A 115,343-nucleotide genomic window follows, 5' to 3' on the forward strand; every position below is an offset into this window, starting at 1 on the left:
CGCGCCCACAGCGCGATGGTGCGCGCGCTCGCAGGCGCCAGGAACGCCGCATCCCCCTCGTACGGCGTGTAGTTCTCCTGGATGAAGCCGCGTACATTCGTCTCATCCCGCCACGAACCGGTGCTGAACCCCTCCCATGGATCAGCAAGGTGGCCGGAAGTCTGGGCATGTACGTTCATGATCGTGTCCTTGTGTTGGGAGAGTGAGGCGGGAGCCTCGCAAGGCCGGGGCGGCCTCGGTGTCCGGCCCCCGGGGGGCGGTCGGACGCCGAGCCCGGCCGCCTTCGGGTTCAGGGGCGCGCCGAAAGGGCACGCCGGGCAATCAGATCAGGATGAAGGCGTCGATCAGCAGGATGATGATGAGGCCCATCACCGAGACGAGCGTGGACATCAACGTCCAGGTCGCGAAGGTTTCCTTCATCGAGAGGCCGAAGAACTCCTTGTACATCCAGAAGCCGGCATCGTTGACGTGCGAGCAGATCGCGCTGCCGGCGCCGGTCGCCAGCGTGACGAGTGCGAGGTCCGCCGGGGTCTGCGCCAGAACGGGAATGACGAGGCCGGCAGTGGAGATCGCCGCGACGGTGGCGGACCCCAACGAAATGCGCAGGATGGCGGCCACGACCCAGGCGAACAGCACCGGCGAGGCATGGCTTCCCTCAAACAGCAGGGCGATGTAGTCGCCCACGCCGCCGACGATCAGCACCTGCTTGAAGGCGCCGCCGCCGCCGATGATCAGCAGCATCATGCCGATGTGGTTCGCGGCCGAGGCGCAGGATCCCATGATCTTCTCGACCGGGATGCCGCGGTTCACGCCCATGGTGAAGAAGGCGAAGATCAGCGAGATGACCATGGCGACGGAAGCATCGCCGATCACGTCGATGATGGTGAAGACCATGCTGTCGTCAGGGGCGCCGTGGGCAATGGTGACAATGGTCGATGCGGCCATGAGAATGACCGGCAGCATGGCGGTCAGCACGGAAATGCCGAAGCCGGGGGTGTCTTCGAGCCTGAAGTCGGTGGAGGCGCTCGCGCCCTCCGGCAGTTCGAGCTTGGCGTAGGCGTCCGGAATCAGGCGCATGGCCAGGCGGTTGAACACGGGGCCGCAGACGATGACGGTCGGGATGGCGATGATGATGCCGTAGAGCAGCACCTTGCCGATGTCGGCGCCGTATTCGCCGGCGATGACGGTGGGGCCTGGGTGCGGCGGCAGGAAGCAGTGGGTGGCAAGCAGGGCCGCGACCATCGGCACGCCGAGACGCAGCAGGGAGATCCGCATCTCCTTGGCCATCGTGTAGACGAGCGGGATCAGCAGCACGAGGCCGACCTCGAAGAAGAGGGCGACGCCGACGATGAAGGAGGCGACGATGACCGCCCATTCGACGCGCTTCTCGCCGAACCTTTCGATGAGCGTCAGGGCGATGCGGTGGGCGCCGCCGGCATCGGCAAGGAGCCGCCCCAGCATGGCTCCGATGCCGAAGATCAGCGCGATATGGCCGAGCGTGCCGCCCAGCCCCTTCTCGATGGCCTTGACCACGCCCTCCAGCGGGACGCCGAGCGCGACGGCGACGCCGAAGGACACCAGCATGAGGGCCACGAAGGTGTTCAGCTTCAGGCGCATGATCAGCAGCAGGAGCACTGCGATGCCGATTGCGACGATAAAGAGTGGCATGAAAACTCTCCTCGATTTCCCCGCCCGTTTTCAGCTGCCGGGCGGGCGCACCTCTCCCGTTGCCGCTCTTGCGAGCAAGCCAATTCCTCAACCAGGGAGACGGTGCATTTGAGTTGCCTGGAGCCGGCGGCCCGTCGTCTGTCGGGTCGCCCGCGATATGCCGTGGGGCGCGGGCGGCGTTGTGCCGCCCGTCCAGATCTACTGCGCTTCCTGCAGGGCTTTCATGCCGGCCTGAAGCGTCTTCACGATGCGGTCCGCGTCATAGACGCAGCCGCGCCAGGTTCCCCCCGAAGCGGCCTGGAGCGCGGCCCACAGACGGGTATCGTCCGGAAGCTTGGGCGCCGGCGCGAGTTCGGGATGGGTTTCGCGGGCGGCGAGGATCCGGGCGCCTTCCTCCGCCGTGACCTCGTTGCCTTCGGTGCCGAGGAAGTTGACCGAGCCTTCCAGCTTGCGGCAGTCGACGACGATCTCGATGATGTCGCCGTCCCTGAGCTTGCCGATCGGGCCGCCGGCGAGCGCCTCCGGTCCGACATGGCCGATGCAGGCGCCGGTGGAGACGCCGGAGAAGCGCGCATCGGTGACCAGGGAGACATGCTTGCCCCAGGAGACGTGCTTGAGCGAGGAGGTCAGCTGGTAGGTTTCCTCCATGCCTGTGCCCGAGGGCCCGCCGCCCATCACCACCATGATGTCTCCGGCCTCGATGCCGCCGGACTTGATGGCCTTGATCGCGGTGGATTCCGCGGCAAAGACCTTGGCCTTGGCCTTATGATGGTAGATGCCGTTTTCATCGATCTTGGAGGCATCGATGGCGGTCGATTTGATGACCGAGCCTTCCGGCGCGATGTTGCCGAGCGGGAAGGTGATGGTGGAGGTGAGACCGCGCTTTGCGGCCAGTTCCGGCGACATGATGACGTCGTCGGGCTCCACGTTGTCGAGCTTGACCAGGAGGTTGCGGAACTTCGCGCGGCGCTCCGAGGTCTCCCACCAGTCGAGATTTTCCTTGAGCGTCGCGCCCGTGACAGTGAGCACGTCTTCGTTGAGCAGGCCGAGCTTGCGCAGGTGAAGCATCACTTCCGGCACGCCGCCGGCCATGAATGCGCGCACGGTCGGATGATAGACCGGGCCGTTGGGAATGACCGACACCAGACGCGGCACCAGCCGGTTCACCCGCGTCCACTCGCTCACGTCCGGCATGGCGCAGCCGGCGGCATGGGCGATGGCGGGCAGGTGAAGGAGGAGATTGGTCGAGCCACCGAAGGCGGCATGAACGACCATGGCGTTCTCGATGGCCTTGTCGGTCAGGATATCCTTTGTGGTGATACCCTTTTCATCAAGCGCGATCGCGGCACGGGTGGAGGCGCGGGCGACCTCGTACCACACCGCCTCGCCGGAGGGAGAGAGCGCGGAGTGGGGCAGGGCGAGGCCCAGTCCCTCGGCCACCACCTGGGAGGTGCCGGCCGTTCCCAGAAACTGGCAGCCGCCCCCGGCCGAGGCGCAGGCCTTGCAGCCGAGCCAGGAGGCCTCTTCCAGCGACAGCTCGCCAGCGGCAAAGCGTGCGCCGATGGTCTGCACCTTGCCCGCATCGTCGCCCTTTGTCGGCGGAAGCGTCGCGCCGCCGGGAACGATGACGGTGGAGCGGTCGTGCATGGATGCAAGGGCCATCATCAGGGCCGGAAGCCCTTTGTCGCAGGTCGCCACGCCGACGATGGCGGTGCAGTTCGGCAGGGAGCGGAGGAGGCGGCGGAAAACGATGGCGGCATCGTTGCGGTAGGGCAGGCTGTCGAACATGCCCGCGGTGCCCTGCGTGCGGCCGTCGCACGGGTCGGAGACGAAGGAGGCATAGGGGAGCCGGTCGCATTCGGCGGCAACCTTGGCGGCCTCGGCCATCAGGGCCTCGATCTCGTAGTGTCCGGTGTGCAAGCCCAGCGCGAGCGGCTTGCCGTCCGGCTGTCGGATACCTCCCGTGGTCCCGATCAGCATGAGTTCCTTGCGCAAGAGCTGGGCCGGGTCCCATCCCATGCCGGCATTCAGCGTCATGCCGAATATGTCGCCGGAGGGGCGGTTGACGAGGATGTCGGGGGTGAGCGGGAGAACCCCCTCGGGCCCCGCGGCGTTGGTCACCACATCGTAGATATCGGCACGCGTATCATCGTAGAGAGTGTCAAGTGACATCTCTAACCTCCTCTCTTCAGGTATTTGTTGAAGCGGCGGGCCTCCCCGCCGGCAGGTCAGATCAGGCCCGCGCTTTCAAGGATCGCTTTGACTTGCTCCTTCTTGGGATCGGAAAGGGGGCTGGTGGGCGGCAGGCACCAGGTGGAGATGTCCTGCCCGGTCTGGCGCATCGCCTCCTTCACGGCATTCACGAAGGGGCTGTCCAGGGTGTAGATGAGCGGCAGCTTGAGCAGCTCGCGGTTGAGCTGGGTCATCGTCGCCAGATCGCCCTCGCGGAAGGCCTTGTAGATGCCGACGGAGAGCTGCGGCGCGAAGTTGACGCTCGCCGTGATCGCGCCGTCGCCGCCCAGCAGAAGGGTGTTCACCAGGTGATCGTCGTAGCCGCAGAAGACGGAGAAGTCCGGGTGGGCGCCCTTGATCACGTGGATCATGCCGCGCAGGTGGCCGACCGAATCGATCGTGTCCTTGACGCCGACGATGTTGGGGTGGACGTCGACGAGCGACTTGATGAACTCAGGCGTCAGGTTCTGCCCGGTGAGGTCGGGAAAGTTGTAGATCAGCACCGGAATGGAAACGGCGTCCGCGATCTGGCCGAAGTAGCCGCGCAGGTTCGCCTCGGTGACCTTCCAGTAATAGGGGTTGATGGCGACCACCGCATCGGCGCCCACTTCCGCCGCATGCCGGCTGAGCGCGATGGCTGCGCGCATGTTGGTGTGGCCGGTGCCGATGAGAACCGGCACCCGGTGATCCACCGCCTCGACGGCGAACGCGGCGAAGTCCCGGCGCTCGGCCTCGGACATTTGGGAGAACTCCCCGCCCGTACCCAGGAAGAACAGCCCGTTGACGCCTTGCCCGATGAGCATGTCGATCAGCGCCTGCATGCCGGCCCGGTCGATTGCTCCATCCGCGGTGAAGAGGGTTGAGACGGGCGGAATGATGCCCGCGAACTTCATGCTGTCTGCCATTTTCTCTCCGACGGTGTCGTCCAGGTGTTGATGCCGCGAGGCGGCAGTGCCTTTTTCGTTGTCGTTCTATATTGTAAAACGACTGACTACATTATAGATCATGATGCGGGCCTTCCGTCGAGCCCTGCGTCACGGGCAGTTTGTCGCGGCGGCAGGACGGGCGATGCGGCAACGGAGCGGTGGCGGGGAAAATTCGAGGTGAGGCGCGGTCTGACCGGCGCGGAAAAAGCCGCAAGGGGCGCAGAATTCGGGGCTCAGGGGCCAAAAGAGTGTCGCGCAATCGATCGTTCGTTCATGCGTCGATTGTGCTAGAGCATATTCCGCTCAGATTGAGGCAATCTGATCGATAAGAAACCGTTCTCGGGGGACATATCCTTGGGCGTGGCAGGGAAAATGAACCGGTCCGAGCGAGCGGGCTATGATCGGCGGGACGTTCCGTTTCCATGCCGGCCTGTCCGGTTAGACGACCCGCATTCGCAAGATCCGTTTTTTCGTGTCGGCCGCACGAGGGCATATGCCGATCGCCCGTGTTGCCGGAAAAGGCCTTGAACACTCGTCAACCCATGCAGATCGCCCGCTCGATATGAAGCCGGCCGGTCTGGAACCCGAAAACAAGCAATGCCGATCATTCAATCTGTGCAGCGGGCGCTGCAAATCCTCGAACTGTTTGACGAACACAAGACCGAGCTGAGGATCTCCGAAATCAGCATCGCGACCGGTCTGCACAAGAGCACGCTGCATTCGCTGCTGAAGACCTTGCAGGCGGCCGGCTATATCGACCAGAACGCGGAGAACGGGCGCTATCGCCTCGGTCTCAAGCTCATCGAGCGGGGATCGCTGGTGGTCAACTCAATCGACATGCGCAAGCGCGCGAACCCGATGCTCGTCGAATTGTCCCGGCAGACCGGCCAGACCGCGCATCTTGGGATCCTGGACGGTTGCAACGGCGTCTATATCGACAAGGTCGAGGGGCCGGGAATGTTGATCGCCTATTCGCGCATCGGCCGCCAGTTGCCCATTCATTGCACTGCTATCGGAAAGTCCCTGCTCTCGAAGACGGATCGCAAGGATGTCGCCGAACTTCTCAAGGACTACGTGTTCGAGAAATATACTCCCCATACGATTGGCAACATGGACGACTTCATCGCCGAGTTGAACCGGGTGGCCGAAGAGGGGGTCGCACGCGACGAAGAGGAACATTCATTTGGCGTCCGTTGCATCGGGGCGCCTGTCTTCGATCACACGGGAACCGTCGTGGCTGCCATCTCGATTTCCACTTTGACCAGCACGACCTCTGTCGAGGACATCGCAACCTACCCGGCTGCGGTCAGGAAAACGGCGGCCACCATATCGCAGGCTCTCGGCTTCAAGGGAGCGGACGTCGCCCTTCATCCCTGAAGCGGGCTCGAACGGGATCTGAACCTCGCTGGCTCGCAGGGGGCCGGCTCTACGGAATCCGGGCCGCGAATGGCCCGCTCTCAATCCGGTTCGGGCACCAGAAGCTTCTCCATCGGGATCAGTGCGCCGTGGTGACCGATGACCTTTCGCGCCATGTTCTGGCCCTTGCGCACGGCATCCGACAGATCGCTGCCCGTTACCAGTGCCGCGAGGCAGGCCCCGTTGAAGCTGTCACCGGCGCCGGTCGTGTCAATCGGCGCGCTCTCGGGGCGAGTGTCGAATTCGCAAGTCGCGATATCGTGCCGGGCGACTACAGCCCCGCCACCGTTCTTGACGATCACGGTTCTCGCACCAAGCTCGGCATAACGCGCGCAGGTATCGTGCGGAGTGCGATCATGGAAACAGGCCGCTTCGTCCTCGAAACTGGGAAGCACGATGTCACAACAGCGTGCCGCGTCGCTCAGTGTCCCGGCCGCTGTTTCCATGTCGCTCCACAGGCGCGGCCGGATATTGGGGTCGAGGACTGTCGTGACCCCTTCGGCTCTCTTGCGTGCCAGCAGTTCGATAAGTCTGGCACGGCCCGGCGGTGGAAGGATCGCAAGTGTGATGCCTGAAATATGGATGACCGAAGCCCCTTGGGTCATCGCGATCATCGCCTCCGCATCGTCGGCCAACGTGCGCGCCGCCGAATTGTCTCGCCAATAGGCAAAACTGCGCTCGCCGTGCTCCAGCGAGATCGCATAAAGCCCGACGGAACGCGTGGGGTGGGTGCGGATCCTGTCCGTCTCGATCCCGTTCTCGGCCATGAAACCGGGAACGCGGGCGGAGAACTCATCCTTTCCGATGCACGTCGCGAAAGAGACAGCCCAGTCATCCGGCAGGCAGGCGCGAGCATACCATGCGGTGTTGAGCGTATCCCCGGCAATCCCCATGCGCCAGAGATCCGCCCCCGCCCCGGAGAGTTCCAGCATGCATTCGCCGATCGCTAGGAACCGCTTCATGCAGCCTCCCTCGCGATCACGTCTCGCATTGGCTGGTGGAGCATGTCGTCGAGTAGCGCGATGACGTCATCCCAGAACGCGCTGTCGTCCCCAAGATCTTGCGGCACGAATTCCGCGTGTCGCAAGGCCTCCACTATCTGGCTTGCCGATCTGCCATATGCCAGCGCCCGGAGCGAGGAGGCCCTCGGGTCGCGCAGCTCATATGGGGGGCAATCATGCGTGGCGCCGGAAATATGCCGGGCCCAGGCCGCCGTGGCGAAGACGAACGGGCGGACGTCCACGTGGCGCGCCCGTGCTTGTGTCACCGCGGCAAAGATCCTCTGCGGCATCTTTTCCGATCCGTCCATGGCGATCTGGAAGGTCTCGTGGGCGATGGACGGGTTCTCGAACCGTCGGACCAATGCGCTGGCATACGCATGCAGGTCTATCCCCGGCACCTCGGGCAGGGTCGCAGCAGCCGCTGTCAGGTGACGATCGACCAGCCGCGCCAATGCGGGATCGGCCATCACGTCGCGCACGCAGGCGGCACCGGCGTGGAAGCCCGCATAGGCAAGCATTGAATGACAGCCATTGAGCATGCGCAGCTTCATCGTTTCGAAGGGGGCGACATTATCGGTGAAGATCGCGCCGACCGCATCCCAGTCGGGGCGCCCCTGGGGAAAATCATCCTCGATGACCCATTGAAAGAAGCTCTCGGTCTCAACGGCGCCAAGGTCCTCGCAGCCCGTCAATCGGGCCGCTGTTTCCCTTGTCTCGGCTGTAGCGGCCGGGGTGATCCGGTCGACCATGGTCGACGGAAAGGAGACCTGCGCGGTGATCCATTCGGCCAGAGCGGCATTCGTGCGGCGCGCGAAGTCGATCACGGCACCGCGCAGAAGCGTTCCGTTTTCGGGAAGATTGTCGCAGCACAACACTGTGAATGGTGGTCGCCCCGCGATACGGCGCCGGTCCAGCGCGGCGCAAAGCAGTCCCAGAACGCCCTGAGGCGCCTCCGGCCGCACCAGATCCGCCGCAACTGCGGGGTGATGGGGATCGCAGCCCCGTGTCTCGCGATTAAGCCCGTAGGCCTTTTCCGTGACCGTCAGCGACACGATCCTCGTGTCCCGTGCCTCCATCGCCGCCAGTGCCGGGCCGGGATCGCCCGCCGCACAAATCGCATCCGCGATGGCACCCACGACCCGTGCCCGTGTGCCTTCGGCGTCTTTCTCGATCAAGGTGTAAAGGCCGTTCTGGGGATGCAGTTGTTCCGCGGCGCGGGGCGAGCGCAGCGAGATGCCCAGAATACGCCAATCGCCGCCGTTCTTCGCCAGCGCGGCGTCTGTCAATGCCGCCTGATGCGCCTTGTGAAACGCCCCGAGGCCAAGGTGGACAATGCCAACCCGATGACACGAGGGATCGTAGCGGGGGCGCAGCGCAAGCGGCACCTGATTCCGATTAACGAGCCGCGTCACTGGATGCTCTCCATCGTATATTGAAACGCGCGATACAGCCCGCGCAGCTCGGCCAGCCCCTTCAGGCGCCCGATTGCCGGATAGCCCGGTTGGCCCGCGCGCCCGATATCATAGAGAATGTCCTGTCCGTGGTCGGGACGGAACGGGATGGACCAGTCGTCGCGGCCAATGGACTTGCGGCGCGCTTCTTCGACAAGGATTGCACGGACCATCGCCACCATGTCGGTGTGGCCGGAGAGATGCTCATCCTCGTAGAAGGAATTCATCTCCGCATCGCCTTCGATGGAAACGTTGCGCAGGTGGAGGAAATGAACCCGGTCGGCCAGCGCCTGAAAAATCGCGACCGGATCGTTGTCCGGGCGTGCGCCGAGCGAGCCGGTGCACAGGGTGACACCGTTCGCGGGCAGATCCACCGCATCGAGGATTTTGCGGTAATGTGCCTGCGAGGACATGATCCGTGGCAAGCCCAGCAGTGGAAACGGCGGATCGTCGGGGTGGCAGCACAGCCGCATCCCGAGTTCTTCGGCAAGAGGGGCGACCTCGGCCAGGAAGTCGATCATGTGGCCTTGAAGCCGTTCTTCCGAGATGGAGGCGTATTCAGCGAGGTGGGCACGCACGTCGTGAAGGGTGAATTGCTCGGCCGCACCTGGCAGGCCGAAAACAACGTTCGCTGAGAGTTGTCGTTTGCGCGCGTCGCTCATCGTTGCGAAGCGCTCGGCGGCGGCGACCGTCACGGCTTCGGAGAACTGTTCGACCGCTCCGGGGCGTTGCAGGATATGAATGTCGAAGGCCGCGAAATCCGTCAGGTCGAACCGCATGCAGCGCGCGCCATTGGGGCGCTCCCAGGAAAGATCCGTGCGCGTCCAGTCCAGGACCGGCATGAAATTGTAACAAATGACATCGATCCCGGCATCGTGCAGGTGTCGCATCGACGTCTTCCAGTTCGCGATATGCGCCTTCCAGTCACCGCGTTGTTTCTTGATGTCTTCCGAAACGGGCAGCGATTCGACGACCTCCCAGCGCAGTGAAGATGGGCGGGCATCCGAGCGCGTCGTAATCTCCGCCTGACGTCTCGCTATATCCTGAGGTTCCCAGACCGCGCCCGTGGGCACGTGATGCAGCGCAGACACCACGCCCTCGACGCCCGCCTGCATCATGTCATCAATGCTCACGTGATCCTTCAGACCAAACCAACGCCAAGTCTGACGCATCCCGAATCTCCCTTGATCGCGTCGCTGACGCAAGCCGCACCTTCCGGTCATGTAGGGATAGCAGATGCAATTTATGTTGACTAGTATGGAAGTCTGGCGCAGTGTGAGCGGAACGGAGGGCCGCATTGACTCCGCTGTGCCTGTGCCTGTGCCTGTGCCCGTGCCGGTACAGGTGTTGGCGAAGCCGGATCTTGGCGGTACGCAGACACTTGCACGGGTACGCGCAATGGCGATCCGTATCGTACGCAGGCGGGCGCACGCATCAAGCGCTCAGGAAGCCAATCCCGGACCGCACATGTGCGGGTTCGCTGGGGTGGGAGGAAACGACGATGACAATTCGCGTGGCGCGGCTCCACGGCCAAAACGATTTGCGTGTGGAGAGGCTCGATGAGCCTGAGCCGGGTGCCGGCGAGGTGATCGTGCAGATCGGCGCGGGCGGGATCTGCGGCTCCGACATCCACTACCACGCCGATGGCGGCATCGGGACTATCCGCGTGCGCGAACCGATCATTCTGGGTCACGAAGCGGCGGGTACTGTGATCTTGCTCGGGGCGGAGGTCGAAGGGCTGGTGCCCGGCGACCGGGTGGCAATCAATCCGTCTCATCCGTGCGGGCAGTGCCGTTTCTGCCGTGCCGGTGCGCACCAGCATTGCCTGAACATGCGCTTCAAGGGTTCGGCGATGTTTCTTCCGCATGAGCAGGGGTTCTTCCGCGATCGATTGGCGATCGGGGCTGGCCAGTGCCATCGCGTCGCCGAGAATGTACCGATGTCCGAGGCGGCATTGGCCGAACCGCTCGCTGTTTGCTGCCGCGCAATGGCGCGGGCGAGGGATCTTGTCGGCAATCTTGCGGATAGACGGGTGTTGATCACGGGGGCGGGGCCGATCGGCGTACTCTGCATCGCGCTGGCCCGCCATTTCGGGGCTGCCGAAATCGTGGTGACGGACCTGCAGGATGCGGTTCTTGCCGTGGCGTGCGAGGTCGGGGCAACACGGGTGGTCAATGTCGCGAGGGATCCTGCCGGGCTGTCGGATTACGAAGCCGACAAGGGCCAGTTCGATCTGGCGTTTGAATGTTCGGCAGCCGCGACCGCCCTGCGTTCCGCAATTGCCTGCACGCGGCCCCTGGGCACCATCGTGCAGGTTGGCGTGATGGGCGACGCTTCGGTGCCCTTCAACATGCTGGTCGCCAAGGAGCTGAACCTGATCGGGTCACACCGTTTCGACGCTGAGTTTGGGCAGGCGGTGGATCTGATAAATGCACGCGAGCTCAACCTGGCGCCGATCGTGACGCACAGCCTGCCAGTGGAAGAGGCGCAGAGCGCGATGGAACTGGCGCGTGATCGCAGTCGCGCGGTGAAGGTTCATCTGACCTTTGACTGATCGTGGTGCCAAAACCGGATCGCTTGATGGAGCAGATTGACACTCTACCATACAAGTGATCGGATCTCGATGTTCTGGGAGGGCCGGGAGGCGGAGTTCTTCCAGACATGGCGGGCCGAACGGCATTTGAAAAATCGTGTCCGCGGGTGCGGGCGAAAGGGAGGAATAGATGCAGATTGGAAAGTCGATTCTGACAGGCGCACTCGCCCTGGCAGGGGGAGCCGTTCTGGCTGGACAGGTGTTTGCCGCGAATGGTCTGGCGACGGGTGACACCAGCACCAAACGCATAGCGTTCAGCAACTCCTATGCCGGCAATTCGTTTCGGCAGATCATGATCAAGGATTTCGAACGCATGGCCCAGAAGGCGGTGGATGAGGGCAAAATCGCCGGTTTCACCACCGTTTCGGCCAACAATAACGTGACCGAGCAGGCAGGACAGATCCAGAACCTCATCCTGCAGGGCTACGATGCGATCATCGTTCTGGCGGGCTCCGATACTGCACTCAACGGGGCGATCAAGGAAGCCTGCGGTGCGGGGATCACGGTGGTGGCCTTTGCCAGCGGGGTAACCGAGCCTTGCGTGCATACGGTCGATTACAACCTCGACAGCTATGCCAAGGCGGAGCTGGACTTCGTGCAATCGAAGCTGGGGTATGGTCCGGCCAATATCCTCGAGATCCGGGGCATGGCGGGCGACGGCTTCGACAAGCGTCTTCATGAAGGCGTGGTCAAGGCGATGGCCGAGCATCCGAATTACAAATCGGTGGGCGAGGTCTATGGCCAGTGGACCGGCACCGTGGCGCAAAAGGAAGTTGCCGGCATTCTGCCTTCGCTCAAGAAGGTTGACGCGGTGCTGACACAGGGCGGTGATGGCTATGGCGCGATGCAGGCCTTCAAGGCTGCCGGGCGCGACATTCCGATCATCATCATGGGTAACCGGCAGGACGAATTGCAGGCCTGGAAGGATCAGCACATCGCGACCGGTTACGAGACCTTCTCGCTTGGTGCGACGCCTAGCGTGTCGCAGGTCGCGTTCTGGACCGCGCAGCAAATCCTGGCCGGCAAGAAGGTTCCCGATTTCGTCGAGGTGCCGCTGCTTGAAGTGCATCAGGCGGATCTCGATGCATGGCTCAAGGTGGTGCCGGAAGGTGGCGTTCTGGATGCCGACTACGATCAGAAGATCGTCGGGCAGATCATTGACGCCAATATCGCGGGTACGGAGTTGCCTAGCGTCGCGGCGCCGAACTGAGCCGGGTCGGTCATGCAACAGGTGGCAAACATGCCCGTCGGGGAGATGGGGGCCAAGGCCCCTCTCTTTCTTGCCGGTCGGGGGTTGAGCAAGAGCTATGGGGCGGTGAAGGCCCTAAGCGATACTGACTTCCATCTGGCAACCGGCGAAGTTGTCGGGCTGATCGGCCACAACGGTGCAGGGAAATCCACCCTGATCAACGTCCTTGCAGGGGTTGTCGCGCGTAGCGGCGGGATTTTCGAGGTGCTTGGTCGGGATGCGGGCGACTGGAGTGCGAACCTTGCCCGCGAAAACGGGCTGCGTTGCGTGTTTCAGGAGCTCTCGCTCTGTCCGAACCTGTCCGCGACCGAAAACACGCGCCTCCTGCACCCGGCTCTCAAGGGGTTCGGTTGGAAGCAGCGGGCGCGCAAGACCATCCAGTCCGCTCTGGATACGGTGTTTCCCGACAGCGGCATCGACGTCGATCGACCGGTTGGCGAACTGTCGCTTGGCGAACGGCAGATGATCGAGATCGCGCGCGGGTTCAGCGTGACCGACAGTCCGGTCCGCGCGATCATTCTGGATGAACCCACCTCGTCTTTGGGAGCAGAGGCGACACGCCAGTTTCTGGAACAAGTCAGCAGAGCTTCGGAAGACGGGATTTCGGTAATCCTCGTTACACATCGGCTTGGAGAGATTCTGGCGGTCGCGCATCGCGTCGTGACGATGAAGGACGGACTGGTCATCTCGGACCAGTTCAATGATGGGCTGAGCCGGTCCGAACTGGTTGCCGTGATGGGGGATCTCGAGCCCGAGACCCGCGAGCGTCGCGACGCGGTCGTGCGTGATGTTCCGGTTTTCTCGCATTCCAGCGGGCTTGGCGATCACGATATCGAACTGCATCAGGGTGAGATCGTGGGGCTTGCCGGCCTGGACGGTCACGGTCAGCGCGAGCGGCTGCGCGCAGTGTTCGATGCGGCGCGCGTCAGTGGACTGCCTGTCGCTTTTGTAGCCGGAGACCGGGTGAGCGAAGGGCTCTTCCCGCTCTGGTCCATTCGCGACAACCTGACGATCCGCTCGCTCTCGGCCTTGTCTCGCGGTGGACTGGTTTCGAACGAGGCAGCCGATCGGCTCACGCAATCCTGGTTCGAGCGCCTGAAAGTGCGCGCACCGGGGATCGCAACGCCCCTGCTCAGCCTGTCGGGTGGCAATCAGCAAAAGGTTCTGTTCGCGCGGGCGCTTGCCTCGGATGCGCGCCTGATCGTTCTGGACGACCCGATGCGCGGCGTTGATGTGGGCACCAAACACGAAGTTTACGCTCTTATCCGCAACGAGGCGGAAACCGGACGCAGTTTCCTTTGGTATTCCACCGAGACCGAGGAATTCGAAAATTGCGACCGGCTTCATGTTTTCCGAGAAGGCCGGTCCGAGACCATTCTGGACGGCGAGCGGATAGAGCCGAACGCAATCCTTGAAGCCTCCTTCGGAGGACTCTATGTCTGACAAACGCTTTCGTCTGTCGCACGGGACACTGCAGCTTTTGTTGTCTGCGGGCGCGTTGCTCATCATGTTGGGCGCGATCTTCCATGTGCAGCCCAACGCGATGAGCTATTTCGGCTTCACGCTGCTTTTCAAACTCTCCATGCCTCTGGTTCTCGCCGCGCTGGCGCAGATGATGCTCATTCTGCTGGGCGATATCGACCTGTCGAACGGTGCTTTCGTCGGCATGGTCACCTGCATCACCGCGGTGTGGCTGGACCCTTCTCCCGGGGTGGCGGTCATTGCCTACCTGGCCGCCATCGCCGCATTCGTGGCGATGGGCTGGTTCACGCATGCACGCGAGTTGCCATCAATCATCGTGACGCTTGGTGCCTCGTTCATCTGGTTGGGGATCGCGATTACGGTGCTGCCGTCTCCCGGAGGTACCGTGCCTGGCTGGCTGACCGGCTTCACCGGATGGCGCCCTCCGCTTCTGCCCATGCCGATCTGGGTCGCGTTGATCGCCGCCGCAGTGTCGCAATGGTTCTTGATGCATACAAGTTTCGGAACTCTGCTGCGTGCGACCGGCGGTAATGCCCGCGCCGTGCAGAAGGCGGGCTGGTCTCTGTCCAGGCTGCGGATCGCGATCTATGCGATGGCCGGGGGACTGATGGTGGCTTCAGGCGTTCTGCTGTCGGGGATCATTACCTCGGGCGATCCCAACGTGGCGCCGTCCTACACGTTGCTGACCATCGGCGCGGTAATCGTGGGAGGGGGCGCCTTCGTCGGCGGGCGGGTTTCGCCGATCGGAACGGTTCTGGGGGCCCTGACCCTGTCGCTCGCGGGGTCGTTTCTCAGTTTCATGCACGTGCCGGCCACGTGGCAGATCGGTGCTCAGGGCGCGATCCTGTTTCTGGTGCTGGCCGGACGTGTCATCGTTGATCGCAGGAAGCTGGCATGAGCGCTCTTACCCGTCTTGCTCCGTGGACCTACGGGTTCATTGCCGCTGTTGCGATTCTCATTATCATGATGGTCGCCAGCGGCGTCGGCAGTCTTGGATCCGTGCTTTCGACGGCGCTGATCTTCGGGGCGATCTCTGTCGTGGTGGCGACCGGCCAGATGTTCGTGATCGCCACCGGGCCCGGCAATATCGATCTGTCGGTCCCCGCCGTCCTGACGCTTTCGGCCTATGCCGCGATGACGGCTGCCGCGGCGAGCGGCGGCTCCGCACTTGTCGGTTTGGTCGTGGCACTCGGGACAGGGATGATCGCGGGCACACTCAATTACGGCGCCATACTCGCGCTGCGTTTGCCTCCGATCATCGCGACGCTCGCCTGGAGTTTCGTATTCCAGAGCGTGGCGTTCAATTTCGGCGGGGAGGCGACCCTGAAGCCGCCAGCGGCACTGGCCGCCTTTACCTCTTTCCGCCTCGCAGGGGTTCAGATCATGCCGATCTGTATCATGGGCCTGACGGCTGTTGCCGCGCTGACCCTGACGCGCGGTGTCTGGGGGCGGCGGGCCCTCGCAGTGGGCCAAAGCGAGGCTGCCGCACATTTCGCCGGTATTCGCGTCAAGCGGGTTCGTCTTGTCTCCTATGTCCTGTGCGGTGGTGCTGCCGGGCTGGCGGGCTATCTGCTGGCCGGGTTCACCGGCGGAGCCGCGCTCAACATGGGTGACACCTATCTGATGGAAGCAATCGCCATCGTCGCCCTTGGCGGAACGTCGATCGCCGGCGGGCAGGCGAATGCTGTCGGGATCTGGGGGGCGGCGCTGTTCTTCAACCTGATGGGCACGATGCTCAACACGTTCCAGTTCCAGGCCGGTATGCGGTTCATCATCATGGGCGCCCTGATCATCGCGATCGTTGCGATCGTGCCAAAACCGAAGGTGAGGTGAGGCGAGATGAGTGTGGAGACACTGATAGACCTGACGCATCCGATGGAAAATGGCATGCCGGTCTGGCCGGGGCATCCCGTTTTTGAACAATGCAGCGTCGCGAGCTTCGAGGCGGGCGATATCGCCTGCAATCATTCGCTGTCGCTTTCCGAACATTCGGGTACGCATCTGGACGCGCCGGCCCATTTCGTGCCAGGCGGGCAGTCGATCGACGAGGTGCCGCTGTGGCGCTTTTTCGGATCGCTCGCGGTGATCCCGGCAACCGACTCCACCCCCGACAGCGTCTTGCCTGCAAGTCGGCTGGAAGCGTTCGAAGCCGCGCACGGTGTCCTGCCCGCAGGCGGCGCAGTGATGGTGCATTTCGGCTGGGATCGCTACTGGGCTCATCCTGAAGAGGGCGCGAAATTCCTGCGCGATTGGCCGGGCTTGTCGGCAGAGGCCGCGCAGCTGCTGAAGGCGCGCAACGTCAGCATCGTCGGTTGCGACTGCATGTCGATAGACCATTTTTCGAGTACGGAGTTTCCCGCGCATCGCATCCTGCTGGGGGCGGGCATCCTGATCGGCGAGAATTTCGCGCGGCTCGGGGAGCTGCCGCCGCTGTGTCGGCTGTCGGCCCTTCCCTTGCCGATCAAGGGCGGCTCGGGAGCACCGCTGCGCGCGGTTGCGCATCTCGATGGCGCGTGTGAGGGAGCATCCTGAGGCGCGCTTTTGGTGGTTGCCGGCGCACCGCCGCGCTAGGGTGTGTTTGCGCGCATCAGGTAGGACGGAATGTATCAAGATACGATCAGGACGGTAGAACTCGACCTCACCATGGCAGTGGGGCCGCAGATCACGGCTGCGCTTCGTCGTTTGATCGTGCACAATTCGATCCTGCCCGGCCAGCGCCTGTCGGAAGCCGAGATCAGTCAGCACTTCGGCGTCTCGCGTCAACCGGTGCGCGAAGCCTTCATCAAGCTTGCAGAAGAGGGATTGCTCGAGATCCGTCCGCAGCGTGGCACCTTCGTGCAAAAGGTATCGCTGGAGGCGGTGCTGGACGCGCGTTTCGTGCGAGAGGCGGTGGAGGCGGATATCGCGAAACTCTGCGCCGCCGTACCCCGCCCGGGGTTGCTGCGCGAATTGCGCGATCAGCTCGATGCGCAGCGTGCCTCGCTTGCAAAGGGCGGAGACGCGTTTGTTCCGCTTGACGACCTGTTCCACCGGACCCTGGCCGAGGCGGCGGGCCACCCCAATGCCTGGATGGTGATAGAGGGCCTCAAGAGCCAGCTCGACAGGGTCCGCCACTTCGCGACCGCGCAGTTTCCGCTCGAGCATTTGGTCGAGCAGCACGCGGCCATCGTGGATGCGATCGAGATGCGCGATCCCGGGGCGGCCGAGGACGCGATGCGCTTCCACCTGAAACGGATCCTCTCGGATCTGCCCGCAATTCGCGAGAAGTTTGGCGATTATTTCGAACTGCGTTGAGCGTCCAGCGCCCGACGAGATGTCCCTGTGCCCAGTGCGGAGATCACAGGCGCGAGCCGCGTCTGCCTTGGCTCTTCACCGCGCGCGTGATGGATACCTTCGGCGTCAGAACGCTTGGATATGCTCAAGCGGTTGGCTCATGATGCGCGTTTTGCGGCGTCGCCCGCGTCCGCAAACTCGCATCCGCACAACCGTTCCCCGTTCGCGAAGCGCTCTAATTCTCTCACCGTGGCTAAAAGCCATGTGGGCCTTCTGCAGCAAATGACGGGGTGCGGACGCAAAAATCCTTCAATCCGGCTTCTGCTCCAGACCGGCTTCCGACGCGGCCAGTTGCAGAAGTATTTCCGCGCCGGCGGCCGCGTGTTCGGGCGCGCACCATTCCTTTTCGCTATGCGAGATGCCATCGCGGCACGGCACGAAGATCAGTGCAGTGGGGCACAGGGCATGCAGGGAAAGCGCGTCGTGGGCCGTGAGTGTGGGCAATTCGCGGGCGCCGTAACCCGACTTTCGGGCAGCCGACAACACCTTCTGCCGCAGGTCGGGTGAGAATTCGAACCCGTCGCGGAAATGCCGGAATTCCAGGCAGAGCGTCAGGCCGGTTTCCGCCGCGATCGTCGCCACGGCTGCCTCTATGCGCTCCATGATACGCCGTCGCCCGGCGTCCTCCATGTGTACCACCGCAAAGGAAAGATCCGTTTGGTGGGGGATGTTCACCCGGTTGTTGGGCCAATTGTCGATGGTCGAGGCGCTCACCATGCCGCCGGGCTCTTCCGCCGCGCCGATCTCGTCAATGGCGAGGATGAGTTTCGCCGCCGCCGTAAGCGCATTGCGCCGCGCAGACATGGGGGTCGTCTGGGTGTGACCGTTCTCGCCTTTCACGGTGACGTAGCCCGAGCACATGAACGAGGTGTGGCTTACCGCGGCTATCTGATCCCCGGCGCGTTCCAGTTCCTGTCCCTGCTCGATGTGGAGCTCGAGATACCGGTGAATTGATCTTCCGCCAACGGCTGTGGAACCTGCCTGGCCGGTCCGAGCGAGTTCGCGCGCCAGAACGGCTCCGGCGGGGTCCGTGCGCGACAGGGCCTCTTCGATGGGAAGGCTTCCGGCAAAGACCGCCGAGCCCATGACGCCAGGTTGAAAGCGGGCGCCTTCTTCGTTCGTCCAGTCGACGATTTCGATCGGGTGACGGGTGGCCACGCCGCCCGCATTGAGAGCGCGCACCACCGCGAGCCCGGCCAGCACGCCGAGTACACCGTCAAATTTGCCGCCGGGCATCTGCGTGTCGAGATGGCTGCCGACAAGGACCGGCGGCAATGCAGGTTCGCTGCCCTCGCGTCTGGCGAATATGTTGCCGATGGCGTCCGTCGTCACTGTTAGTCCCGCCTCTTCGCACCAGAAGCGGAAGAGACCGCGCGCCTCGCGGTCCGCATCTCCCAGCGCCGGACGGTAGGAGCCGCCGCCCGCCGTCGCGCCTATGGCGCCCATTGTCATCAGGTCGGACCACAGGCGCGCGGCATCGATTTTCGGCAGATCGGTCATGAGGGACCTCGGTATTGGCCGGGCCCCCTGGGCAGGCGGCGCGGTTGTGACGGTGAAAAAAGACGGAAGCAGCTGGATGGGAAAAACCCGAAAGACCCGTGCTCAGCCGGACGAAGCCAGCAATCCCTCCAGATCGAGATCATCTTCTTGCAGCAGGGCTTCCGGTGCGCTCGCCCTCACGAAGTCGATGATGTGGGAGATGTCGTCGAGGTGCTTGCGCAAGAGCGCGTGCGCCCGGTTGCCGTCCTTCGCGCGCAGCGCATCATAGAGTGCGCGGTGTTCCACGACGATTTCCTGTGTCATGCCGCTCTTGTCGAAGGCGCGGTAGCGGACCCGGTCCAGTTGTCCCGTGGCGTTGTGAACGATCTGCCAGATATCGGGAAAACCAGCGACCCGACAGAGCAGCCGGTGAAAATCCGTGTCCACTCGCAGGGCCTGGTCGTAGTCGCCGCGCCGGTTGGCTTCCTCCTGCAGATAGAGCAACAGGTCGAAATCCCGGTCATGTTCCGGGTTGTAGGCGCGTGCTGCCAGACGCACGATGCGGAACTCGATGCTGGAACGCACCAGATGGCCCTGCAGCACGCCGCGCAGCGAAATCTTGTTCACATAGGTGCCGCCGCCGGGAACAATCGTGAGCAACCCTTCGTGGGCGAGCCGCAGGACCGCTTCTCTCAACGGGGTGCGAGAGATCCCGAGTTCCGCGCAAAGCTCCTTCTCCGCCAGCGTCGCATCCGGCGGAAGCTTCATCGTTATCACGGCGTCGCGCAGGAAGTCGTAGGCGAGTTCCGCCTTCGGTTTTCCGCGCCCGGCATTCGAGAGCAGTCCCGTCATGCGCTGCTTCAATGGTCTCTTCAGCATGGCGCCCTCACGGTAGATCCGACAAGACCGAACCAAGAACATCCAGAAAATGGCCCGCGTTTTCTGTCGAAAATGGCAGAGGCGGGCGGATCTTCAGGATGTTTCCGGCAGGACCGGCTGCACTGATGAGCACGCCGCGTCGGCGCATATCGTTGATGACGTCGGATGCGAGCGTCCCGTTCGGCTCCCTGGTCGTGCGATCTTTGACGAATTCCACCCCGATGAAGAGCCCGCTGCCGCGTACGTCGCCGATGCGCTCGTCGCATTCCTGCAAGCTTCGCAATCCGGCGAGCATGGCGGCTCCCGAACGCTTGGCATTGTCGACCAGATCCTCATCCCCGATGACGGAGAGCACAGCCGACGCGGCAGCGATCGACACGTGGTTCGCCCCGAAAGTATTAAAATAGCGGATTTTCTGGCCAAATTCCTCCTGCACGGCAGGCTTCATCGCCGCCGCCGCTATGGGCATGCCGTTGCCCATGGGTTTACCCATGACGGCGATGTCCGGAACGATGCCGTGTCGCGCAAAGCCCCACATGCCATCGCCGAGCCGTCCGAAGCCGGGCTGCACCTCGTCTGCGATGTAGAGCGCGCCGGCCGCATGCACGGCATCCAGTGTCTTTTGCAGGAACCCGGCCGGTTCGCTGAAGATGCCGTCGGTGGAAAATATCCCATCCGCGATGAAAGCTGCCGGTTTGATGCCCCGCCTTGTCAGGAATGCGATTGCCGCGCGCACGTCGCGGGCCATGGCTTCGCCGATATCGGCCTCCGCGCGTCGATACGTGTCGGGTGCGGGCACTGTCACCACGTGCTGACCGAGCGGCATGGCCTCGCCCAGCGAGGGAGAAATCTCCGCCGTCGTGCGTGTCGTCCCATGATAGGCGTTCTCGGTGATGATGATGCCGGTTCCGCCGGTGTGGAAACAGGCTATGCGCAGTGCGAGATCGACAGCCTCGCTGCCTGAGCAGGTGTACATGACCCGCGAGAGCTCGGCCGGCAACGTCGCGAGCAGACGTTCCGAGTAGTCCAGCAAGGCGTCGTCGAGATAGCGCGTGTGGGTGTTGAGGGTCGCCGCTTGCCGGGAGACCGCCTCCACGACGCGCGGATGGCAATGGCCGACGCTCGGCACATTGTTATAGGCGTCGAGATAGGGTTTGCCGTTCTGGTCGTAAAGCCAGACGCCTTCGCCGCGCACAAGATGAAGTGGTTCCTTGTAGAAGAGCCGGTAAGAGGGGCCAAGCAGGAACTGGCGCCGTTCTACCAGCGCGCGCTCGTGTGCCGGCAGGCTGGCAACCTTCGCGGCGTCAAAGCCGTTGATCATGGAAGACTGGGGTTTGGTCACTGTGAAACTCGTTGAAAAACGGCCGCGGACTGCTCGGTGAAGGCTTGCTGACGGTAGGCGCGTACACGCGCCAGGGTTCGGCGGACCAGATCATGTTTGCGCAGGAGCCGTTCCGCCTGGTTGGGGAAGAGTGTCGCTCGCCACGAAGGAATGGCGAGCCGCATCACCAGCCGTGCCAACAAACAGGGATAGAGAACCTCGATCTCCGGCCTCGTGAGGCGCGCGAGACTGGCGTATCCCTTGAGAAAATCGAACACGGATTCCACCGGCTCGCTCTCGTCATCGAGAATATAGCTCGCGCCCACCGCAACATCGAAGACGCGCGGTGCACGCACCATATCGCCGAAGTCGATTATGCCGCTTACACGATCCGTGTCCGCTGGATCGACGAGAATGTTCTCGGAATTGAAATCGTTGTGGATCACCTGGCTCGGCAATTGCGTCAAGCGCGGCAGGACCTCATCTTGAAAAAGATCAAGGCATTGCGTGAGCGCTGCGCGCTCCTCTCCTTCGCCGAGGCAATTGCAGACCCCGCGCAAATCCAACGAATAGGTCATGTCCCAGGTGAGCTTGTGGCTCGCGGAGGCGTGTTCGAAGCTGGCCAGGGCTTGCTGCATTCGCGCCATCATGAGACCGATATTGTAGCGTTGGGCGACAGAGTGCGTGGCGCCGCTCAGCGCCTGACCCGGCAAGAATGTCACCACCCGGACGGCTCGTGTGTTGCCTTCAGGGCCGGGGATACGGATATCCGGTGCGCCGTTCGAGGCCGGCACGATCCGTTGAACCGGAATGCCGGGGTCGGCCCGGGCGACGTGCAACAACGCTCGCGAATGCATGTCGGTGGTCGATGGCGGCTCGCCCGGGTTCAGCACCTTCACAAGAACGGTTCGCTTGTCGCCGAGCGTCAGGCGATGGTTGGAGTCCTTTTCGCCCCACAGCCACTCCGCCGTGCCCTCCAGCCCAAAATGCGTGCGGACGAGATCCTCGATCTCGCTATCAGGCAGGACGGGGGATGCCGTTTGCAACGCGGCTCCCAGGCCGGCAATTGGGGAAGGTCTACTGCTTGAATTCATTGAGTTGAGAGCCTCGGCCCCTCGTTTGCGAAAGCACGGTATTGATCCCGGGCGGGCTGAAGCTCCGCCCGGGCTGCGCCCTAACCTTCACGTGGTTCGCAGATCACCTGTTCCGGGTGGGCTGCCTGATACGCTGCGGCCAGGGAGAGCACCGTGGCGTCATGGAAGCTTGGGCCGACGAACTGCAATCCGATGGGAAGGCCATCCTCATCAAAACCGCAAGGCACCGTCGTGGCCGGTTGGCCGGTCAGGTTGAAGGGATAGGTGAAGGGCGACCAGTCGGACCAGTCGCGACCTTCGCCTCCACCGGGGAAGTCGACGCCCGCCTCAAACGCGGTCAGCGGCATGGTCGGCAAGACCAGGGCGTCGTACCGCTGGAAGAACAGTTCCATGTGCACCGTCAGGTCGGCACGAGCCTGGCGCGCCGCCAGATAGTCGAGCGCCGAATAGGACGCGCCTTCGGCACAGATCTTCAGAAGGCCGGGATCCATCTTTGCTTTTTGTTCGTCGCTCGGGTTGAAGGCGGCGATCGCCTTGGCCTGGGCGGCGTACCAGAGTGTCAGCAGCGTTTCCTGCGGACAGGCAAACCCGGGATCGACCTCCTCGATGATGGCGCCCATGTCGGCAAGCCGCTGGACCGCGCGCTCCACACCCGCAGCGACCTGAGGGTCGACCCTGGCGTAGCCAAGCGTGCGGCTGAAGGCGAGCTTCATGCCTTTCGCGCCGGTGCCTTCGCGCACCACCTTGCGCCAATCGGGCACAGACGAGGGGCAATGGCCGTAGAGTGCGCGCGGCGACCATCCGGTCGTCGCATTGAGAAAGAGCGCCGCATCCTCCACCGTCCGCGTCAGCGGCCCGCGATGGGCCAGCTCGAACAGTGCGGACGGTGCATCGGCAGGTATCCAGCCGAATGTCGGCTTGATGCCGAAGACGCCGCAGAAGGAGGCCGGGATGCGGATCGAGCCCGCACCGTCGGATCCTTCGTGCAGCACACCCATGTTGAGCGCAGCGGCGACAGCCGCTCCGCCCGATGAGCCACCCGATGCGCGGCCCGTGTGCCAGGGGTTGAGTGTCTTGCCGGTGGCGGGGCCGTGGGTCAGGCCCTTCCAGCCGAATTCCGGCGATGTGGTGGTGCCGAGGATGGTGGCTCCCGCTGCCCGCAACCGTTCGACGATCTCGATTTCGCGCGTCGAGGGTTCGCTTCCGCCCAGGATGGAGCCGCGCCGCCAGGGAATGCCCTTGACCGCGGTCAGTTCCTTGATGGTGGTGGGCGCGCCATCGATCGGGCTCAGCGGTTCGCCCTTGCGCCAGCGCTCTTCAGAGGCCTTGGCATCCGCCAGGGCCGCCTCCGCCACCACATAGGCGAAGGCATTGACGCTCGGATTGAACCGTTCGATGCGATCGAGTGCGGTTCTGGTCGCCTCCACGGGGGAGGCTTCACCCGTGGCGAACAGGTCCGACAGTTCGGCCGCCGTCATCTCGCCGAGATCGGTCTTGGTTACTGCATTCATGCTTTTTCATCCTGCTCATGCGCGCGCGGCTGCAACCCGCTCAAGGGCACGGGCGACACAATCGAAGAGGTCATCGACCTGCTCGGAGGTGATGATCATCGGCGGGCAGAAGCACAGCGCTTCGCCGATGTTGCGAACGATGAGACCTTCCTCCTCGCAGGCGACCTGAGCCGCGGCCGCCGCATCGCCGGGCTGACCGTCGTCGAACGGCTTGAGTTCCAGCGCGCCCAGCAGGCCGACCCCGCGCGAGGAGACCGCGAGCGGATGGGCTGCAAGATCCTTCAGACGGCCGAGGAATTGCTCCTCCAGCGCCTTGGCGTTGGCGACGAGGTTGCGCTCCATGATGATCTTGACGTTCTCCAGTCCGACGGCGGTGGCGACCGGGTGGCCGGAAGCCGTGTAGCCATGGCCGAAGACGCCGAGGCGGTCGGATTCATCGGCGATCGGCTGATAGAAGTTGTCGTTCATCAGGATCGCGGAGAGCGGCATGTAGGAAGAGGAGATCTGCTTGGAAAGCACCAGGACATCGGGTTCGATGTTGAAGCGCTCGCATGCGAACATTGTTCCCGTGCGCCCAAAGCCGCAGATGACCTCGTCGGCGACGAGCAGGATATCATGCTTCTTCAGGATCTTCTGCACGCCTTCCCAATAGCCGTCAGGCGGCACCATCACGCCACCGGCGCCCATCACCGGTTCGCCCCAGAAGGCTGCGATCGTGTCGGCACCCTCGCGCTCGATCAGGTCTTCCAGGTCCTGCAATATCCGTGCGGTGAACTGCGCCTCGCTCTCGCCTTCCTTTGCAAAATGGTCGTAGGAGGGGCAGGACGTGTGGATCATGCGGTCCAGCGGCAGGTCGAAGCTTTCGTGGTTGCGGGGAAGGCCGGTTATCGACCCGGCTGCGATGGTCACGCCATGATAGCCTTTCACGCGCCCGATGATCTTCTTCTTGTCCTTCTTTCCCAGGGCGTTGGAGCGGTACCACACCATCTTGCAGGCGAGATCGTTGGCTTCGGAACCCGAGGAGGTGAAATGCACCTTCGACATGGGCACCGGTGCCAGCTTGATCAGCAATTCGGCAAGGTCCACCGACGGTCCGTGCGTCTTGTAGCTGAACGTGTGGTAGTAGGGCAGCTTGTCCATCTGCGCCTTGGCGACGTCGCTCAGCCGCTTCTCGCCAAAGCCGAGCGCGACCGACCACAGGCCGGCCAGCCCCTCGATGTAGCGCTTGCCGTTGTTGTCCGTGACATAGATGCCCTCGCCCGATTCGATCACCAGACCGCCGTCGCGCTCGTATTTGCGCAGGTTGACGTTCGGGTGCATCTGATAGGCGATGTCACGCCCCTCGACAGAATTCGGCTTGATGGTCATGTTTTCTCTCCGCTTCTTTGCTCGGCTCAGTGGCCGAGGATCATGTCTGGTTCAGGCGCTCGCCAGGGCGGCGATGCGGGCTTCCTTGGCCCGACCCGGAATGGCCTCAATGAGGTTGCGCGTATAGGTGTGCTGCGGGTTCTCGAAGATGGTTCTGGCGCTGCCCATCTCCACGGCCTCTCCGGTCTGCATGACGAGGACACGATCGCAGATCTTGGCGGCGACCCTGAGGTCATGGGTGATGAAGACGAGGGAGAGATTGAAGGTCCGCTTCAATTCCTCCAGCAAGTCGAGGACTTGCGCCTGGATGGAGACGTCGAGCGCGGAAACGGCCTCGTCCGCGACGATGATCTCCGGTTTCAGCGCCAGGGCGCGGGCGATGCCGATGCGCTGGCGCTGACCGCCCGAGAATTCGTGCGGGTAACGCTCCGCCGCTCTGGCATCGAGACCCACAAGCTCCAGCAGCCGTTCCGCCTCCTTGTAGGCCGCGGCATTGTCTTCGCCAAAGGCGATGGGACCGGAGGCGATGATGCGGCCCACTTTCTCGCGCGGGTTGAGTGAGGAGTAGGGGTCCTGAAACACCATCTGGATGCGCCTGCGCATGGCGCGCAACGCCTCGCCCTTGAGGGTCGCGATATCCTCGCCATCAAGCAGGATGTGCCCGCCACTGGGGTCCTGCAGTCGCACAAGGCAACGCCCCACCGAGGACTTGCCCGACCCGCTTTCACCGACGATGCCCAGCGTCTCGCCGCGCTCCAGCGAGAACGACACCTCCTTCACCGCATGAACCTGTCGCTGCTTGCCGAAAAGGCCACTGCCCATGAAGTAGGTCTTGGAGAGTTTCTCCACATGCAGCAGCGGGCCCGTGGCGTTCTTTTCTTTTGCGGGCCGTTCGTTCGCCATGCCGCTCGGAATGGCGGCAATCAGCTTGCGGGTGTAGGAGTGACCCGGCGATAGCAGCACCTCGTCTGCCGTCCCCTGTTCCACAACCTGTCCGTGCTGCATGACGGTCACCTGGTCGGCGATCTCCGCGACCACGCCGAAGTCGTGGGTGATGAACATGACCGCCATGTTGTGGGTGCGCTGAAGGCGGCGGATCAGATCGAGGATCTGCGCCTGGGTGGTGACGTCGAGCGCCGTGGTCGGTTCGTCGGCGATCAACACTTCCGGTTCCAGCGCCAGAGCCATGGCGATCATGACGCGTTGCCGCTGGCCGCCGGAAAGCTGGAACGGATAGGAGCGTGCCGCCCGTTGCGGATCGGGCAGGCCGACTTCTTCCAGCAGGTCCAGCGCCCGCTGCCTGCGCTCCCTGGTGGTGAGCAGCCCGTGCGCCTCGAAGACCTCCTCGATCTGCGCTGATACCTTCATCAGCGGGTTGAGGGCCGTCATGGGCTCCTGGAAGATCATCGCAACACGACGGCCGCGAATGTCGTACAGGGCGTTCGCGGACAGTTTCAGCAGGTTTTCGCCGCCCAGCAGGATACGCCCCTGGGCGACGGTCACGAGATCCGGAAGCAGGCCCATCAGCGCGTTGGCCGACATGGACTTGCCCGACCCGCTTTCTCCCACGATGCAGACGATCTCGCCGGGGTGGATGTCGATGCTGAGTCGGTCCACGGCAAAGACGCGGTCGGCGCCTTCCGGCAGGGCGATGGAGAGCTTTTCGATGCGCACGATCGGCTCGCCCTCTGGGCGTTTCAGGCTGCCGGGATGGATCACGGGCTTTTCGCCGGTGCCAATGGTGTTCATGCCTGCCTTCCCTTCCGGCTGAGGCGCGGGTTGAGCGCGTCGTTCAGACCTTCGCCGACGAGGTTGAGCGCCAGGACGGTGAGCAGGATCGCGACCCCGGGGAAGAAGCTCACCCACCAGGCCTGACGGATCACCGTGCGCCCGGCGCCGATGATGTAGCCCCACGACATGACGTTGGCATCTCCCAGACCCATGAAGGAAAGCGCGCTTTCCACCAGGATCGCCGCAGCCACCATCATCGAGGCCAGCACGATGATCGGCGACAGCGTATTGGGCAGGATCTGGCGCCAGATGATGGTGAAGGATCGCTGCCCCGACAGGACGGCGGCATCGACGAAGTCGCGCGACTTTAGCGACATGACTTCCCCCCGCAACAGACGCGCCACCGGCGGCCAGGACACGATGGCGATGGCAACCACGATGGAGGTGATGGAGGGTTGGAAGATCGCCACCAGCACGACGGCGAGCGCGAAGCTTGGCACGCTCTGGAAGAGTTCGGTAAAGCGCATCAGGACGTCATCGACGATGCCGCCGAAATAACCCGCCAGCGCTCCGATCGGTATGCCGATGAGAAGCGAGACCACGGTGGAGACGAGACCCACCAGCAGCGACACGTAGGCACCATGCGCCAGTCCCGAAGCAAGGTCGCGCCCCATGGTGTCGGTGCCCAGAAAATAGGTGGCGTTCTCGAATGGCGGCAGAAACGGCCGCTGCACCATCGCCCAGGGCGATTTGGGGAAGAGGAATGGTGCCAAAACCGCGAGCAGCACGATCAGGAACAGGATTACCAGCCCGGCGACGGCGCCGCGATGCTTGGAAAAGCGTTTCCAGAATTCGGTCATGACGCCACCCGAATGCGCGGATCGACGAAGCGGTAGAGAACGTCCGTGATCAGATTGAAGAGGAGAACCATGGCGGCGGAGACGACGAAGACGCCCAGCAGCAGGTTGTAGTCGCGCTGCGAGAGGGCCTCGAACATGAGCCGGCCAATGCCAGGCCAGGCAAAGACTGTCTCGATGAGCACCGCGCCGCCCACCAGTTGTCCGGCTTGCAGGCCGGCCAGCGTGACGACCGGCAGCAGGGCGTTGCGCAGGACGTGCCGACGCTGAATGACCCTCGGCCGCAGGCCCTTGGCCTTGGCTGTCTTGACGAAATCCATCTGCGAGACTTCAAGCATGGAGGCCCGGGTCATGCGCACGTAGACAGCCATGAAGAACAGCCCCAGCGTCATGGCTGGAAGCACCAGATGCTTGGCGATGTCGAGCGCGCGCGCGAACCCCGCATAACCGGCGCCCACGGTCTCGTAACCGAACCCGGGCAGCCAGCCGAGCTCGATGGAAAAGAGCAAGACCGCCATCAGCGCGAGCCAGAAGAGGGGCGTCGCGTAGAAGATCAGGGCGAAGAGCGAAATCAGCGTATCCGACAGACGGCCCTGACGCGCGGCCGCCATGGCGCCGGCCAGAATGCCGAGGCCAAGGGAAACCGCGAAAGCGGACAGCGACAGCAGAAGCGTGGCCGGAAGCCGTTCCAGAATCAGGTCGAGAACGGGAAGCTGCTGGCGATAGGAATAGCCCAGGTCGAGCCGTACCACATGGGAGACATAGATCCCCAACTGGACGTAGAGCGGCTTGTCGAGGCCGAAGCGTTCGCGCAGCTGTTCCAGAAACTGTGGATCAGCATCGCCCGACTCCCCGGCCATGACGGCAGCGGGATCGCCCGGCGCGGCATGGATGAGGAAGAAGTTCGAAACGGTAATGACGAGCAGAATGAAAACGGCACGCACGAGCCTGCCGGCGAGAAAACGGGTCATCTCGATCTCCGGATCACAGAACCTGACGGGGAGTGAAGAGCGGGCGCGTGCCCGCTCTTCGTTGCGTCACTTCTTGATCCAGGCATCACGCAGAGAATTCGGCAGACCGGATGCGGTCGAGATCGGGTTCTCCACGTTGCAGTTGTAGATCGTCGGGAATCCGAGTTCGAGCAACCAGGCCACCGGCACGTCCTCGCGCAGTTTGGCCTGTACCTTGTCATAGAGTTCCTGACGCTTGGCCGCCGGGAAGGCCACCGCCGCCTCGGTAAAGAGCTTGTCCACCTCAGGGTTGGAATAACCCTCGACATTGTTGAAGGGATTGCCCTTGGCGATTTGCGAAGACTTGTAGTTGCGGTCGACGCCGATAGCCGGATCACCGTTCTGGTAGAGGTAGGTGAAGGCGATGTCGTAGTCCCACTGGGACGTCTTCTGGTTCCAGCCCGCGACATCGGTCGATTCAATCTCGACCGGAATGCCCACGTCGGCGAGGTTCTGCTTCACGGCTTCCGCCCAGCGCTGCCAGGTTTCTCCATAGGGCAGCGGCAGAAGCTTCAGCGGCTTGCCGTCATAGCCCATCTCCTTCAGCAGCGCCTTTGCCTTGGCCGGGTCATGCGGATAGCTGGGACCGACGTTGGCATAGAAGGGCACCTTGGACGAGATCGGGCCTGTCGAGACCTTGCCGTAACCGTTCCACAGCACATCCTTGGCGAATTCGCGGTCGAGTGCGAACATCACCGCCTGGCGGAATTTCACGTTGTCCATGGGCGGCTTGCGGTTGTTGAGCCACAGCCAGGAAAGTGGCGCGAAATATTCCCACCCCTTTTCCGTGGTGCATGTGTTGGCCAGCTTGGACAGCCGCGGGATGTCGAAATTCTCGACCGAACCGCCGGGCAGAACGCTCACCTGGCCGGTTTCGTAGGCCACGGCGCGCGAGGCTCCGTCTGGAATGACATGGTAGTAGAGCTCGTCGATATAGGGCTTGCCGGGAAGGTAGTAGTCCTCGTTCTTCACCAGCTTGATGTAGCTGCCGCGCTTCCACTCGGCGAACTTGTAGGGACCTGTGCCGATCAGCTTCTCGTTGGCCGGGTTGGTCTGGTAGTCGGTGCCTTCGTAGATGTGCTTTGGCACGATGGGCATGGTGTAGAAGGCGAAGCCGCGAATGAAGGCCTCAAACGGCTCCTTCAACGTGAAGACGACGGTGTTGTCATCGGGAGCGACGACCTTGGCCACATGGCTCATCAGGTTGCGATGACGCGGCTGCAGCTTCATCAGGAAGTCTTCGACGGAGAACATGACGTCGGCCGAGGTCATCGGCTTGCCGTCATGCCACTTGACGCCCTCCTGAAGGTGGAAGGTGTAGGTCAGGCCGTCTTCCGAAGTCTCCCAGGACTTTGCCAGCGAAGGCATCGGCTTCAGGTTTTCGTCGTAGCGCAGCAGGCTTTCGTAGATGTTGCCGCCCACCAGCAGCGCCGGGCCATTGGTGGTGATGCCGATCATGACGCTGGGCGGTTCGGGCTGGACGATCAGGTCCAGTTTGCCGCCGCTCACGGGGTCCGCCAGGGCTGCGGAAACCGTGAGGGCGAGGGCGAAGGGTATCGTTAGCAGACGTCGCATGCGCTTTCCCTCGTGGCTCGGTAGGTGATTGTCGTTGAAGGCTGTTCTTGCTGACAGCTCGCGATATATCGATATATCGCGTACAGCTTGACGTCGGCGGTTGATATCTGTCAAGCATGAGATGCGCTATGACTGCACATCAAGACGGCTCGCCCAAAAAACAATCAACGTGATCAAAGAAAAACGCACGGTTGCTGAACGAATGACCACAATAATGCCCTTGGCGACACCCCCGTCTTCACAAGGTAAGGCGCCTTCACGTCCCGTTGTCGCCCTGCTCAGCACGTTCCTGGACATGGATTTCATGCGCGCGCCTCTTCAGCGCGAGCTGCCGGACGCCGAAATACGCAAGTGGCCTGATGAGGACGTGAGCGATGCCGACTTCGCCGTGTGCTGGCGGCCGCCGCATGGGGTCATGGCTGGAATGCCGAAACTGCGCCTGGTCCACTGCATCGCGGCCGGCGTCGACAATATCCTTGCCGACCCTGATCTGCCTGATCTGCCGCTCTGTCGCGTGGTCGATGAAAACCACGCCCGTGGCATGGCGGAATATGTGTTGTGGTCAGTGCTCCACTTTCACCGACGTCTGGATTCAGCGCTGCGTCGGCAGGCGGAGGGCGTCTGGGCCCCGTCCCGTCAGCGTGCGGCAGGCGATGTCACGGTCGGTATCATGGGGTGGGGAAATATCGGCCGTTCTGTTGGCTGCACCCTGAATGCCTTCGGCTACAAGGTGCGTGGTTGGGCACGCACGCCGCGCGAGGAGGAAGGGATTGAGCTTTTCACCGGCGCGAAAGAGCGGGAGGACTTTCTGCGCGGCACGGAAATTCTCATCTGCCTGCTGCCGTTGACGGAAGAGACGCGCGGCATACTCGATGCGGATCTCTTTGCCGGTCTGCCGAAGGGAGCGGCAGTGGTGAATATCGGCCGAGGCGAGCAGTTGAATGAACCGGATCTTCTGGCTGCCCTTGATGCGGGGCACTTGCGGGGAGCGGTGCTGGATGTTTTTGAGCAGGAGCCCCTCCCGCCGGAGAACCCTCTCTGGGCGCACCCGCGGGTGATCGTTACGCCGCACATCGCCTCCACCGCCGACCCGCGCACCATTGCCGCCCAGATCGGCGCCAATATCCGCCATGCCCTTGCCGGTGAAGCGCTCGTCAACGAGGTCGACCGCCACCGCGGCTACTGAAGTTCCCTCCCTATGCTCAAGAAAAAGCCCCATATGGCTGCGGCCTCCCGGGGGGAGGTCGCTGTTCAGCAGCGGTGAGCGAAGGTCTCCAAGTGGCATCAGAGAGCGAAACCGCAAGGCCGTCGATTTCCGACCGGCCGAACGGCAGTGCAAACACAATCATGCGGATGCGGATAGAGGTTCTTCCCGTGTTCGCCTGTAACGACGGCGGTATTCGGACGGGGAGAGCCCGACTTCTTTCTTGAAGGCCTTGCAGAAATAGTTCGCATCCTGAAAGGAGAGGTCCAGGGAAACGTTCGTGATCGGCAGATCGCTTTCCTGCAGCAATTCCTTTGCCCGCTCGATCCGCTGGTTCTTGAGATAGGAAATGAACGTCATGTCCATCTCCTTGCGGAAAAGTCGGCTCAGATAACACGGGCTGATGTGGGCGAAGTCGGCCGCCTCCTCGAGTGTCACGCCCTTGTGGACGTTCCGCTCGATGAAATTGAGCACGTCCTGTATGCGGCCGGGTGCGTGCGCTCCGCCAGCCTCGTTCGCTTCAAACAGAACGTCGGTGATCTGGTAGAGCAGTTCCTGGATCTGGAAATGGCTATGCAGATCGAGCCTCTGGGCCATCAACGCTTCGATCTGGTGCTCCAGGGGGGCTGTGAGACTGAGGCCGCGACCTTCGACGATCTGCACCATGGTTCGCACATATTCCAGTATGGCCCGGCGCGGGGCCACGTCCTTGCGGGCGTAGATCTCCTCGAGGTTGCGACGCACCAGCCCCAGACATTCGCGATAGGCGGTCTGATCGACAAGGTTCGCAATTCGATCTGCGATCGTCGATGTCCCGGTAGTCTCGGGGGGCATTTTCGGCGCGCGTTCGGGCGCGGGCGTCGCGGTCTTCATTGCTCGCCCGTTGCCTGGTACGGCAGCGCTTGCCCTGAAAGCCGGAGGTGTCGAGGTCGGGCTGCGCTCCGAATCCTCTATCGAGCGCAGGCACTCCGCCACGGCGCTCACCAGTTCCGCGGTGCGGACGGGCTTCAGCAGGAAGTTATCCGCCTTCAGGTGGATCGCGCTCTGCATGATCTCGAAATAGTCGTAGGCGGTGAGGATGATGACCTTTGTCTTCAGGCCACGGTCCCGTACCATCTGGATGATCTCGATGCCGTTCGGACGCGGAATCTTGATGTCGACCAGCATCAGATCAATGGAGACGGTGTCCAGCAGGTGCACGGCTTCGGTACCGTTGCGCGCCTCGCCAACGATGTTGGCGCCTTCCAGGTTCGTTTCGAGGATCTTGCGCAGCGCGCGCCGCTCCAGTTCCTCATCCTCGATGATCACGATGTCGAACATTTTTCGGAATCCGTATTTTAGGGCTCGGAATGACCGGTTGTTGGTTGGCAACGCTTACGCCATCGCGGGCCCTTGTCAGAACGCCGCGTCGTCGAAGTCGAGCGGCAATCGTATTCGCACGAGCGTTCCGCGGCCTTCCCGGAAAGGACTGACGATTTCAAGCCCGTGATCACTGCCGAAATAGTGCCTGAGGCGACTGTCAACGTTGTAGAGCCCGATGCTCTTGCGGCCGTCCCGGTCGGCCACGCCCGCGAGCACCGCCTGCTTGCGGTCCGACGCGATGCCCTCGCCATTGTCGACAATGTCTATGATCGCATCGCGGTCGTCGCGATACGCGATGATGTCGACCAGTCCGCCGCTCTCGCGCGGCTCGATGGCGTAGTTGATGCAGTTTTCCACGATCGGCTGGAGAACCATGAACGGGCATGCCGTCCCGCCGAGATCTTCGGGAATGTCGATGTGGAAGGTGAAACGATCGCCGAGACGAATGCGAAGCAGGTAGAGGTAGTTCTGGACGTGCTCCAGTTCCGTGGAAAGCGGCACGAACTGGGAACCGCTCTTCTTCAGGACATAACGCATCATGTCGGCGAAAGCGTGCACGGTCGTCTCGGTCTCTTCCGCGCCCTCCATAAGGGCCAGACGTCCGATCGTGTTCAGGACATTGAAGAGGAAATGCGGATTGACCTGATACGACAGCGCCTGAAGCTCCGCCTCTCTCAATGAACGTTCCAGTTCCGCGCGGCGCTTGGACTCCTCCATCAGCCGGAGGTTCTTGGCATAGAGCTCCTCGTTGACGCTGCTCGAATAGCTTTCTTCAACGATATACGAGGCGATGTAATAGAGGGAGTAGGCGGCGGAGCGAAGCCGCTCGTATGTGATCTGGCCGGTTTCGTTGTAAAGCGCGAGGAGTTCCGGGTTCTGTCGCCACGATTCTTCGGTGGGGAAAAGACCGGAGAGATCCTGAAGTTCGGGTTTCACATCGCTTGGCGGCAGCGTCACCTGGCCACAGATCACCGCGCCCAGATATTCACCGCGCATGATGATCGGGGCGGCGAAATCGACAAGGCCGCAATGGCACTTGTAGATGGAGGGGCCGCCGGAAGAGAGCGCGGTGCGCCCGCCCACCGCATCGCAGTGGTAACAGCGATCTCGCCACTTGGGGTGGTTGCGGATGGTGTGGCAGAAGCGGCTGAAGCCGCTCGGGTTGGTGACCGGCTCGCCTTGCGGATCAACAATGACCATTGCGACGCCAACGGCGGCGCTGAAATTGTCCTGCACCTTCTGCAGCATGTCGACGCTGGTCAAACTGGCCAAACGTTTCCGCTCCGCGATCTGGGCCTCGCCGATCTCGAGGCGCGGTTGCGACGTGGCGAGATCGCCAAGACTGGTTCGTTCCAGGAAGTCAGATTTCAATGGTAAGCCTTGATCAGGGCGTCCGTCCGATGCGCCCGCTCCCACAAGAACCCCTCATTTTCCCTTCCAAAATGCCCGTAGGCGGCAGTGCTTTCGAAGATTGGTCTTCTCATGTCCAGTGCTTCGATCATTCCCGAAACCGTTAGCGGGAAAACCAGACGGATCGCCCGCGCCAACGCATCGAGATCAATGTCGTGCTCGTCTTCCGTCCTTACTCCGACCATTTCAGGTTCGCTCTGACCTATCGCAAATGCCAGCGAAATTTCGCAGTGCGACGAAAGGCCAGAGGCGACGACCGTCTTGGCGATGAGGCGTGCCATATAGGCGGCAGTGCGGTCGAGTTTCGTTGCATCCTTGCCGGAAAAGGCACCTCCGCCATGCCGGCCGATACCGCCATAGGTATCGACCATAATCTTGCGCCCGGTCAGCCCCGTATCCGCAGCCGGACCGCCATGAACGAAACGGCCCGTGGGATTGATCAGCACACGCGTCTCGCGCGTAAGCCAATTGCCCATGACGGGCGCGATGACCTGCTCGATCAGGCCACGGAGCATTTCCTCACGCCCTATATCCGCCGCGTGCTGGGCCGACAGCACCAGGCTCGTCAGTTCGACTGGCGACCCGGATGCGTCATTCTTGAAGGTCACCTGGGCCTTGCCGTCCGGCTTTAGCCACGCGAGCCGACCAGACTTGCGCGCATCCGTCAGGCCTTCCGTCAAGCGGTGGGCGTAGTGAATGGCCGCTGGCATCAGTGTCGCCGTCTCGTCGCATGCATAGCCGTAGAAGATGCCCTGGTCGCCGGCTCCCAGCTCGTTCTCGCGCGAGACGCCCTGGGCTATGTCGGGTGACTGCCTGCGCAGATCCGTCAGCACGAAACAGCTGTCCGCGTCGAAGCCGAGCGCAGGATCGGTATATCCGATCCTGCGTACGACACCACGCGCGACCGCCGTCACATCGACCCGGGCAGTGGACGTGACCTCGCCTGCGATGTGAAGGGTGTTGCCCGAGGCAAGCACCTCAACCGCCACGCGGGCCTCGGGATCCTGGGCCAGATAGGCGTCAAGCACGGCATCCGAAATCTGGTCGCAGACCTTGTCCGGATGTCCCTCCGTCACGGACTCGGAACTGGTATAGGTTGAAGCCATAGAACCGTCTCCAGACGTATTTCATCATCCGCCGATCTGGCACCTGAGGCCGAGGTCTTCGATCACCTTGGTCAGGTGCGCGATGTTCTCGGGCTTCAGGTTGGGAAGGTCGCCCATCGGGTAGGGACGGCCGAGCAGGGCATACTTGTTCTCGCCATAGGTGTGGTAGGGCAGCAGATGAACGGTATCCACGCCGGGCATCAGCTTGGCGAAGCGGCCGATGGCGCCGATCGCTTCCTCATTGTCGTTCACGCCCGAGACGACGGGCACCCGCACCACGGCGTGCGTGAGCGAGGCGATGCACAGCGCGTTTTCGAGAATGATCCGGTTATCCACCCCGGTATTTGCCTGGTGCGATTGCGGGTCGACCACCTTGAGATCGATCAACGCATGGTCCACGTGGGGCATTACATCGCGCACGATGTCGCGCGTTGTGTAGCCGGTCGTCTCCATCGCCGTATTCCAACCCTGCTCGTGGCAGGCCTTGAGAAGTTCGCGTGCGAATTCATGCTGGAAGAGCGGTTCGCCGCCCGAAAGCGTGATCCCTCCGCCCGAACGGCGGTACTGGGTAGCGTCCTTGCGCAGTTCAATCATGACCTGGCGGATGGTCATTTTCTTGCCGGAGACCGTCAGCGCGTCGGTTGGGCAGACGCCGGCGCAGGTGCCGCATCTGATGCATTTTTCCCGGTCGACGAAGCCGGGATTGTCACGCGAAAGCGCCTTTACCGGACAGATCGGCACGCATTGACCGCAATGGATGCAGCTTGAGGCGCGGTAGAAGAGTTCCGGTTCCGGGTTCTGCGATTCCGGGTTGGAGCACCAGCGGCAGCGCAGCGGGCACCCCTTCAGGAAAACAATGGTGCGCACCCCCGGGCCGTCGTGGATCGAGAAGCGCTGAATGTCGAAGACAGTGCCCTCCATTTCATAGTCGATGCCGTCCATGGCTTTTCACCTTGTCTTGCCCGCCGGGCGGGGTGTTCAGAAGGAGGTCTGCAGCGCTTCGATGGCATCCATCGCCGTGCGCACAGCCGACAATTCTCCCACGACCGCAAGCGACGTGACGTGCTGCGGGCAGGTTCCGTAGATCTCGACGGTGAAGACGTCGGCCGCCTTCATCGCCACATCGGAGAAGAAGAAGAGGTCGGTGATGTTGGACTGCACGAGCCCGACGGCGCCGATCGAGTGGTCCCGGACATAGGCGCGCCCATGCGGCGGCATGCGCCGCTGGAGCATCTGGAGCACTTCGCTGTGCGGTGCATTGATGATGCGAATGCTCATCATGGTTTGCCTCTCCTCTGACCTCTTCCTGTCTCTTGTCGCGTAAGCGTCAGCGTACGTTGAGCGCCTCGACCATCACGCAACGCCGCTTGCGGGCGAACGAGCGGGCGGAGGTCAGCCCTTCTCCGGTGGGGCCTGCGATTGTGAAGGTCGCGTGTCCCTCGCCGCCGACGCCGATGCCCGCATAGGAGGGGCCGTTCTTGACGAAAATCGTCGTCTGGATGAGCTTCGCCATCTTGGTCAGCTTGCGCACGTTGGTGGAGTGCATCATCGCCGTGTGTCGGTTTCCGTGTTCCAGATCCACCGCGAGGTCGATGGCGTCATCGACGCTCGGCGAGCGCACCAGAGGCAGGATCGGCATCATCAGCTCTTCCTGGACGAAGGGGTGCTCCTTGGGCAGTTCGATCAGGATGACCTTGACCTCATCGCCTACCTTGATGCCGACCTTGTCGAGCAGGTGGACGGCGCTCTTGCCGACGCAAGCCGTCTGCGGGCCGCCCTTTTCGTTGATCACCAGCGCCTGCAGCTTGTCGATGACCGCGGCATCGGTGACGAGATAGGCACCACATTTCTGCATGCAGAGGATGAGGTAATCAGCGATCTGGTCGACCGCGATAACCTCCTTTTCCGCAATGCAGGGCAGGTTGTTGTCGAAGCTGCAACCGTTGACGATATCCTGTGCGGCCTTCTCGATATCCGCGGTCTCGTCGACCACGACCGGCGGGTTCCCCGCGCCTGCGCCGATGGCCTTCTTGCCGGTCGACATGACCGTCTTGACGATGCCCGGTCCGCCGGTGGCCACCAGCATCCGGACCTTGGGATGCGCCATCATCGCGTTGGTGTTCTCTATCGACGGCTTCTGCACCGTGACGACGAGATTGGCGGGCGCGCCGAGGGCCGCGAGCTTGCGGTTGATCAACTTGACGGTAAGCAGCGAGACCTTGGTCGCGCGGGGATGGGGGCTGAACACCGCCGCGTTGCCCGCCGCCAGCATGCCGATCGAATTGCAGATGATCGTTTCGGTCGGATTGGTGGTCGGCGTAATCGCGCCGATAACACCGAAGGGCGAGTATTCGACCAGTGTCAGGCCGCCGTCGCCCGACGCCGCATCCGTGGTCAGATCCTCCACGCCGGGGGATTTTTCTGCCGCCAACCGGTTCTTGATGATCTTGTGCGCGGCATTGCCCATGCCGGTCTGCTCGACCGTCTGCGTCGAGATCCGCTCCAGCGTCGCGGGATCGACAAAGATCTCGCGAATGCCATCGACAAATGCCTTGCGCGCAGCCATGGAGCAGAAGAGATACTGGCGCTGGGCCTGCTCTGCCGCAGCGATGGCCTCGTCCATCGTCGCGAACACGCCGTCGCCCAGGGTGGTCGCTTCCTCGTCGCTCACGACCGGGTTTGTCACTGCTGCCTTGGCCGCCGGTGCGCTTGTCCCTGCCTTCTTCTCACCAAGGCCGCTTGCCAGCGCTTTGGCGAGGATGGCATCCATCGGGTCCTCACCGGAGGCGGCCGGCTGCCAGCAGCAGCGCTTGGAACCCGGCACGAAAGCCGGAGTGCCTTTGGCTGCCGGGACAGATCCGGCGTCTGCCAGGATGTTCGCCACCATATCGGACACGAATTCACTTGCCTGCGCGACGGGGGCGCCCTGTGTGGCTGAAGTTGTCTGGTTCACAGCCTGTTCCGGCGCCGCCCCGGGGGCGGCGCCATAACCGTCGAGAACCTGGGTCACGGCATCGCTGATCTGTTGGTCGTTCATTTTTCCGCTCCTTTGGCGGGGCCGTGCCCCGGCTTGTCTGTGAAATCGTTCAGGGCGTACCGGGCGATGGCTGCGTCCTCGTCTGCCGTCCCGCCGCTGATCCCGATGGCGCCGATCACCGTCCCGTCGCGCCAGCAGGGAATCCCGCCGCCGAAGACCACGACCCGTCCGCCGTGGGTTGCCTCGACGCCGAAAAGCATCTGGCCGGGCTGGGCAAGCCGGCCGAGTTCGTCTGTCGACATGCGAAAGGCCGCCGCCGTCCAGGCCTTGTCGGTGGCAAGCGTCGCACTTGCCGGCAAGCTGCCCTCCATCTTGTGAAAGAGGATCTGCTCGCCTTGCGCGTCTGCGACCGAAATCACCACGGGCAAGCCCATGGCGCGCGCCGTCGTCTCCGCGTTGGCCGCGAGCCTTTGCGCGTCCGCGAGCTTCAACTGCCTCGTGGGGCACGGGCCGTGCCCTGCCCGCAGGAGCTTTTCGATCAACGCTTCGCTTGTCCTGGCGCTCATCGCGGTCATCCTTAATGTGTCTCGACGGTATCCACGATGCCGACGATGCTGGCATCAGTGACCGAATGGACGAGGGTTCCCGCATGACGCGCGGCGCTTCCCGTTGCCACGATGACGATTTCGCCATAGCCCGCGCCCACCGTATCCGTGGCGATTTCGGTTGTTCCGTCGGGTTCCTGCTTTTCGGTAAGGCGGGCCACGATCAGCAACTTGCTGCCGCAAAGCGACGAGTCCTTGCTGGTGGAGACGACCGTTCCGATCACACGTCCGAGATGCATCGTCTTTCTCCTTATTCCCTGACGAGCAGGATCTGCCGGGACTTGAGTTCCTCGGCCGCCATTGGTGTGACCAGCACATCCCGGCCGAGGCGTATTTCCGTCCCCGCCAAGACCTTTGCTTCGCTCCAACCGAAAACCCGTCGTGATGGGGCGCGTGTCGGAACGGCGATCTGATTTCTGTCGGGGTCATGCGCAAGCGTTGTCGTCGGCGTATCGGCGACCGTCGCGGCGAGCCTGGCCGCCCAGGTGAGTTCCACGCCGTAACTTTCCAGGCGGCCGAGGTGTCCCGCCATCATGTCGCGGTACGCGGCGTTGCCTGTCAGGCCTCTGGCAATGCGCTCGCGCGCGGCCGGGCAGCAACCGTCGCGGGCGGCAACGATCCGCTGGCCGCGTTCGAGCGCGCCGGCCACGAGCGAGGAGATGTCGTCATCGGCCAGCCCAAGCGCCACGCGGGCGGCAAGCGGCAAGCTCAAGGTTGGCATCAACACCAGCGCATGCCGGTTGAGGATTGCATCGACGGTCTCGTTCTGGCTCCCGGCATTGCGAATGAAGGGAGACAGGGCGGCACCGCCGAGGGCATCGAGGCGGTCGAGAGAAACGAGTTCGCGAGCCTGTCGGCTGCGGTGGATTTCAAACGACCAGCCCGCATCGACCAGCGTCGCGAGCGAGCGGACGGCCGGTTCCAGTCCCAGCTCCGTATCCGAAAACAGCACCAGCGCAGAACGCGCGCGCGCGTTAAGCGCAGCGACGATCCGGTCTGACAGGAGGTCGAGCAATGCCCGGTTGAGGGCCGCGTCGAGGCGAGCGCGATCCATCACGCACCTCTCTCGGATTGCGGGTACATGGCGATCCCGAGCGGGGTTGCCAGAAGCGGTTCGACGGGCTTGACGATCCGCCGCCCGGTCTGGTTGGCGAAGGCCTTGTCGAATTCGGAAAAGATGCAGGCGCCTCCGACCACGTGGATGACGTCGATCTCGGGATAATCCTCCAGGAATTTCGAGACGATGGTTCCCATCTTGTCGACGACGGGACGCACGATCGCGAAGACGTCGCGTTCATTGTCGGTATTGAGCTTTTCGCTCTCGGCTTCGGCAAAGGAGATGCGGTGGGCGCCGGCCAGCACGAGGGTCATGTGGGTGCCACCGGTCGCCTCGTCGAAGGAGGCGATGACCTCGCCGTTCTTCAGGACGGAAATGCCGGTGGTGCCACCGCCGATATCGACCACGGCGCCATCGGTAATGTCGAGAAGGCGGGCCGCAGCCACCGGTTCGTCAATGATCTCGGCAAGCTCGAAATCGGCGGCCTCGACCACGTTTCCGATAGCCTTGGTGCTGCCGGGGTGAATGCCGGGAGGGATGGCGGCCGCGGCGCGGGTGAGCGGCTGGCCGATGCGCTGCTCGAGTTCCGCCTTCATCGCCCGCACGGCCTGAACCGCGCCTATGTAGTCGACGACGATGCCGTCGCGGACCACGCTGGAGCGATGGGTGATGCCGGCAACAGGGCGATTTGCGGAATCAACCACGGCAAGGACGAGGTTCGCCGTGCCCAGATCGACACCGACCTTCAGGGCCCCCGGTGCCCACTCGTCGCTTGGCAGAACGGAGCGGAAGCGAACCAGTCCGGCAAATTCCAGCAATGTCTTGTCCGTGCTCATGGTCCCCATCCCTCCAGGTACGTGCCGTCGTTCAGGCCTTCCGGATCCGGACGAGATCGTCGTTCCTCAGGCCGAATGCGTTGGCTTCCTCAATGTCGATGTGCATCTCCAGTGAGGAGTTTTCGGCGGCGCGGATAGCAACCCTGTGCATGACGCCGCCCCGCGGCCCGTCGACTTCCACGTCGACCTCGTCGCCGTTGACCAGGCCGAGCTGTGCTGCGGTCTCGGGCAGCATGTGGATGTGGCGCATGGCGACGATGACGCCGTAGTCCTTATGGACGGTGCCCTGCGGGCCGATCACGTCGATCCCCGGCGAATTCTCAAGATGTCCGGAAAGACGCAGCGGCGGCCGCAGGCCGAGAACGAAACCGTCGGCCACCGAAACCTCGATCTGGGTTTCCTTGCGCAGCGGGCCGAGGACGCGGACCTTGCCGATCTCGCCTTTCGGGCCGCGCAGGGTGACGGTTTCTTCGGCCGCGTACTGGCCTGATTGCTTCATCGCTTTCTTGCGCGTCAGTGACGAGCCGGGACCGAAAAGCGTGTCCATGTCGGAGCGGGAAAGATGGATGTGGCGGTTGGAGACGCCGATTGGGACGAGCGCGGGATCCGTAACCGCCCTTGCCTTTGCTGCATCCCTGGCCGCAGTCATTCCCTCTGCAAGGAGTTCCGCGACGATCCGTTCGATTGCTTCTACGGGCTGCATGAGCCGGTCCTGTCTTGTGCTGCTGGTACTGCGCGTGGGCGCAGCCGGGGCCGTTGGCCTGACCGAACGTGCCGGTCAGACCCGGGTCTCTTGATGGGCGCTTCCGAACGGGCGGGCCGTATCGGGGGGCACAGTGTTGTCTAGTTCTTCCGCGACGAACCGTGCCGACGGCGTGTTCGCGATCCCGCTCCGGGACCTTTCGGGTCGGGTTGCGGCTTGTCGTCGGCCACTTTTGCTTCGGCCGGAGTTTCCTTGGCGGCGGGCTCTGGTTCCGCCGGCTCGGGCCTTGTCTCTTCCGCTAGCGCGGGGGTGGTTATCGACTGCTCAGCGTCAGTTGCAGGTGTCTCGTCGTCCGGAACCTGTGGCTCTTCGGCCGGATCATGCGGTGCCACTTCACTTTTCTCCGCCAGGAGAGGTCCAGCCGCCTGAGACTCAGCCTGGATCGAGGCAGGTTCGGGCGCGGGCTTTTCGCTCCTCTTGCCGGCGTCGATTTCTGCCTGGGGCTCGGCCCGCTTTTCCGTTTCTGCCTTCTTGGCCGGCTGAGGCTGGGTAGCGCCCCCAACGGTTTCAGGGCTATCCACCAGCTGTGCGACATCGCGGGCCGGCCGTGCGATCACATTGACCGAAACCACACGGTTCACCCGGCTTGCGGCTGCGGCCCCCGCAGAGACCGCAGCCTGGATGGCGCCGACTTCTCCGAGAAGCTTGACGACCGTCATGCCCTCGCCCTTGGCCAGTTCGTAGCCCACCAGCGTGACGTTGGCCGCTTTCACAGCCGCGTCGGCGGCCTCGACGGCCGCGGTCAGGCCGATGGTTTCGATCAGTCCGAGGCTTTGCTCAGTCATGACTGTCCTCCTTCTCCGCGGTTCAGATGTACGGCGTGGTCGTCGACACCAGCGGGGTAGGATCCATCGCGCCGAGCAGTTGCTTGCCGACATCGCGCGCGGCGTGGATCGCCTGACGCACGGCACCGGAATCGCCGCTGAACGTGAAGATCACCTCGTTGGAGAAGCTCGTGCCGTTAGCCGGTGAAGAGAAGCCGCAGGCATCGATCGTGGCCGCCTTGGCAGCCGTATCGGCAAGCACCACACCGATGGCGGCGGGAGCCCCCACGGTGATGCCGAACGCCTGCCCGATCGGAGCCCCGAACGCCTTGTTGAGCGCATAGCTCGCTCGGGCGGTGTACTGGAACTCCAGATGACCGGCCGGCGAACCGTAGACATCGCCCATGGTGCGATCGAGTTCGCCGAGCATGACTTCCACGGCACGGCGGGCGTCGGAGACGTCCGCTGCCCCGAAGATGATCAACGAACCGTGGCCGGCCCCGCCTTCGGTGTCACGCGGCAGTTCGATCAGGACGACCTCGCTGTTCGTGGCCTTGACCGCTTCGTCGGCCGCGAAGATGTGCGGACCGGCGCCGGTGCGTGCTCCGACGATGCCGATGGACCGGTATTTCTTGTCCAGCTTCATCTGTGCGTGCAGCAACGGATCGACATTGGCGATAACCATGCCAATCGTGTTGCCGATGGCCGTGCCCACGAACTCCGTCAGATTGCAGGCCTTCGGGGCCTTGGCGCGGGGCGCCTCGGCCTTGGGCCCGGGGGTGGCGGACGGAGCGCTTTCGCCGCCGCCCATCTTGCGGATGACTTCCCCCATCAGTTGTTCGACAAGATCGTCTTTCATGACCGATCCTCCTTGTCTCGTTCAGGGGTTATTCGGCGGCTGCTGCGGGATGCGGAAGGATGCGTTCCACTTCCATGTGCGGCCGCGGGATGACGTGGACGGACACCACGGAGCCGACCTTCTCGGCTGCCACGGCACCTGCGTCGGTTGCGGCCTTCACCGCGCCGACGTCCCCACGCACCATCACGGTGACGAGGCCCGAACCGATCTTCTCGTAGCCGATCATCGTCACGTTGGCCGACTTCACCATGGCGTCGGCGGCTTCGATCGCGCCGACCAGACCTTTGGTTTCGACCATTCCCAGTGCTTCCTGTTGCATCGCTGTCTCCTTGGTCACGATGTTCCGTTATTGATACTTTGCCGTCTTCTCTTCGCGCTTCTTGCTCTGCTGCTTTCTCCCTCGGTTCCTATCCGCCGATGCGGGCGAGCAGATTCTCCAGCTCGGGCTGGGACGGTTTGCGGGGATTGCTGGCCGTGCAGGCATCGGCAAGCGCGGCCGCCGCTATCTCCGACCGAATACGGCCGAATTGCTCCATGTCGACGCCAAGATCACGCAGCGTCGAGGGGATCGAAAAGCGAATGTTGAAGGCCTCGATGGCCCTGATCAGAGCGCGTACTCCGGCGCGGGTCGAAGGCACGTCCAACCCGATGCGCCGCGCAATGCGCGCATATCTTTGTGCGGCATCCGGTTCCTCCGCGTTCCAGGCGATCACCATCGGCATCAGCACCGCGTTGACACGGCCATGGACGACGTGAAGCTTGCCGCCGAGCGCATGGGCGAGGCTGTGGTTGATGCCGAGGCCGGCGGAGGAAAAGGCGAGGCCGGCAAGGCACGAGGCCTGATGCATGGCATCGCGCGCCGCGATGTCGTCGCCGTTGTCGTAGGCCCGGGGCAGGCTTTCGAAGGCAAGCTCCAGTGCTTTCTCGGCAAAGGCGTCCGTGAAGTGGGAAGCGCCGGTGGACACTACGGCTTCGATTGCGTGGGTGATGACGTCCATGCCGGTGTCGGCGGTCACCTTGGCGGGCGCGCTGCGAACGAATTCCGGATCGAGCAGCGCCACGTCGGGCACCAGTTCGTTGGAGATCAGCGGGAACTTGCGGCCTTGCGCGGGGTCGGAAATGACCGCGAAGGACGTGACCTCGGACCCGGTGCCGCTGGTGGTTGGTATGGCGACAAACGGGATCTTGCGGCCATGTACCGTCTCGCGGACGATCGCCAGGATCGCCTTGGCCGCGTCGATCGGAGAGCCGCCGCCCAATGCGACCACCACATCGGGGCAAAAATCGGTGAAGAGCCGTGCGCCCTTGGAAACGGTATCGACCGGTGGTTCGGGAATGGCTTCGTCGAAGACGAGAACTTCGCTTTCGCTCAGGTAATCCTTCACGCGGTCAAGCGCGCCCGAACTGGCCATGAAGGCGTCGGTAACGATGCCGACCTTCTGTCCGCGATAGGCGTACAGCCGTTCCAGCAAACCAGGTCCGAAGACGATCTCTGTCCTGGGGGAGAAGCTCTGGTAGCGCGGCATGGGGTCTCAGTCCTTTGCGGATCTCGTCGGAATGGCCGGGCAGGCAGAAGAGGCGGGGTCGGTTCCACCGGGTGCTGCCGCCCGGCCGGTGCGCGGATGAAGAGTCCGCGCACCGTCTGTTTCGGACAGGCTCAGAACACCTGTTCGGTGCGGCTGATGATGTCGTCCTGCACTTCCTTGGCGAGCACGACGAACTGGGCGGAGTAGCCCGCCACACGAACAACCAGGTCCCTGTGGGCCTCCGGGTTCTTCTGCGCTTCGAGCAGGGTGGCGCGGTCGATCACGTTGAACTGCACGTGCATGCCCTTGTGATCGAAGTAGGAGCGCACCAGCGAGGCGAAGTGCTGCAGACCATTGTCACCGGCCAGGGCTGAGGGCAGGAACTTCTGGTTGTAGAGCGTTCCATTGGAGGCGATGAAGTGGTCGAGCTTGGCCACGGAGTTCGCGGCTGCCGTCGGTCCCTTCACGTCCTTGCCCTGGCGGGGCGATACGCCGTCGGCCAACGGAGCATTCGCCGGACGACCGTCGGGCAGGGCCCCGACGTCCTTGCCGAAGAGCACGTTGGCGGAGACCGGATAGATGCCGGCCTGGAACTGACCACCGCGCGGGTTCTTGTACTTCTCCACTTCCTTGCAGTAGATCTGGGCGCACTTGCGGGCGATCATGTCGACTTCGTCGATGTCGTTGCCGAAGCACGGCGCGCTGTCGAGCATCCGGCGGATGCCGTCGTACTTGCCGTTGCCGCCGCCATTGCCGTTTCCGGCTGCAAGCGTGCGGTAGACTTCGTCCTTGAGCGTCGACATGTCGGTGGAGTTGGAATTGACCAGCACCTGGCGAACCGCGGCGTAGACCTGCTCTTCGGTCGGTTCCGTGCTGCCGTTCCCTGCGGCCTTGGCGCCCTGGGCGAGACCGAAGTTGGCGTCGAGAGCCTCCTTCAAATCTGCCATGGTCAGGGCCTTGTCATCGAAGACGAACTTCTTCATCGCATAAACCGAGTCACCACTGTCGGCGACGCCGAAGGCCTGCGGACCCGTGAAGTTGTAGATCGCGCCGCCTTCCTGAACCGACATGCCGCGGCCCATGCAGTCGTCGACCATGGCGGAGAGGAAGGGCAGGGGAGCCCTTTCGGCATGGGCGATATCGACACAGTTATCGGCCTCCGCCAGATGGCGGACGAAGAACGACATCTGTTTGTTGAAGGCCTCGAAGAAATCGTCGACCGATTTCCAGTTGGTCATTTCACCAGTGACAGGCCCGAGCTGGGTGTCGCCAACCTTGCCGTTGTTCAGGGTGATTTCGAGAACCTTGGCCACGTTGAAGAAGGCCGCATCGTGCCAGCCTTCCGTGCGGTGGATCGCTTGCGGTTCCACACAGCCAACGATGCCGTAGTCGCGTGCGTCGGCCAGCGACACACCGCGGTTCTGCAAGGCGGGGATGATCACTTCGTCATTGTAGATCGCCGGTACGCCGAGGCCGAGGCGAACGACTTCCGCCGCACGGAACAGGAACTCGTCGGGCGTATCCTGCCACACGCGGATCGAGAAGGAAGGTGCGGGCAAACGGACATGGGCGACGGCTTCCATGCACATGTAGGAAACGTCATTGGTGGCATCCAGGCCGTCTTCGGTCTGACCGCCGACGCACAGGTTCTGGAACACGGCGTAGCCGGCGAACGCCTGGGCCGAGACCTCGTCGCGGGTCTTGTTGACGTCGTTGAGCTTGATCCAGATGCAGTCGATGAGCTCCTGCGCGAATTCGCGGCCGATGGACTTGTCGGCTTCCAGATAGGGCTGCATGTACTGGTCGAAGCGGCCCGGCGAGATGGAGTGGCCACTGGATTCGATCTGCAGCATGCACTGGACGAACCACATCGTCTGGCAGGCTTCCCAGAACGTCGTGGCGCCGTTTTCCGGCACGCGACGGCAGTTCTGAGCAACCTGCTGCAGCTCCTGCTTGCGGGTCGGGTTGGATTCCGCTTTGGCCAGTTCGTCCGCCTTGTCGGCGTAGCGATGGGCGAAGTTGATCGCGGCGTTGTAGGTGATGATGATCGCGTTATAGAACTGCTGCTTCTTGATGTAGGACGGATCCATCCGGTCCAGCAGTTCCAGTTCCTTGACCGCCTGGGCGATGATACCGCGGAAGCCGATCTTCAAGATCTTGCCGTAGTCCACGCAGACGTGGCCGACGCCGCCGTAGAAATAGTTGCCCACCGTGAAGACGCCGTTAGCCATACAGTCCTTGGTCTTCTTGGACATGTAGGAGGTGGCGAGATCGCTCGTGGTCTTGCCGGGCCAGTATTTGAAGGCCTCGTGCAGTTCTGCCGCCGTCTCCTTGGGAATTTCGAACGGATCGGCGACGCGGTTGGCCATGGTCTCGAATTCGGCTTCGACCCAGTCGAAGGAGAATTCGGGGCAGATCTCGGTCGAACGCGGATTCTTGGTGATGGCGCCGACGATCAGCTCGTCTTCGCGGATCGTGACCGGAAGTTCGTTGAAGATCTTCTCTGCCACTTTCGCGCGACGCAGGATCGGCGGAAGCCCTTCCGTTTCCTTGTAGGCCTCTGTCGCCAGGACGGCTCGCTCGGATTCAACATACGGGCGCGCATTCAGGATCTGGTTCTTCAACCGGATGATACGGTCCGTTGGTTTCGTAAAGCCCTTCTCAATCATAGTCTTCTCCAGGCTGTGATGATCCGGCGAGCCCTCGCGGCCCGTCGGAGCCGGTTTCTTCAGGTCAGGATCTGCGGGTCGACGAGCCGCACAAAGGCGCGCAGCAACGCCGGATGGCCGGGCCAGGCCGGTGCCGTCACGAGGTTTCCATCGATGATCGTTTGTTCCGGTTCGACCGCGACGTAGTCGCCGCCAGCCGCACGGATCTCGGGGGCGACGGCCGGATAGGCCGTCAGTCGGCGGCCTTTGAGCACATCTGCCGCTGCCAGGATCTGCGCTCCGTGGCAGATCGCGGCGACTGGCCGGTTTGCCGCCATGAAGGCATGCACGAAGGCCAGAATTTGGGAGTCCAGGCGTAGATATTCGCAGGCACGGCCTCCCGCCAGGTAGAGACCGGCGTACTGGTCGGCCTCCACGAATGCGAAGTTGGCGTTCAGCCGGAACAGATGGCCGGGCTTTTCGCTGTAGGTCTGGTCGCCTTCGAAGTCATGGATCGCGGTCTTGATGGTGTCGCCGGTACGTTTGCCCGGGCACACGGCGTCTACGGAAAGTCCGGCCATTTCAAGAGCCTGAGACGGCACCATTACTTCATAATCTTCAGAGAAATCTCCGACGATCATGAGAACTCTGTGGGGCGTTCTTCCGGACATAATAAGTAGCCGCCAAGTTTTACCGCTTGTTCGCAGAAAACCTATTCCTCCGGGTGCAATCCGGTCAACGAGAGCGCCTTGACAATGGCGGGTAATTATTTGTCGGTACTCATAATCTTCTAGTATATAGCGGAATTGCGCCGAATTTTTCTGGAGGTTGTATAGTTTTGTCGCGGACAAGAAATTACAGGCAAGGGTAATATCTTGTCACGACCAGTGATTTCTTGTGCTCGACAAGGGGTGCCAGAGGCTTCATCTCTCGGTCCGAGAACGTTGCGAGAGGTGGGCGGAAATATCGCAGCACCTGCGTAAGTCATTGAACGCGCGAAACGAGTGTCGTCGCATTGGAGCCGGCTCCTGCCGAAAAGCCCTCCGTTTGGTATCTGTGACCCACGATAATGGTAATGCGGCAAGAAATTACCAGCTCAGGACAAGTCCATCTCATTGACCCTTCAATTTAAATAGACCTACGATTTCAGTTATCGAAGCACCCCGAGAGCGAGTCACTTTCGATATTCGTGTATCGCAAGGCGCATGACTTCAGCCTGGGAGATGTTCATCGCCGGGAGCGTAGACGTTTGTGCGCGGCTTCGAGCAAACGGGTGAAAGCCTAATAAAAACCGAGCAATCGACATGTATTCGGAACGAGCCGACGTAACAGCGAGCAACCTGCTGGCTTTGTCTCTCATCCGGTGTCGTGACGGTGACATTGCACGGGGGAAAAAATGAGTGCAATCGGTCTACTCGTCGCCTTCGGCGGCGGCATTTTCGGCGCGGCGATCGGGGCTCTTCCCGCCTTCGCATTCGTCGGCATACTGACGATGCTCGGCGTGGCTATTCAGCTCGCCGTTGCACCCGCGGCAACAGACTTCTTCGGCATTCCGTTTGGCGTATTCGGGCCCCATGTGGGTGGTTTCGCCTCCGGTGTCGCCGCCGCCGCTTATGCGGCTGCCAAGGGCAAGCTCGACAGCGGTCGCAACATCGTGACCGCCGGGATGGGCCTGAACAGCCCCGACGTTCTCCTCGTCGGCGGTATTTTCGGCATCATCGGCTACGTGATCGTCTGGCTTCTCGCGATGGTGCCCGACTTCGGTCCCGGCCTCGCCTGGACAGACTATCCGGGCATGGGTGTGGTCATTTCTGCCTTCATCGCCCGGTTTGCGTGGGGAACCTGCGGCCTGTGCGGCAAGACCCCGGAAGGTGAGCGTTTCTTCCATCCAACCGACGCCACCAAGTGGCTGGCGTTTCAAAGCAGTGTCGGCCAGCTCATCGTCATCGGTGTCGGTGTCGGCCTTTTCGGTGGCTGGCTTGGCGTGACTTACGGAACGCCCGGCGCCTTGCTGGCCTTCGGCATCACAGCGGCAAGCCTGCTGTTCCTCACCGTCGGCGTGCTGACACCCGTGACGCATCACATCGCGTTGCCGGCGGCCATTGTCGGTGTGGCATCGGGAAGCATCATCCTGGCCGGTATCGCAGGGTTGATTTGCGCCTTCGTCGGCGAGTTTTACGCCCGTGTCTTCCTCGATCGCGGCGATACCCATATCGACCCGCCGGCCTGCACGATCGCGACGATGACACTTGTCTTCAACTTCCTGACGTCGGTCGGTTTCTGGGCCTTCCTGCCCGTTCCGGTCTGATCCCGCATGCGGGGGCCGCCCCGCATGCGACGGGCGACGCGAGGCCTCCTCTCCCTCATCCACCTCGCGTCGCCCGGTCTTGTCGTCACGGCCGCTGCCCTTGGGCCGCCGCGAAAAGCGCTTGCGTTTGCAAGCCTAGGAAAGAGTAGAAAACCATGATCCTGATCATCAACTGCGGCAGCTCGAGCTTGAAATATCAGCTCTATAATCCCGATCTGACCGAAGTTGTCGCCAAGGGTCTGATTGCTCGGATTGGCGAAAACGGTTCTTATGCAGAGCATTTTGTCGGCCAGGAACGCCTTGTCATGCGCCGCGCCATCCCCGACCACAAGGTCGGGTTCGACGTCATGGTCGACAATCTGTTGCATTCGGAACTAGCGGTCATTGAAGGGCCGCAGGCAATCACTGCCATCGGTCATCGCGCGGTTCATGGGGGTGATATCTTCGTGGAATCGACGCTCGTCGATGAAACGGTGATGGAACAGCTTCATGCCTGCGCGCGGTTCGCGCCGCTTCACAACCCGTGCAATATCGCTGGTATCGAGGAGTGTCTGCGGCGTTTCCCGGGCGTGCCCAACGTGGTCGTTTTCGATACCGCGTTCCATCAAAGCGTACCGCGCGAGGCGCATGTCTATGCGCTGCCCTACGAACTCTATTCCCAATGGGGAATTCGCCGGTATGGCTTCCATGGCACCTCTTGTCGCTATGTCAGCCAGGCGGCTGCCGACATTCTCAACCGGCCTCTCGAGGATCTTTCCATGGTGATCTGTCACCTCGGCAACGGGGTGACGCTCGATGCGGTCAAAGCCGGCCGTTCTGTCGACACCAGCATCGGCTTCGGCACGTTCTGCGGTATTCCGATGGGAACGCGCTCGGGCGACTTCGATCCCGCGATCATCTTCCATCTCGTCAAGGAGAGGGGCATGTCGGTGGAGGAGGTCGAGGCGCTGTGCTATGAAAAGAGCGGGCTTCTGGGAGTTTCCGGCGTCAGCAACGACATGCGCGAAGTGATGGAGCGGGCGGAAGCCGGTGATGATCGCTGCGCGCTGGCCGTCGACATCTTCGTCTATCAGATCAAGAAAACCGTTGGCGCCTATGCCGCCGCGATGGACGGGCTGGATGCCCTGGTCTTCACCGCCGGCATTGGCGAAAACAGCAAGGAAATCCGCTCGCGGGTTTGCGCCGGGCTTGGCGTCCTTGGCGTGCGGATCGACGAGCGCCTCAATTCCATGGTGCGGAATGGCCACCCCAACATCAGCGCGGCCGATATGCGCGTGGCGACGTTGGTGGTGCCGACTGACGAAGAGCGGATGATCGCGCTCGATACCTACCGGCTGGTTTCAGACAGCATTCGGTTCCCCGCGCCGATCACCTCCTTTGCCCCGACATATGCTGAGCGGGTCTGAAACGTTCCGGTATCGCGCCGGGAGACATGGTGCGGGCGATGCGGCGTATGTATCCTGCCGCATCGCCCGTACCACTTCTTGCGCGTGCCAATTGGCTTACCGGGCGGCGGTCACGATGATCTCGACCTTGTAGTCGGGGGTTGCAAGGCGCGATTCACCACAGGCGCGTGCGGGCGGATTGGCAGGGTCGACCCACGCGTCCCACACGGCGTTCATCTCGGCAAAGTCATCCATCGAGGCGAGCCATATGGTGGCCTGCAGCAGCCGCGACTTGTCGCTGCCGGCCTCGGCGAGCAACGCGTCGATACGCTTCACAATGGTCTGGGTCTGGGCGGTGACGCTCTCGCCCGGTGCGCCGACCTGGCCCGAGAGCCAGACGACCCCGCCATGAACGACCGCCTGGCTCATGCGCGGGCCGATTTCCAGTCTCTTGATGTCCGTCATTGTGTTTCCTGTCGTGGTAGGTCGGCGGGCCTTAGAAAAGGCGCGCGGGATCAAGGGCCTTGACGATGTCGGGAGGTAGTTTCGACGGGCGTTTCAGGCACAGGTCTGCTGCGAGCCGGGAAAGGGCCGGCGCCGTCTGAACGCCGTAACCGCCCTGGCCGGCAAGCCAGAAGAAACCATCCGCATCCGGGGCGAACCCGACGGCCGGCGTGCGGTCGGATACGAAGCTGCGCAGCCCCGCCCAGCTCCGCTCCACACGCGTCACAGGCATCGTGACCGCCTGTTCGAAACGGTGGAGACCTTCGGCCAGGACCATGTCGTCGGGCCAGGCGTCATGAGGTTCGACCGGGTCTTCGTCGGCGGGCGAGACCATCAGCTTGCCGGCGTCGGGCTTGGCGTACCAGCCCTCCGAGGCGCTGGCGACGAGCGGCCAGCCACTAACGTCTATACCGGCGGGGGCGGGAAGGATCGCCGCGGAACGACGCATGGGGACGAGGCCGATCCGACGCGCGCCCGCTCTGTCCGCTATAACGTCCGCCCATGCGCCCGCCGCATTGACGACGATGGGCGCCTCGAACGTGCCTTGCGGGGTTTCCACACGCCAGACGCCGCCCCTCCGCGCGAGACGTTCCGCCGGCGCATCGGTGATGAAACGGGCTCCGTTCCTTCGGGCAAGGCGGGCAAATCCCTGAAGCAGGCGGTCAACATCGATATCCTGCGCGTCGCGCTCGATCGCCGCTGCCGCGATCCTCTCGCGCTTGAGGAGCGGAAAGAGCGCGACCGCACCATCCGCATCAAGCCGTTCCATGCCGTCTGCGCCCTTCAGATAGGCGTTGAAGGCATCGAGTTCCTCCTCGCTCGCGATCAGCATTTCGCCGCGCGGGCTGAGCAGCGTTTCCTCCGCGATGCCGTCCGGTTCCTTCAAGACGGGCTCGGACGCGACGTTGAGGGCGCGCAACGTGGCATTGCCATAGTTGCGGATGTAGATCGCGGCGGAGCGGCCGGTGGCGTGGCGGCCGAGGGCGTCCTCCATTTCCAGAACGATGATCCGGGCATCGGGGGAAAGCCGCGCGGCGGCCCCGGCGCCCGCGATGCCACCGCCTATGATCAGAATATCCGCAGTCTCGTTCATGCGCTCTGGTATCCGTTCAGGAAGCTCGTGAGGTTAAGGCCCAGTTCCTGCGAAAGATAGCCGCCTTCCTGGACGAACAGCGTCGGCAGGCTTTGTCTGGCGATTGCCTTGCCGATACGGGCGAAGCCGGGTGTTGTGACCGCAAGTCCCTTGAGTGGATCCTTCTCGAAGGCGTCGAGGCCGAGTGCGACAACGATGACGTCCGCACCGAAGGCCCTGATATGGGCGAACGCCGTCTCAAGCGCCTTCAGATAGCCGTCGTCGCCGGTGCCGCGGGGGAGCGGCAGGTTCACGTTGTAGCCGCGTCCCGCCCCTTCGCCACGTTCATGCGCATGACCCCAGAAAAAGGGGTAAAAGCGGATCGGATCGGCGTGAAGGGAAACAGTCAGCACGTCGGAGCGCTCGTAGAATATGCCTTGTGTGCCGTTGCCGTGGTGGAGGTCGATATCGAGAATGGCGGGGCGATGGCCCGCCATGCGCAGGCGTTCGGCCGCTATGCCTGTGTTGTTGAAGAAGCAGAAGCCGCCAGCGAGATCGGCGAAGGCATGATGTCCGGGCGGACGGCTCAGGACGTAAAGCGCTCGATCGCCCGCATGCAGCAGATCGGCCCCCTCGATCGCGCTTTGAGCGGACCAGTAGGCGGACTCAAAGGTGTGCTCGGCAATCGGGCAGGAGGTATCTGCCTGGTGAAAACCTGCCTGCCCGACGGCGGAGCGCGGGTAGCTTGCCGTGCGCCGGTCGGGATGGATGTTCGGGATCACCTCGTCTGAGGCTCCTTCGATCCGGCTCCAACGGGTATGGATCGTTTCGAGGAAGGCGAGGTATTCCGGTGTATGAAGGGCCGCGATGGGGCCCAGACCGTGATCGTTCGGCGTCTGAAACGCGCAGCCGGCCTTTTCGGCCCCCGATTGCAGAACTTCGATGCGTTGCGGCTGTTCAGGATTGGGATAGAGCGTGCCGTTCGCCATGAAGTGTTTGGGATCGTGCTTCCATTGGCGATCGTCGAAGATGGCCTTCATGGCGTTTTCCTCAAGTTGTCGAGAGCCGGCCCCTTGAGGGTCAGAAAAATCTCGTCCGTAAATTGCGAAAAGCCCAGCCGGTCGTAGAAGGCGCGGGCCTTGGAGTTGTCCCGGTAGACGGCGAGTTCCAGAAACCGGACCGTCCAGTCCGCGGTTCCGGTTTCGAGTGCAGCGGCCAGCAAGCGTTTGCCAAGTCCTGTGCCCCGTTTGGATGCCGCGACCCAGAGGTCGGAGACATAGAGCCCTGCCCCAGCATTGGTCGTTGAAAACAATGGTGAAGCCATGAGCGCGCCAACGACCGCGCCGTCGATCCGCTCTTCGGCCAGCAGGGCGAAGAACGCGGGTTTCTCGCCGAAGCCGTGTCGCAAGAGGTCATCGGCGTCGGCGGCGTGATCGTCATCGATATCTTTTGAGAGCTGCGTGAGGGCCCAATGCAGTTTTTCGACGTCTTCGCGTTCGACCTTTCGAATGACGATGCCGCTCATGGTCAAAACGCGGTCCTGTCAGCGCCCTTGAGGCAGAGCCGTGCGCGGGCATCGGCGGGCGCCGCCACCGTTCGCCCCAGCCGTTCCACGATCTCGCGTATCTTGCGGACCTGATCGGCATTGGAGCGGGCGAGTTCGCCTTTGGCGATGAAAAGGCTGTCCTCCAGCCCGACGCGCACATGCCCGCCCATGGCGGCCGCCATGGTGGCGAACGGGATCTGTTGGCGACCGGCGGCCAGGACGGAGAACATGTAGTCGTCGCCAAAGAGTTTGTCGGCCATGCGCTTCATGTGCAGGAGGTTTTCCGGATCCGCAGCGATGCCGCCGAGCACGCCGAAGACGAACTGGATGAAGAAAGGCGGTTTCACCAGGCCGCGATCGGCGAAATGGCGCAGCATGGTGAGGTGGCTAACGTCATAGCACTCGAATTCGAACCGCGCTCCGCGTTCGTGGCCGAGCCGAGTCAGCACATGAGCGATGTCGCGCGGGGTGTTCTTGAATACGAGGTCGTCGGAGCCTTCCAGAAAAGGCTTCTCCCAGTCGTATTTCCAGTCGGAATAGCGGGAGGCCATCGGATAGAGCGCGAAATTCATCGAGCCCATGTTGAGCGAACACATTTCCGGCTCCGCCGCCAGCGGCGCGGCAAGCCGGTCGTCAAGCGTCATCGTGGCGCTGCCGCCCGTGGTGATGTTCACGACAGCGTCGGATGCCTGCTTGATCACCGGCAGGAAGCCCATGAAGTGTTCCAGCTTGGCGGAAGGGCGTCCGTCGAGGGGATCGCGGGCGTGCAGATGCAGGATCGCGGCTCCGGCTTCGGCGGCTGCCAGCGCCTCGGCCGCAATTTCCGGGCCGGTGACTGGCAGATGTGGCGACATGGTGGGGGTGTGGATCGAACCCGTCACTGCGCAGGTGATGATGATCTGGTCGGTCATGGATGTATCCTGTTACCCGGCCTTCAGACGGCGGTTGACGGTCGTCTCCTGGAATTCGCGAAGCGAAGCATCGAGCGTGTCCAGGATCTCGCCTACGTGGGCGCTGGTCGAGATCATCGGCGGGCAGACGAGGAAATGATCGCCATCATAGCCGCCGCGCGTGCGACGGGAATAGATGATCAGGCCCTTGTCGTAGGCGATGTCGACGAGTGCGTTGTATGCATTGAGTTCGCGGGGCAACGGTTCCAACGTGTCCCGGTCGCAGACGAGTTCGAACGCCAGAAACAGTCCCAAGCCGCGCACGTCGCCGATGATCTCATAGCGCTCCATCAGGGCATTGAGGCCGGCCTTCAGTTCGGCGCCGACCGTCGTCGCGTTTTCCATCAGGTTCTCCCGTTCGATTTCATCGAGAACCGCGACACCGGCCGCGCAGGCCAGAGGATTGCCGGCGTATGTGTAGCCGTGCAGGAAGCCACCCGTGTCGAGCACGTTTTCCACGATCTCGTTTTTCGCGACCATGGCACCCAGCGGCACGTAGCCGGCGGCGAAGCCCTTGGAGATCGCCAGAATGTCGGGCGCAACGTCCCAATGCTCGGCAGCGAAGAACTTCCCCGTGCGCCCGCCGCCCGACATCACTTCGTCGTGGATCAGCAACACGCCGTATTTCGTGCAGATCTCGCGGATACGTCGCATATAACCGGCGGGCGGAACCAGAGCGCCCGTGGATGCGCCGCCGACCGGCTCGACGATGAAGGCGAGAACCGTCTCCGGCCCTTCGTCGCGGATCCGCGCTTCCAGCATGTCGGCATAGTGATGTCCGGTTGCCTCGTCGCTCGCATCGAGATGATCGAGATAGGCGCGCGGGGCCGGGATCTTCGGCATGGGCCGCATCATCGGGTCGAACGCGGCCGAAAGCGGGGCGTAGCCGGTCAGCGCCAGAGCGCCCAGAGTTGAACCGTGGTAGCTCGGCTGACGCGAGATCACCTTCCAGCGCTGCGCCTCGCCCAACGCGATCGCGTTCTGGCGGGCGAGCTTGATGGCGCTTTCCACCGCTTCCGATCCGCCGGAGACGAAGAACACCTTGTCCATGCCGTCAGGTGCCAGTGCGGCAGTCTTTTCGGCGAGCCTCTCGGCCGGCTCTGTCTCGAAGTGCAGGCGGTAGCCGAAGGTTGATTTTTCCATCTGTCGGCGCATCGCCTCCAGAACGTGCTCGTTGGAATGGCCGATATTGCAGACCATGGCGCCCGACGACCCGTCCAGATAGCGTTTGCCGTCGAGGTCCCACATGTAGACCCCGCGGGCTTGGTCGAGCATGGGGCGGCGAAGCCGGCTTTGGTAGAAAAGGTGGGATTTTGGGGGCGTTGTCATGTCACTCGGTACTCGGAAGAGCCGCGCAATCGCGCGGACGGAGACGAAGGCTGACGGCCTGCCCCTCCGCGAAGGGGCTTTGGTCGATCATGTTGATGGCCTGAAGCGGAATCTCGCCAAGGCGCAGGAAATAGCGGGCGGCCTGCCCCTGATAGTCGACGGCTTCCACCGTGCCGGGCAGGGCAATGGCGTCGTCGCCCGGCGCGTCCGCGGGGGCGACGGTCAGCTTTTCGGCGCGCAGCACGAGCTTGGCTGCTCCCTTGCCGGAAATGTGGGGCGCGCGGGCTCGCGGCACCTCGATCCGACCGATTCCGGGCACGTCGAGTACGACGCTCGAGGTGTCAAGGTCGGTGCAACGGGCATCGAGAATGTTCGATGTGCCGAGAAAACGTGCGACGAACTCGCTTGCCGGTGTGGTGTAAACTTCCTCCGGTTCGCCGATCTGCTCCACGACACCGTTCGACATGACGACGAGCTTGTCCGACATGGCGAGCGCCTCGGACTGGTCGTGGGTGACGAAGACCGTGGTGACGCCGATGCGGTGCTGGATGCGCTTCAGCTCAATGCGCATGTCTTCGCGCAGGTTCGCATCGAGCGCGGAAAGCGGCTCGTCGAGAAGCAGCACGTCTGGCTCGATGACGATGGCGCGCGCCAGCGCGATACGCTGTTGCTGGCCACCCGACAGGGCTTTCGGGTAGCGCTCGCCGACCTGCGGAAGCTGCACGAGATCCAGCGCCCGACGCACCTTCTCTTGCGCGTCCGCCTTCGAGACGTTGCGGTATTTGAGGCCGAAGGCGACGTTTTCCGCCACGGTCTTGTGCGGGAAGAGGGCGTAGTTCTGGAAGACGAGGCCGAGATTGCGTTTGTGGATCGGGATGTCGTTGACCCGCCGCCCCTTGATGGTGATGTCGCCTTCACTGGGATCGATCAGCCCGGCGATCATGCGCAACGTCGTGGTCTTGCCGCAGCCCGATGGGCCCAGCAATGTCGTGAAGCCGCCATTGGCGATTTCCATCGACATCCGGTGCACGGCCGTCACCGAACCGAAGCGCTTGACGATATTGGTCAGGGTTACGGCGCTCACATGCGTTCTCCGCCATGAGGAACAGAAATGGACAATCGGCCTCTCCGGAGGGGGCGAGGCGTCAGTCGGAGGAGGATTTTGCCGGTAAGAAGGCGGAACCCGTCGCCGATCCTTCGAGACGCACTCTGACGAGCGCTCCTCACGATGACGTCATCCTGAGAAGCCGTCGCAGACGGTGTCTCGAAGGATGGGCCCCAATCGCCGCCCGTACTCCAGCAACATCGTGCGCGGGAGGGGCGTGCGGCCCTCCCGCGCAGGTCGGCTCAGTAGCCCTTCTGGATCCGGCCGAACTTTTTCGACCACTCCTGCTCGTGGCCATTCCAGTAGGTCGGATCGGCGAAGGTGAGCCCGTCGAGTGTGCCCTTGGGATCGAAGGCCGGCAGGGTCGGGATCTTCTTGCCGAGATCGATCTTGGTCGGGTCGAGTGCCGGCGGGTAGTTCTGGCCTTCCGCCACCGCGATGGAGGTTTCCGGCGCCAGCATGAAGTTCAGCAGCTCCTCGCAGGCCTCCATCGGCGAGCCCTTGATCACGAACAGGCATTCCTGCCAGCCGAAACCGTTGGGCGGATCCATGTAGCCGATGTCGTGGCCCTGTTCCTGCAACGCGTAGATCCGGCCGGACCAGCCCTCGGTGACGTAGATTTCCTCTTCCGCCAGAAGGCTCATCAGCTCCGCGCCCGACGTCCAGTATTTCAGCGCAAGATCGCGGTGGGTGCGGATCGCATCCCAGATGGCGTCCATATTCTTCGCGCCGTTCGGGTCCTGGCCGGTCTGCAGCGAGGCGTACCAGATACGCGTGCGCCAGTCGCTCCAGCCGCCGATCTTGCCCTTGTAGGCGGCATCGATGAGGATCTTGGCGCCCTTTTCCTTCATCTCCTCGTCGGAGATGTGCTTGCGGTTGTAGGCAAGTCCGGTCGTGCCGTAGTCGTAGGGCACGCAGGAGAGCTTGCCGTCGGTCACCTTGCGAAAGACGTCGACCAGCTTGGGGATGACGAACTTCAGGTTCGGGATATTGTCCTCGTTGAGTTCCGAGGCGAGGCCCAGGCCCGCATAGCGGGCATAGTCGAAGACACCGGAGAGATGCGCGATGTTGTATTCGCCGGGCTGACTGGCCTTTACTCGCGAAATGTATTCGTCTGAGCCGCCGAAGGTACCGTCGACGACCTTGATGCCGGTCTTTTCGGTGTAGGGACCAAAGGCGTACTTGCGGAAGGCTTCGGAAACGACGCCGCCCCAGCCGTCGAAGCGGACCTGTTCCGTGGCCGCGAAGGCGTGGCGGGCGAAGGGCGTCTGGACGCCGTAGGCAAGGCCCGCTGCGCCGATCAAGCCTAAGAACTTGCGTCGGTCCAGATCGCCGTTCAGATAACGCTCCCTCAAGCGCTCATAGCGTTTCGTGTTGTCCATTGTCGTTCCCTTGTCTTTCTCGTGTCTGGATGGTGGCGTCTTTTTTGTATTCGGGTGCACGCGGTTCTAGCTGCCGCGTTGCATGGCGAGACGCCGGGCGATGGCCAGCCCCACGAGGGGCAGCCCGACGGTCAGGAAAATCATGACGGTGCCGAGTGCGTTGATCTCCGGCGAGATCGAATTGCGCAGCATGGCGAAGATCTGGGTGGGCACGGTCTCCACGCCGCCGGGTTTCCAGAACAGCGTGCCGGTGATGTCGTCGAAGGAAATGGTGAAGGCGAAGAGCATGCCGGCGAAGACGGCGGGTGCCAGCAGTGGCAGCGTCACCTGAAGAAAGGTCTGGATCGGGCTTGCCCCCAGGCTCAGCGAGGCTTCCTCATAGTCGCGCCGGATGCCGACGAGGCGGGCCTGCACGACGAGGATCACAAAGGGCAGGGTGAAGATCACATGCCCCATCAGCAGGAGCAGGAAGCTCTTGTTGATCGACAGGGCGTTCAGGAACAGCAGCAGCGCGACGGCCAGTACCACTTCCGGCACCAGGATCGGGGCGATCAGCAGTGTCGAGATGAGGTTGCGGCCGGGCACCCAGTAGCGCACCAGCGCCAGGCTCGCCAGAACGCCCAGCGTGGTGGAGACGACCGCCGTCAGCAGGCCGAGCACGATGGAAGTACGGAAGGCCCTGAGGATGGCGTCGTTGTGGGCGAGCTCGACAAACCAGCGAAACGACAGGCCGGTCATGGGGAAGGAACCGAACTGGCTGGCGTTGAAGCTCAACAGCACCACGACCGCCACCGGCAGGAACATGAAAAGATAGACGGCGAGCGCCCAGCCGCGAATGACTTGCCAACCCATCAGCCCAAGCCTTTCATCAGTTGGCCCATGCCGAGGAAGTGGTTGTAGGTCAGCACCAGCGTGCCAAGAACGGCCAACAGCATGAGCGAGAGGGCGGAGCCGAGGGGCCAGTTGAGCTGGGTAATGATCGCCTCGAAGACGAGATTGGCGAACATGGCGTCCGTCGGTCCGCCCAGCACCAGCGGTGTGATGTAGGTCCCGGCACTCAGCACGAAGCAGAGCAGCCCTCCGGCCGCGAGCCCTGGCAATGACAGCGGCAGGGTCACTTCCAGAAAGCTCTGCCAGCGGGTGGAGCCGAGGGAACAGGCGGCATCTTCAAGCGAGATATCGATGCTTTCCAGCGCCACGTACACGTTGAGGATCATGAAGGGCAGCAGGAAATGCACGAGGCCCAGAATGACGGTCGTCTCGTTGTAAAGCATCTGCAACGGTTCGTTGATGAGACCGATCTCGATCAGCGCCCAGTTCACCGCGCCGGAGACGCCGAGGATGTTGATCCACGACATCGTGCGGATGATGTAGCTGATCCAGAACGGAAGCATCAGCATGAGCAGCAGCAGCGCCTTGTTCCCCTTGGAGCGGGCGATGAAATAGGCCGCCGGATAGCCCATCACGGCGCAGACGAGGGTGGTGATGGCCGCGATGCGCAGGGTGGAGATGAGAATGTCGCGATAGAAGGGGTCGGAGAGCGCCTCGTTCCAGTTATCGAGGAAGAAACCCGTCTGATCGGCGCCGGTGGCTGTCCGCAGCCAGAACGAATAGACGACGATGAAGGCAAGCGGCACGAACAACAGCAGCGTTACCGCGACAAGTGCCGGTGACAGCAGGATCCAGGGTTGCCGCTTTTCGCGCGCCTCGACGCTCATGCTTTTGCCTTACGTGGAAATACCTTGACACAGAGTGAGCTCGAGCATTTCATTGATCAAATAGATAATCGAAATTCTAACTATTGATGAAATCAATGATTGGGGATGCACATCCACTCGGCGCCGAGCGTCTGGTAAGGGAACTTGACTGGAACCTTCTGAGAACTTTCGTTGTGCTCTCCCGCTCCCACAGCGTCAGCGATGCGGCGGAGCGATTGAGCCTGAAGCAGCCGACGGTCTCCAGTGCCTTGAAGCGGCTGGAGGACCGGCTCGGCAAGAAGCTCATCAATCGCAAGCCGGGGCATTTCGAGCTGACGGAAGCGGGCGAACTGCTGTTGAAGGAAGCCGTCGAGATTCAGGGCGCCATCCTGCGGCTCGGCACCTTGATGCGCGAGGTGGCCGACGAGGTGCGCGGCCATGTCGAGATCGCGATGGCGAGCCATGTCGTCTGTCCGCTTCTGGACGAAACGCTGTGCCGCTTTCACGAAATGCATCCGGCGGCGACCCTGTCGATCAACATTTCCGCCAGCAAGGACGCGCTCGACGCCGTGATGGCGCGCCGTGCCTCGCTTGCCGTGTGTCTGGTGCGCAATCGCAACGCGAAGCTCGAATATTCAAGGCTCTTTCGCGAGTTCTTCGGCTTCTTCTGCGGCCCCACCCACCCGCTTTTCGGGCGTTCGGGGCTGACAAAGGCCGATCTCGCCGGTCAGTCGGCAGTCAGTTTCGTAACCGATCGGCTGGAGGATGCGTTGCGGCCGGTGACGCTGATGCGCGCCGACGTCGATCTGCTCGACCGTGTCGTTGGCACTTCGGCGAACCTGGAGGAGGTCCGGCGGATGATCATCGCCGGACTTGGCGTCGGTCCGCTGCCCGTTCACGTGGTGGGGCGCGATCTCAAGGACGGTTTGCTCTGGCGCCTGCCGCCTTACGAGAATCTCCCGGCCATCGATGTCCATGTGGTGTGGAACCCGAGCGTCAAGATGAACCGTGCAGAGGCGGCTCTGCTGAAGATGCTGCTCGATCACATAGAGCGAACACCGATCGCGGAGCGGACGTATCTCTGAGGGCTCTGGTTCGGCATCGGCGAAGCCTTGTGCCTATGGCTCATTTCGTCGGTCATATCATATCGCTATGGGCCAAATCGCATTTCCGTATTTGGAAAGTGCCGAACTCGCCGCTTACTGATTGGCCAAAGGCTGGCACCCCCGAGGCGCCGGTACCGCCGTGACGATCAGGCCGGGCAGGAGAGACAATTGCTTCATTCTTCGGACAAGTACCAGGATATCCGCGATGCGGTGCGCGCGCTTTGCGCCGAGTTTCCGGACGAATATCACCGCAGGGTGGACGAGGAGCGCGCCTACCCGGAGGAATTCGTCGATGCCTTGACGAAGGCCGGGTGGATGGCGGCGCTGATCCCGGAGGAATATGGCGGCTCGGGACTGGGGCTCACCGAGGCTTCGGTGATCATGGAGGAGATCAACCGGGCGGGTGGCAATTCCGGTGCCTGCCATGGCCAGATGTACAACATGAACACGCTGGTCCGGCACGGCTCGAAGGAGCAGCGCGACTTCTACCTTCCGAAGATTGCGGCGGGCGAATTGCGTCTTCAGTCCATGGGCGTGACCGAGCCCACGACCGGGACCGACACCACCAAGATCAAGACGACCGCCGTGCGCAAGGGCGACCGCTATGTGATCAACGGCCAGAAGGTGTGGATCAGCCGCGTCCAGCACTCCGACCTGATGATCCTGCTCGCCCGCACCACGCCGCTTGCCGAGGTGAAGAAGAAGTCCGAGGGGCTTTCGATCTTCCTGGTCGACATCAAGCAGGCCGTCAAAAGCGGAATGACGGTCAAGCCGATCCGTAACATGGTCAATCACGAGACCAATGAACTGTTCTTCGACGATCTGGAAATCCCGGTGGAAAACCTGATCGGCGAGGAGGGGATGGGCTTCAAGTACATTTTGACCGGGCTCAACGCCGAGCGGGCGCTGATCGCGGCCGAATGTATCGGCGACGGCTACTGGTTCACCGACCGGGTGACCGCCTATGTGAAGGAGCGCAATGTCTTCGGCCGGCCGATCGGCCAGAACCAGGGCGTCCAGTTCCCGATTGCGGAAGGCTTCATCGAGATCGAGGCTGCGAGCCTGATGCGCTACGAGGCCTGCCGGCTCTATGATGCGGGCGAGCCCTGCGGCGCGCAGGCCAACATGGCGAAATATCTCGCGGCCAAGGCCTCCTGGGAAGCTGCCAACGCCTGCCTGCAGTTCCACGGCGGCTTCGGCTTCGCCGCCGAGTACGACGTGGAGCGCAAGTTCCGCGAGACCCGGCTTTATCAGGTGGCGCCGATCTCCACCAATCTCATCCTGTCCCATGTCGCCGAGCACATTCTCGGCCTGCCGCGGTCGTTCTGATGGTGTTGCCTCTGGAAGGACTGACGGTCGTCGCCATTGAACAGGCGGTGGCGGCGCCGTTCTGCACCGCGCGGCTCGCCGATGCGGGCGCGCATGTCATCAAGATCGAGCGGCCGGAAGGCGATTTCGCACGCGGCTACGACGATGTGGCGGCGGGGCAGTCGAGCTATTTCGTCTGGCTCAATCGCGGCAAGGAATCGCTGACGCTCAACCTCGCCTCGCCGAAGGGCAAGGCGCGGCTGAAGGAACTGCTCGGCGGTGCCGATGTGGTCGTGCAGAACCTGAAGCGTGGGGCGCTCGCCCGGCTCGGTTTCGATCCGGATGATCTCGTCAGGGACAACCCGCGGCTCATCGTGTGTTCGATTTCCGGCTACGGTGAAGGCGGGCCGCTGGCCGACCGCAAGGCCTATGACCTTCTGATTCAGGCCGAATCCGGGCTCTGCTCGATCACCGGCACGGCGGAAGGCCCGTCGCGGGTCGGGCTCTCCATCGTCGATATCGCCACCGGCGCCACGGCGCATGCGGCCATTCTGGAAGCGCTGATCCGGCGGTCGGTGACCGGCACGGGCGCGAACATCTCCGTCTCCATGTTCGACGTGATCGCGGAATGGCTGACCGTGCCGCTGCTCAACCACGAGGGCGGCAATCCGCCCAGGCGCATCGGCCTCGCCCATCCCTCGATCTCGCCCTATGGCGTCTTCGAGACGCGCGACGGGCAGCCGATCCTCATTTCCATCCAGAGCGATCGCGAATGGCGCAAGCTTGCCGAGGTCTTCATCGGGGATGTTGGCCTGGGAACGGATCCCCGGTTCGCGACCAACGTCGCACGTGTCGAAAACCGGTCCGAAACCGATGCCATCGTTGCCGAAGCGTTTGCGAGGCGGGATTGCGAAGATGCTATCGAGGCATTGTTGCAGGCGGATGTGGCCCTCGCCCGGGTCAACGACATGGCGGGGCTTTCCTCCCATCCGCACTTGCGCCGGATCACGGTCGACAGCCCGAACGGGCCCGTGAGCTTTCCCGCTCCTTCGCCGATCTTCGCCGATGAGGCGCGCGATTATGGTGCCGTGCCGGGTCTTGGCCCCGAGGAGAACTGACGATGACCGACAAAGCGAAACGCGATGCGGAGGCGATCGCCGCTATCCGCGCTCCGCTCTTTGTGCCTGCCTCTCGTGCCGATCGCTTCGCCAAGGCGGCCGCGTCGGGTGCGGATGCGGTGATCCTCGATCTGGAGGATGCCGTCGGTCCGGGCGAGAAGGAGGCCGCGCGCGCTCAGCTTGCCTGCGACTTCACCGACCTTCCGGTGCTCGTGCGGGTCAACGCGCATGGAACGCCGTGGCATGCGGCCGATATCGCCGCAGTCCGCGCGCTTCCGGTGTCCGCCGTTGTCTTGCCGAAGTCGGAGGATGCGGGCGAGGTTCGCAGCGTCGTGGATGCGCTCGGCGGGTCCGTGCCGCTTGTTGCGTTGGTCGAAACGGCGCAGGGGCTTGCCTCCGCGCGCGCGATCGCGGCGATTGGCGGTGTCGTACGGCTTGCGTTCGGGTCTGTCGACTATTGCGCGGATCTGGGCTGCGACCACCTGCGCGAGGTGCTGCTTCCCGCGCGCTCGGAACTGGTTCTGGCCTCGCGCTTGGCGCGGATCGCGGCTCCTATCGACGGGGTTACGACGGCCCTCGATGATGCCTCACTGACAGAGGCCGATGCCGCTCATGCCCGCAATCTCGGCATGAGCGGAAAGCTCTGCATCCACCCAAGGCAGATCGAGGCGGTGAAACGCGCTTTCGCGCCGGGGAAAGCGGAAATCGTCTGGGCCGAGAGAGTGCTTGCGGCCGGCGAAGGGGCTGTCGCCGTCGACGGCGCGATGGTGGATGAGCCGGTACGCATCCGGGCGCGGGCAATTCTTTCAGCGGTGCGTTGAAGCGCGCTGCTGCCAATCCTTGCCGATCCGATCCCGATTGCCCGCTTCATCGGCTGGTCTAAATGCCCGCTTTGCTATATGCGCATAAAGTGACCATGCCGGTTGAATGATGAAAGTCACACCAATCGACGGGTGTGGCGCAGGCCGGCTTGTGCCAGAACGAGCGAGGCTCCCGACCTCGCCCTGCCATCCCCTTGACCGGGAGGCATGAAATTTGCTCGGGTTTCCGGTGCGACCGGTCCGCCCGGGCGCGATGTGGAGTTGCCGGAGGGGGCACGACGACCGGGTTTTCATTTTCATTCGATCGGTTGCGGCCGGGTCCAATTTCAAGTGAAGGCAAGATGTCCGAATTCAGCAAGATTCTGATCGCCAATCGCGGCGAGATCGCGATCCGCGTGATGCGCGCGGCCAACGAATTGGGAAAGCGCACCGTCGCGGTCTACGCGGAAGAGGACAAGCTCTCGCTTCACCGCTTCAAGGCGGATGAAGCCTACCGGATCGGCGAAGGGCTCGGGCCGGTTGCCGCCTATCTGTCGATCAAGGAAATCATCCGCGTCGCGAAACACGCGGGAGCGGACGCCATCCACCCGGGATATGGCCTCCTGTCGGAGAACCCAGCCCTGGTCGACGCCTGTCGCGAAGCCGGCATCGCCTTCATCGGACCGTCGGCGGACACGATGCGCAAGCTCGGCGACAAGGCGAGCGCGCGCCGCATCGCGATCGAGGCCGGGGTGCCTGTGATCCCGGCTTCCGAGGTGCTGGACGACGATATGGATGCCGCCCGCAAGGTGGCGTCCGAGATCGGCTATCCGCTGATGCTCAAGGCCTCGTGGGGCGGCGGCGGTCGCGGCATGCGGCCGATCGCGGGACCGGACGAGCTTGAGGAGAAGATCCGCGAAGGGCGTCGCGAGGCGGAGGCCGCCTTCGGCAACGGCGAGGGTTATCTGGAAAAGATGATCACCCGGGCCCGTCATGTGGAAGTGCAGATCCTTGGCGATACCCACGGTAACATCTATCACTTGTGGGAGCGTGACTGTTCGGTCCAACGGCGCAACCAGAAGGTCGTCGAACGTGCGCCTGCACCGTATCTCACCCAGGCCCAGCGGGACGAAGTCTGCCGGCTCGGCAAGACCATCGCAGAGCATGTGGGCTACGAATGCGCGGGAACCGTCGAGTTCCTGATGGATATGGAGACACAGGCCTTCTACTTCATCGAAGTAAACCCGCGCATCCAGGTGGAGCACACGGTGACCGAGGAGGTCACGGGCATCGACATCGTGCGCGCCCAGATCCTGATTTCGGAAGGAAAGACGCTCTCCGAGGCGACCGGAATTGCCAGCCAGGCGGGGGTTGAGCTTTCGGGCAATGCCATCCAGTGCCGGATCACGACCGAGGACCCGACCAACAATTTCATTCCCGACTACGGCCGCATCACCGCCTATCGCGGGGCTACGGGCATGGGCATCCGGCTTGACGGCGGCACGGCCTATTCGGGTGCGGTGATCACCCGCTACTACGATTCCCTTCTGGAAAAGGTCACGGCCTGGGCGCCGACGCCGGAGGCGGCGATAGCCCGCATGGACCGGGCCTTGCGCGAATTCCGCATTCGCGGCGTCTCGACGAACATCGATTTCGTCATCAACCTGTTGCGCCACCCGACCTTCCTGAACGGCCAGTACCATACGAAGTTCATCGACGAGACGCCGGAACTGTTCGACTTCCAGGGTCGGCGCGACCGTGCGACGAAGATCCTGACCTACGTCGCCGACATCACGGTGAACGGTCATCCGGAAACGGCAGGCCGCCCGAAGCCCGCGGCAGATGTCAGGGTGCCGGTGGCGCCGGAGACACGGTGCGACATGCCGCCAGCCGGCACACGGCAAATCCTGGAGGAAAAGGGTCCGCAGGGCGTCGCCGACTGGATGTGTGCGCAGACACGGCTGCTGATCACCGACACGGCCATGCGTGACGGGCATCAGTCGCTGCTTGCGACCCGCATGCGCTCGATCGACATGGTCAATGTGGCGCCCGTCTATGCCGCGAACCTGCCGGAACTCTTTTCGGTGGAGTGCTGGGGCGGGGCGACCTTCGACGTCGCCTATCGCTTTCTGCAGGAATGTCCCTGGCAGCGCCTGCGCGATCTGCGGGCCGCCATGCCGAACCTTCTGACCCAGATGCTGCTGCGCGGATCGAACGGCGTCGGCTACACCAACTATCCCGACAACGTGGTGCGCGGCTTCGTCCATCAGGCCGCGACGTCCGGTGTCGATCTCTTCCGCGTGTTCGACAGCCTCAACTGGGTGGAGAACATGCGCGTCGCCATCGACGCGGTGATCGAGACGAACCGGATCTGCGAAGGCACGATCTGCTACACCGGCGATATCGGCAATCCGGACCGGGCGAAGTACGACCTCAAGTACTACCTCGACATGGCGCGCGAGCTGCGCGACGCGGGCGTTCATGTCCTGGGGCTGAAGGACATGGCCGGGCTTTTGAAGCCTGCCGTCGCCCGCAAGCTCGTCTCCGTCCTCAAGGAAGAGATCGGGTTGCCGATCCACCTGCACACGCACGATACGGCCGGCATCGCCTCGGCCACGATCCTGGCTGCGTCGGAGGCGGGTGTCGATGCGGTCGACTGCGCGATGGATTCGCTGTCGGGCAACACCTCGCAGGCGACGCTTGGCACCGTCGTCGAAGCTCTCGCCCGCAGCGAGCGTGATACCGGGCTCGATATCGACGCCATCCGCGAGACCTCCAACTACTGGGAAGCAGTGCGCGGTCACTACGCGGCCTTCGAGAGTGGTCTCCAAGCGCCCGCATCCGAGGTCTATCTGCACGAGATGCCGGGTGGACAGTTCACGAACCTGAAGGCGCAGGCGCGTTCGCTCGGGCTTGAGGAGCGTTGGCACGACGTCGCCAAGACCTATGCCGATGTCAACAAGATGTTCGGCGACATCGTCAAGGTCACGCCGTCTTCCAAGGTGGTGGGCGACATGGCGCTGATGATGGTCAGTCAGGGCCTCACGCGCGCGGATGTGGAAGATCCGACCCGCGAGATCTCCTTCCCCGACAGCGTTGTCGACATGATGCGCGGCAATCTCGGCCGGCCTTCCGGAGGCTTTCCGGAGGCACTACAGAACAAGATTCTGAAGGGAGAGGCGCCGCTAGAGGGGCGTCCCGGCAAATATCTGCCGCCGGTCGATTTCGAGGCAAAGCGTAAGGAGGCCTCGGAAGCCTCGGGCGGCGTGGAGATCGACGACGAGGATCTCAACGCCTACCTGATGTATCCAAAGGTCTTTGCCGACTACCGCAAACGGTTCGAGGATTACGGTCCCGTCCGGACGCTGCCGACGGCCACCTTTTTCTACGGCATGGAGCCGGGCGAGGAGATCAGCGTCGAGATCGATCCCGGCAAGACGCTGGAGATCCGCTGTCAGGCCATCGGCGAGACGGATGAAAACGGCAGCGCAAAGGTCTTCTTCGAACTGAACGGCCAGCCGCGCGTCGTCCGCGTGGCCGATCGTCTGCATGGCGGCGGCAAGGTCAAGGCGCGGCCCAAGGCGGAAGAGGGCAATCCGAACCACGTCGGCGCACCGATGCCGGGCGTCGTCGCCTCGCTTGCCGTGAAGCCGGGCGTCAAGGTAAGCGCCGGCGATCTGATGCTGACCATCGAGGCGATGAAGATGGAAACCGGTATCCACGCCCAGAGCGAGGCTGTGGTCGCCGCCGTCCACATCGCGCCGGGGGATCAGATCGACGCCAAGGATCTGCTGGTGGAGTTCGAGGCGGGGGAGGCCTGAGCAGGCTTTTCCAGTTCGTCCCGGGCATCGTCCGGGATGGAGGCCTGTGTGTCGTTTGTCGTGCGACCATACTTCGAGACGCCGTCTTGCGACGGCTCCTCAGGATGACGTTGTATGTGTTGATGTTCTCCGCAAGATCAGCCGTCCGGTACCCTCGTCTTGAGGCGCCGCGGGAAGACGGTGTCTCGAAAGATCGGCAACCCGGTCCGAAAACGGGTGCCGTGCCTTACTGAATCTTCTTCAGGATCTTCAGAAGCGAACGTCGCTCGGATTGGGTGAGGGGCGCCAGTGTCTCGTTCGAGACCTCGATGCCAATGAGTGCATTCTCCTCGAAAAGGTGCCAGCCGGCCTCGCTCAGGGAAATCATCTGACGGCGCCGGTCGTTGGGGTCGCGGGCGGTCTCTATCAGGCCGCGTGCGTGAAGTCGGTCAACGACACCCTTGGTGGTGGCGACATCCAGCCCGACGGTGCGGCCGAGCTGGTTTTGCGAAACCGAGCCCAGTTCGGTGAGCCGCGCCATCACGGCGAACTGCGTCGGCGTAAGGCCGCATTGGACCTTTTCTCCGAAAAGCACGGCGTTGCGCTGGTAGGCCTTGCGCAGGAGGTATCCGATCTGCTCGTCGAGCACGTAACCATGCGCGCGCGGATCCGCCGCCGGCGGCGTCTCGGGCTCTTTTTCTGCGTGATCGGACACAGTCCCTCCGCGGGTCTGTTCGCGCTGGTGGCGGATTGCCCTCGCGCGATGACCTCGCTTGTCGGTGGTCTCAAACGATCGCCAGCCTGGAGCGATTTCTTGTCGACCGGATCGATTCGATCCGGTCGGAACATGCTCTAGACCGACAGGTATGCATCGCGGATCTCGGGATGATTCTCAAGCTCCGCAAAAGATCCGTCGAACTTCTTCTCGCCGCCTTCGATAATGACAGCGCGATCGGCAACGATCCGGGCGAAGTGGAGGTTCTGCTCGGAAATGATGACGGTCAAACCTTCCGCCTTGAACTTCAGGATCGTCTCGGCCATCTGCTCCACAATGATCGGCGCGATGCCCTCCGATGGTTCGTCGAGCAGCAGCAGGCTCGGGTTGCCCATCAGGGTTCGCGCGATGGTAAGCATCTGCTGTTCGCCGCCCGACATCGCCTTTCCCTGTGCGTTGCGGCGCTCCCACAGGTTCGGGAACAGCTCGAACATGTCGGCCTCCGTCCAGTAGGGCGTATCCGCGCGTCGCGCCTGCCGGCCGACTTCCAGATTTTCCAGGATCGTCAGGTCTGTAAAGATCCGCCGTTCCTCTGGCACGTACCCAAGGCCAAGCCGGGCCACCTTGTGCGGCGGCATTCCGGTGATCTGCGAACCGTGGAAGCACACCTGACCACGACGCGGGCGCACGAGCTGCATGATCGATTTCATGGTCGTTGTCTTGCCGGCGCCGTTGCGGCCCAGAAGTGCGACGACTTCGCCGCGATCGACCGAGAAACCCAGGCCGTTGAGGATATGGGCCTTGCCGTAGAAGCTGTGGACACCTTCGAGGGTGAGCATGGGTTCAGGCATGAGAGGTCTCCTCCGCCGCGTAGAGAGTGCCGCCGCCGAGATAGACTTCCTGGACATGCGGATTGGATCGCACCTCGGCCGCCGTGCCGTCGGCGATCAGCTCTCCCCGGTTCAACACCATGATGTGATGGGCATGGGCGAAGACCACATCCATGTCGTGCTCGGTGAAGAGTACCGAAATGCCCCGTTCCTTCACGATGTCGGCGGTCAGCTGCATCAGTGCGATGCGCTCGCGCGGTGCCATGCCTGCGGTCGGTTCGTCCATCAGCAGCAGCGTCGGTTTGTGGGCGAGCGCGATGGCCAGTTCCAGACGTTTCAGATCGCCATAGGCGAGGATCGCACAGGCGCGGTCCGCCTGTTGCGCCATCCCGACGACGTCGAGCAGGGCCATCGCTTCCTCGCGGTAGAGCCTGTAGGCGTAGGGCAGCATGGAGAAAAGACGGCGGTGATGGGAAATCAGCGCCATCTGAACGTTCTCCGCCACCGTCATGGACTGGTAGGTGCCGGTGATCTGGAAGGTACGGCCGACGCCGCGCCGCCAGATTTCGCGCGGCGGCAGCCCGGTGATCGGCTCGCCGTTCAGTTCCACCTTGCCGGCGGATGGCGTGATCTGCCCCATCAGCATGTTGAAGCAGGTGGATTTGCCTGCTCCATTCGGCCCGATCAGCGCCTTCAGTTCGCCGGGGGCGACGTCGAAGCTCACCTCGTGAACCGCGCGCAAACCGCCGAAATAGCGGGTCAGATTCTCAACCCTGAGGACCGGCGTCATCGCATGCTCTCCTCTTCACGCACGATTCCGATGCGTTCACCGAGCTTTCGCAGCGATCCGACGATGCCGTCGGGTGCGACGATCACCACCGCGATGATCACGAGGCCAAGGATGAGGCGCCAGTATTCCAGACGGGTCAGCCAGTCCTTCGCGCTTTCCATGAACGCCGCGCCGACAACGCCGCCTGCGAGCGTCTTGACGCCACCAAGGAAGACGACGATCAGCGCATCGAAGCTGGTCGAGATGCTGAGTTCATCGGGGAAGATCGAGCCTTTGGAGAAGACGAAAAGACCGCCGGCGAGCCCTGCGAAGGCACCGGCAAGGGTGAAGGCCATCCACTGGATCTGCTTGACGTTGATGCCTGTCGCCTCCGCCTGGCGGGCGCTGTCGCGGGTGGCCCTCAGCGCGTAGCCGAAGGGCGAATGCATGATGTGGCGCAACACGAGGATGCCACCGATGCCCATGGCGAGGGTGAAATAGTAGTAGGCGGTAGTGCCCGACAGCCATTTCGAGGGCCAGATGCTGACCAGCCCGTCATCGCCGCCGGTCACCTCTCCCCACTGGAAGACGAGCGACCAGACGAGCTGGCTGAAGGCCATGGTCAGCATGGCGAAATAGACGCCGGACAGGCGAATGCAGAACCAGCCGATGCCGATGGCGAGCACGCCGGCGCCGAGCGGCGCGAGCGCGAAGGCCAACTCCATCGGAGTGTTGAAATAGGTCACCAGCAGCGCAGCCACATAGGCACCGCCGCCGAAAAAGACCGCGTGACCGAAACTGACAAGGCCGCCGGTCGACAGGATGAACTGCAACGATGTGGCGAACAGGCAGAAGATCAGGATGTCGATAATCAGCACCTGAGTGAAGGTGGAGCCGAAGACCGGGATTAGCGCCATGAATGCAATGAGGGCCAGCACAAGGCTGCGCCCGATCCATCCGGCGGGACGGATGGGGCGTTGCGGTTCGCCGATCTGGCCGTGTTCACCGGCCTTCTCCTCGCGGCCGAGCAGGCCCCAGGGACGGATCATCAGCACGATCGCCATCACCACGTACATCAGCACGAGCGTGCTCTGGGGGACGTAGGCGACACCGAAGACGTTGAGGACGGAGATCAGCACCGCGGCGATGAAGGCGCCGGGAATGGAGCCCATGCCGCCAACGACGACAACGACGAAGACCTCGGCGATGATCGAGAAGTCCATCAGGAGGTCGGCCCCGCCCTTGGGCAACTGGATGGCGCCGCCAAGGCCCGCGAGCGCGGAACCGAGGAAGAAGACGCCTGTGAAGAGCCAGGACTGGTTGACGCCCAGTGCGCCGACCATCTCGCGGTCCTGGGTCGCGGCGCGCACGAGAATGCCGACGCGCGTCTTGGTGATGAGCCACCATAGGCCCAGGAGGATGAAGGGCGTGATGGCGATCAGGGCCAGATCGTATTGCGGGACGGGTTCACCGAGAATGCGGACCACGGATTTCAGCCCGGGGGCGCGGGGGCCCAGCATGTCCTCGCCGCCCCAGATCATCAGGGTCAGATCCTGAATGACGAGGATGACGCCAAACGTGGCGACGAGCTGAAACAGCTCTGGCGCGCGATAGACGGGTCGCAACACGCAGATCTCGATGACGACACCGATCAGCCCGACGGCGACGCCGGCGAGCACGATGGCGCCCCAGAAGCCGACTGCGCCGGGAAGCACGCCCATCAGTGTGATGCCGACATAGGCGCCCAGCATGTAGAGCGAGCCATGGGCGAAGTTCACGATGCGTGTGACGCCGAAGATCAGGGAGAGACCGGAGGCCACCAGGAAAAGCGCCGCCGCGTTTGCAAGCCCGGTGAGGAGCTGCGCAACTAAAAGGCCCATAGCGTTCGTTCTGTTCTTGCTTGAAGGGGACCCGTCCGCCGGTCGCAGGGCGGCAGCGGACGGGATTTACGGCGCAGGAGGCGCTCCGCTCACTCGGCAGGACGCATCGCCCTGATCTCGTCGTCGCTTGGCATGTAGGGCGCCGGATCCTTGTAGGACCAGTCGACCATCACGCCCTTGTCGTCCTTCACGGTCGTGGTGCCGACATAGGCGCCCATGGTCGACTGGTGGTCGAGCGCACGGTAGGTGATCTCGCCCATCGGCGTTGCGACCTTCAGATCCTTGAAGGCCTCCAGCATGGCGTCCGTGTCCGTGGAGCCGGCCTTGGTGATGAGCGCGGCGATGCTCTTGGCGGTCATGTAACCGACGAGGCTGCCGATCTTCGGCGTCTCGCCCGGATAGGCGGCCTCATAATCGTCAACGAACTGCTTGGCCGGACCGTCGGTGAAGGCGTACCAGGGATAACCGGTGACGAACCAGCCCTCCGGTGCCTCGGCACCGAGCGGCTCGAGATATTCCGGCTCGCCGGTCAGAAGGCCGTAAACCATGCGGCCTTCGAAAAGGCCCCGGGTGGTGCCCTCACGCACGAACTTCTGCAAGTCGGTGCCGAAGGTCACGTTGTAGATGGCATCGGGCTTGGCCCGTTCCAGCGCCTGCACTTCGGCTCCGGCGTCGATCTTGAAGAGTGCCGGCCACTGTTCGGTGACGAACTCCACATCGGGCTTCAACGCCTTCAGGTTCTTCTTGAAGGCCTCGACGGCCGCCTTGCCGTAGGCGTAGTTGGGCGCGATCGTCGCATACTTGACCGCGTCGGTCTTGGCGGCCTGTTCGGCCAGCATCGCGGCCTGAACATAGGTGGAGGCGCGCAGGCGGAAGGTGTACTTGTTGCCCGAACTCCATACGATGTCGTCGGCGAGCGGCTCCGCCGCCAGGTAGATGTAGCCCTTCTGGCCGGCGAAGGAGGAGATGGCGAGGCCGACGTTCGACAGGATCGAGCCGGTCAGCATGACTGCGCCGTCCCGTGTCATCAGCTCTTCGGCGATCTTGACCGCATCGCCGGGCTTGCCGTCATCGTCGCGGTGGATGAATTCCAGCGGCCGGCCGAGGACACCGCCGGCGTCGTTGATCTGCTTGGCAGCCAGTTCGATACCCTGCCGATACGGCTCCGCGAAGGCCGCAAGCCGCTTGAAGTGGTTGATGTCGCCAATCTTGATGCTGTCGGCGGCCGTGGCCGCGCTCCCCGCAACAAGGGCTGTGGCCAATGCGGCCACTGTGGTGATGAGCTTTTTCATTGATCCCTCTTTCTGGTTGTCGCGTGCGCGGCCTTTTCGACCGTTCTGTGTATCCGAAAGGATGCCGGTTATAGCCGGTCTGGTTCTGGCAGGCGTTGTTATCGGTCAGTCGTGATAGACGAAGGCGGGTGTGGGGGCTGTCGCGAGATCCTGGGTCCGCTCGCGCTCGACCATCTCGCTGATGCGTTTGCGGTAGACCATCGGCCCCTTGTCGATGGCGATGCGGATCGGCCGCCGTTTCTGCGGGCGTTCCTCTTCCTGCTGGATCGCCTCCAGCACGTCCTTGTCCTCCTGGAAAGCGCCGCGCAGCAACTCGTCCATCGTCTCCGCTGCCGTATCATCCTCGAGAGCGGTGTTGCGGATGTGCATCCAGCGATCGATCGTGTGATTGGCGGTGACCGGGGTCATGAAGTGCAGGGCGAAGATGCGGTTGCCCTTGTTGCGTTCGTCTTCGGCGATGGCATCGCGCGTGAGTGCGCAGCCGAAGTCGATGACGGCGATCGCGGGCGTGTAGAGATGGTAATAATGCCAGCGGTCGACGTTCTCCGTAAAGCCGCCGAATTTCCTGAAGAAGCCGATCGGTTCGCCATCGCGGATCCAGCGCCAGGCGACGATGGCCTTGCCTTCGGCGGCGACGTGAACCGGCACGTTCTCCGAGGACGAATTGCCGAGCGTCGTGGGGTGGACGAAGCTGACATGCGCCGGATCGACCAGATTTTCCGCAACGTTGAGGTAATTGGCCTTCAGGTGCAGCGCATCGCCCTGGTGGACGGCCCAGTTCGGATCGTCGAATTCGGGCATGTCGAAGATCTCGGCCGGATCCGCCTTCTCCTTGTCCCCCATCCAGATCCAGACGATGTCGTGACGCTCATGGACGGGATAGGCCTCGACGTAGGCTGAGGCCGGCAGATTGGACTGGCCGGGAATGCGCACGCACTTGCCGTCGCAATCGAAGGTCATGCCGTGATAGCCGCACTGGATATCGTCACCGATGCGCTTGCCTTTGGAGAGCGGCAGGAGCCGGTGCGGGCAACGATCCTCCAGGGCTGCGACGGTGCCGTCGGCCTTGCGGTACATGACGATGTTCTCGTCGAGGATCGTGAAGCGGCGTAGCTCCTGGTCGAATTCGCGGGCCCAGCCCGCGACGTACCAGGCGTTGCGGATGAATTCCATGCCGAGTTCTCCCTCCTTCGGCTGGCAGTTGACTATCTCAGGCCGTCTTCTCCCTTGATTTCGGACGCCTTGAGCCCGCCCATGCGGGCATGGACGCGCGGACCTGTCGTCATGACGAGTGCCAGCAGGATCTCGTCAGCGCGCGGGCTGTCGGGAATGCCGACCTCCATCGCGTCGAAATGCGAACGCACGAAGGATGCGTTGGTGTGGGTGATGGGAATATCGATGCGTGCGCCGAGACCGCCGACCTTCTTGGCCGACGGCACGATGGCCTTCGAGGCGGGCAGGATTTCGCGCATCGCGTAACCGCCCGGCACATGCCAAAGCGCGCCGTGTTCCAGCTCGCCGGCGGCGCCGACGATGGCGCCCTTGCCGTAGCCCTCGACTGCATTCACATCACCGCCGAGCGCGTCGACGAGATCCTTCGTCATCTGCAATCCGAGCGGCTTCAGGTCGTCCATGAAGCCGGTGAGGTCTTCGACATATTTGCCGGCAAAGGGGTTCTTGATCACCGCCAGGATGGCGGCGCGGCGACGCGGGGTTTCCGCGACCGGGCCGCCTTCGTGGAAGATTTCTTCGATGATGATGGCGCGTTTGCGCAATTGAGGCTCAGGCACAGACGGGTTCCTCCCGGATATGATCTGCGTTTTGCGTTATTGTTGAAGCCGGCGAAAGCGTGCGGCGATCGCCGGCAAGGCTCAGGTAGGCGGCTTTGAAAAGGCTCCGTTCCAGATAGCCGGTGGCCGCAGTCTCGCCGTTGTCAAGCGCCGTTGCGATTTCGGCTCTGGTCAGATTTTCGACACCGGTGGTCACGAGACGGGTTCCAAGGTCGCTATCTGGGGCAAGCTTGCGGGCCGGCTCGCGTTCGATGCGGAGCGAACCGGGCAGATCGACCTTGTTGGCAATCATGGTCGCCGCAGCGTCGGCTTTTGCCGCATTCGGGGCCAGTACGGTAACCGCATCCGCGATGCCGAGTGAATGCGACCTGCCCCGCCAGCCGCTGGTCGCGACGCCTCCGATTTCATCGTCCGGCCGTACCAGAATCATGCCGCCGGCGGCTCCTGTTACGGGATCGTCGCAGATGCCGACGCGAAAGACGCCTTCGTTGAGGCGCAGCGCGATATCGCCGCCGTTGTTCACATAGGCGCGCGAAAGGACCCGCCCGGCGATGAGGTTGGCCAGGACATGGTCGGCGACGCTTCCGGCAACGGCTGCCATGGGGGTGATGAACTCCGGCCGATAGGGGGTCGTCGCCTCATGCATCCGTCGGGCTACCGTGCCCCGCGGGCGGTTCGCGTTCCCTGAACGAAGCAACGGCAACTCGCGCACAAGGTCATGGAGGATCGTCTCGAACGCTTCGCGAGCCTGACGATAGGCACGGGTCACTTCCGCCGGCGCGCCATCAGCCTCGATGATGAGGTCGATCGGGCCGTGGCTCAGGTGCAGCCGTCGCCCGTCGGCGAGAAGGCGAGCGTTGGGGCGTTCGAAACCTGCCGGTTTCCTCATCATGCGCCCCTTTTCCAGGGATAGTTGTCCGGGCCGGTCGGCCAGGGGTTGGCGCCGGAATGCGTAACCCCGCGCCGTCCTTTCAGGATGTGGTCGGACTGGCGCCCGGTCTTGCCTTCCAGCGCTTCCGACAGCGGCATGACATAGTCCATGTGGCCGCCAAGAGCGCGGTAGTCGTCAGCCCGCATGGTGAATTCGATCGGCGCGACGAGGGCCGGTGTGGGCACGTACCCGAAGGCGTTTCTCGGCAAGCGGGTGACGTCGACCATGAAGGTGATGCCGCCACCCGGCCAGATGAACACCGGCGCGCCCCCTGAGGAAACGTAGGTCAGCGCCTTCTGCACCGAGCGGGTGAGGCCGACGGGGTGCTCGGTTACCCCGGAGCGCAGCGACCCGCCGGCGCCCGCCATGAAGAGAACGGAGGTCAATGCCGGTTCGCAATTCTCCTCGATGCGCTTTACCGAGGGCTGGAGTCGTTCCGGCATTTCCATTTCAACAGGCATCAGGTTTTCGTCGAGTTCGAAATAGGCCGCGTGCTCGCCGGTGGTTGAGACCATCAGCAGCGACAAGCCGGGCCTGGCCGTCCTGGGATCGAACGAACCGATGATCTTCAGCGGATCCGTCAGGTTTGTACCACCCCAGCCGGTGCCGGGCTCCGCGACCTGAAAATAACGTCCCGGGGTGGAGCGGCGGCCGTTGATCTTGATGCCGGTCGGCTGCCAGCCGATCACCTTGCCGGCCTGATGTTCGGACATGACGCCGGTGATGTGATCATCCACGACGACGACCTCGTCCACCAGGCCCTTCCATTGCGCGGCGAACATGCCGACGGTGGCGGAGCCGCAGCCGACCCGCATGCGCTCCTCGATCGCGCCGTTGATGACCGGGGCCTTGCCAGCCTGCACCGTCAGTTCCGTGCCGCCATCGATTGTCAGGTCGGCTGTCTCACCGTTGCACAGCGCCAACATTGTGGAACAGGTGACGCGGCCTTCCTTCTTGGAGCCTCCGGTCAGATGGTGGACACCACCCAGCGACAGCATCTGGCTGCCGTATTCGGAGGTGGTGACATGGCCGATGACCTCGCCGTCGGCGCGTACGGGCGCGCATTCGTCACCCAGATGCCGGTCGGTGTCGATCTTCAGCTTCACGCCGCAATAGCTGAAAATGCCCTCGGTCACGACGGTGACCATGTCCACGCCGGCAGTCTGCGAGGCGACGATGAAGGGGGCGGGCTTGTAATCGGGATAGGTGGTGCCGGCGCCGATGGCGGTGACGAAGGTCTGCGGTCCGGGGACGATTTCACCATCCCACTCGCGCTCAAGGAAGGGGACGACCTCACCGCCGGCCTCGGCAGCGATTTCCAGGATCTTCAGCGGGTCGAGGCGGACGAGCTTGCCGTCCTCGTTGGCGTAGCGGTCGCAGGCGCCGGAGCGACCGTCGGCGATGTAGCACATGACCGGGCAGGCGTCGCAGCGGATCTTTTCCGGTTTGCCGGTGGCGGCTGTCACTCTCACCCCTCCATTTGTTAGTATGCAAACATGTTTCGGAAAATCCCGTCAACGGGATTTACGTTGCGACTTCGCTGATTTGCTGGGCAGGAATGCCGAAAATCGCGTCACGCGATCGGAATTCCGAAGAAAATCAGTCGACAAAGGCGCGCTCGACAACAAACTGAGCGGGCTTGTTGTTCGCCCCTTCTTCCAACCCGTGGGAGAGGCAAAGCTCCTTTGTGTCCTTCAGCATGGCCATCGAACCGCAGATCATCGCGCGGTCGTCCTCGGGCCCCATGCGCGACAGGCCGAGATCCTCGAAAAGCTTGCCGGAGGTGATGAGATCGGTGATCCGGCCCTGGTGCTCGAAGGGTTCGCGGGTGACTGTCGGATAGTGGATGAGCCGGCCTTCCACGAGTTCGCCGATCAGCGGATCCTCTCTGAGCGCAGCAACGAGGTCCTGACCGTATTTCAGTTCGTCGACGAGGCGGCATCCGTGGGTCAGGATGAGCGTGCCGAACTTGTCATAGGTCTCGGGGTCGCGGATGAGGCTGGCGAAAGGGGCGATGCCCGTGCCGGTCGAGAACATCCAAAGCCGTTTGCCGGGTTCAAGTGCATCGTTCACCAGCGTTCCGGTCGGCTTCTTGCGCATCAGGATCGTGTCGCCTTCGCGGATCTTCTGCAGATGCTCGGTAAGCGGGCCGTCGGGCACCTTGATTGAGAAGAATTCCAGTTCCTCGTCCCAGGCAGGGCTTGCGATCGAATAGGCACGGAAGACCGGTTTTTCGGCGTTCGGCAGGCCGATCATGACGAATTCGCCGGAGCGGAACCGGAATTCCCGGGGCCTCGACACCCTGAAGCGGAACAACCGGTCCGTGTAATGCTGCACCTCGCGTACCGACAGGGCAAAACAACCGGCGGGAACGGCGAAGGGGGAGGGCTTTCCTTCGACAATGGGGGGATCGCTCTCAAGCGTATCGGACATCTGTTTCTCCGGGCCTTGGGACGCAGGGAAGTGGAACGTAGGGTAAGGTGATTGCCGTCAGGGACGATTATTGTTAGTATACAAATGAAAAATGCAAGCCATGCAAACCAAAAAGGCGTGCTGAAAATTTACGCATACCTGCCTCCGCCATCGCCTTGACAGGTCTCGGTCGTTGCGGTTCTACTTCGTTAGCATACAAACGAATGCGTTGAGGGAGACAATGCAGTTCCACCGGCCGGAGACGCTTGAGAGTGCCCTAGTCCTGATGGCGGACCGCCCTGTCCGCATTCTGGCGGGCGGAACCGATTTCTTTCCGGCATTGGGCGGAAAGACCTTGTGCGAGCCGGTCATCGACCTGAGCCGTGTCGACGGACTTTCCGGCATCATGAAGCAAGATGATCTGTGGCGTTTCGGTGCAACCACGACGTGGGCCCATATTGCCAAAGCCGATCTGCCTGCGATGTTCGATGGTCTGCGCCAGGCGGCGCGCGAGGTCGGTTCTATCCAGATCCAGAATGCGGGAACCGTTGCCGGCAATCTCTGCAATGCCTCACCTGCTGCGGATGGCGTGCCACCCCTTCTTTCCCTCGATGCGCAGGTTGAAATCTCCGGCGGCGCGGGGGTGCGGGTTCTTCCGCTTTCGAAATTCATCACCGGCGTGCGCAAGACCGAACTGCGGCCCGGTGAACTCGTTACCGCGATCCTTGTTCCGGATCGGCCGAAGACGTGTTCGGCCTTCCTGAAACTCGGCGCGCGGCGCTATCTGGTCATCTCCATCGCGATGGTCGCCGTCGCTCTCGAACTCGATGCGGCCGGTACGATCAGCGGCCTGGGTATCGCGGTCGGGGCCTGCTCTGCGGTCGCCACGCGATTGCCGGGCGCGGAAGCGCGGCTCATTGGGGTCACGCCCGATCCGGTTACCCTCAAGGCACGTCTCGGGGAGGAGGATCTGGAAGGACTGGCGCCGATCGATGATGTCCGCGCACGCGCCTCCTACCGGCGCAATGCGGCGCGCGAATTGATCTGCCGCGCCATCGTGAAGGCCGCAAGGGGAGGGGCTTGAATTGGCACTCGTGGATGTGGAAGCGCCGGCCGGCGTGTCGTTCCTGCTCAATGGAAAGCCCGTTCATCTCGACGCCTCGCCGGCGGCGCGGCTGTCCCTTGCGTTGCGCGAGCGCGGCGAGGCAAAGGATGTCAAGGTTGGGTGCGATGCCGGCGATTGTGGTGCCTGCACGGTGCTGGTTGATGGCCTTCCGGTCTGTTCATGCACTACGGCGCTTGGACAGGTCGATGGCGCGCATGTCGAAACGCAGGCCGGGCTCGTCGCCAATGACCCGCAGGCACGGGCGCTCGCGGATGCCTTTCAGCGGCACCAGGCGGCGCAATGCGGCATCTGTACGCCGGGCATGATGGTTTCGGCCGTTGCCCTGCTGCGCGAAAACAGCGCCCCGCAAGAGGCCGAGGTTCTTGATGCGCTGGGTGGCGTCCTGTGCCGTTGTACCGGATATCGCAAGATCATCGATGCGGTGATGGACGTGAACGGCAAGGCCGAACCCGTCCCCGTTGAGGCAAGGGCTGGCGAGATCACCTCTGGTGTCGGCGCCGCCATCGCCCGCATTGACGGCTGGCCCAAGGTGTCGGGCAGCGAACGCTTCGGCGACGACGTGGCGCCGGCGGGCTCCCTTGTCGTGAAGGTCATCCGTTCCCCCCATCACCATGCCGCTTTCGAGCTGGGCGATCTGGGTGCCTACAGGCGCGTGAGCGGGCTCGATCTGGTGATGAGCGCGGCGGATGTTCCCGGCCAGAATCGCTTCGGCGTCATCCCCGGTTTCGAGGATCAGCCGATGTTCGCCGAAGGCGAGACCCGCTTCAAGGGCGAGGCGGTCGCCGCTGTCGTCGGCCAGGCCGATGTAGTCGCCGCGCTCGATCTGTCGGCCTTCCCGGTCACCTGGACGCCGCTGCCGCATGCGCTGGTGCCGAATGAGGCGGCGAAGGTCGCGAACCTGCACGAGACGCGGGCCAACAACGTCATGTGTCGTGGGTTTGTCAGGCATGGCGATCCGGAAGCTGCCATGCCGGCAGCGTCGGTGGTGGTCGAGGGGACATTTTCCACCGGCTTCATCGAGCACGGTTATATCGAACCGGAGGCGGCCTATGCCGAACGGCGCGGCGAGCGGCTGGAAGTTCATTGCTGCACGCAGGCACCCTACATGAACCGGGCCGGTCTCGCCGGTCTCCTCGGGCTTTCGGAACGTGCGATCAGGGTGGTTCCGACAGCTGTCGGCGGCGGCTTTGGGTCCAAGCTCGACCTTACCGCCCAGCCCTATGCTGCGCTCGCCGCATGGCTGACGGGCCGTCCCGTGCGCATCACCTATTCGCGCGGCGAATCCATCGCCTCTTCCACAAAGCGGCATCCGTCCGAAATCAGCATGAAGATCGGTGCGACGGCCGACGGCACAATTCTCGCCGTCGAGTTCGACGGCACGTTCAATACAGGCGCCTATGCGAGCTGGGGGCCCACGGTCGCCAACCGCGTGCCGATCCATGCGTCGGGCCCCTATCGCACGCCCAACTATGTGGCGCGCAGTGCCGGCATCCATACCAACACGGCTCCGGCCGGGGCCTTCCGTGGTTTTGGCGTGCCGCAATCCGCGCTCGCGCAGGAACCCCTCTACGATGAGATCGCCCGCGCTCTTGGGATCGACCGGCTTGAATTTCGCCGCAGGAATGCGCTTCAAAACGGCGATCCGACTGTCACCGGCCAGGTCTTCACGCAAGGCATGGGCATCATCGACTGCTTTGACGCGCTGGAACCGCACTGGAAGCGGGTGGTCGCCGAGGCGGAAGCGTTCAATGCGTCGGCGGATGGGCAGGTTCGTCGCGGCGTCGGCGTTGCCGGAGGCTGGTACGGGTGCGGGAACACGTCGATGTCCAACCCCTCCACGATCCGTGCCGGGATCACGAAGGAGGGCAAGGTCGTGCTGCATCAGGGCGCGACCGATATCGGCCAGGGCTCCAACACCGTCATCACCCAGATCTTCGCGACGGCGCTGGGGCTTCCGGTGGAGGCGATAACGCTGGTCGGTCCGGACACGGATGTCACGCCGGATGCGGGCAAGACCTCGGCGAGCCGCCAGACCTTCATCACCGGCAATGCGGCCCGGCTTTGCGGCGAGGCATTGAGGGCGCGGATCCTTCGGCTCGGTAACGTGTCGGACGGTGCCGTTCTGAAAATCATCGGGGCGACGATCATTGCTCATGATGCCGCAGGAGAGCGGGTGATCGATATCGCCTCGCTTGAACCCGACAACGGCTCTTACGTGCTGGAGACGATCGAGAGCTACGATCCGCCGACATCGCCGCTCGACGAGAACGGGCAGGGTGAACCTTACGCCGTCTTCGGCACGACCGCGCAGATGGCGGAGGTCGAGGTCGACATGGCGCTCGGTACCGTGAAGCTGCTCCGTATCATCGCCGCCCATGATGTCGGCAAGGCGATCAATCCGCTGCTGGTCGAAGGTCAGGTGCATGGCGGCGTGGCGCAGGGCATCGGTCTGGCGCTGATGGAAGAGTTCCTGCCAGGCCGCACCGAGAACCTGCACGACTATCTCATCCCCACCATCGGTGACGTGCCGCCCATCGACGTGCTGATCCTGGAAACGGGCGACGCACACGGGCCCTATGGCGCCAAGGGCCTCGGGGAACACTGCCTGATCCCGACGGCCCCCGCGATCATCAATGCCATTACCGATGCCTCCGGCGCGAAGGTCCGGCATATGCCGGCGACGCCGGACAAGGTCTTGCAAGCCATCCGCGAATGCTCCGCCGCGCACTGATCCGGGCCGGACCATTCGCGGAAAAGTTCGCCGGGCGTCTGCGCCCGGCCTCCCGACCACATTCATTCAACGAGAAGTCCAATCCATGAGCGTGTCGACCCGGGCCGTCCCGCCCCTGAATGCCGGCGACGAGGCCGGCTCTCCCGATCTGCCCGAGCGCCAGTCGCTGGTGGCCGGTATCGATGTGGGTGGCACCTTCACCGATCTGGTGCTCTTTGATGCGGGCAAACGCGAGGTGCGTCTCGCCAAGACACCGACGACCCTCGATAACCAGGCTTTCGGCGTTCTCAACGCGCTCCACTCCGCGGGAGCGGATCTGGCTGCGCTCGACCTCATCGTCCACGGCACCACGACGACGACGAACGCCGTTCTGGAGCGCAACCTGTGCAAGACCGGTCTTGTCACCACGCAGGGGTTTCGCGATGTACTGGAACTCGGCCGCCGTACGCGGCCCCATGCCTATGGCATGAAAGGCCATTTCGTGCCGGTCATCCCACGCAACCTGCGACTGGAAGTACCGGAACGCTTCGATGCAGACGGTTGCGAGCTGGTGCCACTTGACGAAGAGGCGCTGCGCGCCGCGCTGAAGGCGCTTCTCGATCAGGGCTGCGAGGCGCTGGTCATCCATTTTCTGCATGCTTATGCCAATCCGGCGCACGAGATCCGCGCCGGAGAGATCGCGGCCGAAGTCTGGCCCAACGAGAACATCACGCTTGGCCATGCGCTGCTTTCGGAAAGCCGTGAGTTCGAGCGTGGCGTGACCGCGGCGATCAACGCCTCCGTCCAGCCGCTGCTGCGTCGCTACGTGGAACGGCTGGCGGATCAGCTCGCGCAGGAGGGGTTTCGCCACGACGTTCTGGTGATGAACGGCAATGGCGGCATGGTGTCGGCGCGCCGGGTGGCGATCGAGGCGGCGAAGACGGTGATGTCGGGACCTGCTTCCGGCGTCATGGCGGCGGCGACCACAGGCCGGCGCGCCGGTATCCCCGATCTGCTCACCTACGACATGGGCGGCACCTCCACCGACGTCGCTCTCATCCGCAATGCAGAGCCTGCGGTCTCCAACGAGATCGAGATCGAATATGCCATGCCGATTCATGTGCCCATGGTCGACGTGCGCACGGTGGGGGCCGGTGGCGGCTCGATCGCGCGGGTGACCGAGGCGGGGCTGCTTCAGGTGGGCCCGGAAAGCGCCGGATCGACGCCGGGGCCGATCTGCTACGGGCGTGGCGGTGTCCGTCCGACCATCTCGGACGCGAACCTGTTGCTCGGCAGGATGAACCCGGAAAAGCTCAACTCGGTCTCTGGCGAGGTTTCGCTGGCCGATATCGAGGCGATCTTTGCCGAGAAGCTCGGGGTCCCGCTCGGTGTCGATGCGATCGAGGCGGCGGCCGCCGTTCTCAGGATCGCCAACACCCGCATGGCGGACGCGGTGCGGATGGTGTCGGTCAGCCTTGGTGAGGATCCTCGCGATTTCGCACTCTTTGCCTTTGGCGGCGCCGGGCCGCTGCACGCGACCGCGATCGCGCGTGAACTCGGCGTGCCGCGCGTGCTGGTTCCGGCGCGACCCGGCATCACCAATGCCCTGGGCTGTGTCGTTGCGGATCTCCGGCACGACTTCGTCAACACAGTCAACAAGCCGCTGGAGGTTCTCGATATCGAGACCGTCCACGCGCTTTTCGATCAACAGTCGGCTGAAGGACGGGCGCTGATCGGAAAGGAAAACGTGCGTATCGACGAGCTGAAGGAAATCCGCTCCGTCGACATGCAGTTCATCGGCCAGACGCACCTTCTGCGCGTTCCCTTAGAAACGGCACGGCCGAGCCTGGAGGATCTCCAGCGGCTTTTCGAGGACGCCTATTTCAGCCGCTTCCACGTCGAATTGCCGGAGATCAAGGCAAGCCTCGTCAACGTCAACACCTCCGTTGTCGGGCGTCGCGAGGAGATCGACCTTTCGTTGCTGATCGATCCGCATGGCCGCAAGGCGAGCCTTGAGGAGGCGCGCACGGGAATGCGCCGGGTCTGGTTCGACGGGTTCCGGGAAACGCCCGTCTACTGGCGCGATCATCTGCCGCTTGATGCGGAAATCGAAGGGCCGGCCATCGTCGAGCAAATGGACACCACCATCGTCATCGAGCCTGGAGACCGGGGCGTGCAGGACGGCGACGGCAACATCATCATCACGCTTGCGGCGAACGCCTGGGGAGACGACGCATGAGCCTCGATCCGATCACACTCAGCGTCATCCAGTCGGGTCTGCAACAGGTTTGCGACGAGATGGACCTGAGCTTTTCGCGCGCGGCCTTCTCGCCGGTGATTGCGGAGGCGAACGACCGCTCCGACGGCATCTATTCGGCCGAAGACGGCTCGCTGATCGCGCAAGGTGCCGGTGGCCTGCCGGTCTTCGTCGGCACCATGCAGGCGTCCACGCGGACGCTGATCGCGATGATCGCCGAGGGCCGGGTACCGGCGCCGGTACCCGGCGACATCTATATCGTCAACGACCCCTATCTCGGCGGCACGCACCTGATGGATGTGCGCTTCGCCATGCCGTTCTATCGGGATGGCGAGATCTTCTGCTGGTTGTCGAACACCGGTCACTGGCCGGACACCGGCGGCGCGGTGCCGGGCGGTTTCTCAGCCTCGGCCACGTCCGTCGAGCAGGAAGGTCTGCGTCTGCCGCCGGTCCGCCTGTTCAAGAAGGGGGTTCTCGATCAGGAGATCTATTCGATCATCTGTTCCAACATCCGCGTCTCGGAACAGCGCATCGGCGACGTCAAGGCGCAGGCCGCGGCGCTGCTGGTTGGCGAGAAGCGGCTCGGCCGGATCCTCGATCGCTACGGCGACGACGTGGTGCGCGATGCGATCGCGGAGTTGCGGCGCCGGGCTGCGGAACAGATGCGTGCCAACATCCGCCTCATCCCCGACGGGGTCTATCACTCGCGCGCCTACGTGGACAGCGACGGTGTGGTGGACGAACCGCTCGAGATCCGGCTTGCCATCACGGCGCGGGATGGTGAACTGAGCTTCGATTTCTCAGGGTCCTCGAAGCCCTGCATGGGGCCGATGAACTCGGTTCTGGCGACGACGCTTTCCTCCGTCTATCTCGCCATGCGTCACATTTTCCCTGACGTGCCGATCTCCGCCGGTGCCTTCGAGCCGCTGAAGGTGAAGACACCGCAAGGCACATTCCTCGACGCCCATTATCCGCGTCCCGTTTCAGGCTGCGCGGCCGAGGTCAGCCAGCGTATCGCGGAAGCCGTGTTCGCCGCGCTCGTCGAGGCGTTGCCGGACCGGGTCACGGCGGCGCCGGCGGGAAGCTCGGGCAACTTCGCCCTTGGTGGCCATGATCCCGACCGCAACCGGGATTTCGTGATGTACCAGATCTCGGGAGGAGGCTACGGCGGCAACAGCGATCATGATGGGCTTTCCAACGGCTGCTCGACAATCGGTATCTCCAAGGCGCCGCCGGTGGAGATCATGGAGCAGCAATTCCCCGTTCTCTATCACCGCTATGCCCTGCGCGAAGGCTCCGGCGGCGCGGGGAAGCATCGCGGGGGCTTCGGGCTGGATTACGAGATCGAACTGAGGCGCGGCCACGCCACCGCCAGCTTCGTCATGGATCACGGCCGCTTCGGCCCGCAGGGCGCACTCGGCGGCAAGGACGGCACGCCGAATACGGTCACCGTTTATCAGGACGGCAAGGCGATCGTGCCGGCCCATCTGTCCAAAGCGCAGGATATTCCGTTAAAGCCGGGCGATCGGGTGCGGGTCGGAACTCCGGGAGGCGGTGGCTACGGCGATCCGCTCGAGCGCGATCCGGAAGCGGTCGCCCAGGATGTCCGGCTTGGCCGCTATACGGTGGGGGAAGCCCGCGATCTCTTCGCAGTGGTCCTGTTGCCCGATGGCACGGTATCGGTCGCGCCAACCGCCGGGCTGAGGGAACAGGCGTCCCGCGCCGCCAGCTACGGTGCCACTGCCGTATGAAGCGCGGATCGGGGCGTCGTTTCCCGATCGCGCGTCACCTGCCGGTTGTCGGATCCGACAAAACGTAGCCGCGAAAGCGCTTGATGCGCTCTTCGAAATCGTGGACACGGCGCTCCGCATCCGGTGCGCGCAGGACCATCTCGGCCAGCAGAAGCTCGATGATGGAGAGAGCAGGCGCCAGTGACGGTATGAGATGCGGGCCGGCCATCGGCAAGGGGACGACCTTCCAGGCGCCTCGGGCGACCGGAGAGGCCATGCTGTCCGTCAGGGCAATGACCCGGGCTCCGCATTCGTTCGCGATCGTTACGCCACGGACCACCTCCCAGGAATAGTGGGCATAGGTGATGGCAATGACGATGTCCCGGGGGCCGGCTTGCGACACCATGTCCATGATGCCACCGGGCTCGTTGGGCGTGTGGACAATGTTCGCGAATGCCATCGCACCGACATAGGTGAAGTAGTGGGCGAGCGAGAAGCAGCTCCTGACGCCGATGCAGTAGATCCGCCGCGCGGTCACCAGCTCCTGTGCGCAGGTTGCGAGCAGCGTCCGCATTCCCGGGGAAAATGCCGCTGCCAGATTGGCATTGGTCGCTTTTCGCAAGGATTCCCAGGTGTCGGCGCCACTGCGTCTGGTGAGCGCGTGGGCTCGCTTCGAGTAGGGCACGAAGTTTTCGCGCAACGCGGACTGGATATCGGCGCGAAACGAATCGTAACCGGCATAGCCCAGTGCCTTGGCAAGCCTTACCGCAGAGTTCGGGTTGACCGAGGCTGCTCCCGCTGCTGCGCGCAGCGACCGGAACGCCACTTCCTGGTAATTATCCAGTACCCAGGCTGCAAATGCCGAGACTTGCGGAGAGCCGCCTTCGACGATTTCGCTAATGTCTCTCCGCAATTCCTCGGTGGATCGTATCGCGGCGTTCAAGGCTCGCTCCCCATTGCGTGAAGCAGGCGTCCTGCGTCATTGACAAAAAGAATACGTCTGTTTCTATGGAGCTTTACTGATTTCTGCCCGACAAACAATTCTGGAGGTAACTATGAACCGACGTCAGGCTTTCTTAGCAACCGTGCTTGCATTCGCCCTTGCCGGCGGAGCTCAGGCGGCGGATCAGCGTTTCATCTCGATCGGTACCGGTGGCGTCACGGGCGTCTACTACCCCACCGGCGGTGCCATTTGCCGGCTGGTCAACAAGGAACGCAAGACCCACGGCATTCGGTGTTCGGCGGAGTCGACGGGCGGCTCGGTCTACAACATCAACACCGTGCGCTCAGGCGAGCTGGATTTCGGCGTCGCCCAGTCCGACTGGCAATATCACGCCTACAAGGGCACCTCGAAGTTCGCGGATCAGGGGCCGTTCGAGAAGGAGCGCTCTGTTTTTTCCGTGCACCCCGAGCCGTTCACCCTGATCGTGCGGGCCGATAGCGGTATCGACAGCTTCGAGGGGCTCAAGGGCCACAAGGTGAATGTCGGCAATCCGGGCTCCGGTCAGCGCGCGACCACGGAAGTCGTCATGGATGCCTACGGCATGAAAATGGACGATTTCTCGCTCGCCGCCGAGCTCAAGGGCTCTGAAATGGCCCAGGCTCTGTGCGATGGCAAGATCGACGCCATGATCTACACCATCGGACACCCGGCTGCCGCGATCACCGAAGCGGCCACGACCTGCGACGTGAAGCTGGTTTCGGTCAAGGGCGCGCCGATCGACAAGCTGGTCGCCGACAACCCCTATTACCGCATCGCCACCATTCCCGCCGGCATGTACAAGGGGACCGATGAGGAGGTGACCACCTTCGGCGTTGGCGCCACGTTCATCACCTCCGCCGACGTTCCCGACGACGTTGTCTACACGGTGGTCAAGGCTGTCTTTGACAATTTCGACGACTTCAAGAAGCTGCACCCCGCCTTTGCCCACCTTAAGGAGGAGGAGATGATCAGGACGGTCTGTCCGCTCCGCTCCATCCCGGTGCGATCAGGTATTACAAGGAACGCGGCTGGATGTAGCCGTCCCTTCAGCCTCCCGCGCCGGTACGTCGCGGGAGGCTTTTTCAATGATCTGAAACATGCCGGCCCGGCACACCGGGGCGGTCTTGTGGCTGACCGGGTCTCGTTTCATCCGGGGCGATGAGGGAGCGTCATGAACAACGAAACCGCGGACCGGCAGAACAGTCCCCGCGCGGCACCCGATGTCGATGTGATGGTCGCCGAGGTCGAAACCGGTGCGCGCCATTGCGCGGGGGTGACCGGAAAGATCATTCTGGCACTGGCCTTCGTCTGGTCGTGTTTCCAACTCTACATCGCCTCGAGCACGCCCTTCTTTCTCACGGAACTGACGGGAATCAATCTGGTCTTCAATAACCAGGAAGCCCGTCAGATCCATCTGGCCTTTGCCCTTGTGCTGGCGATGCTCGCCTATCCGTTGCTAAAGTCCAGCCCGCGTGATCGTGTGCCGTTCTACGACTGGGTGCTGGCATTCGCGGGCGCCTCGGCGTGCCTGTATCTGCTGTATTTCAAGGAAGATATCGCGGGGCGCGCGGGGCTGCCGACGACAGCCGACCTGGTCTTCTCTTCGCTTGGCATGGTGACGCTCGCCATCGCTGTCTTCCGCGCGCTGGGCCTGCCGCTCGTCATCGTCGCCTCCGTTTTCGTCTTCTACGTCTTCTTCGGGCACCTGTCCTTCATGCCGGATGCGCTGATGTGGAAGGGGGCCTCCTATTCCAAGGCGCTGTGGCACTACTGGATGCAGACGGAAGGCGTCTTCGGCGTCGCGCTCGGCGTTTCCGCATCGATGATCTTCCTGTTCGTGCTGTTCGGCTCGCTATTGGAAAAGGCCGGCGCCGGCAGCTACTTCATCAAGCTCGCCTTCGCGCTGCTCGGCCATCTGCGCGGCGGGCCGGCAAAGGCCGCTGTCGTCGCCTCCGCGCTGTCGGGCCTCTATTCGGGTTCCTCCATCGCCAATGTGGTGACGACGGGCACCTTCACCATCCCGCTGATGAAGCGCACCGGCTTCACGGCGGAAAAGGCCGGCGCGGTTGAAGTGGCGTCGTCGACCAACGGTCAGCTGACGCCGCCTGTCATGGGCGCGGCCGCGTTCCTGATCTCCGAGTTCACCGGTGTCTCCTATCCCGAACTCATCAAGCACGCCTTCCTGCCCGCCGTCATTTCCTACATCGCGCTCGTCTACATCGTGCACCTTGAGGCGCTGAAGCTGGGCTTGAAGGGGCTGGATCGCCCCAGCCCGATGGGCACGCTGGCAAGCCGGCTCGCCAATGTGCTGTTCGGTTTTCTCTTCGTCGCCGTCATCGCCATCGTCGTCTATTACGGGCTTGGCTGGATCAAGGTTGTCCTTCCGGGAATGGGTTTCTGGGGCGCGACCTTGTTGTTCCTCGCCGGTTATCTGGCGCTGCTTTCGGCTGCCGCGCGCCATCCCGATCTGGAACCGGACGATCCCAACACGCCCATCGACGTGCTGCCGCGTCCGTGGGATGTCGCGATCACCGGTTTTCACTTCATTCTGCCTATCGTCATCCTGATCTGGTGCATCCTCATCGAGCGGTTGTCGCCGACGCTGTCGGCCTACTGGGCGACGATGGCGATGATCTTCATCGTGCTGACGCAACGTCCGTTGAAACAGTTCATGCGCGGTCAGGGGGCGTTTGCCGCGGGCTTCAGGCAAGGCTGGGGCGATTTTGTCGAAGGCATGATCGCGGGTGCGCGCAACATGATCGGCATCGGTGTCGCCACGGGCGCTGCCGGTGTCATCGTCGGAACAGTGTCGCTGACCGGCCTGCACCAGGTTGTGGGGGAGTTCGTCGAGTTCCTGTCCGGCGGCAGCCTGATGGCCATGCTGCTGCTTGTCGCCGTCATGAGCCTGCTGCTTGGCATGGGTCTGCCGACAACCGCGAACTATATCGTCGTCTCCTCGCTGATGGCTCCGGTGATCGTGTCGGTGGGGGAGGGGTCGGGGCTGCTCCTGCCGCTCGTGGCGGTTCATCTCTTCGTCTTCTATTTCGGCATCCTGGCCGATGATACGCCACCGGTTGGGCTGGCGGCCTTCGCGGCCGCTGCGATCTCGGGTGGTGATCCGATCCGCACCGGTATCCAGGGGTTTGCCTACGACATCCGCACCGCGCTGCTGCCGTTCCTGTTCGTGTTCAACACGGAGCTGCTGCTGATCGACGTCACGCCGCTCAAGGCGGTCTTCATCTTCTGCGTTGCGGTCGTAGCGATGCTTCTGTTCGCTGCCGCCACACAGGGCTACTTTCTTGCCCGCAGCCGCATATGGGAATCGCTGGCGCTGCTGCTGGTCGCCTTCACGCTTTTCCGGCCCGGGTTCTGGCTCGACTATCTGGAGCCCCCCTTTGTCGATCATCCCGGAGCGCAGATTCTGCAAATGGCGCGCGATGCGCCCGCGGACGGGGATATCCGGTTCGTCATAGAGGGACCGGATTTCAACACCGGCAAGACGGACACGCTCACGGTGCGGGTCGGTCTTGGGGCGCCGGGCGATGGGGCGGAGCGGCTGAAGCGCGCCGGCCTCGTCGTCAGCGAGGCGGACGGCAAGGCGCTTCTTGAAGAGCCGTTCCCCGGGACACCCTTCTTCCAGAAACTCTCAGGCTACGATTTCTATGGCGATACGCCCGTGGAGGTCGCGAAAATAGAGACGGAAGCGGAAAGGATGCCGAAGGAAATCTTCTATATTCCTGCGCTGGCGCTGCTCGGTTTCGTGGTCATGCTACAACGCAGGCGCCAGACCGTTCCGGCATTCTGAGGAGAAGCCGAATGTACAAGCGGATACTCGTTCCCATCGATCTGCAGGACACCGTTGTCGCCGCGCAGGTGCTGGGGGATGCGGCCTATATCGCGCGGGCCAGCGGGGCGGTACTACATCTGCTCACCGTCGTGCCGACCTATTCGATGTCGATCGTGGGATCGTTCTTCCCCGATGGCTACGAAGCCAAGGCGCTGGACGCGGCGCGGACCGCGCTCGCCGAATTCATGGGCGCGCAGGATACGCCAGATGGGGCGAAGGGCCACGTTGCCCACGGCACGATCTACGACGAGATCATGAAGGCGGCGGACAAGCTCGATTGCGATCTGATCGTCATGGCGTCGCATCGGCCGGAACTCAAGGATTACCTGCTTGGCCCCAATGCCGCCCGGGTCGTGCGGCATGCCAACCAATCCGTCTTTGTGGTTCGTGCCACGAACGCCTGATGGGCGTCGCGACGAACAAGCAACAGAAGAAAAAATGACAGGACACATCTTCGGACGCTCCACGCGTCTGATGCCGCCCGCCGCCGCGAAGGGCGAGGGCTGCTATATCATCGACAAATCGGGCAAGCGCTACCTCGACGGGTCCGGTGGGGCCGCCGTTTCCTGTCTTGGACATAGCGACGCGGATGTCGCGGCGGCGATCCGCGCACAGCTTGACGATATCGCCTTCGCTCACACGAGCTTCTTCACCTGCGATGCGGCGGAAGAACTGGCCGACCTCCTTGTCGAGCATGCCCCTGAGGGTATCGATCGCGTCTATCTCGTTTCCGGAGGATCGGAAGCGGTGGAGGCGGCGATCAAGCTCGCCCGCCAGTATTTCGTGGAAACCGGAGAGCCCGGGCGCCACCGTGTCATTGCACGGCGCCAGAGTTATCACGGCAACACGCTTGGCGCGCTTGCCGCCGGTGGCAATGCCTGGCGGCGCGCGCAATTCGCGCCACTTCTGGTGGAAACATCGCATATCTCGCCTTGTTACGAGTACCGTGGCCGGGCGGAGGGGGAGACGCCGGAGGCATTCGGACGGCGCGTGGCCGAAGAGCTTGCGGCGGAGATCGAGAGGCTGGGTCCGGAAACGGTCATGGCTTTCGTTGCCGAGCCGGTCGTCGGTGCGACGCTCGGCGCGGTGCCGGCGGTAGAAGGCTATTTCAAGCGTATCCGCGAGATTTGCGATCGCTATGGCATATTGCTGATCCTTGATGAGGTGATGTGCGGAATGGGGCGAACAGGCTCGTTCTTCGCCTGCGAGCAGGACGAGATCGCCCCTGATATCATCACCATCGCCAAGGGCCTTGGCGCCGGCTATCAGCCGATTGGTGCCATGCTGTGCTCAGGGCGCATCTATGAGGCGATCGCGGCCGGTTCGGGCTTCTTCCAGCACGGCCATACCTACATGGGGCATCCGTTGGCCGCCGCCGCAGGCCGGGCCGTGGTCAAGGCGCTTGATGAACGCGGACTGGTCGCGCGGGTCCGCGAGCAGGGGCGCAAGCTTGACGCGGCCTTACACTCCGCCTTCGCTCAGCATCCTCATGTCGGGGATATCCGTGGACGTGGACTTTTCCGGGGTGTGGAAATCGTGCGCGATCGCGCGACCAAGGAACCGTTCGAGCCGGAGCGCGGGATCGCGGCCCGGGTCAAGAAGGCGGCTTTCGAGTCGGGGCTGATCTGTTATCCGATGGGAGGCACCATCGACGGTCGGCGTGGCGACCATGTTCTGCTCGCGCCGCCCTTCATCATATCCGATGAGCAGATCGGCGAACTTGTCGGCAAGCTTCAGATGGCATTCGCCGAAGTGCTCTGAGGGCTTGCTTCTCACTGCGCATCACGCTGCCCCAAACGCCACCTGTTTGGGGTGGCCGATGCCTGTTGCGGGCCGAGGACAGGGTGTCGCCCGCTCCGATTTCCGGGCTGTTGTCCACAGTGCGGCGGAAACGTGCGGAGGGAACATTACGTCCGCATCGTATTCACTTAGCGACCATGCGAACAATCGTATACACTGGTGCACATGAAGAGCACGCCCGCCAATCCCGAAAGCCTGTATGATCGTCTGCTGGAGGCGATTGAACAGGGCGAACTCGGCCCCGGTGACGCCTTGCGCGAGTCGCGCCTTGCGGAACGTTTTGGCACATCTCGCACGCCTGTACGCGAGGCGTTGCGCCGGCTTGAGGCGCAAGGTCTGGTAACCCATCACGCACACAAGGGATGCGTGGTCGCCGCGCTTGATTACGACCAGATCGGCGAGCTTTACGCCGCGCGCGAGGTCATGGAAGGATCGGCTGCACGCGGCGCGGCGCTCCATGCGGCACCGCAGGAAATCGCCTTGCTGCGCCAGCTCGTGGAAGACGGGCGGGCCATGGTGGACAAGCCAGTGGAACTGGCTGTCATCAATCGGCGCTTTCACCGTGTCATCCATCGCTCCTCGCACAACCGCTATCTCAACCAGTTGCTCGACACCATGCGCGTGCACATGGCGCTGATCGAGGGCACGACGCTGTCGCTGCCCGAACGCGGTGCCCAGTCGATCGTCGAACACGAAGCCATTGTCGATGCGATCGCCGCGCGCGATCCCGATACGGCTGAGAAGGCGACACGGCGCCATGTGGCCACCGCCTATCAGAACCGGGTCGCGATGCTTTTGAGCTGAGAGATCTTCCGGTCTGGACGTCTGCGCATTTGGAAGAACCTGCGGATCTTCTGCCCGCAATGGACCCTACCGATTTCCGGTTTCCAGCCGTTACGATGTTCTCTATCTGTCGGGTCTCGGCCCCAGACCAGTCGGAGGTTTGCTGAAAAGCATGCGGATTGCGGTTCTCGATGACTACCAGCGCGTCGCCCTGTCCTTTGCGGATTGGAGCAAGGTCAAGGCCAGAGCCGAAGTTACGGTCTATTCGACGCCGTTGGGCAGCGAGGAGGATGTGGTCGCCGAACTGCAGCCCTACGACGCAGTCTGCCTGATGCGCGAACGCACGCCTTTTCCGGCCTCGGTCATCGATACGCTGCCCAACCTAAAGCTGATTGTCACGACCGGCATGCGCAATGCCGCGCTCGATGTGGGCGCGGCCGAGCGGCGCGGCATCGTCGTGTCGGGTACGCATTCGCCGGGCCATGCCACTGCGGAACTCGCTTTCGGACTGATGATCGGGCTGGCGCGGAACATGCTGGCGGAAGTGCGCTCGCTCACCTGTGGCGGGTGGCAGGTTGGTGTTGGTCGCGATCTGCGCGGCGCGACGCTCGGTATCATCGGCCTCGGCAGGCTGGGCTCGCAGATGGCCGGTTTCGGCAAGGCGTTCGGCATGGACGTCATCGCCTGGAGCGAGAACCTGACCGATGAGCGTTGCGCCGAGGTGGGCGTGGGACGTGCGCCAAACCTGGAGGGCCTGCTGCGGCGTTCCGACTTCGTGACCATCCATACGAAATTGTCGGAGCGCACCCGCGGGCTGATCGGTGCGTCCGAATTGGCGCTGATGAAGCATGACGCCATTCTCATCAACACATCACGAGCGCCCATTGTCGACACCATGGCGCTAATCGCGGCTCTCTCCAGCGGGCATATCGGCGGTGCGGGTATCGACGTGTTCGATGAGGAGCCATTGGCGGCGGTTCATCCTCTTCATGCCGCCCCAAATCTCCTGATGACGCCGCATCTGGGGTATGTGACGCGAGAAACCTATGCGGTCTTCTACCGCGAAACAGTCGAGGCGCTGGAAGCGTTTCTCTCGGGAGATCTCGTACGCCCGTTATCGGCCTGAGCGCCGGGTAGATACGGTAGAGGTAAGAACAACCTGTGGTTTTTGGCTCGGCTGGCCTATTGATAAAAACCCCTTAGACAAAAGTCTAAATTCATATACTGACGCCGTGTTCTGCTGTTTTGATGCATTGCGGTATGTCCATACTGGATGCGGATAATTCTTATCCGATGTAAATTCTGAAGCGCAAGAATAGGCTCTTTGTTCGACTTTGGCCGCGCCAAAGGTCGTATTGCGTAAATCGACTTAAATTTCCTATGTATTGTGCCTCTGCGCCGAGGCCTGGAGGGGCCGGCTCGTATCGTTTGGAGGAAACAATACGGCAGCAAGGTGCAGAATCCGGCTTCTATGCCTTTCGGGAGGAATTCATGAAAGACCTTACTACGTCCGTAAACCGCCGTAGCCTGCTCAAGGCGACCGCGGCGTCCGGCCTCGTGCTTGCCACCCCGACCATTTTTTCGCGGGGCGCATGGGCGCAAAATTTCGCGAACGATCCGACCAACAAAAGCTCCGTCACGCTCGGCTTCAACGTACCGCAGACCGGCGCCTATGCCGATGAAGGCGCGGATGAGCTGCGCGCCTACCAGCTTGCCGTGAAGCACCTCAACGGCGAGGGCGACGGCGGCATGTTGCAGACGATGAAGCCGCTTGCGCTGAAGGGCAACGGCGTGCTCGGCAAGAAGGTGGAATACGTCACCGGCGATACCCAGACCAAGTCGGATGCGGCGCGCTCGTCCGCCAAGCGCATGGTGGAGAAGGACGGCGCGATCATGATCACCGGCGGCTCCTCGTCGGGCGTTGCGGTCGCGGTGCAGTCGCTTTGCCAGGAGATGGGCATCATCTTCATGGCTGGCCTGACCCACTCCAACGACACCACCGGCAAGGACAAGCGCAAGTACGGCTTCCGTCACTTCTTCAACGCCTACATGTCTGGCGCCGCTCTTGGTCCGGTACTGAAGGAAGAGATGGGAACGGACCGTCGCGCCTATCATCTGACGGCGGACTACACCTGGGGCTGGACGCAGGAAGAGTCGATCAAGAACACCACCGAAGCCCTGGGCTGGGAAACGGTCGCCACCGTTCGTACGCCGCTGGGTGCCGGTGACTTCTCGCAGTACATCACGCCTGTGCTCAATTCGGGCGCCGACGTGCTGATCCTGAACCACTACGGCAAGGACATGGTCAATTCGCTGACCCAGGCCGTACAGTTCGGGCTCAAGGACAAGATGGTCAACGGCAAGAAGTTCGAGATCATCGTGCCGCTGTTCTCGCGTCTGATGGCTCAGGGCGCGGGCGACGCCATCAAGGGGATCCTCGGTACCACCAACTGGAACTGGTCGCTGCAGGACGCCGCCTCGCAGGCATTCGTCAAGTCGTTCGGCCAGGAATACGGTTTCCCGCCGTCCCAGGCCGCGCACACCTGCTACGTTCAGACGCTGCTTTATGCGGACGCCTGCGAGCGGGCCGGAACGTTTTATCCCTGCGAGGTCATCAAGGCGCTTGAGGACTTCGAGTTCGACGGCATGGGCAACGGCCCGACGCTTTATCGCGGTGCCGATCACCAGTGCTTCAAGAGCGTCCTGGTGGTGCGCGGCAACGAGAACCCGTCGAGCCAGTTCGACCTCCTCAAGGTGGTCAAGGAAGTGCCGGCGGAGGCAGTCACCTACGATCCCACGATCTTCGGTGGTGAATTGGGTACCTGCGGCTGACGACAAGAAAGCCGGCCGGCCGCCCGCTGACGTCTGCCTCCCCTTGTGGGCTGGTGGTTTCGGCGGGGCGGCCGGCCCTCAACGTGTTCCGCTGTTCGAAACGGCATTTCAGGTCATATCCTGACCGGGTTGGATCCCGACCTGGTCGTATCCTGGATGGTCCTGCCGGCGGCGGGCACTCCCCGATATCCCTTAGAAATTCGGCGTAACCCCTATGGATGCGTTCGTACTCCAGCTTCTCAACGGGCTCGACAAGGGCGGAGCCTACGCGCTGATCGCCCTCGGGCTGACCCTGGTTTTCGGCACGCTCGGCGTCGTCAACTTCGCACACGGGGCGCTCTTCATGCTGGGCGCCTTCTGCGCGGTCACGATGCAAAAGCTGCTCACATTGTCCGTCAAGGTGAAGGACCCTGGCGTCACCTTCTTCGATGCCTACAAGGAGATCCCCTATCTGGAGGTCTGGTTCGGCGACACCGGCAAGGCGGTCATCGACTACGCCGTGCCTCTGTCGATCCTGCTGGCGATTCCCGTCATGCTGCTGATCGGGCTGGTGATGGAACGCGGTCTCATCCGCTTCTTCTACAAGCGCAGCCACGCAGAGCAGATCCTCGTCACTTTCGGCCTAGCCATCGTCCTTCAGGAGATCGTGAAGACCGCCTTCGGCGCTAATCCGATCCCGACCGGCGCGCCGGACGCGGTGGCGGGAAGCGCCGCAATCGGCGAATGGCTGGGGCTCGGCGCGGCCGTCGTCTATCCATGGTGGCGGCTGATCTATCTCGCCTTCTCGCTCGCGATCATTGCCGGGGTCTTTTCGTTCCTGCAATTCACCACCTACGGCATGGTCGTTCGCGCCGGTATGCAGGATCGCGAGACGGTCGGCTTGCTCGGCATCAACATCCAGCGGCGCTTCACTGTCGTATTCGGCGTCGCCGCCGTCGTGGCAGGGCTCGCCGGTGTCATGTACACGCCGATCCTTCCGCCCGACTATCACATGGGCATGGAGTTCCTGGTCCTGTCCTTCGTCGTGGTCGTGGTCGGTGGCATGGGCTCCCTGCCGGGCGCAGTCTTCGCCGGCTTCCTTCTCGGCGTCCTGCAATCCTTCGCCTCCATGACGCAAGTGAAGGACATTCTGCCGGGCATCGACCAAATCATCATTTATCTCGTCGCCGTGGTGATCCTGCTTGTCAGGCCGCGCGGCCTGATGGGACGTCGCGGGGTGATGGAAAGCTAAGCCATGAACAGCAACTTCCTGCGTAACGACATGGTCCTGATGGCGGTCTTCACCTTGGTGGTGCTGACCATGCCGATCTGGCTTGCCCCGATCGGGGCCGGCTATCCGGACCTTCTGCAGAAGATCGCCATCTATGGCATCTTCGCCATCGGCTTCAACATCCTGTTCGGCCTGACGGGGTATCTGTCCTTCGGCCATGCCGCCTTCCTCGGTGTCGGGTCCTACGCTGCCGTGTGGACGTTCAAGCTCTTCAGCATGAATGTGGTACCGGCCATCCTTTTCGGCGTGATTGTCGCCGGATTGTTCGCGCTGTTCATCGGCTACGTGTCGCTGCGCCGCTCGGGCATCTATTTCTCGATCCTGACACTGGCGTTCGCGCAGATGTCCTACAACCTCGCCTATTCGGTGCTCACGCCGATCACCAACGGTGAGACGGGCCTCCAGCTGTCGCAAGGCGATGCGCGGGTTCTCGACCACGCGCTGGGCATCGCCCAGTCGGGGTTGCCGACGCCGAGCTTCTTCGGCATGGAGATCCTCGGCTGGAGTGGGTTCTATGTCTGCGCGGTGGCGCTGATCATCGCATTCTTCTTCGCGCTGCGGATTTTCCGCTCGCCGTTCGGGATGGCGTTGAAGGCGATCAAGTCCAACCAGAACCGCATGAACTATACCGGCTTCAACACCCGGCCCTACACGCTTGCCGCCTTCGTCGTGTCGGGCATGTATGCAGGGCTAGCCGGTTCGCTGCTCGCGGTTACCGATCCGCTTGCAGGCGCGGAGCGTATGCAATGGACGGCGTCGGGCGAGGTCGTGCTGATGACCATTCTCGGCGGTGCCGGAACCCTGCTTGGGCCCCTTCTCGGCGCAGGCATCATCAAGTACTTCGAGAACATCTTTTCCGCCTACAACGAGCGGGTGCTGCACGACGTCTTTTCGGGGCTGCCGAACGGCCTGGAGCAAATCGTGGTCTCCTTTACCAGCCTGTTCGTGGGTGAAGGATGGCAGCTGACACTCGGCATGCTGTTCATGCTGGTCGTCATCTTCCTGCCCGGCGGCGTGATGGAAGGATTCAGGCGCCTGACGAAACTATTCCGGCGTGACGGGCCCCAAAGCCCGGCCGGCGCAGCGCAACCGGCGGAGTGAGGTCAGGACATGAACGACATCGTTTTGCATGTGGCCGACGTCGACAAGAGTTTCGGCGGCTTGCGGGCGCTCTCCAACATCGATCTGCAGATCGAGGAGGGCAAGACGCACGCGATCATCGGTCCGAACGGAGCCGGCAAGTCGACATTGCTGAACGTCTGCGTGGGCCGCATCGTGCCGGATTCGGGCGCCGTGATCTTCAATGGCAAGGCGCTCACCGGACGTCAGCCGCACGAGATCAACCAGCTCGGGGTTGCCCGCGTCTTCCAGACGCCGGAAATCTTTCCGGATCTGAGCCTGCTCCACAACGTGATGATTCCGGCTTTCGCCAAGCGCGACGGAGCCTTCACTTTCAACGCGTGGTCTGGGCTTGTCCGCGAAAGCGGAATCCGGGCGGAAGCGGAGAGCGTGCTGGAGGATATCGGCCTCATCGAGAAGAAGGATCTGGAGGCGGCGAGCCTGTCGCGCGGCGACAAGCGGCGGCTTGAACTTGCCATGGGGCTCGTTCAGCATCCGCGCCTTCTGCTGCTCGACGAGCCGACCGCCGGCATGTCGCGGCACGATACCAACCGCACCATCGATCTTTTGAAGAAGATCAAGGAACGCGGGATGACGAAGGTCATCATCGAGCACGACATGCATGTGGTCTTCAGCCTGGCCGACCGGATTTCGGTGCTCGCGCAAGGCCGAATCATTGCGGAAGGAACGCCGGAAGAGGTGCGTAACGATCCCAAGGTCAAGGAAGCCTATCTCGGGGAGGCGCAGTGATGAATGCAATGACAGCAGATGCCGCAGACGTGCGGACGCAGCCGGCGGCCAGGGCCGAACCGTTCTTCTCCGTCAGGGATATCCATTCCTACTACGGTGAAAGCTATATCGTGCAGGGTGTTTCCTTCGAGATCCTCGAAGGAGAGATCGTCGCGCTGCTCGGGCGCAACGGTGCCGGCAAGACGTCGACCTTGCGCACCATCGCGCGCACGGAAGTGCCGGAGCTCAAGCGTGGCGAGATCTGGCTCGCCGGCAATCCCCTCCACTCCATGAAATCGCATGAGGCTGCCTGTTCGGGGGTGCAGCTCGTGCCGGAAGACCGACGGATCATTTCGGGCCTGACGGTGGAGGAAAACCTCATCCTCTCACAGGTTGCGGAACCGAGAGGCTGGGAGCTCGAACGCATCTATGAACATTTCCCCCGCCTTGCCGAACGCCGCAAGCAGGAGGCCGTCACGATGTCGGGTGGGGAGCAGCAAATGCTTGCCGTGGCTCGAGCACTGGCGCGCGACCTGAAGTTGCTGTTGCTGGACGAGCCCTACGAGGGACTGGCTCCCGTCATCGTTCAGGAGATCGAGCGCATCGTGGCCGGTGTGAAGGAACTCGGCATCACCACGATTATCGTCGAGCAAAATGCCGTGGCGGCTCTGAAGCTTGCCGACAAGGCGATCATTCTCGACATGGGGCAGGTTGTTTTCGACGGAACAGCGCGCGAGGTGCTCGACAACGAAGAATTGCGCCACGAGTACCTCGCGATCTGAGCGGGTGTTTGTACCGGGCGTGCGCGACGGCGGGTGGCCGCAATCCTCTGCCGGGCATTTTGCGTATCGCTCCAATAGCGACATGCCGTAGAGGGATGTCAAGGGAGCGGTGTGCATGAGAGTTTTACCATTGCGTATTCATGCGTAGAGGTTCAATCAAGCTAAGATGTTAATGTGCGTAATTGCGATCCGCTACCCTGCACCGGGGACTCCAATTGCCGAGGGACGTTCAATGGTATTTTGAGGCACTCCGGGATTTCCCGGATGCCGTCATGGGTATTGATGCTGCGGGAGGCGTCGTCTTTGCGAATGCGGCGTTCGAGCGGTTGTCCGGTTTTTCCGTATCCGAATTGACCGGCGCTGATGCATCCCGCTTCGTCACGTTGCCCGAGACTCCGTCAGCGCTGGCCGTTGACGGCTGCGATGGCGGCTGGTCGCAGCCGACACGTGCACAGGTGTTGCGCAAGAGCCGCCTCGTGCTCGACGCGACGATCTCGTCTTTCTGTGTTCATGATTCCCACGAACAGGTTGCGGTGCGGCTCGGTCTGGTTCGCCCCCTGCCGGAGGCGACCCGCTTTTCGGAACTGCTCGCCGATATCGGTACGTGCGCGGCGGGGGGCACGGAGCCGGTCGAAGCGTGGGTGGCCGCGGTGCTTGCCCGGACCAGCAACTTTTTCGATACCGATTTTGCGGCTGTGTGTCTGCCGGACGGAAACGGCCGGTACGAGGTCTGCCTGGATGCCCGTCAGGCATCCGGCATGAACGGGGATGCGCGGGCCGGCATGGAAGACCTTGCGCGGGAGGTCGTCGAAATGGCCGGCAGCATCGGCGGGCAGGGCTGCGGCAGCGAATGTTCAACTGTTGCGTATCAGGCAGATCAGCCCGCCCCCCGTTTCCTCTCGGCACCGTTGCGCATTCCGGGTGGGCGGGATGGTCTTGTTCTGTTTGCCAACAGATCGGCGCATGTCGGATCGGTAAGCGAGATGACGAGAGCCGCCTTATCGGCGGTCTCGCAGATCATCGCCGGCCGAATCCCGCCCGGAGGACTCTCTCCTGACCGCGCCAGGCGCCCCGGCGCCGGTTTCCCCAAAGCTCCGACACATGGCGATACCGCTCTCCCGGAGAGGGTACAGCGGGTGGAAGCCTCTGCGGAAGCCCACTACAGGGGCGCTTTCCGGGTCGCGCCTGCGATGTTGCTGATGCTCGACTGGCGCGGTGCCATCATTGATGCGAGCGATCAGTTTCTGCGCTTTTTCGGGTATGGGCGGTCGGAACTGGTTGCTCGCTTCTTTCATGAGATCGTGCCGGAGAACATGCGCAAGGCCGCCGACGCTGCGGCTGACACGGTCAGCGGCACCTTCACCCGAACAGGCGGCATTGCGCTGGCGATCTGGAGTCGGCAGGGCAAGGCGGTCGACGTGGAGGCGGTGATTACGCGCCAACCTTCCGCAGGTGTTGTTCTGTTCGTAACGGACATCAGCGAACTCGATCAGGAGCACTCCCGGATCGAACAGAGAAACGCGGAGTTGGAGCGGCTCAACGAAAACTTGCAGAATTTCGCCTCGATCGCGTCGCACGACCTTCAGGAACCGCTGCGGAAGATCCGGTATTTCACCGAAATGCTCCAGCGCGCCCTGGTGGAAGACAACCATGATGACATCGATTACGCACTTGAGGTGCTGGAAAACGCGTCGCGCCGAGCCTCGCGGCTGGTTTCGGACCTGCTGACCTTCTCCCGCTCCAGCAGTGAAAGCCTCGTGCGCGAGCCGGTGGATCTTGCGCATATGGTGGATGGGCTGGTGGAGGAGATCCGCCACGAGGAGGCAGCGCACGATGCCGATATCCGGATTGATATTCCGCCCGTGTCCGTCTCGGGCGACCCGACCGCGATCACACAGCTTTTCCGCAATCTCATCGGCAACGCCCTGAAATACCGGGCATCCGGGCGCACGCCGTCCGTTCTTATCCGTGCCCGGATCGACGACGCGGGAAGCCGGCATCTCCGGATTTCCATCGAGGACAACGGAATTGGCTTCGAGCCCCAGTACGCGGAGACGATTCTTCAACCGTTTCGCCGTCTGCACCGGCGTCAGGAATTTCCCGGAAGCGGGATAGGTCTAGCCATCTGCGATATGGTGGCCCGCCGCCACGGATGGAAACTCACTGCGGAAGGGAGGCCCGGCGAAGGGGCAACATTCACCGTCGATATACCGGAATTCGAACGCCCATCGGTCTCGTGACAGTCGAGGCGTCGAGCAACCTGATTTGCTCATGCCCTTGCCGCCGCCGCACTTTTTTGCGTTAGGTGGTGACGATGAAATACATCCGCATCACTGTGCGCATTTCGCCTTCAAGTCCAGTGCATGCCTCGACATGTACGGGGGTAGGCGGAATGTGGTGACCCCGGCGCGATTCGAACGCGCGACCCTCAGATTAGGAATCTGATGCTCTATCCTGCTGAGCTACGGGGCCCCTTGACCGTCTGTGCGTGCCGCAATCGGCAACAGCCTGAGGCTAACGGCAGAAATGCCCTTTAGCATGTTTGGATGGGCGTTGCACCTGGTGGGAGGCATTTTGCATAGCTTTCCAGTATGGTGCGCGTAACTCACTTTTCGACGAATGCGGGTTGTTATTTCCGGACAGTCATGTCCGCGAGAGACGCGCCTGCGGAGCGTTTTGTCATGGCGTCGCGATCAAGCCGGTTCTTGCCGGCGATCCTCGCAATATGGTTCGCAACGCTGCCGGCCACTGCGGAGCCGCTGGCTGAAGCTTGCCGTGCAGCTGATACAAGATCGGCGAGCGTCACGGCGGTCAACGAGGATGGCAGTCTTGCCGTAGTCTATGGTGGAGACGCACGAGAGACCGGCGATGTCAGGCTTGCCGATGTCGCGACTGCCGCGGGAGGTCCCGGTCCGCAATTGCTGAAAGCCCTGCGTACGCGAATCGGCCGGTCAGTTGTCGTGCATCCGTTGACGCTGGCGCCGGATCGCTGGCAGCGACTGGTTGCGCATGTGGAAGCCGTCGGGGACCCTGGAGGCGGGCCGGTCGACTGGCTGCAGGCTGCGCTGGTTCAAAACGGCATCGTGCGTGTGGAACCCGAGGGTTCGCCGGCCGGCTGTGCGGCGGCGCTCTACCGCAGCGAAGCGGCGGCGCGAGGGGCGAAGCGCGGGCTTTGGAGCCTCTCCGTCAATCGCGTGCTGTCCTCTCGTGAACGTGATCTCGCGGACCGGGCAGGCAGCTATCGTATTGTCGCCGGAATTGTGGTTTCCGTTGGCGCAACGTCGCGAAGGCACTATCTGAACTTCGGGCGCGACTGGTCTCGCGATTTTACTGTAACTATTCCCGCTGGAAGGGCGAGCGCCTTTCGCGCAGCCGGCCGGGATCCACAGACCATGGCCGGGCGTTATGTCCGTGTGAGGGGCTGGCTTGAGCGTTGGAATGGTGCGGTGATCGATGTCCTTTATCCGGACGCGATCGAAGTGATTGGAAGAGGTGGCTAGTATTTCGGCTCAGACACAAGGCCGGTGGCCGGGCAGAGCGGGACGCTTGCAGGTTTTCGCGATGAAGCAATGTCGTCGCCTGCGCCCGTGCGCGCGCGTGGCTCTCGCCGCTGTATTCGCAGTGGCGTTGGCCGGATGCCAGCTGACCAGTTCCAGCAAGATACCGCTCAACAACAATTCGCGAGTCTTCTTCGGTAAGGATTCGGAAGCCTCTATCGGCGCGCGCGAACATCCGCGCGTGGTGGCGAGCTATGGAGGCGTCTACAAGAATGCAGGCGCCGAGGAAGCCGTGGCGAGAGCGGTCGGCCGTCTGGTCGCGGCGTCTGAAGATCCTTCGCAGACCTACAAGATCACGATCCTGAACTCGCCCGCTGTCAACGCTTTCGCGCTGCCGGGTGGCTATCTTTATGTCACCCGAGGTCTTCTGGCTTTGGCGAACGACACATCGGAAATGGCCGCAGTGCTGGCCCACGAGATGGCGCATGTGACGGCCCATCATGGCGCGGCGCGCCAGCAGCAGGAAGAAGCGGCGGCGCTTGCGAGCAAGGTTGTCACCAATATCGTCGACGACCCGGAAGAGGTGGAGGCGGCCGTGGCCTCTTCCCAGCGTTCGCTTGCGCGCTTCACGCAGGTCCAGGAATTACAGGCCGATGCCATCGGCGTGCGCACTCTGGCACGCGCCGGGTATGACCCCTATGCCGCGGCCCGCTTTCTGGAGAGCATGGGCCGGTTCTCCGATTACAAAACGGCGCGCGCGGAAACGAGGTCGGCTCCCGATTTTCTTTCCACCCATCCCGCGACGCCGAACAGGATTGCCAGGGCGATTCGCGAGGCGCGGCAGATCGGGGCGCCGGGGATCGGGGAACAGGATCGCGACGCCTATCTCGCCAAGCTCGATGGCATGCTTTACGGCGACGATCCGCTGCAAGGTTTCGTGCGCGGACGGTCCTTCCTGCACAAGGCGCTTGGTATCGGCTTTACCGTGCCTGACGGATTTACGCTCGAAAACACGCCGCAGGCGGTGCTCGCCAGCGATGGAAAAGGAACCGCATTGCGTTTCGACGGGGCGGATCTCGTGTCATCCGAAGTCCTTTCGGATTATATCCAGTCCGGCTGGATCAACGGTCTGGTGGAAAATTCCATCCGCCAGACAACCGTTAATGGCCTGCCGGCTGTGACGGCGACGGCGCTTGCCGAAGGGTGGTCGTTCCGCATCGGGCTCGTGCGCAAGGGGGAGACGGTCTACCGCTTCATCCTTGCGACCCGCGATCCTTCGCAGGGGTTCCTGACGGCATTCAATGATACGCTGGAGAGCTTCCGGCAGCTGAGCCTGACGGAACAGGCGCGGTTGAGACCACTGACGATCCGTATCGCTGAGGTCTCAACCGGTCAGACTGTCCACGATCTGGCCCGCCGGATGAGCGGTGTCGATCCGGCCCGCCGCATCGAGCTGTTCAAGCTGCTCAACGGCCTGGCGGATGGGGAGCAGCTGGAAACGGGTCAGTCTGTCAAGCTGATCGTCGATTGAGAAAGAGCGGTAATGCGCGGGAAAAGGTTGAGCCGGCCCCCTTGCAAGGCGGGCCGGCTCCAGACGGCGTTTAACCAGATACTGCTCGCTCAGCTTGCGGTGCTGACGATACCGGGATGATCGGTGACAAGCGCCGCGCGCAGCTTTTCCAGGGCGCGCACTTCTATCTGGCGCACCCGCTCCTTGGAAATGCCGAGCTTCTCGCCGAGCGACTCCAGCGTGGCGCCTTCCTCGGAGAGGCGGCGTTCGCGCACGATCTTCAATTCCCGCTCACTGAGCACGCCAAGCGCCTTCGCAAGCCAGGCGCGCCGCCTTTCCTCATCGATGGCACCGCCGACGACCTCGTCTTGCAGCGGTTCGTTGCTGACGAGAAAATCCTGCCTGTCGCTGCTTGTTCCGCCATCGTCGAGTACCGGAACGTTGAGCGAGGTGTCGGGAGCCGACAGGCGCGAGTCCATCAGGGCGACGTCCTTGGAATTAACGCCCATCGCTTCCGCGATCTCGTCGTAGAGTTGTTGGCCCGTCTTGCCTTGTGCGCCCGTCCCCAGTTTGGCGCGCAGACGGCGCAGATTGAAGAACAGGGCCTTTTGCGTGGACGAGGTTCCGCCACGCACGATCGACCAGTTGCGCAGGATGAAATCCTGCACGGAAGCGCGGATCCACCAGCTGGCATAGGTGGAGAAGCGAACCTCGCGGTCCGGATCGAAACGGGCCGCGGCTTCCAGCAGGCCGACATGTCCCTCCTGGATGAGGTCGCTCATTGAGAGGCCGAAATAGCGGAATTTCGCAGCCAGCGCGATGACGAGCCGCATGTGTGCGGTCGTCAGGCGGTCGAGCGCGTTCGTGTCCTGCTGGTCGCGCCAGCGCAGGGCCAGTTCATGCTCTTCCTCGCGTGTGAGGTAGGGCGCGGCCATGGCCGCGCGTACGAATTGCCGCCGAGGACTGACCGGATGTTGCATCCCAGTTCTCCGTTTGTCCTGACTTGCCCCAAAACAAACCCGCCGCAAGGTCGAACGGACCAGTGAGCGGCGAAGCCCTTGAGCGGGGGGCTGCGCGTCATGAATTTTTCGATTAGGCCGGACGACGGGTCCAAGGCCACGAAAGGGAAACCGGACACGACGTGCGCTCGAACGCGACGGTCCGGATTGATTCTCTAATGAAACTCCCGGGGGCGGGGTTTGGTTTCCTGGGTTGCTGACATTTTTCCGGAACCATCATCGAATGGACTGTTCCGTCGCATTGCCACTTTCGCGGCCCGATCGGAAGTGCCGGATGAAACGTCTGAACAGCACTTGCTTTGCTGTGCGGCTGTTTCGGATGGCCTGTGGTGCGTTGTTGCCCTCCGGTGCAGGCACCAGACCCGCTTGAAGGGTACGACAAAACGTCCGTGACACAAGAGGATGTTGGTACCCGGAAAAGCGCATCTTTGAGGAAAAACCTGGCTTTCGGAAGAGGCTTCGCGAAATTGTGATCCGGGCACCTTACGGAACAGTCTGTGCCCGACAATGCAAAACGGCGAGGACTTGCATCCTCGCCGTTCTTGATTTTTCCAGATTTCGAGAGCGTGAAGCCCGCTCAGCGCCGGGATTTCCTACGGCAGGACAGGACTCACTTCTGCCGCGCGCCTATCGGAAAGACCATCCGTATCAGGCCGCTTCTTCCTGCTCCACATCGGCGCCGTCCTCGGCAGGGGCCTCGGCCTCCGCTTCTGTCGTCTCCTCGTCGCCCTTGCCGCCGCGCTTGGGGGCCTTGGCGAGATTCTGCTCGATCTGGCGGATGGCTTCCGTTTCGGAAGACCGGTTCACGGCCTGAATTTCGCGTGCCATGCGGTCAAGCGCGGCTTCGTAGAGCTGGCGTTCGGAATAGGACTGCTCCGGCTGGGTATCGGAGCGATAGAGATCGCGCACAACCTCGGCAATGGAGATCAGATCGCCGGAATTGATCTTCGCTTCATATTCCTGCGCACGGCGGCTCCACATCGTGCGCTTCACGCGCGCCCGTCCGCGCACCGTTTCCAGCGCCTTCTTGACCGTCGAAGGGTCAGCGAGCTTGCGCATGCCCACCGAGGCGATCTTGGCCACGGGAACGCGCAGAGTCATCTTGTCCTTCTCGAAATTGATGACAAGCAGTTCCAGCGTGAGGCCGGCGACTTCCTGGTCCTCGATGGCCGTGATCTGTCCAACACCGTGAGCCGGATAGACAATAAATTCGCTGGTCTTGAATCCCTGACGCTGCGCGGTCTTTTTTGCGGGGGGTGCCATACGCTTTTATACTCCTGCGCAGAGACGGCCTCGAAGAGGCGCGTCGGGATGCTCCGCCTTGCGGGCATCAATTTCTACGGACAGGCACATGGCGTCGATACCGGGCATAGAGCCCGGGCGGGCGCGCACTGTGTGCCATGGGGTGATCAAATTCGTCTCGTTCCCAGATGAGTTCTTATGACGTCGTTTTCTTTTGACGCGGCCGCTTGGCAAGGGTCGTACGAACATGGTACGGCAGACTCGGAGAGGCTGTCCGTCCTGGATCGGATTCCGACCACAAAAAAACCTCCGCTAGGAGGAACATGATCCGAGGGCGAGGCGACTAGACCCTCTATATAGCACGATTATGGGAAATTACAAAGGATCTGGGCCAAAATCGTTAACGACGGCCCGCTGCCGCGACATGCTGTCGCGGCGAATGCGGCGATCTGCGCGGGGATAACCTGCATTTCGGCGGATATGACGGGCCTTTTGGACCCGGCCTGCCACTTCCCCCGTGAAATCAGTCGCCTTCGCCCGCCTCGGCGGAAAAGTATTTTTCCAGCTTCCCCGTCTCTCCGTCAAACTTCTCGGCTTCCGGCATTGGGTCACGCTTGACCGTAAGATTCGGCCATTTGTCGGCATATTCGGCGTTCACCGTCAGCCATTTCTCAAGGCCCGGCTCGGTATCCGGCTTGATAGCTTCGGCCGGGCATTCCGGCTCGCAGACACCGCAATCGATACACTCGTCGGGATGAATGACGAGCATGTTCTCGCCTTCGTAGAAACAGTCGACAGGGCAAACTTCCACGCAATCCGTGTACTTGCACTTGATGCAATTGTCGGTGACGACGTAGGTCATCGCATCCCTCTCTTCGGCGGGCGGCTAATCACCCGCATGTTTCGGCGAAAACGGCGGCGACCGCCAGAAAGATTTTGCTCGCAGGCACCGTATCCGGAGAGTTTCCTTACTTCGGTGCCGGTTTCGTCTCTGGCTTCGGTCCGGTGCTGGATTGGCGGCAGGGTACCGGGCTCGTTGCTGTCTCGACGCCGCTCTAGCCGTTTTGACGGGCAAGATCAACCTGCAAGACCAGGCAGGAAGATCCTCGCGTCAACTCTCGTCGCTGCCGTCGTCGAAAAAGCGCTCCAACTGTCTGCGTTCGCGTTTGGTGGGACGGCCCGTGCCGGCATCGCGCAACGCGACGGGCGCAGGACGCTCTTCCCGCGGTGCGGGGGGCGGGCTGAGATCCTCATAGAGAAGGCGTGCTTCGGCGGCCGGGCCGCGGCGGTGGCCGAGCGCACGGATGCGCAAGATCAGAACGCGGCGCTCCAGCGCGACGGTCAGCACGTCATCGGCACGCACCTGCTGTGCTGCACCCCTGACGCGCTCCTTGTTGAGGCGGACATGACCGGAGGCAACGAGCTTCTGGGCCAGCGAGCGAGATTTGGTCACGCGCGCGTGCCACAACCACTTGTCGATGCGCAGCCGGCCCTGTTCCTCGACGCCAGGCATCCCTCACCTCCCGACCTTCGGCTTGTCCGTCTCCACGCCGTTGCGGGCCTACTTGCCGTCCTTCGGCTTTTCCATGCTGGCCTTGAGTGCCGCCAGAGCTGCAAAGGGGGAATCCGGATCGATGCGGCGCGGCGCCTTGCGGTCGTCCCTGCCGCCATGCGGTTTGCCGCCGCTCTTGGGGGGACGGCCGCCACGACCTTCGCCGCCGCCTTTTCCCTGCCCGCCCTGACCGGGCCTACCGTGCCCTTGTGAGCCGGCGCCTTCGCCCGAGCGACCTTGTCCGCCACCCTTGCCCTGGCGTTTGCCGTCACCGCCGCGCCGGGCCGGGCGACCTTGCGGGGCCTGTCCGTCCTCGCTCGAGCGCGCACGCTGCTGCGGCCTGCCGCCATGACGCCGGCGATCTCCGCGTCCGGGACGCCAGATTTCCACGGCGATCGTCGCGGGGATCTCTTCTTCGCCCTTGGGCTCGTCCGTGGTGGTCGTGGCAGGCGCAGCGCTTGCGGTCGGCTCATCGGAGCTCTGCACGGGCTGAGGGGCGGCGTCTGTCTCGAGGAGCGAGGCGTCGGCATCTGCGGCGTCAGCGCTTTCCGGTTCAGCTGCGGCCGCGTCCTGCGCCTTGGTGGCGTCTTCGTCCGCCGGTTGAGGGGCCGCCGTCAGTTCACCTGCAGTGTCTGCGGGAACCTCCTGCGGCGCAGCGTTAACGATCGCCGGAGCTTCGCTTTGCGGCGTCTCGTCGGGCCCGTCCTGAGCGGATGCGTGGGCGGAGATCTCCACGTCTGCTTCAGCTTCAGCGTCACCCGGGGCAGGGGCCGCTTGCGTCTCGTCCGCGACCGCAGGGGGCGTCGGCGTTTCGGCCTCGGCCGGCTGCAGGGCCGGGTTCGGAATTTCGCGGCGTTCGAAGCGATAGCCGAGCGACTTCAAAATGGAATTGAAGTCCTCGCCCGAGCAGCCGAGAAGCGATGTCATCGCCACCGTGACGGTGAAACCGCCGCCTTCGTCGATCGCGCCTTCCGGACGGGGTGGCTGGCCTTCGGCCACGCTCTTTTTCCACGAGATCAGCGGGCGGATGAGATCGGCCAGGCGCTCCAGAATGTCGACACGCACAGCTCTCTCTCCGCAAACACGATAGCCAACGGCGCGGTAGAGCTGCTTGGCGAAGGTCGGGTCGACCGGGATCGAGGTGCGCCCGGACGCGGACAGCTGCGGCAGCTCCGCCAGCCCAGGCATGTCGAGATCGCCATTCTTCAGTGCCCAGAGCTTCGCGATCAGCTGGCTCGGCGCGGGCTTCAGCAGGGCGGGAATGTAGATGTGGTAGGCGCCGAAACGGACGCCGAGCCTGCGCAGAACCGCGCGCATCGGCTGGTCGAGCTGGCGCACGTCTTCCGCGATCTCGGGACGCTCCACAATACCGAGCGCCTCAACCATGCGGAATGCGACGCCGCGCGCGATGCCTTCGACCTCGGTCGAATCGCGCAGATCGAAAAGCGGCTTCAGCAGTGTTTCGACATGGGTCTTGAGCCACAGGTCGAGCCTGGCCTGAACCTTTTCGCGGGCGGGGCCGCTCAACAGGTCGTCCGCCAGCAGCAGCAAACCCGGCTTGAGGACGTCGTCGCCTGCCACGAGCTTCGCCACGACCTCGCCCTTCCAGCGGATGACGCCGTCCGAGGCAAGTGCGAAGTCCGTATTGGGGGCTGCGGACACGCGCTCGGCGCGGGTCTCGATCTCACTGACCAGCGCCTTTCCCGCCGCAGCGCGCAGCGCCTTGGCGTCAAGGCTCCCATTGCCTTCCACGCCCGCGTCCGGTGCAAAGCGGAATCCCTGGAGATGGCCGACATGCTGGCCCTCGACGAGCACGTCCCCTGTTGCGGTGATTTCCGCTTCGAGCATTGCGTTCTCTCTCAACCGTCTCATCAATACGCTGGTCCGCCGGTCCACGAAACGCTGGGTCAAGCGTTCATGCAAGGCGTCCGACAGCCTGTTTTCCACGTCTCGTGTGACATCCTGCCAGTGAACCGGATCGCCAAGCCAGTCCGGCCTGTTGGCGACGAAGGTCCAGGTCCGGATATGCGCGATCCGGTTGGCAAGCGTGTCGATGTCTCCGTCCATGTGGTCGGCATGGGCGACCTGGCGGGCAAACCAATCGTCGGGGATCCGTCCCTCGTCGACCAGGAAAGTGAATATCGTCGAGATCAGGTCGGCGTGATTGGCCGGCGCGATCTTGCGATAGTCAGGGACCTGACAGCAATCCCAAAGCAACGAAACCCTGTCACGACGATCCGCCCGCGCGCGGATATCGCTGTCTCGCGTCAGAAACTCAAGCGCAATCTGGTCAACGGCCGGCGGTGCGCGCGTCAGACCGGGCTCTCCGGGCACCTTGTCGAGGCTGTTGCGCAGAGCTTCCAGCGATTCGAAATCGAGCGCGGCATTGCGCCACTGCAGCATCTTCACCGGCTGGAACCGATGGGTTTCCAGATGTTCGACCAGTTCGTCGTCGAAGGGGGCGACGCGGCTGGTGACGCCGAACGTGCCATCGCGCATGTGGCGCCCGGCCCGACCCGCGATCTGGCCGATCTCGGCCGGCGTCAGGTTGCGGTGCTGGTAGCCGTCAAACTTGCGGTCGGCGGCAAAGGCGACGTGGTCGACATCGAGGTTGAGGCCCATGCCGATGGCGTCGGTCGCCACCAGCACATCCACGTCGCCGGACTGGAACAGCTCCACCTGGGCGTTGCGGGTGCGCGGGCTGAGCGATCCCAGCACCACGGCGGCTCCGCCCCGCTGGCGGCGGATCAGCTCGGCGATGGCGTAGACCTCATCGGCGGAAAAGGCGACGACGGCGGAGCGTGGCGGAACGCGCGTGATCTTGCGTGAGCCGGCGTAGCTCAACACCGACATGCGCGGCCGCGTCACCACGTTGAGGCCGGGAAGCAACTTTTCCAGGATCGGCCGCATCGTGGCGGCACCCAGAAGCAGGGTCTCGTGCGCGCCGCGCAGGTTCAGGATGCGATCGGTAAAGACATGGCCGCGATGGAAGTCGCCAGCGAGCTGAACCTCGTCGATGGCCAGAAAGTCGGTTTCGATGTCCAGCGGCATGGCCTCCACGGTGGAGACCCAGAAGCGCGGGTTCTTGGGGACGATCTTTTCTTCGCCGGTGACGAGCGCCACAGCATCTTCGCCCGCCCGCGCCGTCACCCGGCCGTAGACTTCGCGCGCAAGCAGCCGCAGCGGCAGGCCGATCATCCCGGTGGGATGCGCCAGCATGCGCTCGATGGCGAGATGGGTCTTGCCGGTATTGGTCGGGCCCAGTACCGCCGTCACTGTGCGGGCACGCACGGCCGGCGGAAGCGGCATTTGCAGGTTGCGAAGCATGAAACTTGAAGATCTGGTGCTAGCTGGTTCGCCGTTTTCGGCCCGTCACGGCCCAATTACGGTTCGGGGCAACTTTACGTGTTGCGGATCCAATCGCCTTTTCGGGTCAACAATTGCGGTCCGGCGATCTCTTGCCGCCAGGTGGGTTCGCCCTGTCGCTCCACTCGTCCCTCGCGTCGTTCATGTCATCATGAAAGATGAACGTCCGGACCCTCGCAGGCAGGCGGAGCGGTTGCCGGCGCGTTGATCTAGCACAGCTGGCGCGTTCTTGTCGCTTCCTTTTACGCAGAGACCGAAGCGGCTTCGTGTAGCAGGGCGGAGCCATCGCGATCGCGGCGATGGGCTACGAATGCGCGAAAAAGGAACGACTCTTGAACAAAGAAGGACCGAATCGATGACATGGGCGGATTCAGGATTTGTTCTATACGACATGCTGCGGGAGGTCCGCGTTGCGATACCAAATGCTGAATCGCCTCAGACTCTTGGCCCCAATTGACGAGGGCTGTCCGGAAAGTTACGGATTCACGTCAAGCCAAAAGATTCCGTTAAGGCGTGCCGCTGTTTCACCTTCGCTTACGTAAGGAAGCGAAGGGAACGGGAACAGTGAAAGTACGAATCGCTGATTTGAGAATGTTCCGCCTTCGTTCTGGCAAGATGTTGAAAATCCTGCCGGCGGGCCGCTAGATGTAGGGCACTGTGGCAAGGGTGGTATCTGCAGTACATCCGTAGCGTTAACCATTCCGTCCCGTTTCGGGGCATGTGGAGGCGATGTCGATCGGGCACGGTGCCCGACGAGCCTGTTCAGGCAAAGGAAATGCTATCGCGCAACGCGATGGAGAAAAGGCGGGGAGGTGGCCGCTCGGGGGCGGGGCGGACCCTATTCGGCGGCGGCCGCGAGCCGGGCGGGCTTTTCCGCCGTTCCGATCCAGCGGTCAAGAAAATCCTCGAGCCAGGTCTTGATGGCGGCATCGAAGACCGCCCGGCCTGCGAAGTGGTCTCGCCGATCCTGGGCACCGGGAAGCTGCATCCGCGGGGCCCCACGGGTGGTCCAGCGGTAAAGCATCGCGAGTGTCAATTCGGGGTGAAACTGGATGCCGTAGGCGGCGGGGCCGACGCGGAAGGCCTGGTTGCGGTAAACGGTCCCTTCTGCGAGCAACTGCGCGCCTGCGGGCAGATCGAACCCTTCCCGGTGCCATTGATAGACCTTTTCCGGCCATGGCATGAGGGTCTTGCCGGCTTGCGTGGGCGTGATCGGATAATAGCCGATCTCGGCAAAGCCATCGGCATTGGGGCAAACCTCGGCGCCAAGATTGCGCGCCAGCATCTGCGCTCCGAGGCAGATGCCGAGGCAGGGAGCCTCTTCGCGCAGCGGCACGTCGAACCAGTCGATCTCGCGGTGGATGAAGGCGTCAGAATCGTTGGCGCTCATCGGTCCGCCGAAGATGACCGCGCCCGCATGTCCCTCCATTGTGGAGGGGAGCTTGTCGCCGAAGCGTGGACGCCGGATGTCCAGTTCAAACCCGCGCCTGCGCAGGGACTGCCCCACGCGGCCTGGCGTGGACGTCTCCTGGTGAAGGACGATCAGGACTTTTGGCGAGCAATTCTTGTGGGAGTCTTGAAAGGACATAGCCTGCATGTCGAACTTGGTATTTCCAGTTGCCAGGACAAAAGTACGCAGGCACGAAGCCTGCTCCACGTTCCGAACCCGGTATGCCGGTCTGTGTATTTCTTCGCGTCGGGTGCCCGGGCCCATCGATTGAGCAGGCAGTCAGTCTCCGGGGTATCGTACTTATAAATATGCCACTTGCCGCTGCGGTCAATGCGTTGATGCAGGTATGGTGCCGTCTCAGGCGTCCGCGTCTCCATTGATCGTGTCGCTGTCGAGGGGGATGTTCTCGCGCGTGGCC

General features: G+C 62.9%; 94 protein-coding genes, 1 tRNA gene and 2 pseudogenes (1 of these 97 running past the window's edge). 35 read left to right on the forward strand and 62 right to left on the reverse strand.

Annotation, left to right across the window (positions count from 1 at the left end; all coding sequences use genetic code 11):
• Positions 1-321 precede the first annotated feature (321 nt).
• From C8N35_RS17605 to C8N35_RS17615, 3 genes are all read right to left on the reverse strand, one after another.
• Positions 322-1,668, reverse strand: a complete 1,347-nt coding sequence (locus C8N35_RS17605) for a gluconate:H+ symporter (protein WP_107991042.1) — start codon at positions 1,666-1,668, stop codon at positions 322-324.
• 198 nt (positions 1,669-1,866) lie between these two features.
• Complete coding sequence (locus C8N35_RS17610) at positions 1,867-3,840, reverse strand: YjhG/YagF family D-xylonate dehydratase (RefSeq protein ID WP_107991043.1); 1,974 nt, start codon at positions 3,838-3,840, stop codon at positions 1,867-1,869.
• Between the two features lie 56 nt (positions 3,841-3,896).
• A complete protein-coding gene (locus C8N35_RS17615) occupies positions 3,897-4,805 on the reverse strand; it encodes a dihydrodipicolinate synthase family protein (RefSeq protein ID WP_107991044.1) in 909 nt (302 codons plus the stop codon).
• Positions 4,806-5,423: 618 nt separating this feature from the next.
• On the opposite strand from C8N35_RS17615, the gene C8N35_RS17620 reads away from it, so the two are divergent.
• Positions 5,424-6,203, forward strand: coding sequence for an IclR family transcriptional regulator (locus C8N35_RS17620; protein ID WP_107991045.1), 780 nt, complete (start codon positions 5,424-5,426; stop codon positions 6,201-6,203).
• Between the two features lie 80 nt (positions 6,204-6,283).
• On the opposite strand, the gene C8N35_RS17625 is transcribed toward C8N35_RS17620, so the two are convergent.
• Genes C8N35_RS17625 through uxuA form a run of 3 tightly spaced genes read right to left on the reverse strand, consistent with a single transcriptional unit; the run spans position 6,284 to position 9,866 of the window.
• On the reverse strand, positions 6,284-7,204 hold the full coding sequence (locus tag C8N35_RS17625) for a sugar kinase (RefSeq protein WP_107991046.1): 921 nt from the start codon (positions 7,202-7,204) through the stop codon (positions 6,284-6,286).
• Positions 7,201-8,655, reverse strand: coding sequence for a mannitol dehydrogenase family protein (locus C8N35_RS17630; RefSeq protein WP_107991047.1), 1,455 nt, complete (start codon positions 8,653-8,655; stop codon positions 7,201-7,203). Before C8N35_RS17630 ends, C8N35_RS17625 begins: the two co-directional genes overlap by 4 nt.
• Positions 8,652-9,866, reverse strand: coding sequence for a mannonate dehydratase (gene uxuA / locus C8N35_RS17635; RefSeq protein ID WP_107991048.1), 1,215 nt, complete (start codon positions 9,864-9,866; stop codon positions 8,652-8,654). Before uxuA ends, C8N35_RS17630 begins: the two co-directional genes overlap by 4 nt.
• Before the next feature lie 329 nt (positions 9,867-10,195).
• Between uxuA and C8N35_RS17645 the strand changes: the two genes are divergently transcribed.
• The 7 genes from C8N35_RS17645 (at position 10,196) to C8N35_RS17675 (ending at position 17,312) form a co-directional block, all read left to right on the forward strand.
• Positions 10,196-11,248, forward strand: coding sequence for an L-idonate 5-dehydrogenase (locus C8N35_RS17645; RefSeq protein WP_107991050.1), 1,053 nt, complete (start codon positions 10,196-10,198; stop codon positions 11,246-11,248).
• Between the two features lie 169 nt (positions 11,249-11,417).
• Positions 11,418-12,497: an ABC transporter substrate-binding protein gene (locus tag C8N35_RS17650; RefSeq protein WP_107991051.1), complete on the forward strand. Its 1,080-nt coding sequence runs from the start codon at positions 11,418-11,420 to the stop codon at positions 12,495-12,497.
• 30 nt (positions 12,498-12,527) lie between these two features.
• Positions 12,528-13,979, forward strand: a complete 1,452-nt coding sequence (locus C8N35_RS24395; protein ID WP_170122153.1) for an ATP-binding cassette domain-containing protein — start codon at positions 12,528-12,530, stop codon at positions 13,977-13,979.
• Complete coding sequence (locus C8N35_RS17660) at positions 13,972-14,916, forward strand: ABC transporter permease (protein WP_107991053.1); 945 nt, start codon at positions 13,972-13,974, stop codon at positions 14,914-14,916. Before C8N35_RS24395 ends, C8N35_RS17660 begins: the two co-directional genes overlap by 8 nt.
• Positions 14,913-15,851, forward strand: coding sequence for an ABC transporter permease (locus C8N35_RS17665; RefSeq protein ID WP_107991054.1), 939 nt, complete (start codon positions 14,913-14,915; stop codon positions 15,849-15,851). The genes C8N35_RS17660 and C8N35_RS17665 overlap by 4 nt, the downstream gene beginning before the upstream one ends.
• 6 nt (positions 15,852-15,857) lie before the next feature.
• Entirely contained in the window at positions 15,858-16,550 is a 693-nt protein-coding gene (locus C8N35_RS17670; protein ID WP_107991055.1) for a cyclase family protein, read from the forward strand.
• 69 nt (positions 16,551-16,619) lie between these two features.
• Positions 16,620-17,312 (forward strand): GntR family transcriptional regulator, encoded by a 693-nt coding sequence (locus tag C8N35_RS17675; protein WP_107991056.1) that lies wholly within the window; start codon positions 16,620-16,622, stop codon positions 17,310-17,312.
• 288 nt (positions 17,313-17,600) lie between these two features.
• Here the strand turns inward: C8N35_RS17675 and C8N35_RS17680 are convergent, their stop codons facing one another.
• The 10 genes from C8N35_RS17680 to C8N35_RS17725 form a co-directional block, all read right to left on the reverse strand.
• On the reverse strand, positions 17,601-18,851 hold the full coding sequence (locus C8N35_RS17680; RefSeq protein ID WP_107991057.1) for a hydantoinase/carbamoylase family amidase: 1,251 nt from the start codon (positions 18,849-18,851) through the stop codon (positions 17,601-17,603).
• A 102-nt stretch (positions 18,852-18,953) separates the two neighbouring features.
• Positions 18,954-19,709 (reverse strand): GntR family transcriptional regulator, encoded by a 756-nt coding sequence (locus C8N35_RS17685; RefSeq protein ID WP_245926845.1) that lies wholly within the window; start codon positions 19,707-19,709, stop codon positions 18,954-18,956.
• 7 nt (positions 19,710-19,716) lie between these two features.
• Positions 19,717-21,030, reverse strand: a complete 1,314-nt coding sequence (locus C8N35_RS17690) for an aspartate aminotransferase family protein (protein WP_107991059.1) — start codon at positions 21,028-21,030, stop codon at positions 19,717-19,719.
• Between the two features lie 17 nt (positions 21,031-21,047).
• Positions 21,048-22,124, reverse strand: coding sequence for a phosphotransferase (locus C8N35_RS17695; RefSeq protein WP_107991060.1), 1,077 nt, complete (start codon positions 22,122-22,124; stop codon positions 21,048-21,050).
• An 80-nt stretch (positions 22,125-22,204) separates the two neighbouring features.
• Positions 22,205-23,635 (reverse strand): amidase, encoded by a 1,431-nt coding sequence (locus tag C8N35_RS17700; RefSeq protein ID WP_107991061.1) that lies wholly within the window; start codon positions 23,633-23,635, stop codon positions 22,205-22,207.
• A gap of 15 nt (positions 23,636-23,650) precedes the next feature.
• Positions 23,651-25,003, reverse strand: a complete 1,353-nt coding sequence (locus tag C8N35_RS17705) for an aspartate aminotransferase family protein (RefSeq protein WP_107991062.1) — start codon at positions 25,001-25,003, stop codon at positions 23,651-23,653.
• Between the two features lie 51 nt (positions 25,004-25,054).
• Complete coding sequence (locus tag C8N35_RS17710; protein ID WP_107991063.1) at positions 25,055-26,752, reverse strand: ABC transporter ATP-binding protein; 1,698 nt, start codon at positions 26,750-26,752, stop codon at positions 25,055-25,057.
• On the reverse strand, positions 26,749-27,594 hold the full coding sequence (locus tag C8N35_RS17715) for an ABC transporter permease (protein ID WP_107991064.1): 846 nt from the start codon (positions 27,592-27,594) through the stop codon (positions 26,749-26,751). The genes C8N35_RS17710 and C8N35_RS17715 overlap by 4 nt, the downstream gene beginning before the upstream one ends.
• Positions 27,591-28,562, reverse strand: a complete 972-nt coding sequence (locus C8N35_RS17720) for an ABC transporter permease (RefSeq protein WP_107991065.1) — start codon at positions 28,560-28,562, stop codon at positions 27,591-27,593. The genes C8N35_RS17715 and C8N35_RS17720 overlap by 4 nt, the downstream gene beginning before the upstream one ends.
• Before the next feature lie 66 nt (positions 28,563-28,628).
• A complete protein-coding gene (locus tag C8N35_RS17725) occupies positions 28,629-30,176 on the reverse strand; it encodes an ABC transporter substrate-binding protein (RefSeq protein WP_107991066.1) in 1,548 nt (515 codons plus the stop codon).
• Positions 30,177-30,297: 121 nt separating this feature from the next.
• Here C8N35_RS17725 and C8N35_RS17730 point away from each other — a divergent pair, with 121 nt between their 5' ends.
• Positions 30,298-31,362, forward strand: coding sequence for a 2-hydroxyacid dehydrogenase (locus C8N35_RS17730; RefSeq protein WP_245926846.1), 1,065 nt, complete (start codon positions 30,298-30,300; stop codon positions 31,360-31,362).
• Between the two features lie 159 nt (positions 31,363-31,521).
• On the opposite strand, the gene C8N35_RS17735 is transcribed toward C8N35_RS17730, so the two are convergent.
• From C8N35_RS17735 to C8N35_RS17815, 17 genes are all read right to left on the reverse strand, one after another.
• Complete coding sequence (locus tag C8N35_RS17735) at positions 31,522-32,700, reverse strand: response regulator (protein WP_107991068.1); 1,179 nt, start codon at positions 32,698-32,700, stop codon at positions 31,522-31,524.
• A gap of 75 nt (positions 32,701-32,775) precedes the next feature.
• Positions 32,776-34,113, reverse strand: coding sequence for a sensor histidine kinase (locus C8N35_RS17740; protein WP_245926847.1), 1,338 nt, complete (start codon positions 34,111-34,113; stop codon positions 32,776-32,778).
• On the reverse strand, positions 34,110-35,258 hold the full coding sequence (gene metK, locus C8N35_RS17745) for a methionine adenosyltransferase (protein WP_107991069.1): 1,149 nt from the start codon (positions 35,256-35,258) through the stop codon (positions 34,110-34,112). The genes C8N35_RS17740 and metK overlap by 4 nt, the downstream gene beginning before the upstream one ends.
• A gap of 24 nt (positions 35,259-35,282) precedes the next feature.
• Entirely contained in the window at positions 35,283-36,200 is a 918-nt protein-coding gene (locus tag C8N35_RS17750; RefSeq protein WP_107991070.1) for a glycyl-radical enzyme activating protein, read from the reverse strand.
• Between the two features lie 36 nt (positions 36,201-36,236).
• The gene (locus C8N35_RS17755; RefSeq protein ID WP_245926848.1) at positions 36,237-36,539 is read right to left on the reverse strand and encodes a BMC domain-containing protein; all 303 of its coding nucleotides are present in this window, start codon (positions 36,537-36,539) and stop codon (positions 36,237-36,239) included.
• A gap of 46 nt (positions 36,540-36,585) precedes the next feature.
• Positions 36,586-38,295, reverse strand: coding sequence for an aldehyde dehydrogenase family protein (locus C8N35_RS17760; protein ID WP_107991071.1), 1,710 nt, complete (start codon positions 38,293-38,295; stop codon positions 36,586-36,588).
• A complete protein-coding gene (locus C8N35_RS17765) occupies positions 38,292-38,801 on the reverse strand; it encodes a GlcG/HbpS family heme-binding protein (protein WP_107991223.1) in 510 nt (169 codons plus the stop codon). The genes C8N35_RS17760 and C8N35_RS17765 overlap by 4 nt, the downstream gene beginning before the upstream one ends.
• Positions 38,802-38,812: 11 nt before the next feature.
• Entirely contained in the window at positions 38,813-39,079 is a 267-nt protein-coding gene (locus C8N35_RS17770; RefSeq protein WP_107991072.1) for a EutN/CcmL family microcompartment protein, read from the reverse strand.
• 11 nt (positions 39,080-39,090) lie between these two features.
• A complete protein-coding gene (locus C8N35_RS17775; RefSeq protein ID WP_107991073.1) occupies positions 39,091-39,894 on the reverse strand; it encodes a hypothetical protein in 804 nt (267 codons plus the stop codon).
• Complete coding sequence (gene eutJ, locus C8N35_RS17780) at positions 39,894-40,733, reverse strand: ethanolamine utilization protein EutJ (RefSeq protein ID WP_245926849.1); 840 nt, start codon at positions 40,731-40,733, stop codon at positions 39,894-39,896. The genes C8N35_RS17775 and eutJ overlap by 1 nt, the downstream gene beginning before the upstream one ends.
• A gap of 31 nt (positions 40,734-40,764) precedes the next feature.
• A complete protein-coding gene (locus C8N35_RS17785; protein WP_107991075.1) occupies positions 40,765-41,436 on the reverse strand; it encodes a phosphate propanoyltransferase in 672 nt (223 codons plus the stop codon).
• Between the two features lie 140 nt (positions 41,437-41,576).
• Positions 41,577-42,281 (reverse strand): BMC domain-containing protein, encoded by a 705-nt coding sequence (locus C8N35_RS24540; protein WP_107991076.1) that lies wholly within the window; start codon positions 42,279-42,281, stop codon positions 41,577-41,579.
• A 22-nt stretch (positions 42,282-42,303) separates the two neighbouring features.
• Positions 42,304-43,119 carry a propanediol utilization microcompartment protein PduB gene (gene pduB, locus C8N35_RS17795; RefSeq protein ID WP_107991077.1) on the reverse strand — a complete coding sequence of 272 codons (816 nt, stop codon included), beginning with the start codon at positions 43,117-43,119 and terminating at the stop codon, positions 42,304-42,306.
• A 28-nt stretch (positions 43,120-43,147) separates the two neighbouring features.
• A complete protein-coding gene (gene pduA / locus C8N35_RS17800; RefSeq protein WP_107991078.1) occupies positions 43,148-43,438 on the reverse strand; it encodes a propanediol utilization microcompartment protein PduA in 291 nt (96 codons plus the stop codon).
• An 88-nt stretch (positions 43,439-43,526) separates the two neighbouring features.
• A complete protein-coding gene (locus C8N35_RS17805; protein WP_107991079.1) occupies positions 43,527-44,645 on the reverse strand; it encodes a 1-propanol dehydrogenase PduQ in 1,119 nt (372 codons plus the stop codon).
• 131 nt (positions 44,646-44,776) lie between these two features.
• Entirely contained in the window at positions 44,777-47,314 is a 2,538-nt protein-coding gene (locus C8N35_RS17810; protein WP_107991080.1) for a glycyl radical protein, read from the reverse strand.
• A gap of 59 nt (positions 47,315-47,373) precedes the next feature.
• On the reverse strand, positions 47,374-47,964 hold the full coding sequence (locus tag C8N35_RS17815; RefSeq protein ID WP_107991081.1) for a DJ-1/PfpI family protein: 591 nt from the start codon (positions 47,962-47,964) through the stop codon (positions 47,374-47,376).
• A gap of 725 nt (positions 47,965-48,689) precedes the next feature.
• Here C8N35_RS17815 and C8N35_RS17820 point away from each other — a divergent pair.
• Both C8N35_RS17820 and C8N35_RS17825 read left to right on the forward strand, forming a co-directional pair.
• On the forward strand, positions 48,690-49,601 hold the full coding sequence (locus C8N35_RS17820) for a DUF7973 family transport facilitator (protein WP_107991082.1): 912 nt from the start codon (positions 48,690-48,692) through the stop codon (positions 49,599-49,601).
• A gap of 155 nt (positions 49,602-49,756) precedes the next feature.
• A complete protein-coding gene (locus tag C8N35_RS17825; protein ID WP_107991083.1) occupies positions 49,757-51,007 on the forward strand; it encodes an acetate/propionate family kinase in 1,251 nt (416 codons plus the stop codon).
• A gap of 96 nt (positions 51,008-51,103) precedes the next feature.
• On the opposite strand, the gene C8N35_RS17830 is transcribed toward C8N35_RS17825, so the two are convergent.
• The 10 genes from C8N35_RS17830 to C8N35_RS17875 all read right to left on the reverse strand — a co-directional run bounded on the left by C8N35_RS17830 (position 51,104) and on the right by C8N35_RS17875 (position 60,592).
• A complete protein-coding gene (locus C8N35_RS17830) occupies positions 51,104-51,451 on the reverse strand; it encodes a RidA family protein (RefSeq protein ID WP_107991084.1) in 348 nt (115 codons plus the stop codon).
• Between the two features lie 31 nt (positions 51,452-51,482).
• Complete coding sequence (locus C8N35_RS17835; RefSeq protein WP_107991085.1) at positions 51,483-52,583, reverse strand: NAD(P)/FAD-dependent oxidoreductase; 1,101 nt, start codon at positions 52,581-52,583, stop codon at positions 51,483-51,485.
• Entirely contained in the window at positions 52,580-53,602 is a 1,023-nt protein-coding gene (locus tag C8N35_RS17840) for a histone deacetylase family protein (RefSeq protein WP_107991086.1), read from the reverse strand. Before C8N35_RS17840 ends, C8N35_RS17835 begins: the two co-directional genes overlap by 4 nt.
• The gene (locus C8N35_RS17845; protein WP_107991087.1) at positions 53,599-54,087 is read right to left on the reverse strand and encodes a GNAT family N-acetyltransferase; all 489 of its coding nucleotides are present in this window, start codon (positions 54,085-54,087) and stop codon (positions 53,599-53,601) included. The genes C8N35_RS17840 and C8N35_RS17845 overlap by 4 nt, the downstream gene beginning before the upstream one ends.
• A gap of 2 nt (positions 54,088-54,089) precedes the next feature.
• Positions 54,090-55,019: a 3,5-dioxohexanoate:acetyl-CoA acetone transferase gene (gene kce, locus C8N35_RS17850; RefSeq protein ID WP_107991088.1), complete on the reverse strand. Its 930-nt coding sequence runs from the start codon at positions 55,017-55,019 to the stop codon at positions 54,090-54,092.
• Between the two features lie 12 nt (positions 55,020-55,031).
• Entirely contained in the window at positions 55,032-56,387 is a 1,356-nt protein-coding gene (locus C8N35_RS17855) for an aminotransferase family protein (RefSeq protein ID WP_107991089.1), read from the reverse strand.
• A gap of 1 nt (position 56,388) precedes the next feature.
• Positions 56,389-57,471 carry an ABC transporter ATP-binding protein gene (locus tag C8N35_RS17860; RefSeq protein WP_107991090.1) on the reverse strand — a complete coding sequence of 361 codons (1,083 nt, stop codon included), beginning with the start codon at positions 57,469-57,471 and terminating at the stop codon, positions 56,389-56,391.
• A 263-nt stretch (positions 57,472-57,734) separates the two neighbouring features.
• Positions 57,735-58,874: an extracellular solute-binding protein gene (locus C8N35_RS17865; RefSeq protein ID WP_107991091.1), complete on the reverse strand. Its 1,140-nt coding sequence runs from the start codon at positions 58,872-58,874 to the stop codon at positions 57,735-57,737.
• A 66-nt stretch (positions 58,875-58,940) separates the two neighbouring features.
• The gene (locus C8N35_RS17870) at positions 58,941-59,726 is read right to left on the reverse strand and encodes an ABC transporter permease (RefSeq protein ID WP_107991092.1); all 786 of its coding nucleotides are present in this window, start codon (positions 59,724-59,726) and stop codon (positions 58,941-58,943) included.
• A complete protein-coding gene (locus C8N35_RS17875) occupies positions 59,726-60,592 on the reverse strand; it encodes an ABC transporter permease (RefSeq protein WP_107991093.1) in 867 nt (288 codons plus the stop codon). The genes C8N35_RS17870 and C8N35_RS17875 overlap by 1 nt, the downstream gene beginning before the upstream one ends.
• A gap of 95 nt (positions 60,593-60,687) precedes the next feature.
• On the opposite strand from C8N35_RS17875, the gene C8N35_RS17880 reads away from it, so the two are divergent.
• From C8N35_RS17880 to C8N35_RS17900, 5 genes are all read left to right on the forward strand, one after another.
• Positions 60,688-61,656: a LysR family transcriptional regulator gene (locus C8N35_RS17880; protein ID WP_210203584.1), complete on the forward strand. Its 969-nt coding sequence runs from the start codon at positions 60,688-60,690 to the stop codon at positions 61,654-61,656.
• 189 nt (positions 61,657-61,845) lie between these two features.
• Positions 61,846-63,006, forward strand: a complete 1,161-nt coding sequence (locus C8N35_RS17885) for an acyl-CoA dehydrogenase family protein (protein ID WP_107991095.1) — start codon at positions 61,846-61,848, stop codon at positions 63,004-63,006.
• 2 nt (positions 63,007-63,008) lie between these two features.
• On the forward strand, positions 63,009-64,103 hold the full coding sequence (locus C8N35_RS17890) for a CaiB/BaiF CoA transferase family protein (protein WP_210203596.1): 1,095 nt from the start codon (positions 63,009-63,011) through the stop codon (positions 64,101-64,103).
• A 2-nt stretch (positions 64,104-64,105) separates the two neighbouring features.
• Positions 64,106-64,924: an HpcH/HpaI aldolase/citrate lyase family protein gene (locus C8N35_RS17895; protein WP_107991097.1), complete on the forward strand. Its 819-nt coding sequence runs from the start codon at positions 64,106-64,108 to the stop codon at positions 64,922-64,924.
• Between the two features lie 341 nt (positions 64,925-65,265).
• Complete coding sequence (locus tag C8N35_RS17900; RefSeq protein ID WP_107991098.1) at positions 65,266-68,724, forward strand: pyruvate carboxylase; 3,459 nt, start codon at positions 65,266-65,268, stop codon at positions 68,722-68,724.
• Between the two features lie 226 nt (positions 68,725-68,950).
• Here C8N35_RS17900 and C8N35_RS17905 read toward each other — a convergent pair whose 3' ends face one another.
• The 10 genes from C8N35_RS17905 to C8N35_RS17950 all read right to left on the reverse strand — a co-directional run bounded on the left by C8N35_RS17905 (position 68,951) and on the right by C8N35_RS17950 (position 79,343).
• Positions 68,951-69,418 carry a MarR family winged helix-turn-helix transcriptional regulator gene (locus C8N35_RS17905; protein ID WP_107991099.1) on the reverse strand — a complete coding sequence of 156 codons (468 nt, stop codon included), beginning with the start codon at positions 69,416-69,418 and terminating at the stop codon, positions 68,951-68,953.
• Positions 69,419-69,555: 137 nt separating this feature from the next.
• Positions 69,556-70,269 (reverse strand): ABC transporter ATP-binding protein, encoded by a 714-nt coding sequence (locus tag C8N35_RS17910; protein ID WP_245926850.1) that lies wholly within the window; start codon positions 70,267-70,269, stop codon positions 69,556-69,558.
• On the reverse strand, positions 70,262-71,038 hold the full coding sequence (locus C8N35_RS17915; protein WP_107991100.1) for an ABC transporter ATP-binding protein: 777 nt from the start codon (positions 71,036-71,038) through the stop codon (positions 70,262-70,264). The genes C8N35_RS17910 and C8N35_RS17915 overlap by 8 nt, the downstream gene beginning before the upstream one ends.
• Complete coding sequence (locus C8N35_RS17920; protein ID WP_107991101.1) at positions 71,035-72,897, reverse strand: ABC transporter permease; 1,863 nt, start codon at positions 72,895-72,897, stop codon at positions 71,035-71,037. The genes C8N35_RS17915 and C8N35_RS17920 overlap by 4 nt, the downstream gene beginning before the upstream one ends.
• Positions 72,898-72,986: 89 nt before the next feature.
• Entirely contained in the window at positions 72,987-74,189 is a 1,203-nt protein-coding gene (locus C8N35_RS17925) for an ABC transporter substrate-binding protein (RefSeq protein ID WP_107991102.1), read from the reverse strand.
• Positions 74,190-74,294: 105 nt separating this feature from the next.
• On the reverse strand, positions 74,295-75,362 hold the full coding sequence (locus C8N35_RS17930; protein ID WP_107991103.1) for an aromatic ring-hydroxylating dioxygenase subunit alpha: 1,068 nt from the start codon (positions 75,360-75,362) through the stop codon (positions 74,295-74,297).
• 32 nt (positions 75,363-75,394) lie between these two features.
• Positions 75,395-75,979: an amino acid synthesis family protein gene (locus C8N35_RS17935; protein ID WP_107991104.1), complete on the reverse strand. Its 585-nt coding sequence runs from the start codon at positions 75,977-75,979 to the stop codon at positions 75,395-75,397.
• Positions 75,972-76,871, reverse strand: coding sequence for a UPF0280 family protein (locus C8N35_RS17940; RefSeq protein ID WP_245926851.1), 900 nt, complete (start codon positions 76,869-76,871; stop codon positions 75,972-75,974). Before C8N35_RS17940 ends, C8N35_RS17935 begins: the two co-directional genes overlap by 8 nt.
• Positions 76,868-78,322, reverse strand: coding sequence for a 6-hydroxynicotinate reductase (locus tag C8N35_RS17945; RefSeq protein ID WP_107991226.1), 1,455 nt, complete (start codon positions 78,320-78,322; stop codon positions 76,868-76,870). Before C8N35_RS17945 ends, C8N35_RS17940 begins: the two co-directional genes overlap by 4 nt.
• A gap of 187 nt (positions 78,323-78,509) precedes the next feature.
• Positions 78,510-79,343 carry a ferredoxin--NADP reductase gene (locus C8N35_RS17950; RefSeq protein WP_107991105.1) on the reverse strand — a complete coding sequence of 278 codons (834 nt, stop codon included), beginning with the start codon at positions 79,341-79,343 and terminating at the stop codon, positions 78,510-78,512.
• A gap of 220 nt (positions 79,344-79,563) precedes the next feature.
• On the opposite strand from C8N35_RS17950, the gene C8N35_RS17955 reads away from it, so the two are divergent.
• From C8N35_RS17955 to C8N35_RS17970, 4 genes are all read left to right on the forward strand, one after another.
• Entirely contained in the window at positions 79,564-80,406 is an 843-nt protein-coding gene (locus tag C8N35_RS17955; protein ID WP_107991106.1) for an FAD binding domain-containing protein, read from the forward strand.
• A gap of 10 nt (positions 80,407-80,416) precedes the next feature.
• Positions 80,417-83,179: a molybdopterin-dependent oxidoreductase gene (locus C8N35_RS17960; RefSeq protein ID WP_107991227.1), complete on the forward strand. Its 2,763-nt coding sequence runs from the start codon at positions 80,417-80,419 to the stop codon at positions 83,177-83,179.
• An 85-nt stretch (positions 83,180-83,264) separates the two neighbouring features.
• A complete protein-coding gene (locus tag C8N35_RS17965; RefSeq protein WP_107991107.1) occupies positions 83,265-85,397 on the forward strand; it encodes a hydantoinase/oxoprolinase family protein in 2,133 nt (710 codons plus the stop codon).
• Positions 85,394-87,166 (forward strand): hydantoinase B/oxoprolinase family protein, encoded by a 1,773-nt coding sequence (locus C8N35_RS17970; RefSeq protein WP_107991108.1) that lies wholly within the window; start codon positions 85,394-85,396, stop codon positions 87,164-87,166. Before C8N35_RS17965 ends, C8N35_RS17970 begins: the two co-directional genes overlap by 4 nt.
• A gap of 34 nt (positions 87,167-87,200) precedes the next feature.
• On the opposite strand, the gene C8N35_RS17975 is transcribed toward C8N35_RS17970, so the two are convergent.
• A complete protein-coding gene (locus tag C8N35_RS17975) occupies positions 87,201-88,088 on the reverse strand; it encodes a MurR/RpiR family transcriptional regulator (protein WP_107991109.1) in 888 nt (295 codons plus the stop codon).
• A 112-nt stretch (positions 88,089-88,200) separates the two neighbouring features.
• Between C8N35_RS17975 and C8N35_RS17980 the strand changes: the two are divergent.
• From C8N35_RS17980 to C8N35_RS18035, 13 genes and pseudogenes are all read left to right on the forward strand, one after another.
• Positions 88,201-89,165, forward strand: a pseudogene (locus C8N35_RS17980) (TAXI family TRAP transporter solute-binding subunit).
• A gap of 133 nt (positions 89,166-89,298) precedes the next feature.
• Positions 89,299-91,932: a TRAP transporter permease gene (locus C8N35_RS17985; protein ID WP_107991110.1), complete on the forward strand. Its 2,634-nt coding sequence runs from the start codon at positions 89,299-89,301 to the stop codon at positions 91,930-91,932.
• Between the two features lie 11 nt (positions 91,933-91,943).
• Positions 91,944-92,378, forward strand: coding sequence for a universal stress protein (locus C8N35_RS17990; protein ID WP_107991111.1), 435 nt, complete (start codon positions 91,944-91,946; stop codon positions 92,376-92,378).
• 34 nt (positions 92,379-92,412) lie between these two features.
• Entirely contained in the window at positions 92,413-93,735 is a 1,323-nt protein-coding gene (locus C8N35_RS17995; protein ID WP_107991112.1) for an aspartate aminotransferase family protein, read from the forward strand.
• Positions 93,736-93,939: 204 nt separating this feature from the next.
• The gene (locus C8N35_RS18000; RefSeq protein ID WP_107991113.1) at positions 93,940-94,578 is read left to right on the forward strand and encodes a GntR family transcriptional regulator; all 639 of its coding nucleotides are present in this window, start codon (positions 93,940-93,942) and stop codon (positions 94,576-94,578) included.
• A 151-nt stretch (positions 94,579-94,729) separates the two neighbouring features.
• The gene (locus tag C8N35_RS18005) at positions 94,730-95,683 is read left to right on the forward strand and encodes a D-2-hydroxyacid dehydrogenase family protein (RefSeq protein WP_107991114.1); all 954 of its coding nucleotides are present in this window, start codon (positions 94,730-94,732) and stop codon (positions 95,681-95,683) included.
• A gap of 365 nt (positions 95,684-96,048) precedes the next feature.
• Entirely contained in the window at positions 96,049-97,389 is a 1,341-nt protein-coding gene (locus C8N35_RS18010; RefSeq protein WP_107991228.1) for a substrate-binding protein, read from the forward strand.
• A gap of 214 nt (positions 97,390-97,603) precedes the next feature.
• Entirely contained in the window at positions 97,604-98,620 is a 1,017-nt protein-coding gene (locus C8N35_RS18015; protein ID WP_107991115.1) for a branched-chain amino acid ABC transporter permease, read from the forward strand.
• A gap of 3 nt (positions 98,621-98,623) precedes the next feature.
• The gene (locus tag C8N35_RS18020) at positions 98,624-99,760 is read left to right on the forward strand and encodes a branched-chain amino acid ABC transporter permease (protein ID WP_107991116.1); all 1,137 of its coding nucleotides are present in this window, start codon (positions 98,624-98,626) and stop codon (positions 99,758-99,760) included.
• A gap of 9 nt (positions 99,761-99,769) precedes the next feature.
• Positions 99,770-100,528 carry an ABC transporter ATP-binding protein gene (locus C8N35_RS18025; protein ID WP_107991117.1) on the forward strand — a complete coding sequence of 253 codons (759 nt, stop codon included), beginning with the start codon at positions 99,770-99,772 and terminating at the stop codon, positions 100,526-100,528.
• Positions 100,529-100,536: 8 nt separating this feature from the next.
• A complete protein-coding gene (locus C8N35_RS18030) occupies positions 100,537-101,289 on the forward strand; it encodes an ABC transporter ATP-binding protein (RefSeq protein WP_210203597.1) in 753 nt (250 codons plus the stop codon).
• A 215-nt stretch (positions 101,290-101,504) separates the two neighbouring features.
• A pseudogene (locus C8N35_RS24545) lies at positions 101,505-101,708 on the forward strand (PAS domain-containing protein); the annotation flags it as partial.
• 222 nt (positions 101,709-101,930) lie between these two features.
• Positions 101,931-103,529: a sensor histidine kinase gene (locus C8N35_RS18035; RefSeq protein ID WP_245926852.1), complete on the forward strand. Its 1,599-nt coding sequence runs from the start codon at positions 101,931-101,933 to the stop codon at positions 103,527-103,529.
• Between the two features lie 155 nt (positions 103,530-103,684).
• Here the strand turns inward: C8N35_RS18035 and C8N35_RS18040 are convergent.
• Positions 103,685-103,761: transfer RNA gene (locus C8N35_RS18040), tRNA-Arg, on the reverse strand.
• Positions 103,762-103,994: 233 nt separating this feature from the next.
• Here C8N35_RS18040 and C8N35_RS18045 point away from each other — a divergent pair.
• The gene (locus tag C8N35_RS18045) at positions 103,995-104,789 is read left to right on the forward strand and encodes a thermonuclease family protein (protein ID WP_170122155.1); all 795 of its coding nucleotides are present in this window, start codon (positions 103,995-103,997) and stop codon (positions 104,787-104,789) included.
• A gap of 97 nt (positions 104,790-104,886) precedes the next feature.
• Entirely contained in the window at positions 104,887-106,317 is a 1,431-nt protein-coding gene (locus C8N35_RS18050) for a M48 family metalloprotease (RefSeq protein ID WP_245926853.1), read from the forward strand.
• An 89-nt stretch (positions 106,318-106,406) separates the two neighbouring features.
• Here C8N35_RS18050 and C8N35_RS18055 read toward each other — a convergent pair whose 3' ends face one another.
• The 7 genes from C8N35_RS18055 to C8N35_RS18085 form a co-directional block, all read right to left on the reverse strand.
• Complete coding sequence (locus tag C8N35_RS18055; protein WP_107991121.1) at positions 106,407-107,276, reverse strand: RNA polymerase factor sigma-32; 870 nt, start codon at positions 107,274-107,276, stop codon at positions 106,407-106,409.
• A gap of 687 nt (positions 107,277-107,963) precedes the next feature.
• Positions 107,964-108,578 carry a CarD family transcriptional regulator gene (locus C8N35_RS18060; protein WP_107991122.1) on the reverse strand — a complete coding sequence of 205 codons (615 nt, stop codon included), beginning with the start codon at positions 108,576-108,578 and terminating at the stop codon, positions 107,964-107,966.
• A 502-nt stretch (positions 108,579-109,080) separates the two neighbouring features.
• Positions 109,081-109,419, reverse strand: coding sequence for a ferredoxin FdxA (gene fdxA, locus C8N35_RS18065; protein WP_107991123.1), 339 nt, complete (start codon positions 109,417-109,419; stop codon positions 109,081-109,083).
• A 249-nt stretch (positions 109,420-109,668) separates the two neighbouring features.
• A complete protein-coding gene (locus C8N35_RS18070; protein ID WP_107991124.1) occupies positions 109,669-110,070 on the reverse strand; it encodes an RNA-binding S4 domain-containing protein in 402 nt (133 codons plus the stop codon).
• Between the two features lie 48 nt (positions 110,071-110,118).
• The gene (locus C8N35_RS18075; RefSeq protein ID WP_107991230.1) at positions 110,119-113,418 is read right to left on the reverse strand and encodes a helicase-related protein; all 3,300 of its coding nucleotides are present in this window, start codon (positions 113,416-113,418) and stop codon (positions 110,119-110,121) included.
• Positions 113,419-114,313: 895 nt separating this feature from the next.
• Positions 114,314-115,063 carry a glutamine amidotransferase gene (locus C8N35_RS18080; protein ID WP_107991125.1) on the reverse strand — a complete coding sequence of 250 codons (750 nt, stop codon included), beginning with the start codon at positions 115,061-115,063 and terminating at the stop codon, positions 114,314-114,316.
• 219 nt (positions 115,064-115,282) lie between these two features.
• Positions 115,283-115,343, reverse strand: the 3' end of a protein-coding gene (locus C8N35_RS18085) for a tellurite resistance TerB family protein (RefSeq protein ID WP_107991231.1). The gene runs 440 nt beyond the window's last position; only the last 61 of its 501 coding nucleotides appear in the window; the start codon falls outside the window, past its right edge — the gene reads right to left on this strand; the stop codon is at positions 115,283-115,285.

The organism is Breoghania corrubedonensis, assembly GCF_003053845.1.
Classification (GTDB): Bacteria; Pseudomonadota; Alphaproteobacteria; order Rhizobiales; family Stappiaceae; genus Breoghania; species Breoghania corrubedonensis.

Excerpts from the sequence above, each read along its gene's own strand:
- C8N35_RS17940 (WP_245926851.1), bottom strand. The coding sequence starts at position 76,871 with ATGATGAGGAAACCGGCAGGTTTCGAACGCCCCAACGCTCGCCTTCTC.
- C8N35_RS17775 (WP_107991073.1), bottom strand. The coding sequence starts at position 39,894 with ATGGATCGCGCTCGCCTCGACGCGGCCCTCAACCGGGCATTGCTCGAC.
- C8N35_RS18000 (WP_107991113.1), top strand. The coding sequence starts at position 93,940 with ATGAAGAGCACGCCCGCCAATCCCGAAAGCCTGTATGATCGTCTGCTG.
- C8N35_RS17870 (WP_107991092.1), bottom strand. The coding sequence starts at position 59,726 with ATGGGTTGGCAAGTCATTCGCGGCTGGGCGCTCGCCGTCTATCTTTTC.
- C8N35_RS17700 (WP_107991061.1), bottom strand. The coding sequence starts at position 23,635 with ATGAATGCAGTAACCAAGACCGATCTCGGCGAGATGACGGCGGCCGAA.
- C8N35_RS17675 (WP_107991056.1), top strand. The coding sequence starts at position 16,620 with ATGTATCAAGATACGATCAGGACGGTAGAACTCGACCTCACCATGGCA.
- C8N35_RS17835 (WP_107991085.1), bottom strand. The coding sequence starts at position 52,583 with ATGAACGAGACTGCGGATATTCTGATCATAGGCGGTGGCATCGCGGGC.
- C8N35_RS17610 (WP_107991043.1), bottom strand. The coding sequence starts at position 3,840 with ATGTCACTTGACACTCTCTACGATGATACGCGTGCCGATATCTACGAT.
- C8N35_RS17865 (WP_107991091.1), bottom strand. The coding sequence starts at position 58,874 with ATGGACAACACGAAACGCTATGAGCGCTTGAGGGAGCGTTATCTGAAC.
- C8N35_RS17730 (WP_245926846.1), top strand. The coding sequence starts at position 30,298 with ATGCGCTATGACTGCACATCAAGACGGCTCGCCCAAAAAACAATCAAC.
- C8N35_RS17705 (WP_107991062.1), bottom strand. The coding sequence starts at position 25,003 with ATGACCATCAAGCCGAATTCTGTCGAGGGGCGTGACATCGCCTATCAG.
- C8N35_RS18070 (WP_107991124.1), bottom strand. The coding sequence starts at position 110,070 with ATGCCTGGCGTCGAGGAACAGGGCCGGCTGCGCATCGACAAGTGGTTG.
- C8N35_RS17765 (WP_107991223.1), bottom strand. The coding sequence starts at position 38,801 with ATGAGCGCCAGGACAAGCGAAGCGTTGATCGAAAAGCTCCTGCGGGCA.
- C8N35_RS18030 (WP_210203597.1), top strand. The coding sequence starts at position 100,537 with ATGACAGCAGATGCCGCAGACGTGCGGACGCAGCCGGCGGCCAGGGCC.
- C8N35_RS18005 (WP_107991114.1), top strand. The coding sequence starts at position 94,730 with ATGCGGATTGCGGTTCTCGATGACTACCAGCGCGTCGCCCTGTCCTTT.
- C8N35_RS17950 (WP_107991105.1), bottom strand. The coding sequence starts at position 79,343 with ATGTCCGATACGCTTGAGAGCGATCCCCCCATTGTCGAAGGAAAGCCC.
- kce (WP_107991088.1), bottom strand. The coding sequence starts at position 55,019 with ATGACCGACCAGATCATCATCACCTGCGCAGTGACGGGTTCGATCCAC.
- uxuA (WP_107991048.1), bottom strand. The coding sequence starts at position 9,866 with ATGCGTCAGACTTGGCGTTGGTTTGGTCTGAAGGATCACGTGAGCATT.
- C8N35_RS24395 (WP_170122153.1), top strand. The coding sequence starts at position 12,528 with ATGCCCGTCGGGGAGATGGGGGCCAAGGCCCCTCTCTTTCTTGCCGGT.
- C8N35_RS17715 (WP_107991064.1), bottom strand. The coding sequence starts at position 27,594 with ATGACCGAATTCTGGAAACGCTTTTCCAAGCATCGCGGCGCCGTCGCC.
- C8N35_RS17920 (WP_107991101.1), bottom strand. The coding sequence starts at position 72,897 with ATGGGCCTTTTAGTTGCGCAGCTCCTCACCGGGCTTGCAAACGCGGCG.
- eutJ (WP_245926849.1), bottom strand. The coding sequence starts at position 40,733 with ATGAGCACGGACAAGACATTGCTGGAATTTGCCGGACTGGTTCGCTTC.
- C8N35_RS17605 (WP_107991042.1), bottom strand. The coding sequence starts at position 1,668 with ATGCCACTCTTTATCGTCGCAATCGGCATCGCAGTGCTCCTGCTGCTG.
- C8N35_RS17840 (WP_107991086.1), bottom strand. The coding sequence starts at position 53,602 with ATGAAGGCCATCTTCGACGATCGCCAATGGAAGCACGATCCCAAACAC.
- C8N35_RS17785 (WP_107991075.1), bottom strand. The coding sequence starts at position 41,436 with ATGCAGCCCGTAGAAGCAATCGAACGGATCGTCGCGGAACTCCTTGCA.
- C8N35_RS17875 (WP_107991093.1), bottom strand. The coding sequence starts at position 60,592 with ATGAGCGTCGAGGCGCGCGAAAAGCGGCAACCCTGGATCCTGCTGTCA.
- C8N35_RS17690 (WP_107991059.1), bottom strand. The coding sequence starts at position 21,030 with ATGATCAACGGCTTTGACGCCGCGAAGGTTGCCAGCCTGCCGGCACAC.
- C8N35_RS17880 (WP_210203584.1), top strand. The coding sequence starts at position 60,688 with ATGATTGGGGATGCACATCCACTCGGCGCCGAGCGTCTGGTAAGGGAA.
- C8N35_RS18020 (WP_107991116.1), top strand. The coding sequence starts at position 98,624 with ATGAACAGCAACTTCCTGCGTAACGACATGGTCCTGATGGCGGTCTTC.
- C8N35_RS17830 (WP_107991084.1), bottom strand. The coding sequence starts at position 51,451 with ATGACGGACATCAAGAGACTGGAAATCGGCCCGCGCATGAGCCAGGCG.
- C8N35_RS17815 (WP_107991081.1), bottom strand. The coding sequence starts at position 47,964 with ATGTCCGGAAGAACGCCCCACAGAGTTCTCATGATCGTCGGAGATTTC.
- C8N35_RS18055 (WP_107991121.1), bottom strand. The coding sequence starts at position 107,276 with ATGCAACATCCGGTCAGTCCTCGGCGGCAATTCGTACGCGCGGCCATG.
- C8N35_RS17995 (WP_107991112.1), top strand. The coding sequence starts at position 92,413 with ATGACAGGACACATCTTCGGACGCTCCACGCGTCTGATGCCGCCCGCC.
- C8N35_RS18075 (WP_107991230.1), bottom strand. The coding sequence starts at position 113,418 with ATGCCGCTTCCGCCGGCCGTGCGTGCCCGCACAGTGACGGCGGTACTG.
- C8N35_RS17660 (WP_107991053.1), top strand. The coding sequence starts at position 13,972 with ATGTCTGACAAACGCTTTCGTCTGTCGCACGGGACACTGCAGCTTTTG.
- C8N35_RS17750 (WP_107991070.1), bottom strand. The coding sequence starts at position 36,200 with ATGGACGGCATCGACTATGAAATGGAGGGCACTGTCTTCGACATTCAG.
- C8N35_RS17925 (WP_107991102.1), bottom strand. The coding sequence starts at position 74,189 with ATGAAAAAGCTCATCACCACAGTGGCCGCATTGGCCACAGCCCTTGTT.
- C8N35_RS17645 (WP_107991050.1), top strand. The coding sequence starts at position 10,196 with ATGACAATTCGCGTGGCGCGGCTCCACGGCCAAAACGATTTGCGTGTG.
- C8N35_RS17820 (WP_107991082.1), top strand. The coding sequence starts at position 48,690 with ATGAGTGCAATCGGTCTACTCGTCGCCTTCGGCGGCGGCATTTTCGGC.
- C8N35_RS17825 (WP_107991083.1), top strand. The coding sequence starts at position 49,757 with ATGATCCTGATCATCAACTGCGGCAGCTCGAGCTTGAAATATCAGCTC.
- C8N35_RS17900 (WP_107991098.1), top strand. The coding sequence starts at position 65,266 with ATGTCCGAATTCAGCAAGATTCTGATCGCCAATCGCGGCGAGATCGCG.
- C8N35_RS17620 (WP_107991045.1), top strand. The coding sequence starts at position 5,424 with ATGCCGATCATTCAATCTGTGCAGCGGGCGCTGCAAATCCTCGAACTG.
- C8N35_RS17685 (WP_245926845.1), bottom strand. The coding sequence starts at position 19,709 with ATGCTGAAGAGACCATTGAAGCAGCGCATGACGGGACTGCTCTCGAAT.
- C8N35_RS17735 (WP_107991068.1), bottom strand. The coding sequence starts at position 32,700 with ATGTTCGACATCGTGATCATCGAGGATGAGGAACTGGAGCGGCGCGCG.
- C8N35_RS17755 (WP_245926848.1), bottom strand. The coding sequence starts at position 36,539 with ATGATGAGCATTCGCATCATCAATGCACCGCACAGCGAAGTGCTCCAG.
- C8N35_RS17720 (WP_107991065.1), bottom strand. The coding sequence starts at position 28,562 with ATGACCCGTTTTCTCGCCGGCAGGCTCGTGCGTGCCGTTTTCATTCTG.
- pduA (WP_107991078.1), bottom strand. The coding sequence starts at position 43,438 with ATGCAACAGGAAGCACTGGGAATGGTCGAAACCAAAGGTCTGGTCGGC.
- C8N35_RS18015 (WP_107991115.1), top strand. The coding sequence starts at position 97,604 with ATGGATGCGTTCGTACTCCAGCTTCTCAACGGGCTCGACAAGGGCGGA.
- C8N35_RS17650 (WP_107991051.1), top strand. The coding sequence starts at position 11,418 with ATGCAGATTGGAAAGTCGATTCTGACAGGCGCACTCGCCCTGGCAGGG.
- C8N35_RS17855 (WP_107991089.1), bottom strand. The coding sequence starts at position 56,387 with ATGACAACGCCCCCAAAATCCCACCTTTTCTACCAAAGCCGGCTTCGC.
- C8N35_RS17760 (WP_107991071.1), bottom strand. The coding sequence starts at position 38,295 with ATGAACGACCAACAGATCAGCGATGCCGTGACCCAGGTTCTCGACGGT.
- C8N35_RS18010 (WP_107991228.1), top strand. The coding sequence starts at position 96,049 with ATGAAAGACCTTACTACGTCCGTAAACCGCCGTAGCCTGCTCAAGGCG.
- C8N35_RS17670 (WP_107991055.1), top strand. The coding sequence starts at position 15,858 with ATGAGTGTGGAGACACTGATAGACCTGACGCATCCGATGGAAAATGGC.
- C8N35_RS17805 (WP_107991079.1), bottom strand. The coding sequence starts at position 44,645 with ATGCCGCGCTACCAGAGCTTCTCCCCCAGGACAGAGATCGTCTTCGGA.
- C8N35_RS18060 (WP_107991122.1), bottom strand. The coding sequence starts at position 108,578 with ATGGCACCCCCCGCAAAAAAGACCGCGCAGCGTCAGGGATTCAAGACC.
- fdxA (WP_107991123.1), bottom strand. The coding sequence starts at position 109,419 with ATGACCTACGTCGTCACCGACAATTGCATCAAGTGCAAGTACACGGAT.
- C8N35_RS24540 (WP_107991076.1), bottom strand. The coding sequence starts at position 42,281 with ATGACTGAGCAAAGCCTCGGACTGATCGAAACCATCGGCCTGACCGCG.
- C8N35_RS17895 (WP_107991097.1), top strand. The coding sequence starts at position 64,106 with ATGACCGACAAAGCGAAACGCGATGCGGAGGCGATCGCCGCTATCCGC.
- pduB (WP_107991077.1), bottom strand. The coding sequence starts at position 43,119 with ATGAAAGACGATCTTGTCGAACAACTGATGGGGGAAGTCATCCGCAAG.
- C8N35_RS17710 (WP_107991063.1), bottom strand. The coding sequence starts at position 26,752 with ATGAACACCATTGGCACCGGCGAAAAGCCCGTGATCCATCCCGGCAGC.
- C8N35_RS17945 (WP_107991226.1), bottom strand. The coding sequence starts at position 78,322 with ATGTGCTACATCGCCGACGGTCGCTCCGGCGCCTGCGACCGCTACGCC.
- C8N35_RS17770 (WP_107991072.1), bottom strand. The coding sequence starts at position 39,079 with ATGCATCTCGGACGTGTGATCGGAACGGTCGTCTCCACCAGCAAGGAC.
- C8N35_RS17680 (WP_107991057.1), bottom strand. The coding sequence starts at position 18,851 with ATGACCGATCTGCCGAAAATCGATGCCGCGCGCCTGTGGTCCGACCTG.
- C8N35_RS17910 (WP_245926850.1), bottom strand. The coding sequence starts at position 70,269 with ATGCCTGAACCCATGCTCACCCTCGAAGGTGTCCACAGCTTCTACGGC.
- C8N35_RS17625 (WP_107991046.1), bottom strand. The coding sequence starts at position 7,204 with ATGAAGCGGTTCCTAGCGATCGGCGAATGCATGCTGGAACTCTCCGGG.
- C8N35_RS18025 (WP_107991117.1), top strand. The coding sequence starts at position 99,770 with ATGAACGACATCGTTTTGCATGTGGCCGACGTCGACAAGAGTTTCGGC.
- C8N35_RS17725 (WP_107991066.1), bottom strand. The coding sequence starts at position 30,176 with ATGCGACGTCTGCTAACGATACCCTTCGCCCTCGCCCTCACGGTTTCC.
- C8N35_RS17965 (WP_107991107.1), top strand. The coding sequence starts at position 83,265 with ATGAGCGTGTCGACCCGGGCCGTCCCGCCCCTGAATGCCGGCGACGAG.
- C8N35_RS18080 (WP_107991125.1), bottom strand. The coding sequence starts at position 115,063 with ATGTCCTTTCAAGACTCCCACAAGAATTGCTCGCCAAAAGTCCTGATC.
- C8N35_RS17615 (WP_107991044.1), bottom strand. The coding sequence starts at position 4,805 with ATGGCAGACAGCATGAAGTTCGCGGGCATCATTCCGCCCGTCTCAACC.
- C8N35_RS17915 (WP_107991100.1), bottom strand. The coding sequence starts at position 71,038 with ATGACGCCGGTCCTCAGGGTTGAGAATCTGACCCGCTATTTCGGCGGT.
- C8N35_RS17990 (WP_107991111.1), top strand. The coding sequence starts at position 91,944 with ATGTACAAGCGGATACTCGTTCCCATCGATCTGCAGGACACCGTTGTC.
- C8N35_RS17695 (WP_107991060.1), bottom strand. The coding sequence starts at position 22,124 with ATGAATTCAAGCAGTAGACCTTCCCCAATTGCCGGCCTGGGAGCCGCG.
- C8N35_RS17970 (WP_107991108.1), top strand. The coding sequence starts at position 85,394 with ATGAGCCTCGATCCGATCACACTCAGCGTCATCCAGTCGGGTCTGCAA.
- metK (WP_107991069.1), bottom strand. The coding sequence starts at position 35,258 with ATGGCTTCAACCTATACCAGTTCCGAGTCCGTGACGGAGGGACATCCG.
- C8N35_RS17810 (WP_107991080.1), bottom strand. The coding sequence starts at position 47,314 with ATGATTGAGAAGGGCTTTACGAAACCAACGGACCGTATCATCCGGTTG.
- C8N35_RS17665 (WP_107991054.1), top strand. The coding sequence starts at position 14,913 with ATGAGCGCTCTTACCCGTCTTGCTCCGTGGACCTACGGGTTCATTGCC.
- C8N35_RS17845 (WP_107991087.1), bottom strand. The coding sequence starts at position 54,087 with ATGAGCGGCATCGTCATTCGAAAGGTCGAACGCGAAGACGTCGAAAAA.
- C8N35_RS17930 (WP_107991103.1), bottom strand. The coding sequence starts at position 75,362 with ATGGAATTCATCCGCAACGCCTGGTACGTCGCGGGCTGGGCCCGCGAA.
- C8N35_RS17955 (WP_107991106.1), top strand. The coding sequence starts at position 79,564 with ATGCAGTTCCACCGGCCGGAGACGCTTGAGAGTGCCCTAGTCCTGATG.
- C8N35_RS17985 (WP_107991110.1), top strand. The coding sequence starts at position 89,299 with ATGAACAACGAAACCGCGGACCGGCAGAACAGTCCCCGCGCGGCACCC.